General features: G+C 74.4%; 108 protein-coding genes, 2 tRNA genes and 3 pseudogenes (2 of these 113 cut by a window edge). 48 read left to right on the forward strand and 65 right to left on the reverse strand.

The genetic code is table 11. From position 1 onward, the window contains the following. A protein-coding gene (gene lexA, locus GKE82_RS06415) for a transcriptional repressor LexA (RefSeq protein ID WP_107570719.1) crosses the window boundary here: on the reverse strand, nt 1-424 show its 5' portion. It extends 218 nt beyond the left edge of the window; only the first 424 of its 642 coding nucleotides appear in the window; its start codon is at nt 422-424; the stop codon falls past the left edge of the window. Between the two features lie 157 nt (nt 425-581). On the opposite strand from lexA, the gene GKE82_RS06420 reads away from it, so the two are divergent. The 4 genes from GKE82_RS06420 (at nt 582) to GKE82_RS06435 (ending at nt 3568) form a co-directional block, all read left to right on the forward strand. After that, nucleotides 582-665, forward strand: a tRNA-Leu gene (locus GKE82_RS06420). A gap of 248 nt (nt 666-913) precedes the next feature. Beyond that, a complete protein-coding gene (locus tag GKE82_RS06425; RefSeq protein ID WP_196189084.1) occupies nt 914-1267 on the forward strand; it encodes a MarR family winged helix-turn-helix transcriptional regulator in 354 nt (117 codons plus the stop codon). Between the two features lie 38 nt (nt 1268-1305). Beyond that, a complete protein-coding gene (locus tag GKE82_RS06430; protein ID WP_255450670.1) occupies nt 1306-2805 on the forward strand; it encodes an MFS transporter in 1500 nt (499 codons plus the stop codon). 31 nt (nt 2806-2836) lie between these two features. Beyond that, nucleotides 2837-3568 (forward strand): ribonucleotide reductase, encoded by a 732-nt coding sequence (locus GKE82_RS06435; protein WP_154732736.1) that lies wholly within the window; start codon nt 2837-2839, stop codon nt 3566-3568. Nucleotides 3569-3574: 6 nt separating this feature from the next. Here the strand turns inward: GKE82_RS06435 and GKE82_RS06440 are convergent, their stop codons facing one another. After that, on the reverse strand, nt 3575-4513 hold the full coding sequence (locus tag GKE82_RS06440) for a LysR family transcriptional regulator (protein WP_154732737.1): 939 nt from the start codon (nt 4511-4513) through the stop codon (nt 3575-3577). A 70-nt stretch (nt 4514-4583) separates the two neighbouring features. Here GKE82_RS06440 and GKE82_RS06445 point away from each other — a divergent pair, with 70 nt between their 5' ends. Both GKE82_RS06445 and GKE82_RS06450 read left to right on the forward strand, forming a co-directional pair. After that, complete coding sequence (locus tag GKE82_RS06445) at nt 4584-4931, forward strand: hypothetical protein (RefSeq protein ID WP_154732738.1); 348 nt, start codon at nt 4584-4586, stop codon at nt 4929-4931. A gap of 10 nt (nt 4932-4941) precedes the next feature. Next, nucleotides 4942-5436 (forward strand): DUF3291 domain-containing protein, encoded by a 495-nt coding sequence (locus GKE82_RS06450; RefSeq protein WP_154732739.1) that lies wholly within the window; start codon nt 4942-4944, stop codon nt 5434-5436. Here GKE82_RS06450 and GKE82_RS06455 read toward each other — a convergent pair. Next, the gene (locus tag GKE82_RS06455) at nt 5433-6278 is read right to left on the reverse strand and encodes an NAD(P)H-binding protein (protein ID WP_154732740.1); all 846 of its coding nucleotides are present in this window, start codon (nt 6276-6278) and stop codon (nt 5433-5435) included. The two genes, GKE82_RS06450 and GKE82_RS06455, sit on opposite strands and share 4 nt — an antisense overlap. Before the next feature lie 32 nt (nt 6279-6310). Between GKE82_RS06455 and GKE82_RS06460 the strand changes: the two genes are divergently transcribed. From GKE82_RS06460 to GKE82_RS30590, 4 genes are read left to right on the forward strand one after another with little or no spacing between them, the layout of a single operon-like run. Beyond that, complete coding sequence (locus GKE82_RS06460; RefSeq protein WP_154732741.1) at nt 6311-7048, forward strand: hypothetical protein; 738 nt, start codon at nt 6311-6313, stop codon at nt 7046-7048. A gap of 48 nt (nt 7049-7096) precedes the next feature. After that, nucleotides 7097-8104: an iron-containing alcohol dehydrogenase gene (locus GKE82_RS06465; RefSeq protein ID WP_154732742.1), complete on the forward strand. Its 1008-nt coding sequence runs from the start codon at nt 7097-7099 to the stop codon at nt 8102-8104. Continuing rightward, nucleotides 8101-9567 carry a TldD/PmbA family protein gene (locus GKE82_RS06470; RefSeq protein ID WP_196189085.1) on the forward strand — a complete coding sequence of 489 codons (1467 nt, stop codon included), beginning with the start codon at nt 8101-8103 and terminating at the stop codon, nt 9565-9567. Before GKE82_RS06465 ends, GKE82_RS06470 begins: the two co-directional genes overlap by 4 nt. Continuing rightward, entirely contained in the window at nt 9564-10946 is a 1383-nt protein-coding gene (locus GKE82_RS30590; protein ID WP_196189086.1) for a TldD/PmbA family protein, read from the forward strand. Before GKE82_RS06470 ends, GKE82_RS30590 begins: the two co-directional genes overlap by 4 nt. Nucleotides 10947-10968: 22 nt before the next feature. On the opposite strand, the gene secG is transcribed toward GKE82_RS30590, so the two are convergent. From secG to GKE82_RS06495, 4 genes are read right to left on the reverse strand one after another with little or no spacing between them, the layout of a single operon-like run. Next, nucleotides 10969-11193: a preprotein translocase subunit SecG gene (secG, locus tag GKE82_RS06480; protein ID WP_107570730.1), complete on the reverse strand. Its 225-nt coding sequence runs from the start codon at nt 11191-11193 to the stop codon at nt 10969-10971. A 21-nt stretch (nt 11194-11214) separates the two neighbouring features. Beyond that, nucleotides 11215-11640, reverse strand: coding sequence for a hypothetical protein (locus tag GKE82_RS06485; protein WP_154732744.1), 426 nt, complete (start codon nt 11638-11640; stop codon nt 11215-11217). A 9-nt stretch (nt 11641-11649) separates the two neighbouring features. Next, nucleotides 11650-13848: a heme lyase CcmF/NrfE family subunit gene (locus tag GKE82_RS06490; protein ID WP_309233468.1), complete on the reverse strand. Its 2199-nt coding sequence runs from the start codon at nt 13846-13848 to the stop codon at nt 11650-11652. A gap of 18 nt (nt 13849-13866) precedes the next feature. Next, nucleotides 13867-14307: a cytochrome c maturation protein CcmE gene (locus GKE82_RS06495; RefSeq protein ID WP_107570733.1), complete on the reverse strand. Its 441-nt coding sequence runs from the start codon at nt 14305-14307 to the stop codon at nt 13867-13869. A gap of 188 nt (nt 14308-14495) precedes the next feature. On the opposite strand from GKE82_RS06495, the gene GKE82_RS06500 reads away from it, so the two are divergent. Together GKE82_RS06500 and GKE82_RS06505 are read left to right on the forward strand one after the other, a co-directional pair. Beyond that, nucleotides 14496-14741 carry a hypothetical protein gene (locus GKE82_RS06500; RefSeq protein ID WP_154732745.1) on the forward strand — a complete coding sequence of 82 codons (246 nt, stop codon included), beginning with the start codon at nt 14496-14498 and terminating at the stop codon, nt 14739-14741. A gap of 36 nt (nt 14742-14777) precedes the next feature. After that, complete coding sequence (locus tag GKE82_RS06505) at nt 14778-15197, forward strand: hypothetical protein (protein ID WP_107570735.1); 420 nt, start codon at nt 14778-14780, stop codon at nt 15195-15197. 18 nt (nt 15198-15215) lie between these two features. On the opposite strand, the gene GKE82_RS06510 is transcribed toward GKE82_RS06505, so the two are convergent. After that, entirely contained in the window at nt 15216-16232 is a 1017-nt protein-coding gene (locus GKE82_RS06510) for a B12-binding domain-containing protein (protein WP_154732746.1), read from the reverse strand. A gap of 3 nt (nt 16233-16235) precedes the next feature. Then, nucleotides 16236-17093 (reverse strand): hypothetical protein, encoded by an 858-nt coding sequence (locus GKE82_RS06515; protein ID WP_154732747.1) that lies wholly within the window; start codon nt 17091-17093, stop codon nt 16236-16238. Nucleotides 17094-17194: 101 nt separating this feature from the next. Between GKE82_RS06515 and GKE82_RS06520 the strand changes: the two genes are divergently transcribed. Continuing rightward, the gene (locus tag GKE82_RS06520) at nt 17195-18193 is read left to right on the forward strand and encodes a putative zinc-binding metallopeptidase (protein WP_309233469.1); all 999 of its coding nucleotides are present in this window, start codon (nt 17195-17197) and stop codon (nt 18191-18193) included. A gap of 19 nt (nt 18194-18212) precedes the next feature. Next, the gene (locus GKE82_RS06525) at nt 18213-19661 is read left to right on the forward strand and encodes a DUF3089 domain-containing protein (RefSeq protein ID WP_154732748.1); all 1449 of its coding nucleotides are present in this window, start codon (nt 18213-18215) and stop codon (nt 19659-19661) included. Here the strand turns inward: GKE82_RS06525 and GKE82_RS06530 are convergent. Further along, the gene (locus GKE82_RS06530) at nt 19658-21826 is read right to left on the reverse strand and encodes an NADP-dependent isocitrate dehydrogenase (RefSeq protein WP_154732749.1); all 2169 of its coding nucleotides are present in this window, start codon (nt 21824-21826) and stop codon (nt 19658-19660) included. The two genes, GKE82_RS06525 and GKE82_RS06530, sit on opposite strands and share 4 nt — an antisense overlap. Nucleotides 21827-21933: 107 nt before the next feature. On the opposite strand from GKE82_RS06530, the gene GKE82_RS06535 reads away from it, so the two are divergent. Further along, nucleotides 21934-22977 carry a 6-phosphofructokinase gene (locus GKE82_RS06535; protein WP_107570741.1) on the forward strand — a complete coding sequence of 348 codons (1044 nt, stop codon included), beginning with the start codon at nt 21934-21936 and terminating at the stop codon, nt 22975-22977. Nucleotides 22978-22995: 18 nt separating this feature from the next. On the opposite strand, the gene GKE82_RS06540 is transcribed toward GKE82_RS06535, so the two are convergent. Next, on the reverse strand, nt 22996-24240 hold the full coding sequence (locus tag GKE82_RS06540; protein WP_154732750.1) for a trans-acting enoyl reductase family protein: 1245 nt from the start codon (nt 24238-24240) through the stop codon (nt 22996-22998). 35 nt (nt 24241-24275) lie between these two features. On the opposite strand from GKE82_RS06540, the gene GKE82_RS06545 reads away from it, so the two are divergent. After that, complete coding sequence (locus tag GKE82_RS06545; protein WP_154732751.1) at nt 24276-24608, forward strand: hypothetical protein; 333 nt, start codon at nt 24276-24278, stop codon at nt 24606-24608. A gap of 3 nt (nt 24609-24611) precedes the next feature. Here GKE82_RS06545 and GKE82_RS06550 read toward each other — a convergent pair whose 3' ends face one another. Both GKE82_RS06550 and GKE82_RS06555 read right to left on the reverse strand, forming a co-directional pair. After that, nucleotides 24612-25217: a hypothetical protein gene (locus GKE82_RS06550; protein ID WP_154732752.1), complete on the reverse strand. Its 606-nt coding sequence runs from the start codon at nt 25215-25217 to the stop codon at nt 24612-24614. Between the two features lie 6 nt (nt 25218-25223). Further along, nucleotides 25224-25296 (reverse strand) — tRNA-Gly (locus tag GKE82_RS06555). A gap of 60 nt (nt 25297-25356) precedes the next feature. On the opposite strand from GKE82_RS06555, the gene GKE82_RS06560 reads away from it, so the two are divergent. The 4 genes from GKE82_RS06560 to GKE82_RS06575 are packed head-to-tail and all read left to right on the forward strand — an operon-like array spanning nt 25357 to nt 28008. Next, nucleotides 25357-25905 carry a TlpA disulfide reductase family protein gene (locus tag GKE82_RS06560; protein ID WP_158276938.1) on the forward strand — a complete coding sequence of 183 codons (549 nt, stop codon included), beginning with the start codon at nt 25357-25359 and terminating at the stop codon, nt 25903-25905. Between the two features lie 2 nt (nt 25906-25907). Further along, on the forward strand, nt 25908-26372 hold the full coding sequence (locus GKE82_RS06565) for a cytochrome c-type biogenesis protein CcmH (RefSeq protein ID WP_107570746.1): 465 nt from the start codon (nt 25908-25910) through the stop codon (nt 26370-26372). Further along, nucleotides 26369-27136: a cytochrome c biogenesis CcdA family protein gene (locus tag GKE82_RS06570; protein ID WP_107570747.1), complete on the forward strand. Its 768-nt coding sequence runs from the start codon at nt 26369-26371 to the stop codon at nt 27134-27136. Before GKE82_RS06565 ends, GKE82_RS06570 begins: the two co-directional genes overlap by 4 nt. After that, on the forward strand, nt 27133-28008 hold the full coding sequence (locus tag GKE82_RS06575; protein WP_107570748.1) for an MOSC domain-containing protein: 876 nt from the start codon (nt 27133-27135) through the stop codon (nt 28006-28008). Before GKE82_RS06570 ends, GKE82_RS06575 begins: the two co-directional genes overlap by 4 nt. A gap of 1 nt (nt 28009) precedes the next feature. Here GKE82_RS06575 and argS read toward each other — a convergent pair whose 3' ends face one another. From argS to GKE82_RS06590, 3 genes are read right to left on the reverse strand one after another with little or no spacing between them, the layout of a single operon-like run. Beyond that, nucleotides 28010-29650, reverse strand: a complete 1641-nt coding sequence (argS, locus tag GKE82_RS06580) for an arginine--tRNA ligase (protein ID WP_154732753.1) — start codon at nt 29648-29650, stop codon at nt 28010-28012. Nucleotides 29651-29701: 51 nt separating this feature from the next. Next, a complete protein-coding gene (locus GKE82_RS06585; RefSeq protein ID WP_309233470.1) occupies nt 29702-30118 on the reverse strand; it encodes a 23S rRNA (pseudouridine(1915)-N(3))-methyltransferase RlmH in 417 nt (138 codons plus the stop codon). 18 nt (nt 30119-30136) lie between these two features. After that, nucleotides 30137-31381, reverse strand: a complete 1245-nt coding sequence (locus GKE82_RS06590; RefSeq protein WP_154732754.1) for a M48 family metalloprotease — start codon at nt 31379-31381, stop codon at nt 30137-30139. A gap of 17 nt (nt 31382-31398) precedes the next feature. On the opposite strand from GKE82_RS06590, the gene GKE82_RS06595 reads away from it, so the two are divergent. The 4 genes from GKE82_RS06595 to GKE82_RS06610 are packed head-to-tail and all read left to right on the forward strand — an operon-like array spanning nt 31399 to nt 34731. Next, a complete protein-coding gene (locus GKE82_RS06595) occupies nt 31399-32130 on the forward strand; it encodes a metallophosphoesterase (RefSeq protein ID WP_107570752.1) in 732 nt (243 codons plus the stop codon). 2 nt (nt 32131-32132) lie between these two features. Further along, on the forward strand, nt 32133-32669 hold the full coding sequence (locus GKE82_RS26810; protein WP_196189087.1) for a hypothetical protein: 537 nt from the start codon (nt 32133-32135) through the stop codon (nt 32667-32669). Beyond that, the gene (locus GKE82_RS06605) at nt 32666-33892 is read left to right on the forward strand and encodes a protein kinase (RefSeq protein WP_154732755.1); all 1227 of its coding nucleotides are present in this window, start codon (nt 32666-32668) and stop codon (nt 33890-33892) included. The genes GKE82_RS26810 and GKE82_RS06605 overlap by 4 nt, the downstream gene beginning before the upstream one ends. A 23-nt stretch (nt 33893-33915) precedes the next feature. After that, on the forward strand, nt 33916-34731 hold the full coding sequence (locus GKE82_RS06610; protein ID WP_107570754.1) for an MBL fold metallo-hydrolase: 816 nt from the start codon (nt 33916-33918) through the stop codon (nt 34729-34731). Between the two features lie 4 nt (nt 34732-34735). Here GKE82_RS06610 and GKE82_RS06615 read toward each other — a convergent pair whose 3' ends face one another. The 4 genes from GKE82_RS06615 to GKE82_RS06630 all read right to left on the reverse strand — a co-directional run bounded on the left by GKE82_RS06615 (nt 34736) and on the right by GKE82_RS06630 (nt 37776). Next, complete coding sequence (locus tag GKE82_RS06615; RefSeq protein WP_154732756.1) at nt 34736-35578, reverse strand: DMT family transporter; 843 nt, start codon at nt 35576-35578, stop codon at nt 34736-34738. Continuing rightward, on the reverse strand, nt 35575-36765 hold the full coding sequence (gene tgt, locus GKE82_RS06620; RefSeq protein ID WP_154732757.1) for a tRNA guanosine(34) transglycosylase Tgt: 1191 nt from the start codon (nt 36763-36765) through the stop codon (nt 35575-35577). The genes GKE82_RS06615 and tgt overlap by 4 nt, the downstream gene beginning before the upstream one ends. A gap of 26 nt (nt 36766-36791) precedes the next feature. Further along, on the reverse strand, nt 36792-37202 hold the full coding sequence (locus GKE82_RS06625) for an Hsp20/alpha crystallin family protein (protein WP_154732758.1): 411 nt from the start codon (nt 37200-37202) through the stop codon (nt 36792-36794). Between the two features lie 73 nt (nt 37203-37275). Beyond that, entirely contained in the window at nt 37276-37776 is a 501-nt protein-coding gene (locus GKE82_RS06630) for a MarR family winged helix-turn-helix transcriptional regulator (RefSeq protein ID WP_107570758.1), read from the reverse strand. 150 nt (nt 37777-37926) lie between these two features. Between GKE82_RS06630 and wrbA the strand changes: the two genes are divergently transcribed. From wrbA to GKE82_RS06655, 5 genes are all read left to right on the forward strand, one after another. Then, nucleotides 37927-38523, forward strand: a complete 597-nt coding sequence (gene wrbA, locus GKE82_RS06635; RefSeq protein ID WP_107570759.1) for an NAD(P)H:quinone oxidoreductase — start codon at nt 37927-37929, stop codon at nt 38521-38523. Between the two features lie 2 nt (nt 38524-38525). Further along, the gene (locus GKE82_RS06640; RefSeq protein ID WP_154732760.1) at nt 38526-39458 is read left to right on the forward strand and encodes a VOC family protein; all 933 of its coding nucleotides are present in this window, start codon (nt 38526-38528) and stop codon (nt 39456-39458) included. Beyond that, nucleotides 39455-40144 (forward strand): phospholipase, encoded by a 690-nt coding sequence (locus GKE82_RS06645; protein ID WP_309233471.1) that lies wholly within the window; start codon nt 39455-39457, stop codon nt 40142-40144. Before GKE82_RS06640 ends, GKE82_RS06645 begins: the two co-directional genes overlap by 4 nt. Nucleotides 40145-40222: 78 nt before the next feature. After that, a complete protein-coding gene (locus tag GKE82_RS06650) occupies nt 40223-41044 on the forward strand; it encodes a cellulase family glycosylhydrolase (protein WP_154732761.1) in 822 nt (273 codons plus the stop codon). 47 nt (nt 41045-41091) lie between these two features. After that, nucleotides 41092-41616 (forward strand): hypothetical protein, encoded by a 525-nt coding sequence (locus GKE82_RS06655; RefSeq protein ID WP_196189088.1) that lies wholly within the window; start codon nt 41092-41094, stop codon nt 41614-41616. Between the two features lie 10 nt (nt 41617-41626). Here GKE82_RS06655 and GKE82_RS06660 read toward each other — a convergent pair whose 3' ends face one another. From GKE82_RS06660 to GKE82_RS06720, 13 genes are all read right to left on the reverse strand, one after another. Further along, entirely contained in the window at nt 41627-42004 is a 378-nt protein-coding gene (locus tag GKE82_RS06660; RefSeq protein WP_154732763.1) for a VOC family protein, read from the reverse strand. A gap of 70 nt (nt 42005-42074) precedes the next feature. Beyond that, nucleotides 42075-42281 (reverse strand): hypothetical protein, encoded by a 207-nt coding sequence (locus GKE82_RS06665; RefSeq protein WP_154732764.1) that lies wholly within the window; start codon nt 42279-42281, stop codon nt 42075-42077. An 82-nt stretch (nt 42282-42363) separates the two neighbouring features. After that, a complete protein-coding gene (locus GKE82_RS06670; RefSeq protein WP_154732765.1) occupies nt 42364-42567 on the reverse strand; it encodes a cold-shock protein in 204 nt (67 codons plus the stop codon). Nucleotides 42568-42691: 124 nt separating this feature from the next. After that, nucleotides 42692-43420, reverse strand: a complete 729-nt coding sequence (locus GKE82_RS06675) for a class I SAM-dependent methyltransferase (RefSeq protein ID WP_154732766.1) — start codon at nt 43418-43420, stop codon at nt 42692-42694. Further along, nucleotides 43420-44910, reverse strand: a complete 1491-nt coding sequence (gene gpmI / locus GKE82_RS06680) for a 2,3-bisphosphoglycerate-independent phosphoglycerate mutase (protein ID WP_154732767.1) — start codon at nt 44908-44910, stop codon at nt 43420-43422. Before gpmI ends, GKE82_RS06675 begins: the two co-directional genes overlap by 1 nt. A gap of 4 nt (nt 44911-44914) precedes the next feature. Then, a complete protein-coding gene (tpiA, locus tag GKE82_RS06685; protein WP_107570767.1) occupies nt 44915-45688 on the reverse strand; it encodes a triose-phosphate isomerase in 774 nt (257 codons plus the stop codon). After that, nucleotides 45685-46839, reverse strand: a complete 1155-nt coding sequence (locus GKE82_RS06690) for a phosphoglycerate kinase (RefSeq protein ID WP_154732768.1) — start codon at nt 46837-46839, stop codon at nt 45685-45687. Before GKE82_RS06690 ends, tpiA begins: the two co-directional genes overlap by 4 nt. 4 nt (nt 46840-46843) lie before the next feature. Then, complete coding sequence (gap, locus tag GKE82_RS06695) at nt 46844-47842, reverse strand: type I glyceraldehyde-3-phosphate dehydrogenase (protein WP_107570769.1); 999 nt, start codon at nt 47840-47842, stop codon at nt 46844-46846. 104 nt (nt 47843-47946) lie between these two features. Further along, complete coding sequence (locus GKE82_RS30595) at nt 47947-48642, reverse strand: DUF222 domain-containing protein (RefSeq protein WP_309233798.1); 696 nt, start codon at nt 48640-48642, stop codon at nt 47947-47949. A 40-nt stretch (nt 48643-48682) separates the two neighbouring features. After that, entirely contained in the window at nt 48683-49048 is a 366-nt protein-coding gene (locus tag GKE82_RS29810; RefSeq protein ID WP_107570770.1) for a VOC family protein, read from the reverse strand. Then, nucleotides 49045-49935: an RNase adapter RapZ gene (gene rapZ / locus GKE82_RS06710; RefSeq protein ID WP_233243931.1), complete on the reverse strand. Its 891-nt coding sequence runs from the start codon at nt 49933-49935 to the stop codon at nt 49045-49047. Before rapZ ends, GKE82_RS29810 begins: the two co-directional genes overlap by 4 nt. Nucleotides 49936-49945: 10 nt before the next feature. Then, nucleotides 49946-51841, reverse strand: a complete 1896-nt coding sequence (gene uvrC / locus GKE82_RS06715) for an excinuclease ABC subunit UvrC (RefSeq protein WP_154732771.1) — start codon at nt 51839-51841, stop codon at nt 49946-49948. A gap of 48 nt (nt 51842-51889) precedes the next feature. Continuing rightward, on the reverse strand, nt 51890-53287 hold the full coding sequence (locus tag GKE82_RS06720; RefSeq protein WP_196189089.1) for a GGDEF domain-containing protein: 1398 nt from the start codon (nt 53285-53287) through the stop codon (nt 51890-51892). A 63-nt stretch (nt 53288-53350) separates the two neighbouring features. Between GKE82_RS06720 and GKE82_RS31250 the strand changes: the two are divergent. After that, a pseudogene (locus GKE82_RS31250) lies at nt 53351-55727 on the forward strand (molybdopterin-dependent oxidoreductase). On the opposite strand, the gene GKE82_RS06730 reads toward GKE82_RS31250, so the two are convergent. From GKE82_RS06730 to GKE82_RS06785, 12 genes are all read right to left on the reverse strand, one after another. Further along, a complete protein-coding gene (locus GKE82_RS06730; protein ID WP_154732773.1) occupies nt 55705-57039 on the reverse strand; it encodes a transglycosylase SLT domain-containing protein in 1335 nt (444 codons plus the stop codon). The pseudogene GKE82_RS31250 and the gene GKE82_RS06730 sit on opposite strands and share 23 nt — an antisense overlap. Then, complete coding sequence (locus GKE82_RS06735; protein ID WP_154732774.1) at nt 57036-57608, reverse strand: hypothetical protein; 573 nt, start codon at nt 57606-57608, stop codon at nt 57036-57038. The genes GKE82_RS06730 and GKE82_RS06735 overlap by 4 nt, the downstream gene beginning before the upstream one ends. Continuing rightward, a complete protein-coding gene (locus tag GKE82_RS06740) occupies nt 57605-57949 on the reverse strand; it encodes a hypothetical protein (protein WP_154732775.1) in 345 nt (114 codons plus the stop codon). The genes GKE82_RS06735 and GKE82_RS06740 overlap by 4 nt, the downstream gene beginning before the upstream one ends. Further along, entirely contained in the window at nt 57946-58299 is a 354-nt protein-coding gene (locus GKE82_RS06745; RefSeq protein ID WP_154732776.1) for a TadE/TadG family type IV pilus assembly protein, read from the reverse strand. The genes GKE82_RS06740 and GKE82_RS06745 overlap by 4 nt, the downstream gene beginning before the upstream one ends. A 71-nt stretch (nt 58300-58370) precedes the next feature. Continuing rightward, on the reverse strand, nt 58371-58730 hold the full coding sequence (locus GKE82_RS06750; protein ID WP_107569475.1) for a hypothetical protein: 360 nt from the start codon (nt 58728-58730) through the stop codon (nt 58371-58373). A 30-nt stretch (nt 58731-58760) separates the two neighbouring features. Then, a complete protein-coding gene (locus GKE82_RS06755; RefSeq protein WP_230316108.1) occupies nt 58761-59570 on the reverse strand; it encodes a response regulator transcription factor in 810 nt (269 codons plus the stop codon). A gap of 126 nt (nt 59571-59696) precedes the next feature. Continuing rightward, nucleotides 59697-60392, reverse strand: coding sequence for a phosphate signaling complex protein PhoU (gene phoU / locus GKE82_RS06760; RefSeq protein ID WP_154732778.1), 696 nt, complete (start codon nt 60390-60392; stop codon nt 59697-59699). Between the two features lie 16 nt (nt 60393-60408). Continuing rightward, nucleotides 60409-61239, reverse strand: a complete 831-nt coding sequence (gene pstB, locus GKE82_RS06765; RefSeq protein WP_107569809.1) for a phosphate ABC transporter ATP-binding protein PstB — start codon at nt 61237-61239, stop codon at nt 60409-60411. Between the two features lie 109 nt (nt 61240-61348). Beyond that, nucleotides 61349-62284 (reverse strand): phosphate ABC transporter permease PstA, encoded by a 936-nt coding sequence (gene pstA / locus GKE82_RS06770; RefSeq protein WP_107569469.1) that lies wholly within the window; start codon nt 62282-62284, stop codon nt 61349-61351. A gap of 12 nt (nt 62285-62296) precedes the next feature. After that, nucleotides 62297-63256 carry a phosphate ABC transporter permease subunit PstC gene (pstC, locus tag GKE82_RS06775; protein WP_154732779.1) on the reverse strand — a complete coding sequence of 320 codons (960 nt, stop codon included), beginning with the start codon at nt 63254-63256 and terminating at the stop codon, nt 62297-62299. 15 nt (nt 63257-63271) lie between these two features. After that, complete coding sequence (locus GKE82_RS06780) at nt 63272-64297, reverse strand: phosphate ABC transporter substrate-binding protein PstS family protein (RefSeq protein WP_158276855.1); 1026 nt, start codon at nt 64295-64297, stop codon at nt 63272-63274. A 60-nt stretch (nt 64298-64357) separates the two neighbouring features. Further along, the gene (locus GKE82_RS06785; protein WP_154732780.1) at nt 64358-64732 is read right to left on the reverse strand and encodes a response regulator transcription factor; all 375 of its coding nucleotides are present in this window, start codon (nt 64730-64732) and stop codon (nt 64358-64360) included. 115 nt (nt 64733-64847) lie between these two features. Here GKE82_RS06785 and GKE82_RS06790 point away from each other — a divergent pair, with 115 nt between their 5' ends. Next, nucleotides 64848-65480, forward strand: a complete 633-nt coding sequence (locus tag GKE82_RS06790) for a DUF47 domain-containing protein (protein ID WP_107569462.1) — start codon at nt 64848-64850, stop codon at nt 65478-65480. Here the strand turns inward: GKE82_RS06790 and GKE82_RS06795 are convergent. From GKE82_RS06795 to GKE82_RS06805, 3 genes are read right to left on the reverse strand one after another with little or no spacing between them, the layout of a single operon-like run. After that, complete coding sequence (locus GKE82_RS06795; protein WP_154732781.1) at nt 65461-66846, reverse strand: MFS transporter; 1386 nt, start codon at nt 66844-66846, stop codon at nt 65461-65463. The two genes, GKE82_RS06790 and GKE82_RS06795, sit on opposite strands and share 20 nt — an antisense overlap. 18 nt (nt 66847-66864) lie before the next feature. Further along, a complete protein-coding gene (gene arsJ / locus GKE82_RS06800; protein ID WP_107569458.1) occupies nt 66865-68070 on the reverse strand; it encodes an organoarsenical effux MFS transporter ArsJ in 1206 nt (401 codons plus the stop codon). Further along, nucleotides 68067-69086 (reverse strand): ArsJ-associated glyceraldehyde-3-phosphate dehydrogenase, encoded by a 1020-nt coding sequence (locus GKE82_RS06805; protein WP_309233473.1) that lies wholly within the window; start codon nt 69084-69086, stop codon nt 68067-68069. The genes arsJ and GKE82_RS06805 overlap by 4 nt, the downstream gene beginning before the upstream one ends. 59 nt (nt 69087-69145) lie before the next feature. Here GKE82_RS06805 and GKE82_RS30600 point away from each other — a divergent pair, with 59 nt between their 5' ends. Both GKE82_RS30600 and arsM read left to right on the forward strand, forming a co-directional pair. After that, entirely contained in the window at nt 69146-69451 is a 306-nt protein-coding gene (locus GKE82_RS30600) for a metalloregulator ArsR/SmtB family transcription factor (RefSeq protein WP_309233474.1), read from the forward strand. Between the two features lie 4 nt (nt 69452-69455). Beyond that, nucleotides 69456-70238: an arsenite methyltransferase gene (arsM, locus tag GKE82_RS06815; RefSeq protein ID WP_154732783.1), complete on the forward strand. Its 783-nt coding sequence runs from the start codon at nt 69456-69458 to the stop codon at nt 70236-70238. Between the two features lie 3 nt (nt 70239-70241). On the opposite strand, the gene GKE82_RS06820 is transcribed toward arsM, so the two are convergent. The 8 genes from GKE82_RS06820 to GKE82_RS06850 all read right to left on the reverse strand — a co-directional run bounded on the left by GKE82_RS06820 (nt 70242) and on the right by GKE82_RS06850 (nt 85765). Continuing rightward, the gene (locus tag GKE82_RS06820) at nt 70242-71387 is read right to left on the reverse strand and encodes a response regulator transcription factor (RefSeq protein ID WP_154732784.1); all 1146 of its coding nucleotides are present in this window, start codon (nt 71385-71387) and stop codon (nt 70242-70244) included. Next, a complete protein-coding gene (locus GKE82_RS06825) occupies nt 71388-72764 on the reverse strand; it encodes a hypothetical protein (protein ID WP_196189422.1) in 1377 nt (458 codons plus the stop codon). It abuts the gene before it with no gap. After that, a complete protein-coding gene (locus tag GKE82_RS26815; RefSeq protein WP_230316109.1) occupies nt 72691-75936 on the reverse strand; it encodes a hypothetical protein in 3246 nt (1081 codons plus the stop codon). The genes GKE82_RS06825 and GKE82_RS26815 overlap by 74 nt, the downstream gene beginning before the upstream one ends. Then, nucleotides 75933-77654 (reverse strand): hypothetical protein, encoded by a 1722-nt coding sequence (locus GKE82_RS06830; RefSeq protein WP_154732786.1) that lies wholly within the window; start codon nt 77652-77654, stop codon nt 75933-75935. Before GKE82_RS06830 ends, GKE82_RS26815 begins: the two co-directional genes overlap by 4 nt. After that, the gene (gene ftsH, locus GKE82_RS06835; RefSeq protein ID WP_154732787.1) at nt 77647-79659 is read right to left on the reverse strand and encodes an ATP-dependent zinc metalloprotease FtsH; all 2013 of its coding nucleotides are present in this window, start codon (nt 79657-79659) and stop codon (nt 77647-77649) included. The genes GKE82_RS06830 and ftsH overlap by 8 nt, the downstream gene beginning before the upstream one ends. An 85-nt stretch (nt 79660-79744) precedes the next feature. Continuing rightward, on the reverse strand, nt 79745-81619 hold the full coding sequence (locus GKE82_RS06840; RefSeq protein WP_154732788.1) for a hypothetical protein: 1875 nt from the start codon (nt 81617-81619) through the stop codon (nt 79745-79747). A 160-nt stretch (nt 81620-81779) separates the two neighbouring features. Beyond that, a complete protein-coding gene (locus GKE82_RS06845) occupies nt 81780-83789 on the reverse strand; it encodes a hypothetical protein (protein WP_154732789.1) in 2010 nt (669 codons plus the stop codon). Next, nucleotides 83786-85765, reverse strand: a complete 1980-nt coding sequence (locus tag GKE82_RS06850; protein ID WP_154732790.1) for a PKD domain-containing protein — start codon at nt 85763-85765, stop codon at nt 83786-83788. The genes GKE82_RS06845 and GKE82_RS06850 overlap by 4 nt, the downstream gene beginning before the upstream one ends. Nucleotides 85766-86012: 247 nt before the next feature. Here GKE82_RS06850 and GKE82_RS06855 point away from each other — a divergent pair, with 247 nt between their 5' ends. The 9 genes and pseudogenes from GKE82_RS06855 (at nt 86013) to GKE82_RS06895 (ending at nt 95924) form a co-directional block, all read left to right on the forward strand. Then, on the forward strand, nt 86013-86843 hold the full coding sequence (locus tag GKE82_RS06855) for a substrate-binding domain-containing protein (protein WP_196189092.1): 831 nt from the start codon (nt 86013-86015) through the stop codon (nt 86841-86843). 1 nt (nt 86844) lies between these two features. After that, nucleotides 86845-87822: a phosphate ABC transporter permease subunit PstC gene (pstC, locus tag GKE82_RS06860; RefSeq protein ID WP_230316110.1), complete on the forward strand. Its 978-nt coding sequence runs from the start codon at nt 86845-86847 to the stop codon at nt 87820-87822. Between the two features lie 272 nt (nt 87823-88094). Continuing rightward, nucleotides 88095-88514 (forward strand): annotated as a pseudogene (locus tag GKE82_RS30605) (ABC transporter permease subunit); the annotation flags it as partial. Between the two features lie 447 nt (nt 88515-88961). Further along, nucleotides 88962-89705, forward strand: a complete 744-nt coding sequence (locus tag GKE82_RS30610; protein WP_107569805.1) for a phosphate ABC transporter ATP-binding protein — start codon at nt 88962-88964, stop codon at nt 89703-89705. After that, the gene (locus GKE82_RS06875; RefSeq protein ID WP_154732792.1) at nt 89702-90430 is read left to right on the forward strand and encodes a hypothetical protein; all 729 of its coding nucleotides are present in this window, start codon (nt 89702-89704) and stop codon (nt 90428-90430) included. Before GKE82_RS30610 ends, GKE82_RS06875 begins: the two co-directional genes overlap by 4 nt. Continuing rightward, on the forward strand, nt 90427-91416 hold the full coding sequence (locus tag GKE82_RS06880; protein ID WP_154732793.1) for a hypothetical protein: 990 nt from the start codon (nt 90427-90429) through the stop codon (nt 91414-91416). The genes GKE82_RS06875 and GKE82_RS06880 overlap by 4 nt, the downstream gene beginning before the upstream one ends. Next, on the forward strand, nt 91413-91829 hold the full coding sequence (locus tag GKE82_RS06885; RefSeq protein ID WP_154732794.1) for a hypothetical protein: 417 nt from the start codon (nt 91413-91415) through the stop codon (nt 91827-91829). The genes GKE82_RS06880 and GKE82_RS06885 overlap by 4 nt, the downstream gene beginning before the upstream one ends. After that, entirely contained in the window at nt 91826-94372 is a 2547-nt protein-coding gene (locus tag GKE82_RS06890) for a lytic murein transglycosylase (RefSeq protein WP_154732795.1), read from the forward strand. The genes GKE82_RS06885 and GKE82_RS06890 overlap by 4 nt, the downstream gene beginning before the upstream one ends. 22 nt (nt 94373-94394) lie before the next feature. Next, a complete protein-coding gene (locus tag GKE82_RS06895) occupies nt 94395-95924 on the forward strand; it encodes an alkaline phosphatase family protein (protein WP_154732796.1) in 1530 nt (509 codons plus the stop codon). Between the two features lie 8 nt (nt 95925-95932). Here GKE82_RS06895 and GKE82_RS06900 read toward each other — a convergent pair whose 3' ends face one another. The 6 genes and pseudogenes from GKE82_RS06900 to GKE82_RS06925 form a co-directional block, all read right to left on the reverse strand. Next, entirely contained in the window at nt 95933-96118 is a 186-nt protein-coding gene (locus GKE82_RS06900) for a hypothetical protein (RefSeq protein ID WP_107569433.1), read from the reverse strand. Beyond that, on the reverse strand, nt 96115-97335 hold the full coding sequence (locus GKE82_RS06905; RefSeq protein WP_107569431.1) for a hypothetical protein: 1221 nt from the start codon (nt 97333-97335) through the stop codon (nt 96115-96117). The genes GKE82_RS06900 and GKE82_RS06905 overlap by 4 nt, the downstream gene beginning before the upstream one ends. Next, the gene (locus GKE82_RS06910) at nt 97332-98057 is read right to left on the reverse strand and encodes a DUF2334 domain-containing protein (RefSeq protein ID WP_196189093.1); all 726 of its coding nucleotides are present in this window, start codon (nt 98055-98057) and stop codon (nt 97332-97334) included. Before GKE82_RS06910 ends, GKE82_RS06905 begins: the two co-directional genes overlap by 4 nt. Nucleotides 98058-98069: 12 nt before the next feature. Next, nucleotides 98070-99131, reverse strand: a complete 1062-nt coding sequence (locus GKE82_RS06915) for a glycosyltransferase (RefSeq protein WP_255450868.1) — start codon at nt 99129-99131, stop codon at nt 98070-98072. A gap of 96 nt (nt 99132-99227) precedes the next feature. Then, nucleotides 99228-99941: a glycosyltransferase gene (locus tag GKE82_RS30615; protein ID WP_154732798.1), complete on the reverse strand. Its 714-nt coding sequence runs from the start codon at nt 99939-99941 to the stop codon at nt 99228-99230. Next, nucleotides 99845-101545: pseudogene (locus GKE82_RS06925) on the reverse strand (glycosyltransferase); the annotation flags it as partial. The gene GKE82_RS30615 and the pseudogene GKE82_RS06925, both read right to left, overlap by 97 nt. A 220-nt stretch (nt 101546-101765) precedes the next feature. Between GKE82_RS06925 and GKE82_RS06930 the strand changes: the two are divergent. The 5 genes from GKE82_RS06930 to GKE82_RS06950 all read left to right on the forward strand — a co-directional run bounded on the left by GKE82_RS06930 (nt 101766) and on the right by GKE82_RS06950 (nt 108407). Beyond that, the gene (locus GKE82_RS06930) at nt 101766-103202 is read left to right on the forward strand and encodes an MFS transporter (protein ID WP_199223969.1); all 1437 of its coding nucleotides are present in this window, start codon (nt 101766-101768) and stop codon (nt 103200-103202) included. Then, nucleotides 103199-103774 (forward strand): TetR/AcrR family transcriptional regulator, encoded by a 576-nt coding sequence (locus GKE82_RS06935; RefSeq protein WP_107569423.1) that lies wholly within the window; start codon nt 103199-103201, stop codon nt 103772-103774. Before GKE82_RS06930 ends, GKE82_RS06935 begins: the two co-directional genes overlap by 4 nt. 11 nt (nt 103775-103785) lie before the next feature. Then, nucleotides 103786-105009 carry a calcium-binding protein gene (locus GKE82_RS06940; protein ID WP_154732800.1) on the forward strand — a complete coding sequence of 408 codons (1224 nt, stop codon included), beginning with the start codon at nt 103786-103788 and terminating at the stop codon, nt 105007-105009. Between the two features lie 104 nt (nt 105010-105113). After that, the gene (locus tag GKE82_RS06945) at nt 105114-106088 is read left to right on the forward strand and encodes a WYL domain-containing protein (protein ID WP_309233475.1); all 975 of its coding nucleotides are present in this window, start codon (nt 105114-105116) and stop codon (nt 106086-106088) included. 57 nt (nt 106089-106145) lie between these two features. Then, entirely contained in the window at nt 106146-108407 is a 2262-nt protein-coding gene (locus GKE82_RS06950) for a TIM-barrel domain-containing protein (protein ID WP_154732801.1), read from the forward strand. Between the two features lie 11 nt (nt 108408-108418). Here the strand turns inward: GKE82_RS06950 and GKE82_RS06955 are convergent, their stop codons facing one another. Genes GKE82_RS06955 through GKE82_RS06965 form a run of 3 tightly spaced genes read right to left on the reverse strand, consistent with a single transcriptional unit; the run spans nt 108419 to nt 110922 of the window. Continuing rightward, nucleotides 108419-109603, reverse strand: a complete 1185-nt coding sequence (locus tag GKE82_RS06955) for an AarF/UbiB family protein (protein WP_154732802.1) — start codon at nt 109601-109603, stop codon at nt 108419-108421. Between the two features lie 36 nt (nt 109604-109639). After that, nucleotides 109640-110011, reverse strand: coding sequence for an MmcQ/YjbR family DNA-binding protein (locus GKE82_RS06960; RefSeq protein ID WP_309233476.1), 372 nt, complete (start codon nt 110009-110011; stop codon nt 109640-109642). Between the two features lie 11 nt (nt 110012-110022). Then, nucleotides 110023-110922, reverse strand: coding sequence for a sugar phosphate isomerase/epimerase (locus GKE82_RS06965; RefSeq protein WP_158276848.1), 900 nt, complete (start codon nt 110920-110922; stop codon nt 110023-110025). Nucleotides 110923-111181: 259 nt separating this feature from the next. Here GKE82_RS06965 and GKE82_RS06970 point away from each other — a divergent pair, with 259 nt between their 5' ends. Next, nucleotides 111182-111821, forward strand: the start of a protein-coding gene (locus GKE82_RS06970) for a hypothetical protein (RefSeq protein ID WP_154732803.1). It continues 716 nt past the right edge of the window; 640 of the gene's 1356 nt are visible here — the first part of the coding sequence; the start codon lies at nt 111182-111184; the stop codon falls past the right edge of the window.

The following is a 111821-nucleotide window of genomic DNA, read 5'->3' on the forward strand; positions in this document are numbered from 1 at the left end:
CCGCGTCGATCATCGACTCCCCGCGGACCTTCAGGACGTACTCGCCCTGCTCGCCGCCGGCGGCCGCCGGGACGTTGACGTACTCCTCGATGTTCTCCTCGGCGAGGATCGGCTGACCGGCGGCGACGGAGCCGACGACCGGCAGGCCGGGCCGCACGAGGCTCTTGACGTTGTCGACCGCCTCCTGCACCGACTCGCCGACGCGCTCGCCCACGCGGTCGAGCAGCTCGATCGCGCGCGGCTTGGACGGGTCGCGGCGCAGCAGCCCGAGCTTCTCGAGGTTCGCCAGGTGGGCGTGGACCGTCGAGGACGAGGCCAGGCCGACGGCCTTGCCGATGTCGCGGACCGTGGGCGGGTACCCGTACTTCGCCGAGTAGCGCTTGATGAAGTCGAAGATCTCCTGCTGGCGCTTGGTGAGGTCCATGCGAGGGGCTCCTTGGCCTGATGTCACTGCGTCGAACACGTGTTCGCACCGTAGCGCGCGCTCCCGACGGAATCAACCCGGGTGCAGGCGGAACCCTGCACACCCCGGCGACACGACGCGGCCGCGCGGCCTCTGGCATACTGCGCGACCCCCACCCGCGCCGGTGGCGGAATTGGTAGACGCGCCAGCTTGAGGGGCTGGTGATCGCAAGATCGTGGAGGTTCGAGTCCTCTCCGGCGCACTGGGACGAGCCCCGGGTCCATCTGGTCCGGGGCTCTCGTTGTTCCGGGACGCCCCGGGCCGCCTGTACCCTCCGTGCATGGGCACGGCCACCACGGACACCGACGTCGGCGCCGACGTGGACGACGCCGGCCGCCCCGGCTGCCTCGTCTCCGACCTCGGCTGGCTGCTCTCGCAGGCGCACTTTGCGCTCGCCCACCAGCTGGCCGTCGCGATGCGCGACGTGGGGATCTCCCCCGCGCGCTGCACGTGCTGCAGACCGCCCGCGCGCGCGAGTGGAACCAGAGCGAGCTCGCCGAGGCGGTCGGGCTCGACAAGACCACGATGGTCTCGACGATGGACGAGCTCGAGCAGCTCGGGCTCGCCGAGCGCCGGCCCGCGGCGCACGACCGGCGCGCCCGCGTGATCGCCGTGACCGCGGAGGGGGCCCGCACCGCGGACCGGGCCCGGCGGGTCGTCGAGGAGACCCAGGCCGCCGTGCTCGCGGAGCTCGACGAGTCCCAGCGCCGCGCGTTCCTCGACGGGCTGTCGCAGCTCGTGCGCACGACGCTCGCCGAGCCGGCGGGCTGCACCCCGCTGCGCCGCCGCCAGCCGCGCGCGTAACCGGTCGTTCACAACGAAATCATTCCGTACGGAACCATTTGCTACGGTTCCGCGCATGCTCTCCCCCTCCCCCGCTCCCGCCGCGGAGCGCTCTCCGCTGGATCGCGCTCGTGATCCTCTGCACCGGGATGCTCATGATCATCCTCGACGGCACCGTCGTGAACGTCGCGCTCCCCGCCGTCCAGGACGATCTCGGCTTCACGAACTCGAGCCTCGCCTGGGTCGTCAACGCCTACCTCATCACCTTCGGTGGCCTGCTCCTCCTCGCCGGCCGCCTCGGCGACCTGCTCGGCCGCCGCCGCGTCTTCCTCGCCGGCCTCGTCGTCTTCACCGTCGCCTCCGCCCTGTGCGGGCTGGCGCAGTCGCAGGGCGTGCTGATCGGCGCCCGGCTGCTGCAGGGCGTCGGCGGCGCGCTGACCTCCTCGGTCATCCTCGGGATGATCATCACGATGTTCCCGGAGCCCCGCGAGCAGGCGAAGGCGATCGGCGTCTTCAGCTTCGTCGCGTCCGCCGGCGCGTCGCTCGGCCTCCTCGTCGGCGGCGTCCTGACCGACGCCCTCAGCTGGCACTGGATCTTCTTCATCAACCTGCCGATCGGCGTCGCCACCGCGCTCCTCGCGCTGCGCTACGTCGCCGACGACGCCGGGCAGGGCCTGCGGGCCGGGGCCGACGTCCCCGGCTCCGTCCTCATCACCGCCGCGCTCATGCTCGGCGTCTTCACGATCGTCGAGGTCGAGGGCAACGGCTGGGGCTCGACGCAGACGATCGGCCTCGGCGCCGTCGCGCTGGCGCTCCTCGCCGGCTTCGTCGCGCGCCAGCACACCGCCCGCCAGCCGCTCATGCCGCTGCGGATCCTCCGCTCGCGCAACGTCTCCGGCGCCAACGCGATCCAGGTGCTGCTCGTCGCCGGGATGTTCGGGATGTTCTTCCTCGGGACGCTCTACCTCGAGCGGGTCCTGGGCTACGACGAGCTCGAGATCGGGCTGGCGTTCCTCCCCGTCAGCCTCGGCATCGGCCTGCTGTCGCTCGGCTTCAGCGAGCAGCTGATCATGCGGGTCGGCGCACGGCCCACGCTCCTCACCGGGCTGCTGCTCGTGCTCGGCGGCCTGCTGCTGTTCGCGCGCGTGCCGGTCGACGGCCGCTACGCGACCGACGTGCTGCCCTCGGCGCTCCTGTTCGGCGTCGGCGCGGGCATGGCGTTCCCGGCGATGATGACGCTCGCGATGTCCGCCGCAACCCCGCAGGACGCCGGCCTCACGTCCGGGCTCGTGAACACCACGCAGCAGGTCGGCGCCGCGCTCGGGCTGTCGCTGCTGGCGACCTTCTCCGCCACCCGCACCGAGGACCTCGTCGCCCGCGGCGCCGCCGAGGCGACCGCCCTGACGGAGGGGTACCAGCTCGGCTTCACGATCGCCGCCGGGCTCGTGGTCGCCGCGATCGCGCTCGCCGTGGTCGTGCTCGAGCGCGTCCCCGCCCCCGCGCACGACCCGGCGCAGGAGGACGTGGCCGAGCCCGCCGCGCGCGTGCTCGTCGGCTGACCCGGCCGGGCCGCCGGTAGCCTGCGGGCCGATGCTCGCGGGCTACCAGCACCTCCTGTTCGCCGGCCGGCGGCTGCAGTGGGACGAGGCGGCGATCGACCTCGCCCCGGACGCCCGGGCGGTCGCCGACCTGCCGACCGCCGTGCGGGCGCGGCTCGACCGCCTCGTGGCCGGCTTCTGCGTCGCGGAGACGGCCGTCGCGCAGCACCTCGACCCGTACGTCGCGCGGTCGGCGGCGGTCGATCCCGACGCCCACGCGTGCTTCGCGCTCCAGCAGGGCGACGAGCGGCGGCACGCGCGGTTCTTCGCCCGGGTGGCCGACGAGGTGCTCGGACTCCCGGCGGACCGTCGCGCGCTCGCCGGTCCCGCGATCGTCGGCCTGTTCGAGGACGACCTGCCGCGCCGGGCGGCCGCGCTCGCCGCCGACGCGGACGCGTTCGGGGCGGCCGTCGGCCTCTACCACCTGGTGCTCGAGGGCATCGTCTTCGCGATCGGCCAGGACGCGCTGCTGGACGAGCTCGACGCGCTGGGCGGCGCCCTGCCGGGGACCCGTGCGGGGGTCGCGCGCGTCCAGGGGGACGAGCGCTGGCACGTCGGTCTCGGCGTCCTGCACCTGCGCACCCTCGGCGCGCCCGTCGACGTGACCGAGCCCGCGCGCCGCGCCGCGGCCGCGTGGGGCCCGGGGATCGCGACCGTCGCGCGCGTCGACCGCGTCCTGCGCGCGCACGCACGGCGGGTCGGCTTCGTCCCCGCCGCGGCCTGAGGCGCGCTACGAGGCGAGCGCGAGCTCGCGCCGGCCCTGGCAGAACGCGGCCCCGACCTCGGCGAGCAGCTCGAGCATCGCCGTCGCGGCCGGGGAGCAGTAGCCCTCGCAGAGGGTCGCGGCGAAGATCCGTCGCACCGGTGTCGCGTCGGTGAGCGCCCGCACGACGACGTCGTCGCGGACCGCGACGAGCGCCAGGTCGGGCACGAGCGCGATGCCGAGCCCGGAGGCGACGAGTCCCTGGATCGCGAGGTAGTCGTCGGAGTGGAAGGCGATCTGCGCCTGGAACCCCGCGGTCAGGCAGGCGCGCAGGAGGATCTGCGTGTCCGGGCACGTGCCGGTGGCGCCGAGCATCCACTTCTCCGACGAGAGGTCGGCGAGCCGCAGCCGCGCCTTGCCCGCGTGCTCGTGGCCGATCGGCAGCATCGCGTACATCGGGTCGTCGAGCAGGTGCAGGAGCTCGATGCCCTCGTACTGGGGGGCGGGCGGTCCCTCGTCGAGGATCACGGTGGCGATGTCGACCTCGCCGGCCTTCAGCGCGGCGACCGACTCGTCGGGCTCCATCGGGACCATGCTCAGCTCGACCGCCGGGTGGCGCTCGCGGAACGCGGCGATCGCGCGCGGCATGACGGTCGCCGCGGCGGTCGGGAAGGCGGCGAGCCGCAGGCGTCCGCCCCGCAGGCCCGCGATCGCCTCGAGCTCGGCCTCGGCGTCGGCGAGCCGGGCGAGGATCGCGTCGGTGTGGCGGACGAGCGCCTCGCCCGCCTCGGTGAGGCGCACCCCGCGGGCCGAGCGCTCCACGAGCGTCGTGCCCGCCTCGCGCTCCAGCGCCGCGATCTGCTGGCTGATCGCCGACTGCGTGTAGCTCAGGGCGTCGGCCGCGGCGGAGAACGACCCGCGCGACGCGACCTCGCGCAGGACCCGGAGACGCTTCACATCGAGCATCAGTCGATCTTATATGAGCTCCCGCTGAATGTCATTGGAACTTATTGCTCGGGGGTAGCACACTGGATGCATGCCCACCGTGATCTCCCCCTCCGTCACGTCCACCCCGACCGTCGCGGTCCGCACCGCGACCCCGCAGGACCTCCCGGCGCTGCGCCGTCTCGCCGCTTTGGAGACCGCCCCGGTCCCCACCGGCGACGTGCTCGTCGGCGTCGTCGACGGTGACGTCGTCGCCGCCGTCCCCGTCGGTGGCGGCCGCCCGGTCGCCGACCCGTTCCGCCACACCGCCGACATCGTCTCGATGCTCGAGATCCGCGCCGCACGCCTCGGCCGCCCCGCCGCGACCGACGCGCATCCGCGACGGCCGGCGCGCCTGATGCGCCGCCCGTTCGGCGTGCGGACCCGCTCGGCGGCGTAGCCTGCCGGCGATGGGCCACCACCTCGCGCAGCTGAACATCGGACGGACGCTCGCCCCGGTCGACAGCGACCTGCTGATCGGGTTCACGACGATGCTCGACGTCGTCAACGACCGGGCCGAGCGGTCCGACGGGTTCGTCTGGCGCCTGCAGGACGACGGGATCGGCAACGCGACGTCGCTGCGCTGGCCCGACGACGACACGATCAACGTGAACATGTCGACCTGGACCTCCGTCGAGGCGCTCCACGCCTTCGTCTACGGGGACCGCGAGCACCGCGCCGTGATGCGCCGGCGCCGCGAGTGGTTCGAGAAGCTCGCGATCTTCCAGTGCCTGTGGTGGGTCCCCGAGGGTCACCGCCCGACGCTGCTGGAGGCGCAGGAGCGGCTGACCGCGCTGGAGGCCGACGGCCCGACCCCGTACGCGTTCACCTTCACGACCGCGTTCCCGGCCCCGGACGGGCCGGCCACGGACGTCCGGTCGTTCCCCGACGCCTGCCCGGCCTAGCGGCCGGCCTCGAGCACGTCGCGCAGCGACAGCGGCGCGCGGCCCAGCACCCGCTCGACGTCGCCGGTCACCCCGTCCAGCTCTCCCGCGGCGATCGCGGTGTAGGTGCTGACCCACGCCTGCACCTGCCAGTCCGGCGCCCCGTGATGCGCGCGCGATGCGTAGGCCTCCTCAAGCGTCTCGTCGACGAACGCGAACGGGACGCCGAGCACGTCGGTCATCGTCGCCGCGGCCTCGGCCAGCGTCAGCGCCTCCGGCCCGGTGAGGTCGTAGCTCGCCCCCGCGTGCGCCTCGTCGAGCAGCGCGGCGGCCGCCACCGCCGCGACGTCCTCGCGCGCGACGGCGGCGAGACGGCCGTCACCGGCCGGGCCGCGGAGCACCCGGTCCTCCCCGGCCAGCAGCGGGAAGAAGTCCAGGTAGAGGTTGTCCCGCAGGAACGTCCAGGCGAGGCCCGCGTCGCGGATCAGCTGCTCGGTCGCGTGGTGGTCGCGGCCGAGCGTGAAGACGCAGTCCGGCGCCGCGGCGAAGAAGCTCGTGTAGACGACACGCCGCACGCCGGCGTCCCGCGCGGCGCGGACCGCGGCGGCGTGGTGGTCCATCCGGTCGGCGGACTCGGCCCCCGACACCAGCAGCAGGACGTCGACGCCGTGCAGTGCGCCGCGCAGCTCGGGCTCGTCCGCGTAGCCGCCCGGGACGACCGCGATCGGCAGGCCGTGCAGGCCCGTCTCGACCCGCGAGGCGTCGCGGACGACCAGGCGCGGCTCGTCCCCGTCCGCGGCGAGGGCCCGCGCGACGCGGCTGCCGATCGCGCCAGTGGCGCCCGTGATCCCGATCTGAGACATCCGTCGATGCTACGCGGGCTAGGGTCCCGGCCATGCGCCCCCTCCTCCTCTCGGCCCTGCTCCTCGTCGTCTGCGCCCCGACCGCGCACGCCGCCCAGTACCGCGTCACGTTCAGCGGCACCCAGGAGCTGAGCTGGAAGGTCGACGGCACCACCGCGGACCAGTGCGAGGTCCGCCGCGGCGTCGGCCAGGGCGCGGTCAGGCTCACGGTGAAGGGCGACCGGTCGGGCCTCGCGTTCTCCGCAGGCACGAAGCGGATCGGCCTGCTGACGAGCATTCCGGTCACCGGCCGCGGCACGATCAGCGGCCGCTTCCAGGACCTCCCCGCCGCGCCGTGCGGCGACGCGCCGGTCGGCGAGCCCGTCACCCGCGCGACCGACGGCTGCGGCCCGGTGAAGATCGGCATGCGACTGGACCTCAAGCCGGTCGGCGCGTTCACCTATCTCTTCGGCCCGGCGAACCCGGGACCGCGCAGGGGCGAGTGCCCGCACTACGTCGACGATGCGCTGACCGACGGCAACGACTTCAGCGCGTGCGGCGACAGCCTGACGGTCCAGCACCGGCGCAACTGGGCCGTCTCCGCGTCCGGCGGTCTCGGCCTGTTCGGTGGTCGGCTCAGCGCCGCGCAGACCACCCCGCTGAGGAAGGGGCGGTCCAGGACGCTGACCGTGCGGATCCCCGTCGACTGCACCGTTCCCAGCCGCTACGCGGGTGGCGTGAGGATCACCGGCGTCGCGCGCTACCGGCTGACGCTGCGGCGCGTCGACTGAGGCGGCACGCCCGACGGCGGGGTGCGCCCGGACCGATAGGTTGCGGGCATGCCCGACGAGCGGAACTTCACCTGGCAGGACGGCGAGCGGACGATCCGCTTCGGACGCGGGACGGTCGCGCAGGCCACCGAGCTGCTCGGCTCCGGCTACGTGCTGCTGACCACGCCCCGCGCGCGGACGCTGGCGCCGCGCGTCGTCGACGCCGCCGACGAGACGCACGATGTCCCCGACGGGTTCGTCGACGAGCTGGCCGGGGACCTCGTCGAGCGCCTCGGTGTCACCGACGCGACGCTGATCGTCGCGCTCGGGGGCGGGCGGGTCATCGACACCGCGAAGGCCGTCGCCGCGGCGACCGGCCGGCACGCGGCCGCGATCCCGACGACGCTGTCGAGCGCGGAGATGACGGCGGTCCACCGGCGCGCCGCCGGCACGCGCCAGGACGTCCCGGGCGTCCGGCCGCGGATCGTCATCAACGACCCCGACCTGTGCGCGTCACAGCCGCTGCAGCAGCTCGCCGCGTCGAGCGCCAACGCGCTCGCCCACGCGGTCGAGGGGCCGCTGACCACGCAGTCCTCCCCGGTCCCCTCGATCGCGGGCCGCGACGCGGCGCGGCTGATCGCCGACGCGTGGATGGACGAGGAGGAGCCCGACCGCGAGGCGCTCGCGCTCGCGTCGCTGCTGGCGGGCTACAGCATCGACGGCAACTGGTACGGGCTCAGCCACGTGTGTTCGCAGACGCTGGTGCGGGTCGGGGGCGCCGGACACGGCCAGGCCAACGCCGTCGTGCTGCCGCACACCACCGCCGCGCTGCGCCGCCGCTTCCCGGAGCGCCTCGAGCGCCTCGACAAGGCGCTGGGCGGCGGCGACGGGGCCGCGGAGGCGCTCGCGGTCGAGCTCGCCCGGCTGGCGAACGCCTCGCGGATCCGCGACCTCGGGGTCCCGCAGGACGCGCTCGACGCGTGCGCGGACGCCGCGGCGGGCCGCGCCGAGCTCGACCTGACGCCGCCGCGCGCCGATCGCGACGAGCTGCGCGCCATCTACGAGGCGGCCTGGTGAGCGACGTCCTGGCGCTGCTCGTCGAGGTCTGCGAGGCCGCGGCGGCCCACGGCGTGCACGCCGAGGCCCGCTGGGTGCACACGCGCGACGAGGCGCTCGCCGTCCGCAACGGCGAGGTGTCGGAGGTCCGCACCGACGTGGCCGAGGGGATCGGGATCCGCGTGCGGGTCGGGGGTGGCTGGGGCTTCGCCGCAACCCGCGAGGTGTCCTCGGCGGGCGCGCACGCGGCGCTGACCCGCGCCATCGCGGTCGCGCGCGCCCAGCCGGTCGCGGCCGCCGGCCCGTTCGCGCCGCTCGCGCACGGTCCCGCGCGCGGCCACTGGGCGGGCCCGTGCGAGGTCGATCCGTTCGCCCTGTCGCTCGAGGCGCGGCTCGCCCACCTGCACGCGGCGGAGGCCGCACTACGCGCCGACGGGGACGCGCGGATCGTCGTGACGTCCGCGCACACGCGCTCGCGCCGCACGCGGACCGCGCTGGCCAGCACCGATGGCGCCGCGTGCACGCAGGAGCGCACGGAGACCGGCGCGGGGGTCCAGGCGGTCGCCGCCGACGGCGAGGAGACGCAGGTGCGCTCCTACCCGATGTCCCACGACGGCGACGTGCTGCTCGCCGGCTGGGAGCTCGTCACCGGGCTCGACCTCGCCGGCCACGCGCCGCGCGTGGCGGCGGAGGCGGTCGAGCTGCTCACCGCCCCGGTCTGCCCGGAGGGCGTGCGCGACGTCGTCCTGCACGGGGAGCAGCTCGCGCTGCAGGTGCACGAGTCGATCGGGCACGCGCTCGAGCTCGACCGCATCCTGCTCGGGGAGGCCTCCTACGCGGGGACGAGCTGGGTCCAGGCCGACGCGCTGCGCGCGGCGGGGAGCCTGCGCTACGGCTCCGAGCACCTGCACGTGACCGCCGACGCGACGCTGCCCGCCGCGCTCGGCTCGTTCGGCTGGGACGACGAGGGCGTCGCGGCCCGCCGCTTCCCGCTGATCGAGGAGGGCGTGCTGCTCGCCGCGCTGTCGGCACGCCAGTCGGCGGCCGAGATCGGCCTCGAGGAGTCCGGCGGCTGCGCCCGCGCGGACGGCTTCGCGCGGCAGCCGATCGTGCGGATGACGAACGTGTCGCTCGAGCCGGGGAGCGCCGGGTCGTTCGCCGACCTCCTGGCCGACACCGAGAGCGGGCTGTACCTGGAGACGAACCGGTCGTGGTCGATCGACGACCGCCGTCTGCAGTTCCAGTTCGCCACCGAGGTCGCGCGCGAGATCCGCGGCGGCGAGCTCGGGCGGCTCTATCGCAACCCCTCCTACGCCGGGGTGACCCCGGAGTTCTGGGGCTCGATGGACGCGGTGTGCTCGGCGTCGGAGTGGCGTCCGTGGAGCTTCACGAACTGCGGCAAGGGCGAGCCCGGACAGGTCATGGCGGTCAGTCACGGCACGGCGCCCGCCCGCTTCCGCGGCGTGCAGGTGGGTGTGGCGTGAGCACGGACCCGCTGGACCTCGCCGACCGCGCGCTCGCGTTCACCGACGGGGACGCCCAGGTCACCGTCACCCGCGAGCGCTCGCTGCTGTCGCGGTTCGCGCGCTCGACGCCGACGCAGGCGACCGCGGTGGACGACACCTCGGTGTCGGTGCTCGTCGTACGCGACGGGCACGTCGGGACCGTCGAGACGAACGACCTCTCCGACGACGGGCTCCGCGCTGCGGCGGCCCGGGCGCGGGACGCGGCGCGCGCGGCCGCCGACGCTGCGGGCGGTCACGGCGAGCATCCGGGCCTGCCGACCGTCGCGCAGGCGGGGACGCCGAGCGCGCACGCGGGCTTCGACGCGGCGACCGCCGACCTCGACCCGGCCCCGGGCGGCGCGGCGCTCGCCGCCGCGTTCGCCGCGACCGCCGAGCACGGGCTCGAGGCGTTCGGGATCTGGACCACCGGTCGCGTGGAGACCGCGATCGCCTCGTCCGCCGGGCTGCGGGTCGCCGACGACGTCACCGACGCCTACCTCAAGGTGATCGCCCGCGACGCGCACGGCCGGTCGGGCTGGGGCGCGGCCGCCGGCGTCGCGGCGGGGACGCTCGACGCCGACGCCGTCGCCCGGCAGGCGGTCGCGCGGGTCGCGACCACCGACCCCGTGGCGCTGGCCCCGGGCGAGTACGAGGTCGTGCTGGAGCCCGACGCGGTCGGCTCGCTGCTCGACATGCTCGGTGGCCTGGCCTTCGACGGGCTCGCCCACGCGGAGGGCCGCGGCGCGCTGACCGACCGGCTCGGCACGCCGGTCGCCGCGACCGGTGTGACGCTGGTCGACGACCCGCTCGCGGCCGGCGGCCTCCCCCGCGCGTTCGACGCCGACGGGGTCGCCAAGGCCCCGCTGACGCTGCTGCGGGACGGCGTCGCGCAGGCGGTCGCCCACGACCGGCGCAGCGCGGCACGCGCGGGCGGCGACGCCGCCTCGACCGGGCACGCCCTCGCCCCGGGCGGATCGCCGTGGGGCGCGGCACCGACGAACCTCGTGCTGCACGGCGGCACCGCCCCGGACGTCGGCGCGCTGATCGCCGGCGTCGAGCGTGGGCTCTACGTCACGCGGCTGTGGTACCTCAACGTCGTCCACGAGCGCTCGACCACGCTGACCGGCACGACCCGTGACGGCACGTTCCTGATCGAGGACGGTCGCCTGACGAAGCCGGTCCGCGACGTGCGGTTCACCGACGCGGCCCTCGGCATCCTCGAGCGCACGTCGGCGCTCACCACGGCGACGTCGCTGGTGTGCGAGGCGGACTTCTACGGCCGCCGCGCGGCGCACGGCTGCGTCGTCCCGGCGCTCCGCGCGAGCGGCTTCCGGGTCACCGGTCAGACGACGGGCTGAGCGGGCGCCGGCGCGCCCGCGACTAGAGCTTCAGCAGGACGAGCGTGTTCAGCACGAACAGCACCGCGAACGCGACGGTCCAGCGGTTGAGGTTGCGCTCGACCATCGAGCCGCCGCCCAGCGAGCCCTGACCGGAGCCGACGCCGAACGCGCCGGAGAGGCCCGCGTCCTTCCCGGAGTGCATCAGCACGAGGAAGATGAGGACGACCGAGATGCCGACCTGGACGATGGAGAGGATCGTTTCCATGCTGGGAGCGATGGTAGCCGGTCAGGCGCCGGGATCGCGCGGTGCCGCCACCCCGGCGGCCTGGCCCGCGGCGGCCGGCTCGGCGTCGTCCGCACCGTCGGCGGGCTCGGACCCCTCGCCGGGCTGCTCGTCCGCCCCGTCCGTCGCGGCGACGGGCGCGGCCGACTCCGCCTCGTAACGGTCGAGCTCGCGGAGGATCTCCATCGCCTCGGCGCGCAGCGCGCGGTCCTGGACGCGGAACTCCGCGTCGACGAGCTTGCCGGTCTGGTGGTCGAGCTCGAGGTCGCGGATCTCGCGGTACTTCGCGTCCCGGGCGGCGAGCAGGTCCGCGACCCGCGCGGCGTCCGCGGACGCCGACGCCTGCGCCCCGCCCCGGATCGGCCGGGAGACGCCCCAGGCGACCGCGGCGACGAGCGCCATGACGACGATGAGGGCGACGACGTCCACGACCGCCGCTCAGGCCCGGCCGAGCTCCTGCGAGACGCGGGCGAGCAGCCGCGCGTCCGCGCGCTTGGTCGCCCCGCCCGGCGGCGGCCACAGCGCGACGATCGCGCCGAAGAACACGACGATTCCACCGAGCCAGATCCACGAGACCATCGGGCTGGACAGCACGCGGAACGTCGCGGGCGGCGGATCGTCGGTGTAGCTGCGCAGGATGCTGTTGAGCGCCTGGCCGATCAGCGCGCCGATCTGGCCGGGGGCGAGCTGGTCGCCCGCCTGCTGGATGCCCTTGGTGAAGCCCTCGTCGAGCGCCTCGATGCGGCCCTGCAGCGCGGCGACGTCCGGGGACACGGCGGTCCACAGGTCGCGCTGGAGGCCGGCGTCCATGGCGATCTCGCTCGTCGCCTCGCCCTCGAAGAAGCTCGCGATCGGGTTCATCTGGAACGCGCGGTCGACCGGCGGGTAGAAGCCCCGCTCGGGATGCAGGGTGCCGAGGTCCTTGCCGTCCTTGCGCACCCGCAGGTTCGCGCCGAAGACGATCCGCTCGATGCGCCCGGCGCGCTGGTCGATCCGCGCCGTCGCCGAGGCGTAGGTGATCTGGTACCCGTCGACCGTCACGGTCTGGCCGACGTCCAGCCGCGAGTCCTGCGCCTTCTCGAACGCGCTGCTCGCCGCGACGCCGACGAACAGCACCGCCATGCCGAGATGCACGATGTAGCCGCCGTAGCGGCGCCGGTTGCGGCGCACGAGCGAGACCATCGCGACCGGCACCGACTCGCGGCTCATCGCGCGCCGGGCGCGCGTGCCGCGGACGAACTCCTGCACGACGGTCCCGGCGACGAGCGCGCCGGCCCCGAAGGTCAGCCACGCCCACGGGCGGTCCAGGACCCCGAACGGCACGAGCACGACGAGCGTGCCGACCATCGCGACGGTCGGCCAGAGGAAGCTCTTGCGCGCGGTCGCCCGCGTCTGACGGCGCCACGCGATCACCGGGCCGATGCCGCTGAGGAACACGAGCATCACGACGAGCGGCACCGTGTACTGGTCGAACCACGGCGGCCCGACCGCGCTCTTGGTGCCGGTGACGGCCTCGGAGATGAGCGGGAAGAACGTGCCCCAGAAGACGACGAACGCGACGCCCACGAGGATCACGTTGTTCGCCAGGAACACGGACTCGCGCGAGAACACCGAGTCGAGCTTGTGCTCGCTGCGCAGCAGCTCGCGCCGGCTGATGACGAGGGCGACGGAGCCCGCGATCAGCAGGCCGATGAGGATGACGAACGGGACGCCGAGCGTCGAGGCGCCGAACGCGTGGATCGAGTCGAGGATGCCCGAGCGCACGAGGAAGGTGCCGAGGATGCACAGCACGCCGGTGGCGAGCACCAGCGAGGCGTTCCAGATCTTCAGCATCCCGCGCTTCTCCTGGATCATCACGGAGTGCAGGAACGCGGTGCCGGTCAGCCACGGCAGCAGCGACGCGTTCTCGACCGGGTCCCAGGCCCAGTAGCCGCCCCAGCCGAGCTCCTGGTAGGACCAGCGCGCGCCGAGCAGGATGCCGACGCCGAGGAAGAACCAGGCGGCGAGCGAGAACCGGCGGGTGACGCCGATCCACTCCGCGTCGACGCGCCGCGTGATCAGCGCGCCGGCGGCGAACGCGAACGGCACCGCGAAGAGCGTGTACCCCGCGTAGAGCATCGGCGGGTGGATCATCATGCTCGGGTGGCGCAGCAGCGGGTTGAGGCCCGCGCCCTCCGACGGGGCGACGCCGAGCGTCTGGAACGGCGACGCCGCGAACACGAGCAGCCCGGCGAAGAAGGCGCCGAGGCCCAGCAGGATCGCGGTCGCGTAGGGGGCGACGTCGCGCATCCGGCGCCGCGTGGCGTAGAGGATCGCGGCGGTCCACAGCGACAGCAGGAACAGCCACAGCAGCAGCGAGCCCTCCTGCGAGGACCACGAGGCCGACGCCTTGTAGAACGTCGGCGTGGTCGTCGAGGAGTGCTCGGCGACCGTCTTGAACGTGAAGTCGCTGCGCAGGAACGCGACCTCGAGGATCACGAACGCCAGCGTCGTCAGCGCGGCGAGCGCGTACGCCGCGTTGCGGCCGGAGTCGACGAGGTCGCGCCGGCGGGTCTTCGCCCCGTAGAGCGATACGGCGACGCCGTACACGCTGACGGCCAGCGCGATGATGAGGGCGGCTGAGCCGACGGTCGCCACGATCGGGCCTCCGAGCGCCTAGTAGGTGTAGCCCTCGGGCGGCGCCTTGCCGTCCGAGGACTTCTTCTCGTTCGTGAACTTCGACGGGCACTTCGTCACGAGCGAGTCGCGCTCGCCGACGAACATGCCGTTCTCGCCCTTGCGAACGGTGATGATGATCTCGCGTCCGTCGCGGAACGGGTCCGGGACGGCGCCGGTGTAGTCGATCGGCACCGAGGTCGTGCCGGTGCGCTCGCGCACGCGGAAGGTCATGCCGTCGCGGCGCTTCTCCACCGAGCCGTCGACGACCTTGCCGGTCAGCTGGTAGCTCTGGCCGGCCTGCGCGGAGGCGAGCAGCTTGCTCGGCGTCACGGCCTCGCTCGAGGCGCTGAAGCTCGTGTAGATCAGGGCGCCGGCGAGGAGGACGGCGCACGTGAGAGCGGTCGTGAGCCGGATCTGGCGCTTGCGGGCGGGATCCATACGTCCCCGATTATGCAGGACCGGCGGCCCGGACGACCCCGTCCCGGCGCGTCGCCGACCCGGTCCCGGCGCGTCACCGGGGTCCACGGGGATCCGTCCACCGGACCGGAAACCCGCTCAAGACCTCCCCGCACGAGACGATGCAGAGGGAAACCTTCGGGCCTGCGAAGCGTCCTTCAGGAAGAGCCATGAGACTCCACCGCCAGACACGACACGACCACCACCACGACGAGCATGCGGCTCCCGCGCCGCGGCCGGAGCGCCGGCTGCGCCTCGTCCCGGACGATCCCGCGCTCGCCGCGGAGCGCCGCATGCGCCGCGCGGGCGGTCCGCAGGACACTGCGCTGTACCACTGCGGCTGCGGGTTCGTCTTCGACGCGCCCGTCACGACGACGGTCCGCTGCCCGCACTGCGCGGGCGACCTCGCCTGGTAGCTCCCCACAGAGCTACGGAGCCGTAATATTCGGGCCATGCTCGGAGCCGGCTCCCCCGGGACGAAGGTGGCCGCGATCCTGCTCATCGCCCTGATGGCGGTGGGCAGCGTGATGATGTGGCTCGGCGTCCCCTTCCTCTGGATCTACGCGGTCTCGAAGTCCGTCGAGAGCTCGCAGCCGACGATGGGCCCCTACGTGCTGCTCCTGTTCGGGATCCCCGCGTCGATGGTGATCGTCGGCAAGCTCCTGGGGCAGCTCAACCGCATCTACGGCGAGGTCACGCACACGACGCCCGAGGTCAAGGTCGTCCTGCCGTGGCACCGGTCGATGCGCGGCGAGCGCGACGCCGGCCACCCGCGCACGATCCTCGACGTCGTGATGGTCCTGTCGGTCGGGCTCGCGCTGCTGCTGATGGGGATCTGGTTCTTCTTCTTCGCCGAGGGCGGCGGGATCTGACCCGCCGGCCGCGGCTCGTCAGGCGGCCATCGCCGTCTGGGCGCGCGCGGCCTGCAGCGGCTCGCCGACCGCGGGCAGGTCGAAGATGAGCCGGTCCTCGAGCGCCCCGAGCATCGCCGGGACCAGCCGCGGATGGGTGTGCTGCTCGGCCGCGCGCCCGACGAGCCAGTCGGCGTAGTCGGCGAGGATCCGCGCGTCGCAGAGGACCGCGGACTCGAGGAACACCAGCAGGTTGTGCAGGTCCGAGCGCAGCGCCGAGCGCGACCGGGGACCGCGCGGGAGCATGTGCCCGCACTGGTACTCGACGCGATCGGCGAGCTCCTCGGTCAGCGCGCGCCGGATCGCGGTCAGCTCCTGCTGCTGGGCGATCTCGGCTTCGACGGCCTGCAGCGCCGGTCGCTCCGCGCGGAAGCGCTCGACGGCCAGGGCGACGTCGGCGATCCGCGGCGCCCAGGCGTCCGCGCCGAGCCGCAGGCCGCGGGTCTCGTCGACCCCGAAGCCGTTGCCGCCCGCGATCACCGGCACGCCGATGGCGTGCGCGGCGGAGGCGAGCTGCGGGACGCACGGGAGGTTCATCGGCAGCGAGCACGAGACGAGCAGCGCGTCCGCCTCGAGCTGCTCGAGGACCTTCGTGACCCCCGCGGTGTGCGACGGACGGCCGAGGAACGCGACGCGGTGGCCCTCGGCGCGCAGCAGCTCGCAGAGGATCCGGGCCGGGAGGTTCTGGTGCTCGCGCTCGGTGACGCAGACGACGAGCCGGCTGCGCTCGGCCTCGGGCCGCGCGTTGCCCGCCGCGACCCCGAGGACCGTGTCGGCGATGTCCGTGGCCATCTGCTGGAACGCCGGGGTCAGGCGGCGCTGCCGGGCCGCGCGCTCGCACACGAGCACGTGCGCGGGGGCGAGCATCCCGAAGACGAAGTCCCCCAGGCTCCCCCCGTCCTGCACGAGCTCGACGGCGCGCTGGATCGCTCCGCGGCGGTCGCCCGCGCCGAGCAGGGCCGCGAAGGCCTCGACCTCCTCGTCGACGACGCGCATGCGCTAGTCCCGGTCGGGCATCGGGGCGCGCAGCCCGGTGAAGGCCGTGCGGCGCAGCTCGTCGTAGTGCGCCAGCGACGACTGGGTGCGCGCGAGCATCCGGTTGAAGACCTCACCGAGCTCCCCGAGGTCCTCGCCCTCCGCGGGCTCCAGCGGCTTCGTCGCGGGGACGGCGCGGCGCGTGAGGCTCGTGCCGGTCGCGACCGCCTCGAGCCCCTCGTCGAGGTCCCGCAGGCAGTGCCGGTGCAGGCTCGCGAGGCTGGCGCGCAGGTCGTCGAGACACGACCGGTCGCCGAGGGCGACGCGCAGCTCCTCGCGCATCGTGTCGTAGGAGTGCAGCGCCGTGCGCGAGCGGGCGAGCATCAGGTTGAACAGCTCGCCGAGCTGGCCCAGCCGCTGGTCGGGCGCGGGGATCAGCGGGCGCGTGACCGGCGCCGCCGCGCGGGTCAGGTCGCCGTCGACCATCGCCTGGAGCCCCTCGTCGAGGTCGGTGAGGCAGTGCTCCTCGAGGCTCGACAGGCGGGTGTACAGCTCGGGCAGGCAGGACAGGTCGCCCAGGGCCTCGGCGAGGTCCTGGCGCAGCTGCTCGTAGGCGACGAGCGTCGCCTGCGACCGGGCGAGCATCGCGTTGAAGAGGTCGATCAGGCCGCGGATCTGCGGGTTGTCGGAGTGCGTGTGGATCGGCTCCGTCACGGGCGCGGCGGTGACGGTGAAGTCGCCGGCCACCATCGCCCCGAGCCCCTGTTCGAGGCTCGTGAGGCAGTGCTCGTCGAGGCTGCGCAGGCGGTGCTGCAGCTCGTCGAGGGTCTCGTCGAAGCCCGGTGCGGGGGCGTTGTGCACGTCGAGGTCCTGGATGCTCACGCCCGGGAGGATCGACCGGCACCCGTCCGACTTGAGGCAGGACGGACGTCCTGGCGGCCGGGCGGTTGCGGCGGTGTCGGACCGGGCATGATGGCCTGTCCGTGCGCGTCTTCACCTGCTCCGTCTGCCACCAGCTCGTGTTCTTCGAGAACACCCAGTGCGTCCGCTGCGGCTCGTTCCTCGGCTTCGACCCGGACGCGCGCGAGATCGTCACGCTGCCGCGCGGCTACGGCGCCGACGAGGGCTGGCACCCGTGCGCGAACGCGACCGTCGCGCAGTGCAACTGGCTCGTGCGCGAGCCCGGGGCGCTGTGCCGCAGCTGCACGCTCACGCGCACCCGGCCCGGGGACGGGGACGGCGAGGGGCTCGAGGAGTTCGCGGTCGCCGAGTCGGCCAAGCGCCGGCTGCTGTTCGAGCTCGGCGAGCTCGGGCTGCCGGTCGAGGGCGCCGACGAGCGCGAGAACGGGCTCGTCTTCGACCTGCTCTCCAGCGAGGAGCAGCCGGTGACCACCGGCCACGCCGACGGCGTCATCACGCTCGACCTGGCGGAGGCCGACGACGCCGACCGCGTCGCGCGACGCGAGCAGATGGACGAGCCGTACCGCACCGTGCTCGGCCACTTCCGGCACGAGATCGGCCACTACTACTGGCCGATCGTCGTCGAGCCGTTCCCGGAGCTGCTGGAGCAGTGCCGCGACCTGTTCGGCGACGAGCGCGAGGACTACGGCGCGGCGCTCGAGCGCCACTACGCCCAGGGCCCGCCCGCCGACTGGTCGCGCGAGCACGTGAGCGCCTACGCCACGATGCACCCGTGGGAGGACTGGGCCGAGACGTGGGCCCACTACCTGCACATCAGCGCGTCGATGCAGACGGCCGCCGCCTACGGGCTGCAGATGCCAATGTCCCAGCCGGGCGAGGCCAGCCAGTGGGGCTTCCGCTCGACGCTGGACGCCTGGATCCCGTTCACCATCGCGATGAACGCGATCAACCGCTCGATGGGCCGCAGCGACCTGTACCCGTTCGTCATCACCGCCGCGGTCATCGACAAGCTGACGTTCGTGGACCGCTGCGTGAAGGCGACCGCGAACGCGCGCGCCTGATCTCTGGCAGGCTCGGCCCATGGGTCGAGGGACGACGATGCTCGTGGCGCTGCTGGGGGCCGCCGTGATCGCGGCGTGCGGCGGGGCGCCGCCCGCCTCCGCGGAGGTGGTCTGGCTGTGCGACCCGATCGCGGCCGCCGCCGACGACCCGTGCCGGGACACGCTGCGCACCACCGTGCAGGAGGCCGACGGGACCAGCCGCGTCACCGACGAGCCGCTGCCCGCCGCCCCGGCCGCGGACTGCTTCTACGTCTATCCGACGGTCAGCCAGCAGCTCGGGACCAACGCCGACAAGGCCCGCGATCCGGAGCTCGTCGCGATCGCCCGCTACCAGGCCTCGCGGTTCTCGCGCGAGTGCCGGGTCTTCGCCCCGATCTACCGGCAGCTGACGCTCGCGTCGATCCTCACCGGGTCGGTGGAGGCGCGTCGCGCCGGCTTCGCGCTCGCCTACGGTGACGTGCTGGAGGCCTGGCGCGCGTTCCTCGCGCGGACCGACGGCACACGCCCGATCGTCCTGCTGTCGCACTCGCAGGGGACCCGGATGCTGCGCAAGCTCGTCCGCGAGGAGGTCGACCCCTCCCCCGCGCTGCGCGCGCGGCTCGCCTCGGCGGTGCTGCTCGGCCAGAACGTGACGGTCCGCCGCGGCGACGTGCGCGGCGGGGACTTCCAGCAGATCCCCGGCTGCACCACCGTCGGGCAGGCGTCGTGCGTGATCGCCTACTCGACCTTCGACGACACGCCGCCGGACGACGCGCGGTTCGGGATCGTGCCGCGGACCGACGACTTCCGGTCCGGCTTCCCCGTCGGGGACGACTTCGAGGTGCTGTGCACGAACCCGGCGTCCCTGGGCGCCAACGAGCGCCGGGTCACGACCTCGCTGGCGCGGACCGAGCCGTACCCGGGGGTCCTCGGGCTCGGCCTGGCCGGCACCTACGGCGGGACGCCACCCACCGCCGACACCGCCTGGGTCCGCCCGGCGGAGCGCTACACGGCGCGCTGCGAGCGGCTCGGTCGCGCGCACGTCCTGGACCTCGGCCCGGTCGGGTCCGCGCGGGCGCTGAACCCGTTCCCGGACGCGACCTGGGGCCTGCACATCACCGACGTCAACATCGCCCTGGGCGACCTCGTCGACCTCGTGGGCGCCTCGGTGCGCACCGTCGTCGCAGGCCGGGCGCGGGCCGCGGTCCGCGTGCGCACGGCGTTCACCGCCGGCCGGGACGCGCGCGGACGGCGCTGCGCGCGCCGCGACGTGCTGCTGACGGTCGACGGAACGGACGTGGTCGCCGCCGACGCCCGGGTCGGCGGGCGACGCGTCGCCCGCGACACGCGCCCCCCGGTGCGCCTGCGGGTGCGCCGCGCGGCGCTGCGCCGCGGCGCCCGCACCGCGGTGACGGTGCGGGTGACGCTGCGCGACGGCCGGACCACGACGCTCACGCGCCGGGTCCGGGCCTGCGGCGCGACCGCCTAGAGCGAGGCGAGCGCCTCGTTGAACGTCGCGCTGGGTCGCATCGCGGCGTCGGCCTTCGCGACGTCGGGGCGGAAGTAGCCGCCGACGTCGGCCGGCTCGCCCTGCACCGCGTTGAGCTCGTCGACGATCGCGCTCTCGGCGGCGGCGAGCTTCTCCGCCAGCGGTGCGAACGCGGCGGCGAGGTCGGCGTCGGCGTCCTGGCCGGCCAGCTCCTGCGCCCAGTAGAGCGCGAGGTAGAAGTGGCTGCCGCGGTTGTCGAGCTCCCCGACGCGGCGCGACGGCGAGCGGTTCTCGTTGAGGAACGTGCCCGTGGCGCGGTCGAGCGTGTCCGCCAGCACCTGCGCCTTGGGGTTGTCGGTCTTCTCGGCGAGCATCTCGAGCGACACCGCCAGCGCGAGGAACTCGCCCAGCGAGTCCCAACGCAGGTGGTTCTCCTTCGCGAACTGCTGCACGTGCTTGGGCGCGGAGCCGCCGGCCCCGGTCTCGAACAGGCCGCCGCCGTTCATCAGCGGGACGATCGAGAGCATCTTCGCGCTCGTGCCGAGCTCGAGGATCGGGAACAGGTCGGTCAGGTAGTCGCGCAGGACGTTGCCGGTGACGGAGATCGTGTCCTGCCCCGCGCTCGCGCGCTCGAGCGTGAACGTCGTGGCGTCCTCGACGTTCAGGATCTCGATCTGCAGGCCGTCGGTGTCGAGCTGCTCGAGCGCCGGACGGACCTTCTTCAGCAGCTCCGCGTCGTGCGCGCGGGTCTCGTCGAGCCAGAAGACCGCGGGGGCGCCGGTCGCGCGGGCGCGCGAGACCGCGAGCTGGACCCAGTCCTGGATCGGCGCGTCCTTCGTCTGGCACGCGCGCCAGATGTCGCCGGCCTCGACGTCGTGGGACATCAGGGTCGTGCCCGCCTCGTCGACGACGCGGATCTGGCCGTCGGCCTGCACCTCGAACGTCTTGTCGTGCGAGCCGTACTCCTCGGCCTTCTGCGCCATCAGGCCGACGTTCGGCGTCGTGCCCATCGTGGACGGGTCGAACGCGCCGTGCTTCTTGCAGTGGTCGATCGTCGCCGCGTAGAGGGCGGCGTACGAGCTGTCCGGGATCACGTACTTCGTGTCCTGCTGCTCGCCGGCCGCGTTCCACATCTGGCCGCTCGTGCGGATCGCGGCGGGCATCGACGCGTCGATGATCACGTCTGACGGGACGTGCAGGTTCGTGATCCCGCGGTCGGAGTCGACCATCGCGATCCCGGGGCCCTGCGCGAGGCGGGCGTCGACGAGCGCCTGCGCCTGCGGCTTGTCGGAGACGAGCGAGGCGAGGCCGTCGTTCGGGCTCTCGTCGGGGAACTGCGCGTAGACGTCGGGGAAGAACGCGCGGACGGCGTGCCCGAAGATGATCGGGTCGGAGACCTTCATCATCGTCGCCTTCATGTGCAGCGAGAAGAGGACGCCCTCCTCCTTCGCCGCCTCGATCTGGGCGGCGAGGAACGCCTGCAGCGGCCCGACGCGCATGACCGAGGAGTCGAGGACCTCGCCGGCCTGCACCTCGGTGCGGTCCTTCAGGACGGTGACGGTGCCGTCGGCGGCGACGTGCTCGATGCGCACCGCGCCGGCCTGCTCGATCGTCACGGACTGCTCGGTGGAGCGGAAGTCGTCGGCGCCCATCGTCGCCACGTGCGAGGCCGAGTCCGGCGACCAGGCGCCCATCGAGTGCGGGTGCGCCTTCGCGTACGCCTTCACCGAGGCGGGCGCGCGACGGTCGGAGTTGCCCTCGCGCAGCACCGGGTTGACGGCGCTGCCCTTGACCTTGTCGTAGCGGGCGCGGACGTCGCGCTCCTCGTCGGTCGACGGGTTCTCGGGGTAGTCGGGGAGCGGCAGGCCCTTGCCCTGGAGCTCCTTGATCGCGCCCTTCAGCTGCGGCACGGAGGCGCTGATGTTCGGCAGCTTGATGATGTTCGCCTCGGGCGTCTTGGCGAGCTCGCCGAGCTCGGTCAGCGCGTCGGCGACCGCGTCGTCGCCGAGCAGCTCGGGGAACTGGGCGAGGATCCGGCCGGACAGCGAGATGTCGCGCGTCTCGACGTCGATGCCGGCGGCGCCGGCGTAGGCCTCGATGATCGGGAGCAGCGAGTGCGTCGCGAGCGCGGGCGCCTCGTCGGTGTAGGTGTAGATGATCTTCATGGCGGGGGTTCCAGACTCGGGTTCGGCGGGTGCCGCAACGCTACCTGTCCGTCGATCTGGACCACCGGGCGGTTTGCGGGCGGCGGACCCGGTGGGACACTGGCCCGGTGAAGAAGGTCGCGGTCCTGACCGCCGGGGGCGACTGCCCCGGCCTCAACGCGGTGATCCGGGCGATCGTGCACCGGTTCCACGACGCGGGCGGGGAGGTGGTCGGCCTGCGCCTGGGGTACCAGGGGCTCGCGGAGCGCGCGTTCCTGCCGCTGCCGCTGGCGGCGGTGTCGGGCTTCCTCACCCGCGGCGGCACGATGCTCGGCACCTCCGCGTTCGACCCGACGCGGGAGCCGGAGGGCGTCGAGCGCTGCCGTGCGGCGCTGGCCGACGAGGGCATCGACGCGATCATCGCGATCGGCGGCGACCACACGATGCACATCAGCCGCAAGCTCGTGACCGAGCACGGCCTGCCGGTCGTCGGGGTGCCGAAGACGATCGACAACGACATCGTCGGGACCGACTGGACCTTCGGGTTCGACACCGCGGTGCACGTGGCGACCGAGGCGATCGACCGGCTGCGGACCACCGCGGCCTCGCACGACCGGATCATCGTGCTCGAGGTGATGGGCGCCGACGCCGGCTGGATCGCCGTGCACGCCGGGATGGCCGGGGGCGCGGACGCGATCCTCATCCCGGAGCTGTCGCTGACCGTGGCGGACATCGCGGCGGCCATCCGCAAGCGGCACGCGCGCGGCAAGCGGTTCTCGATCGTCGTCGTGGCGGAGGGCGCGCTGCTGCGCCGTGACGCGGACGACCCGGGCGCCCAGGTGCTGCACGAGGGCGGGTCGGGTCGGTACCACTTCCGCCGGCTCGGCGGGATCGGGGAGGCGCTGGCGCTCGCGCTCGAGGAGGAGCTGCAGGTCGACACGCGCGCGGTCGTGCTCGGGCACGTGCAGCGCGGCGGGATCCCGACCTCGACCGACCGGATCCTCGCCACCCGCTACGGGATCGCGGCCGCCGAGTGCGCGCTGCGCGGCGAGTTCGGCGGCATGGTCGCGCTGCGCGGCGGCACGTACACGACGGTGCCGCTGGCCGACGTGCACGGGATCAAGACGGTCGACCCCGAGACGCTGCGCGACCTCGAGCTGCTGCTCGTCTGAGCGTGGGCCCGGCGCCGCTCAGGCGGCGCGGACCTCGTAGGCGTGGCCGGCGGCGCGGAGCCGGTCGGTGAGTGCGGTGCCCATCGCGGTGGCGGGCGTCAGGACGCCGGCGGCCGGCGGCAGCGCGTCGCCGTCGAGCGCGAGCGACAGCGCCGCCTCGCCGAGCATGACCGCGGTGGCCTTGTAGCCCGGGTCGCCCGGGGCGCGGATCGCGCAGACCAGCCGCGTGCCGTCGCTCGTGGTGGTGTGCACGTCGATGGCGAAGAAGCCGTTCTCGCGGTCCTGCTCCGACGGTCCCTCGCCCGGGTCCGGCAGGACCGCGTCGAGCAGCTTGCGCGTCGGCGGCAGCGACAGCCCGACGACGAGCGCGGTCAGGCCGCCCGCGATCGCACCCGCCTTGACGGGTCCCAGCGGCAGGCCGCCGCCGAGCATCAGCTCGCGGTACCGCAGGCGCCGCCCGTAGGCGTACCCGAGCAGCGCGTTGCTGCGCCGGACGACCCGGGTGTTGATGACGCCCATGAAGAACGGGGCCAGGAACCCGCCGAGCGCGTCGTCGCGCACGACGCCCTGCGGGTCGCGCTCGTCACCGAGGTCGCTCGGCTCCGCCTCGCGGTCGGGGCTGAGGCCGTACGGGTCGACCATGATCCGGCGCTTGGTCCGGTCCGCCTTGGCGATGTCCAGCTGCCCGCGCAGCGACGCGACCGTGCCGCCGCTGACCCCGCCCTTCGCGGCCTTGACGACGTAGGTCGTGTCGGTGAGCTCCCCCAGCCCGTGCCGGGTGGCGTGCACGTGCAGCGCGTGGACCCCGAGGTCGGAGGGGACCGAGTCGAAGCCGCAGGTGTGGACGATCCGGGCGCCGGAGGCCCGTGCCGCCTCGTGGTGCAGGTCGATCGCGTCGCGGATGAACAGCACCTCACCGGTGAGGTCCGCGTAGTGGGTGCCGTGCTGCGCGCAGGCGCGCACGAGCGGCAGGCCGTACTGCGCGTACGGGCCGACGGTGGTGGCGACCACGCGCGTGGACGCGGCGACCCGGTCCATGTCCGCGTCGGAGAGCGAGTCGGCGACGACCAGCGGCCAGTCGGCCGCGCGCCCGCCGAGCTCGGCGCGGGTCCGCTCGAGCTTCTCGCGCGAGCGTCCGCCGAGCGCGATGCGGGTGCCCTCGGGCGCCGCGGTCGCCAGGTAGGCGGCGGTCAGCCGCCCGACGAATCCGGTCGCGCCGAGGACGACGACGTCATGCTCGCGGTCCTGTGCCTGGTCGGTCATGGCGCGGACGGTAGCCGCTGCGTCAGGATGCGGGCATGTCCGGCTTCCTCGAGCGCGAGGTGATGCTCGCCCCCGACCTCGTCGCGCGCGCCGCCGCCGCCCTGCTGGACGACCCCGCCCAGCGGTGGATGCTGCAGCAGCCGGTCCGCGTGCGGCGCAGCTTCGTCGTCGACGTGCTCGACCGGGGAGACGACGAGGAGACCCGGATGGCGTGGATGCTCGGCCAGTCCGACGACGTGCGCCTGGGCTACGTGCGCGACGTCCTGCGGCGGGAGCCCGGCGGCGGCGACCGGCAGGCGATCTGGATGCTCACCCAGCCCGACGCGGTCCGTCGCAGCTACGTCGTCGAGGTCCTCGGTCGGCGCTGAGCCTCAGCGCACGATGATGACGCGCGGCTGCGGCTCGCCGAGCGGCAGCAGCGTGAGGCCGAGCGCGAGGACGAGGCCGAGCCCCACGCCGACGGCGGCGAGCGTCGCCCGCGAGGGGCGCTGCACGCGCCCGGCGGTCAGGCCGTCGATCGCGAGCGCGAGCGCCGCGGGCAGGCCCGCCGCGGCGGCGGCCGCCCCGGCGCCGACGTCGAGCGCCTCCTCCCCCAGTCCGGTGAGCAGCGCGGCCACCTGGCCCGCCCAGACGAGCGCCGCCACGCCCACGGCGAGCGACGCGTCGCGCCCGTCGCGGAGCATCAGCATCCAGGCACCGACGAGCGCGAGCGTCGTGGCGCCCAGCACCGCGCCGCTCCAGGCCGCCAGGTAGCTGACCGTCCGCCCGACGGAGAACCAGTCGCCGCTGATGGCCATGATCGTCGCACCGGCGACGAGGCCGATCGCGACGGCGATCGCGGTGCGGGCCGGGATCAGCTCGGGCGGATCGTCCGGCGGGACGGGCGGCTGCGGCTCCGGCTCGGGACGCTGAGGGGCGCGAGGCGCGAGCTCGGGGTGCTGCGGCGGCGGGTCGACCCACAGGGAACGTTCGGCCATCCGGGAAGCGGGCTACGGGACTCGAACCCGTCGCCTTCAGCTTGGGAAGCTGACGCTCTACCAGATGAGCTAAGCCCGCGAGTGCGAGGAGCATAGCGTGCGCCGCCGGTCGGGCTCGCCGCGAGCTACCCTGGAAGACGTGAAGCGCCCCGCCGTCCCCGCCCTGGTCATCGCCGTCGCCGCCCTGCTCGTCGGGCTCCTGACCTACGGGCTCGTCGCCGGCGGCACCGACACGACGCTCGACGACGCGGTCGCGCGCGGCGACCGTCCGGCCGCCCCCGAGGCCACCCGCGAGCTGCCGCTCAACGACGGCAGCGGCACGCGCAGCCTCGCCGACGAGCGCGGGAAGATCGTCGTCCTGAACTTCTGGGCGTCCTGGTGCGAGCCGTGCAAGGACGAGGCGCCGGTGCTCGAGAAGATCCATCGGCGGCTCTCCGACGCAGGGAAGGGCATGGTCCTCGGTGCCCTCTTCGACGACGCGATCGCCGACGCCCGCGCGTTCGAGCGCGAGTTCGGCCTCACCTACCCGAGCATGCGGGACGTCGACTCCGAGCTCTACAAGGGCTTCGGCGGCACCGGCGTGCCCGAGACGTTCGTGCTCGACCCCGCCGGCCGCGTGACCGCGGTCTCGCGCGGGCAGGTCAGCGAGGCGTTCCTCGACGAGGCGCTGCGGAAGCTGGGGGCCTGACCGTGCGCCGCCTGCTCGCGCTCCTCGCCCTGCTCGTCCTGCTCCCGGTCGCGACCGCCGGCGCGGCGACCCCGAAGACGACGCTCTTCGACGTCGAGGACGAGGTGATGTGCACCTCGTGCAACGTCGTGCTGAACGTCGCCGAGTCGCCGCAGGCGTACGCGCAGAAGGAGGAGATCCAGCGCCTCATCGACCAGGGCCTGACCAAGGACCAGATCAAGGACCGCCTCGTCGAGCAGTACGGCAAGCGCGTCCTCGCCCTGCCCGAGGGCGAGGGCTTCGACCTCGCGGTCTACCTCGTGCCGCTCGGGGTCGTCCTGCTGCTCGCGGGCGTCGTCGCCGTCCTGGTCCCGCGCTGGCGCCGCAACCGCGACGACGCCGACGGTCCCGGCGCCGACGCGGGCCCGGAGCTGGCCCCGCAGGACCGGGCGCGGCTCGACGCCGAGCTGGCGGCGTTCGACCGATGACCGGCGCGCTGCTGCCGCTCGCCGCCCAGGCGGACACGACCGTGCTCGCCGCGTTCGCGGTCGGCTTCGTCTCGTTCATCAGCCCGTGCGTCCTGCCGCTCGTCCCCGGCTACCTGTCGGCGGTCAGCGGCGTGTCGCTGAACGACATCCGCACGCACGAGCAGGGCATCGGCAAGGTCGTCTGGCCCGCCGTGATCTTCTGCCTGTCGTTCACCGTCATGTTCGTCGCGCTCGGCATGACCGCCACGGGGATCGGCTCGACGCTGCGCGACAACCAGGACCTGCTCAACCGGCTCGCCGGCGGCACGATCGTCGCGATGGGCGTCTTCTTCCTGCTGACGCCGTTCGTGACGCGGCTGAACGCCGAGTGGCGACCCGAGGCGCTGATCCAGCGGGCGGGCGCGGGCGGCCCGGTCGTCGCCGGCCTCGCGTTCGCGGTCGCGTGGACGCCGTGCATCGGCCCGACGCTCGCCTCGATCCTCGCGGCGGCGTCGACCTCCGACACGGTCGGCAAGGGCGGCGTGCTGCTCGCGTTCTACTCGCTGGGCCTCGCGGTGCCGTTCCTCATCACGGCCGTCGCGTTCGACCGTGCCACGACCGTCTTCCGCTGGCTGCGCGACCGGCACCTGATCGTCACCGCGGTCAGCGGCGTGATCCTCATCGTCATGGGGCTGCTCATCCTGACCGGGGAGATGACCCGGCTGAACCGCGAGGCGCAGGACCTGCTGCAGGCCGTGGGCCTCGACTTCATCTACTCGCTGTGAGGCAGGCCCCGCCGCCCGACGGCTGGAGCGACCGGTCCGCCGCGTCGCTCGCGGCCTGTCTGGCCACCGTGCTCGACGTCGACACCGCGGCCGTCGCCATCGACCCGTTCGAGCTCGATCCCGGCAGCGGCTACCTGCGCGGCTGGCTGGCCGAGCGCGGGCTCGGCCTCGTCCCGGTCGACGACCCGGAGGGCTTCGGATGGGCTGGCCCGTGGATCGCCGCGATCCCCGACCACGACCCGGAGGCCCACCGCTGGGTCGTCGTGTTCGGCAACCCCGCGCCCGCCGGGGTCGTCTGGGACCCGCTGCGGCCCGACCGTCAGGACGGGCCCGCCGACGAGCTGCTCGAGGGCTACGTGATCGCCCAGCTCGCCCCGCGGCTGGAGGTCAAGCGCCGCGGCCGCGCCGCCGAGCCCGGCACGATCACCGCGATCGTCGTCGCCCCGGACGCGGGGGCGCCGTGCGTCGAGGTGCCCCACGCGCTGGCGATCCCCGGTCGCGGTCTGGAGGGCGACCGCTACGCGGCGGGTCGCGGCACGTTCTCCCGCGGGACCGGCTACGGGCGCGACATCACGCTCGTGGAGGAGGAGCTGCTCGCCGTCGCGCGCGTCGACGGGCTGCCGATCACGCCCGTGCAGGCGCGCCGCAACGTCGCGGTCAGCGGCATCGTGCTCGACGACCTGATCGGCGAGCGGTTCCTGCTCGGCACCGCCGAGTGCATCGGCCGGCGCCGCTGCGAGCCGTGCGCGCACCTGCAGCGCCTCGGCCCCCCGGGCATCCTGCGGGCGCTGGTCCACCGTGGCGGCCTGCGCGCCGACATCGTCGTCGGCGGCGAGATCGCGGTCGGCGACCTCGTCGTGCCGAAGCGCTGAGCTACATCTCCTGCGGCGCGCTGACGCCGAGCAGCCCGAGCGACCGGGCGAGCGTCGCCTTCGCCGCGACGCACAGCGCGATCCGGAACGACCGGAGCTCCTCGGGCTCCGCGTTCTTGACGCTGCAGTCCCGGTAGAAGGCGGAGAACTGCTGCGCCAGCTCGGTCGCGTATGTCGCGATCCGGTGCGGCGCGCGCCGCTCCTCGGCCTCGGCGACGACCGCGGGGAAGTCGAGCACCGCCTTCACGAGATCGCGCTCGGAGGCGTGCAGCGCGACGCCGTCGAGCGTGCCGACCGCGGCCAGCGCGGCCGCGACCCGCTCCTCCCCCTGATCGCGCAGGACCGAGGCGATCCGGGCGTGCGCGTACTGCACGTAGTACACCGGGTTCTCGCGCGACTGCTCGCGGGCGGCGGCGAGGTCGAGCTCGACCTGGGTGTCGTGCGAGCGCGCGAGCAGGTACCAGCGCGCCGCGTCGACGCCGATCGCGTCGACGAGGTCGTCGAGCGTGACGAGGGTGCCGCGACGCTTGCTCATCGCGGTGAGGTCGTCGCCGTTGCGCAGCTGGACGAACTGCATGATCAGCAGCTCGAAGTCCTCGCGGCGGCCGCCGAACGCGTCGACGACCGCGTGGATCCGCCCCATGTAGCCGTGGTGGTCGGCACCCCACACGTCGATCAGCAGGTCGAAGCCCCGGTCGAGCTTGTCGAGGTAGTAGGCGACGTCGGAGGCGAAGTACGTGTGCTCGCCGGTCGACCGCTCGAGCACCCGGTCCTTGTCGTCGCCGAACTCGGTCGTGCGCAGCCACAGCGCCCCGTCCTGCCGGAACGTGCGGCCCTGCTCCTCCAGCCGCGCGAACGCCGCCTCGACGCGGGCGTCCCCCGCAGGCTCGTGCAGCGACCGCTCGCTGAACCACGTATCCATCTCGACCCCGAAGCGGCGCAGCGACGCCTCCGCGCGGGAGCGCATCAGCTCGACGGCGGCGAGCGCGAGCTCGGACGGGTCGGCGTCCGCGGCCCCGGGGATCTCGGCGGCGATCTCCGCGACGTAGTCGCCCTGGTAGCCGTCCTGCGGCACCTCCTCGCCGCGCGCCCGCGCCTGCACGGACTCGCCGAACTTCACCACCTGGGTGCCGTAGTCGTTGACGTAGTACTCGCGGGAGACGCGGTGACCGCGCAGCTCGAGGATCCGCGCCAGCGCGTCCCCGTACGCGGCGTTGCGGGTGTGGCCGACGTGCAGCGGCCCGGTCGGGTTGGCCGACACGAACTCGACGTTGACGTCGCGGACCGGGTCGGCGCCCCCGGCCCCGAAGCCGTCCCCGGCCGCGAGCACGCCGGCGAGCGCGGCGGTGAACCAGGCGTCGGCCAGCACGACGTTGAGAAACCCGGGGCCCGCGATGTCGACCCGCTCGACGTGGTCGCCGAGGTCGTCCTGCAGCCGCTGGGCGAGGTCCGCGGCGATGTCGCGCGGCGGCCGCTTCAACGCCTTGGTCAGGACCATCGCGGCGTTCGTGGCGAAGTCGCCGTGGTCGGCCTGCTTCGGGCGCTCGAGGCTCGCCTTGTCGGGCGCCGCGCCCTCGGCGCCGTCGGCGACGGCGGAGGCGGCGGAGCGGACGGCGGCGTGCAGGTCGGCGAGCGCGGTCATGGGCCTCTCCCAATCTAGCTGCCCGCCCGCGCAGGCGGCCCTCGCGCGCGCTCAGTGGTGGTAGGGCTCGCCCGCGAGGATCTTGTGGCCGCGGTAGAGCTGCTCGAGCAGCACGACCCGCGCGAGCTGGTGCGGCAGCGTCATCCGCCCGAGCGAGAAGCGGTGGTCGATCCGCGCGTCCTCCTCGAGGTCGGAGCCGAACGCGCCGCCGAGCACGAAGCAGAGGTCGCGGCCGCTCATCCGGCGCTGCTCGAGGAAGCGGCTGAAGCCGACGGAGTCGAACTCCTCGCCGCCGAGCGCCAGCAGGCTCACGTACGCGCGCTCGGGGATGCGGCGGGCGACCTGCTCGTCCTCGCGGACCTCGACGAGGTCCAGCCGCGCGTAGCGGCCCAGGAGCTTCGTGTAGTGCGCGACGTCGTCCGCGTAGGGCGGCCGCAGGCGGCCGACGGACAGGACGGTGATGCGCACGCCGCGATCGTAGTGCGGCTACGGACGCTCGCGCGCGTACGCCTCGCCGATCCCGAGGCGCTCGCGCACCGGCGGGTGGGTGCCGAGGAGGAAGCGCACGATCCGCGGTCCGCCGTCGGGGTCGCTGACGTTGCGCAGCGCCAGCCGCCGCTCGAACGACAGGAACGGCCGGGGCGCGTCGGTCAGCTGCAGGGCGTAGCTGTCGGCGCGCGCCTCGACGCGACGGCTGAGCTGGTTGCTCACCCAGGTGATGCTCGTGGCCACGACGGCGAGCGACAGCGCGAGCGCCGGGAGCACCGCGACCGTCGCGGGCGCGGCCGACGTGGGGACCGGCGCGAGCTCGTCGGTCATCCGCCGCACCGCGAGCAGGCCCATCGGCGCGACGAGCAGGACGAACAGGATCCCGCGTGGCACGTCGTGGTGGTGCACGTGGGCGAGCTCGTGCGCGACGACGAGGCGCACCTCGTCCCGCGTGAAGCGCCGCAGGAGCGTGTCGTAGAGCACGACCCGCTTGGTGTGCCCGAGTCCGGTGACGTACGCGTTGGCCGCGGTCGTCCGCCTGCTCGCGTCGACCACCAGGACGTCCCCGACGTCGACGTCGGCGCGCCGCGCGAGCTCGAGCACGTCGTCGCGGGTCGGGCCCGCGGGCAGCGTCCGGAAGTCGTTGAAGAGCGGATCGATCACGGCGGGACCGGCGAAGGTGTAGCCGGCCGCCGCCAGGACGACGCCGACCGTCCCGGCCAGCCACCAGGCCCGCGGCAGGCGGCGCATCAGCGCGACCGCGACGACGGCCCCGAACGCCGCGAACGCCGCGGTGATCGCGGTCGACAGCAGCACGTCCTGCGCCCAGCCCGGCCACGAGCGCGTCACGAGCCCGACGTCGATCGCGCGCTCCCGGCCGATCGCCGACAGCGGCAGCGTCACGAGCCGCAGCGCCACCGCCAGCAGGGCGCCGCCGACCGCGGCGGCCCGTAGCGGACCGGCGGGCAGCCGCGGCAGCACGACGCGCGCCACCCACGCCGAGCGCCGGGCGAGCACGACCAGCAGGACCCCCTGGAGCGCGAGCGCGAGCAGCCCGAGCAGCTGCTGCGGGCCGCGGAAGTCCTGCGCCCGGTCGAGCTGCGCCGCGCTGAAGTACGATCCCAGCTGCACCGGATCGGGATCGATCACCCCGTCGCGCGGCCACAGCAGGAGCACCGCGGCCTGCGCCACCACGACGGCGGCCAGGACCGCGAGCGGAAAGCGGGCGCGTCCCCGGAGCATCAGGATCACTGTCGCAGATGCACGTCGCCGTCCTGTCCGACATCCACGGAAACCGTCACGCCCTCGAGGCGGTGCTCGCCGCGGTCGCCGACGGTCCCGCCCAGGAGGTCTGGTGCCTGGGCGACGTCGTCGGCTACGGCGCCGACCCGGACGCCTGCTGCGCGCTCGTCGCCGAGCACGCCCGGATCGCGCTCGCCGGTAACCACGACCTCGCGGTGACCGGGGAGATCGCCACCGACGACTTCGCGCGCGGCGCGGGCATCGCGGCGGAGTGGACGCGCGAGGTCCTCGCCGCCGAGCACCTGGAGTGGCTGCGGACCCTGTCGGCGGCCGGGCAGCGCGGCGGCGTCGGGCTCTACCACGGCAGCCCGCGCGATCCGGTCTGGGAGTACGTCCTCTCGACGCTGCTGGCGGAGATGTGCCTCGACGCGCAGGCCGAGCGCGTGGCGCTCATCGGCCACTCCCATGTCGCCCTCGCGTTCCACCGCGCCGAGGGCGAGCCGGCGACGGGCGCATCGCGCAAGGCCGGCGAGGAGGTCGACCTGACGACCGGCGAGTGGCTGCTGAACCCGGGCTCGGTCGGCCAGCCGCGCGACGGCGACCCGCGGGCTGCCTGGCTGCTGCTCGACCTCGAGGGCGCACGCGCCACGTGGCAGCGGACCACCTACGACATCGAGGGTGCGCAGGCGGCGATCAGGGCCGCCCGGCTGCCGCACTCCCTCGCCGACCGCCTCCAGTACGGTCAGTGACCTTGCCCCGTCTCCACCACGCCCTCATCGCCCTGCTCGCCGGACTCGGCCTCGCCCTCGCCGTCGCGGCGTGCGGCTCGGAGGACCGCAGCGGCCTGCTGCCCTCCTCCGACGCCCAGACCCTGCTCGACGAGCTCGAGTCGATCCGCGCGAAGGTCGACGACGGCTCGTGCCGCGCGCTCGGCAGCGACCTCGCGCAGCTGCGCGGCGCGGTCGTGAACCTGCCCGAGAGCGTCGCGCCGGAGCTGCGCCGCCGGCTCGACGAGGGCGTCGCGAACCTCGCGGACATCGCTCCCGACGAGTGCCGCGGGCAGACGGTGACGACGCAGGAGCCGCAGGAGACGCCGACGCCCGACACGCAGACGCAGACCCAGACGCAGACGATCGAGACCACGACGACGCCGGAGCCGACCGCGACGCCCACCGCGACGCCGACGCCGACGCCCGCGCCCGACACGGGCGGGGTCGAGCCGACCGAGCCGCAGGCGACGCCGACCCCCGATCCCGGCGGCGCCGGGGCCGACGAGGTGATCCCGTGAGCACCGTCCTGGCCGGCCGCTACGAGCTCGGCGACCGTCTCGGCGTCGGCGGCATGTCGACCGTCGTCACCGCGTTCGACCGGCGCCTGGAGCGCGGCGTCGCCGTGAAGCTCCTCGCCGAGCACCTCGCCGACGACGCGCAGTTCGTGTCCCGCTTCCGCCGCGAGGCGCTCGCCGCCGCCCGGCTCGTGCACCCGAACATCGTGCAGGTGTTCGACTTCGGCCTCGACGAGGCCAGCGGCCGCCACTACATCGTCATGGAGCGCGTCTCGGGCCGCTCCGGCGCCGAGATCCTTCGCGAGCGCGGCCGGCTGCCCGTCGGCGAGGCGCTCGACCTCGTGACGCAGGCCTGCCGCGGGCTCGACTACGCACACCGCGGCGGCGTGGTCCACCGCGACGTGAAGCCCGGCAACCTGCTGCGCTCCGACGACGGGGTCGTCAAGCTCGCCGACTTCGGCATCGCCGCCGTGACCGACGAGTCCTCGATCACGCAGGTCGGCTCGGTGCTCGGCACCGCGTCCTACCTCGCGCCCGAGCAGGCCACCGGCGAGGAGGCGGGCCCGCGCGCCGACCTCTACGCGCTCGGCGTCGTCACCTACCAGCTGCTGTCCGGGCGGCTCCCCTACGAGGCGGCGTCGCTGACCGAGCTCGCGCTCAAGCAGCAGCGCGAGGCCCCGGCGTTCCTGCACGAGCTCGTCCCCGAGGTGCCCGAGGCGCTGTCGCTCGCCGTCGACCGGGCGCTCGCGCTCGACCCGCGTGCCCGCTACGAGAGCGCGGAGACGATGAGCACCGCGCTGCGCGAGGGCGCTCGCGGCATCGCGCCCGAGGAGGCCGCGACGACGGTCGGCGAGCCGCCGACCACGATCGGTGGCCCCGCCACCGGGGCCACGCGCGTCGCGTCCCCTGCCCCCACGCCCGGGCCGACCACCGGCGTCCAGGCCCGCCAGCCGCGGCCGCCGCGGCCGGGGGCCGCGGTCCCCGGCCCCGCTCCGAGCGCCGCGCCCGCCCCGCGTCGCGGCGAGCGGCCCGCCCGCCGTCCCGGCGGCGCCCGGCGCACCTTCGGGATGCTGCTGGCGCTCGTGCTCGTCGTCGCCGGACTCGGCGTCGCGTACGTCGCCACGCAGGACTCCGGCAGCGCGGTCGAGCTGCGCGACGTGGTCTACGACCAGGTCGACAAGGCCGTCGACGAGCTCACGAAGCTCGTCGAGCAGAACACCCGCTGAGCGCGCGGATAGGGTCCCGGGACATGCCCGTGATCCACCACCTGAACTGCGGCACGATGTGCCCGCACGCGGGGACCGCCCTGGGGCTGGTCGACCGCGACGCCGGCCACCTCGTCGCCCGCTGCCTGCTGATCGAGGCCGCCGACGGCCTCGTCCTGATCGACACGGGCTACGGCACCGGGGACGTCGCGACGCCGTCGCGCCTGGGGCCGGCGCGGTTCCTGCTCGGCGCCCGGCTCGCCCACGAGGAGACGGCCGTCGCGCAGGTGCGGGCGCTCGGCCACGACCCGGCGGACGTCCGCGACGTGCTCGTCACCCATCTCGACCTCGACCACGCGGGCGGTCTCGGGGACTTCCCCAACGCGACCGTGCACCTGCACCGCCGCGAGCACGAGTTCCTGCGCGGCGGCTCGGCGAAGGCCAAGCTCCGCTACCGCCCCGGCCAGCTCGCGCACGGGCCGCGGTACCAGACCCACGAGGTCACCGGCGAGGCCTGGTTCGGCCTCGAGCGCGTGCGGCTGCTCGAGGGCCTCGACGTGGAGATCGCGATGATCCCGCTGCACGGCCACACCCCCGGCCACACCGGCTACGCGGTGAACACGGGCGACGGCTGGCTGCTGCACGCCGGCGACACGTACCTGCGCCGCGAGGAGATCGAGGGTGGCCCGGTCCCGCGCGCGCTGCGGATCTACCATCAGGGCAACTCGATCGCCGAGAAGGACCGGCGCGCGAACGTCGAGCGGCTCACGGAGCTGCGCGCCCGCCACGGCGAGGAGGTCACCGTGTTCTGCTCGCACGACGCGACCGAGCTCGCGCGCGACCGCGCCGCGGGCGCGTAGCGGGTCAGCCCGCGCTGACGAGCACGACGCCCGCGAGCGCCACGGCGATCCCGACCGCCTGGGCGCGCGCGACGCGCTCGTGCAGGACGAGCGCGGCGAGCACCACGGTCATCACCGGATACAGCGAGCCGAGGACGGCGGCGACGGCGTCGCTGCCGCGCTCGGTCGCGACGCCGAAGAGCCCGTTGGCGCTCGTGTCGAAGACGCCCGCGACGAGCAGCAGCCGCAGGTCGGCGCGTCCCGCACGCAGCGGCGGACGCACGACGAGCAGCGCGACGAGGACGACGACCGCGCTCGCGGCGCGGGCGGCGGTCACCGCGGTCCAGGCGCTCGAGCCGTCCAGCTCGGCGGCGTGCTGCAGCAGCGTGAGCAGCAGTCCGATCAGCACGGCGGAGGCTGCCGCGAGCCCGAGCGCCCGGCGGTGCAGCGCCGGCGCGTCCGCGGCGGCGGGCTCGCGGGCGACCAGCGCGGCGCCGCCGAGCGCGAGCGCGAAGCCGGCCAACACGAGCGCCGACGGGCTCTCCCCGCCCGCGATCGCCACGCCGGCCGGGATGACCGCGCCGCAGGCCGCCAGCGGCGCGACGAGGCTCATCGCCCCGGCGGCGAGCGCGGCGTAGAAGGTGCCGATGGCGAGCGCCCCGACGCAGCCGGCGGCGAGCCCCCAGAGCACGCCCTCGGCGCTCGCCTGCGGGTGGGCGACCACGAACACCGCGGTCGCGAAGACGACCCCGGCGAGCTGCACGCAGCCGACCACCAGGAGCGTCGGGAGGCGCCGCGCGCCGCGCCCGCCGAGGAAGTCCGCGATCCCCCACAGCGCGGACGACAGCAGCGCGAGCGCGACGGTCACGGCAGCTCGCCGGCGCGCAGGGCGGCCGCGGTGGCGGCGAGCGTGCCCTCGGCGATCGCCGCGCGCAGCCGCTGCATCAGCCGCGACAGGTAGGCGAGGTTGTGCAGCGTCAGCAGCCGCTGACCGGTCAGCTCGCGGGCGTGGACGAGGTAGCGCAGGTAGCCGCGCGTGTAGCCGAGCGCGCAGGCCGGGCACGGGCAGCCCTCCAGCAGCGGCTCGTCGGAGTCCTTGAAGCGCCCCGCGGTCAGGTCGACGCGCCAGCGCCGCTCGGGGTCGTTCACGACGGCGACGCCGTGGCGGCCCAGCCGGGTCGGCATCGCGCAGTCGAACGTGTCGATGCCGAGCTCGACGCCGCGGATCAGGTCGTCGACCTCGCCGATGCCGAGCAGGTGGCGGGGGCGCGGGTCGTCGGCGATCGCCGCGGTGGCCCACGAGACGACCTCGTACATCTGGGGCTTGTCGGCGCCGAGCGAGCCGCCGATCGCGATGCCGTCGACGGGCCGCGACGCGACCGCCTGCGTGCTCTCGACCCGCAGGTCCTCGTGGACGCCGCCCTGCGAGATGCCGTAGACGAGCTGGCCCTCGGGGCCGTGGGCGTCGTGCCAGGCCAGGCAGCGGTCGAGCCAGCGGTGCGTGCGCTCGGTCGAGCGCTGCGTGTACTCGCGGGTGACGTTGAACGGGGTGCACTCGTCGAACACGAGCGCGATGTCGCTGCCGAGCGCCCCCTGGATCTCCATCGAGGTCTCCGGCCCCATGAACAGGGTCTCGCCGTTGAGGTAGGAGCGGAAGGCGACCCCGTCCTCCTCGATCGCGAGGATCTTGCCCATCCGCTCCTGGCCCATCGGCGCGCGGCCCTTGACCTCGTCGGCGACGGTGCCGTGCCCCATCGAGAAGACCTGGAAGCCGCCGGAGTCGGTGATGATCGGGGCACGCCAGCCCATGAACTCGTGCAGGCCGCGGAAGCGGCGGATGCGCTCGTGGCCGGGGTCGAGGAACAGGTGGAACGTGTTCCCCAGGACCATGTCGTAGCCGAGCTCGGCGACCTCGTGCGGGAGCAGGCTCTTGACGGTCGCCTTGGTGGCGAGTGGGACGAACGCGGGTGTCCGGATCTCGCCGTGCGGGGTGCGCAGGACCCCGGCCCGCGCGAGCGTTCCGGGGTCCCGGTGCTGGATCTCGAGGGCGCTCATCGCGCCCGGAGCTTACGGACCGGCGGTCAGGCGGCGGCGCCCGCGCTGATCTCGACCCGGCGCGGCTTGGCGGCGACGGGCTTCGGGACGCTCACCGTCAGGACGCCGTGCTCCATGTGGGCGGTGACCGCGTCGGCATCGATGCCGTCGGGGAGCGTGAGGCTGCGGCGGAAGCCGCCGCCGGCCCGCTCGACGCGGACGGCGCGGGCGTTCTCGCCGCTCGCGGTGGCCGTCCGCTCGCCGCTGATGGTGAGGACGCGGTCCTCGATCTCGATCGTGACGTCGTCGCGGCCGAGGCCGGGCAGGTCGAGGCGGACGAGGTAGTGCTCGGGGGCCTCGACGAGGTCCATCGGCGGGACCCAGCGCCGCACGGAGGCGGTGGGGTAGCTGGGGCCGGTGAGGAGGGTCGAGAGCGGGCTCCAGTGCACAAGGGTCATGTCAGGTCTCCTGGGGAGTCGAGGGACTGCTCGTGACCCGAGTATGAAATCTCAGTCCAACCTTGTCAAGTTCTCAGTCGGGTGGACTGAGATCTTCACGCGCTGGGACACTCACGTCCCCGTCGGCGGGCACGATCCGCGCCCACAGGCCGGCGAGCAGCTCCTGCTCGGCCGGGGTGAAGCGCTCGAGGAACAGCGCCCGCACCCCGGCGAGGTGCGTGCGCCGCGCCGCGGCGACCCGCTCGACCCCGAGGTCGGTCAGGACCGCGTAGGCGCCGCGGGCGTCGTCCCCGCAGGCCTCGCGCACGAGCAGGCCCTCCCGGGCGAGACGGTCGACGAGCCGCGTGAGCCCGCTGCGGCTGAGGATGACCGCGCACGCCAGGTCGCTCATCCGCATCCGCCGGTCGGGGGCGTCGTGGAGGTTCATCAGGACCTCGTAGGACGTGAGCGGCAGACCGTGGTCGCGCTCGAGCTGCGTCCCGAGGGCCTTGGTCAGCGCCGCGTGCGCGCGCAGCATGCCGCGCCAGGCCCCGAGCTCCCGGGGGCTCAGCGCATCGATCGAGGTTGTGGCCATGACCTGCTCCTTGGACCGCGGTTTGAGAATCCCTTGCGCGCGCAATCACAACGGTACCAGCGGCTCCAGCGCCACCGGGGCCGATTTGCTTGCACGTGCAACTTCATGTATCGTTGCACACGCAATCACCCGCGACCCCCAGGAGTCCTCATGCCGAACATCACCGTCGTCTACTACTCCTCCACCGGCAACGTGCACCGCCTCGCCACCGAGATCGCCGCGGGCGCCACCGACGCCGGCGCCGAGGTCCGCCTGCGCCGCGCCGCCGAGCTCGCGCCCGACGAGGTCGTGCAGTCCCAGGACGCCTGGCGCGCGCACGCCGAGGCCACGAAGGACGTCCCGGTCGCCACCCCCGACGACCTGGCGTGGGCGGACGGCTACGCCCTCGGCAGCCCGACGCGCTTCGGCAACCCCGCCGCCCAGCTCAAGCAGTTCATCGACACGCTCGGGCCGCTCTGGCAGACCGGCGGGCTCGCCAACAAGGTCGCCACGAGCTTCACCAGCGCCATGAACGCCCACGGCGGGCAGGAGTCCACGCTGCTGGCCCTCAACAACGTCTTCTACCACTGGGGCGCGCTGATCGTGCCCCCCGGCTACACCGACCCGCTCCTCTACGCGTCGGGCGGCAACCCCTACGGCACGAACTTCGTCGCCGGCCAGGGCAACCCGATGTCCGACGAGACCCTCGCCGCCGCCCGCTACCAGGGCCGCCGGCTCGCCGAGTTCGCCGCGAAGCTGACCACCTGACCATGACCCTCCAAGGCCTCCACCACATCACCGCGATCACCGGGGACGCCCCGCGCAACGTCGACTTCTACGCCCGCGTCCTCGGGCTCCGCATGGTCAAGAAGACCGTCAACTTCGACGCCCCCGACGTCTACCACCTCTACTACGGGGACGAGACCGGCGGCCCCGGCTCGATCATGACGTTCTTCGAGTTCCCCAACGCCGCCCGCGGCACCGCCGGCGACGGCATGGTCCACACGATCCTCTGGCGCGTCGGCTCGGCCGAGGCCCTGGCGTTCTGGGAGCGGCGGCTCGCCGACGAGGGCGTCGCCACCCGCCGCGACGGCGACCGCCTGACGTTCGCCGACCCGGAGGGCCTCGCGATCGAGCTCGTCGTCGCCGACGACCTGCCCGACGCGCCCCTGGCCGCCACCGCCTCCCCCGGGATCCCCGCCGAGCACGCCCTGCAGGGCTTCCACGGCGTGCGCGCCTACGCGTCGCGCCCGGAACGCTCCGCGGACCTGCTCGTCACGCTCGGCTTCCAGCGCCGCGAGGATGGCGTCTGGGTCACCGGCGAGGGCACGCCCCGCCACGCCGAGCTGCACTACGACGCGCCGCCCGTCGCCGTCCGCGGGCGCGACGGGGGCGGCACGATCCACCACGTCGCCTGGTCGGCGGCCGACGACGACGAGCTCGCCCGGTTCCGGGTCCTCGCGGCCGGCGGCGGGGCGCACCCGACGCCGATCATCGACCGGCAGTACTTCCACTCGGTGTACTTCCGGGAGCCCAGCGGCGTCCTGTTCGAGCTCGCCTCGCGCGACATCGGCTTCGCGGTCGACGAGCCGCAGGAGACGCTCGGCGAGGCGCTGCTGCTGCCGCCGCAGCACGAGCACCTCCGCGACCGGCTCGTCGACGTGCTGACCCCGATCCAGAACCCCCGGCAGGCGGTCGCGTGAGCGCGCCCCGTCACCCGGGTCCGCTGCCGCACCTCGTCCGCCCCGCGGACGGGGAGGCGGCCGGCACGCTCGTGCTCCTGCACGGGCGCGGCGCCGACGAGCACGACCTCTACGGGCTCTTCGACGTCCTCGACCCGCAGCGGCGGCTCACCGGCATCACCGTCGGCGGGCCGCTCGCCCTCGGGGGACCGGTCGGCCGGCACTGGTACGTCGTCCCGCGCGTCGGGTTCCCCGACCCGCACACGTTCGGGCCGACGTTCGCCGAGCTCGCGACGCTCCTCGACGACGAGCTCGGGATCGACTGGTCGACGACGGTCGTCGGCGGCTTCTCGCAGGGGTCGGTCATGTCCTACGCGCTCGGGCTCGGCGCCGGACGGCCCCGTCCCGCGGGCATCCTGGCGATGAGCGGGTTCATCCCGACCACCGAGGCCTGGCAGGGCGACCTCGACGCACGGGCCGGCCTGCCCGTGCTCGTCGCGCACGGCACCCACGATCCGGTGATCTCCGTCGAGTTCGGCCGCGACGCCGTCCGCCGGCTCCAGCAGGCCGGCGCCGACGTCACCTACCACGAGTCCGCGGTCGCCCACCAGATCGACCCGCGGGTCGTCCCCGAGGTCCACGCCTGGCTGGCGGACCGGTTCCCGGAGCGGTCGGGAGCGGAACTTTCGCCCCCCTCGGGCGTCTAAACGGGTGGAGGCGCTGCCGCAGGGCGGCGCCGTCCCCCTCCCCCTGTTCCCCCTCACCCGTCTGGAGGCCGCCGCTCCGTGCGTCCCACGATCCTGATCGCCGTCCTGCTGTCGCTCGTCCTCGCCGCGCCCGCCGCCGCCTCGACGACGCAGTTCACGATGTTCGAGGCCCCGTCCGCGCTCGTGGACCCCTCCCAGCGTGACAGCACCCTCGACGAGATCGACGCGCTGGGCGCCGACGCGATCCGGGTCCTCGTCAACTGGAACCGCGTCGCCCCCTCCCCGACGTCGAAGACGCGGCCCGCGAACTTCGACGCGTCCGACCCGGCCGCGTACGGGGACGGCTTCGCGACCTACGAGGCGATCGTCGCCGCCGCGAAGGCCCGCGGCCTGCGCGTCCTCTTCACGATCACCGGCGGCGCCCCGTTCTGGGCGACCGCGAAGGGCACCGACGCGATCACCCGGCCCGATCCGGACGAGTTCCAGGCGTTCGCCACCGCGCTCGGCGCGAAGTTCCGCGACGACGTGGACATCTGGTCGATCTGGAACGAGCCCAACCAGCCGCAGTTCCTCGCCCCGCAGTTCGTCGGCGGCAAGCCGCAGTCGCCAAAGCTCTACCGCAGCCTGTACCTCGCCGCGCAGCGCGGCCCGGCGCGTCGGGCAACGGCCAGGACACGATCCTCGCGGCCGAGACCTCGCCGCGCGGCAACCCGCGGATCGTCGCGCCGCTCGCGTTCCTGCGCGGGTTCCTCTGCCTCGACTCGAAGTACCGCAAGGCGAAGAGCTGCGGGAAGATCGACGCCGACGGCTGGGCGCACCACCCCTACACGACCAGCGGTGGGCCGTACTTCAGGAGCGGCAACACGGACGACGTCACGATCGGGACGCTCTCGCGGCTGACGCGCGCGCTCGACCGGGCCGGGAAGGCCGGCGCGATCCGCAAGGGCATGCCGATGTACCTGACCGAGTTCGGCATCCAGTCGTTCCCCGACCGCATCAGCGGCGTGCCGCTGTCCACGCAGGCCGACTACCGCTCCCTCAGCGAGTTCATCGCCTACGGCAACAAGCGCGTGAAGGCGTTCTCGCAGTACCTGATGCGCGACTCGGACCCCAACCCGCCCGGCGGGTCGAAGTTCAGCGGCTTCGAGTCCGGCCTGCGGACGTTCGGCGGCACGAAGAAGCCCGCGTACGACGGCTTCCGGCTGCCGCTGGTCGCCGACCGGTACGCGGCCGGCAAGGTGCGGCTGTGGGGCCTCGCGCGTCCCGCCGACGGGCGCACGAAGGTGCGGATCCTCTACGCCAACGGCGGCTCGTCGCGCTGGCGCACGCTGACGACGCTCTCGACCGACGCGCGCGGGTACTTCTCCTCGCGTCGGTCGGCCCCGAAGGACCGGCGCTACCGCGTCGAGTGGACCGCGGCCGACGGCACGACGCACCGCGGGCCGGTCACGAAGACGCGCAGCGCGCCGTAGGCCGTCGGGCTCACGCCGGCGCGTACCGGTGGTGGAGGTCCAGGACGTTCCCGGCGGGATCCAGGAAGATCGCTTGGATGCAGACGCCGGAGTCGAACGCCTCGGTGACGAACTGCACGCCCTGGGCCTCGAGCGCGGCCTTGGCGGCAGCGACGTCCGGCACTGCGAGCGCCACCGGAGCGGTGTGCGGCCCGCGCCACTCCTGACCGAAGCCGGTGGGGTCCATGATCGCGATGGTCAGGTTGCCCGCCTGGTATTCGGAGGCGGGCGCGTCGCCCCAGTGCTTGACGAGCGGCAGCCCGAGGGTCTCCGCGTAGAAGGCGCGGGACGCCTCGATGTCGTCGGTCGGCAGGGTGACGAAGTCGACGCCGGTGATCGCGATGCCCATCGGACCAGCGTAGGTCAGGCGCGGTGTCCGGCCAAGCCACGACGACGCCGTGGCCGTGGCCGGATCCGGCTCAGGAGCCGGTCGGCGGGATGACGTCCTCGAAGCCCTCGCGACCGGCGGTGCGCAGCGCGTAGTACTCGGGCTCGACGTCGGGCGCGTCCTCGGTCGGCTCCGGACGCGAGGCGCGGCGGGCCTGCTTGTCCAGGCGCTTCTCGCGCTTGCGCTGCTCGCGCTGGAGCTTCGCCATCGTCGTCTTCTTCTTCGCGTTCGAGCCCATGGGGGCTCCTTCCGGTCGGGGGAGTCAGAGCACGACCGAGGGCCCGGGAGACCCGGGCCCTCGACGGTCCTTCAGCGTGGTGCTAGAGCGCGACGACGTTCGCGGCGGCGGGGCCCTTGGGGCCCGCCTCGGCGTCGTAGCTCACCTTGGCACCCTCGGCCAGCGTCCTGAAGCCGCTGCCCTGGATCTGCTTGTGATGGACGAAGAGGTCCTTGCCCGAGTCGTCCGGCGTGATGAAGCCGAAGCCCTTCTCGTCGCTGAACCACTTGACGGTTCCAGTAGCCATGTTGCTGCCCTCCGGGGGTATGTGCACTGCGAGACGCGGAGGAGCTGCGAGGCTGCTGCGGGTAACGCCGGACACTGCTGGTCGGTCGAGCGGATGCCCGACCCGTGAGACCAGCGTAGCGTACTCAGGCCCGGGGCTTGTGCGCCAGCAGCAGGAGCGTGTGGCCGCAGCGGGCCGCGGGCGGGATCGAGCCCACCGCCCTGTCGGCGCCGTGCAGCGCCCGCTGGAGCCGCGGCGGCAGCCGCCGCCACGAGTAGGTGAGGGCGTGCAGCTCGGGCTGCAGGCCGGCGCGCCGGGCGTGGCGCGCGAGGCCGCGCGGGGACAGCGGCACGTCGTCGGGCGTCCCGTGGATCCGCGTGCCGAGGCCGACGCGGTTGGCGAGCGCGAGGCCCGCGCCCACGGGATGCCAGAGGCCGGGTTCGACCGCGATCGCGGTCCCGCCGGGCCGCAGCAGCCGCGCCGCCTCCGCGAACACGGGGTCCAGCGGCCCCTGGAAGACGATGTGGTGCAGGACCAGGCGGTAGAGGACGACGTCGAACGACGCGTCGGGCAGGTCGTGCAGCTCCCCCGCCGCGCCCGGAGCGGCCGCGTCCGCCCGGCCGTCCTGCACCACCCACTCCGCGCGGGCGGCGTCGAGGTCGTTGGCGGTCAGGCGCCAGGCCGGTGCCGGGAAGAGATGGCGACCCGGGTGCCAGCCGCAGCCGACGCTCAGCACGTCCCCGCCCGCGTCGAGGTCGAGTCGCCGGCCGACGAGGCGCCGCTCCCGCTCGAACAGCCAGTCGTAGTGCAGCTGCAGCGTCCGCGGGGAGGAGCGCCGGTCGAGCAGGTTGTCCGGCTCGTACTCCTCGGACATCAGCGCTGCAGCAGCGAGACGCCCGTCATCTCCGGCGGCTGCTCGATCCCGAGGAGGTCGAGGACGGTCGGGGCGACGTCGGCGAGGATGCCCCCGTCCCGCAGCGCCGGAGCGGCGTCCGCGAGCGCGTCGGGCCAGACCACGACGAGCGGGACCGGGTTCAGCGAGTGCGCGGTGTTCGGCGAGCCGTCGGGCTCGAGCATGTTGTCCGCGTTCCCGTGGTCGGCCGTGACGATGACCGCGCCACCGCTCCCGGTCACCGTCGCGACGACGTCCGCGAGGCAGCCGTCGACGGTCTCGATCGCCTTCACGGCCGCCGGGATGACCCCGGTGTGCCCGACCATGTCGGGGTTGGCGAAGTTGATGACGCCGAACGCCGGACCGTCCTGGTCCCAGCCCGCGACGAACTTGTCGCGCGCCTCGTGCGCGCTCATCTCGGGCTTGAGGTCGTAGGTCGCGACGTCGCGCGGCGACGGGGCCATCTCCCGCCGCTCGCCCGCGAACGGGGTCTCCTCCCCGCCGTTGAAGAAGTACGTGACGTGCGGGTACTTCTCGGTCTCGGCGACGTGCAGCTGCGTGCGGCCCGTGCCGGCGACGACGGACGCGAGCGTCACGGTCGGGCGGTCGGGCGCGAACGCCACCGGCCAGTCCCAGCTCTCGTCGTAGGTCGTCAGCGACGTGTAGCGCGCGACGTGCGGCGCGATCGCGGCCGTGAGCTGCCGCATGCGGTCGGGGCGGAAGTTGAAGGCCAGGACGCTGTCGCCCGGGCGGATGACGCCCTCCGACCCGACCGTGGTGGCGGAGACGAACTCGTCCGTCTCGTCGCGCGCGTACGCGGCCTCGACCGCGGCGCGACCCGTGTCGGCGTGGTGCTCGGCGGTCCCGCTCACGAGGAGATCGACCGCCGCCGCCGTGCGCTCCTCGCGGTTGTCGCGGTCCATCGCGAAGTAGCGGCCGATCACGCTCGCGACCCGCGCGTTGCCGGCCGCCGCGCACTGCTCGTCGACCGCGCCGACGAACCCGGCGCCACTGGTCGGCAGCGTGTCGCGGCCGTCGGTGAACGCGTGGACGACGACCTCGGGGACCCGCAGCTGCGCGCCGAGCTCGATCAGCGCCTGCAGGTGCCGGTCGGAGGAGTGGACCCCACCGTCGCTGACCAGGCCGATCAGGTGGACCCGGTCGAAGCCCGTGAAGGCGGCGCGGAGCGTCTCGTTCCCGCCGAGCTCGCCCTGCTGCACCGCGTCGTCGATCCGGGTGAGGTCCTGCCGCACGATCGCCCCGGCCCCGAGGTTGAGATGCCCCACCTCGGAGTTGCCCATCTGCCCGTCGGGCAGGCCGACCGCGCGCCCGCAGGCGGTGAGCTGCGTGTGCGGGAACCGCTCCCACAGGCCGTCGAACGTCGGCGTGTCGGCGAGCGAGACGGCGTTGCCCGGTCCCGCCGGGGCCAGGCCCCAGCCGTCGAGGACGACGAGGGTGACCGACGGGACCATGCCGCTAGCCCTTCGGGCCCTGCGCGACCGCCGCCTCGACGATCGGCACGAACTTCGCGGGGTCCAGCGACGCGCCGCCGATCAGCCCACCGTCGCAGTCGGGCAGCGCCAGCAGCTCGGCCGCGTTCTCGGCGTTCATCGACCCGCCGTAGAGGATCCGCGTGCGGGCGGCCTGCTCCTTGGAGCGGTCGGCGACGAGCGCGCGGACGAAGCTGAGCGCGTCCTGCGCCTGCTCGGGGGTGGCGGTGAGGCCGGTGCCGATCGCCCAGACGGGCTCGTAGGCGATGACGACCTCGCCGAGCCGGTCGGTGTCGAGCTTCTCGAGTCCCTCCTGCACCTGGTGGCGCAGGCGACGCTCGGTCTCCCCGTTCTCGCGCTCCTCCTCGGTCTCGCCGACGCAGAGGATGACCTTCAGGCCGGCGTCGAGCGCGGCGGGGACCTTCAGCGCCAGCGCCTTGTCGGTCTCCCCGAAGTACTGGCGCCGCTCGGAGTGCCCGAGGACCGCGCCGTGCACGTCGATCTCCGTGAGCATCGCCGCGGAGATCTCACCGGTGTACGCCCCGTTGGGGGCCTCGTGCATGTTCTGGGCGTAGACCTCCACGCGCGAGCCGCGGGTGGAGTCGACCATCGCCTCGAGGTCGAGGTACGGCACGCAGAGCGCGACGTCCGCGCCGTCGGTGGCGTACAGCTTGGGCAGCAGCGCCTGGATGAACTGCTCGGCCTCGGCGACCGTCTTGTTCATCTTCCAGTTGCCGGCGATCAGGGGGATGCGGCTCACGACAGGACCTCCACTCCGGGAAGGGTCTTCCCTTCGATCAGCTCCAGCGACGCGCCGCCGCCGGTGGACAGGTGGGTGACGCGCGACTCGAGGCCGAACTGCGCCAGGGCCGCGGCGCTGTCGCCGCCGCCCACGACCGTCGTGCCCTCGCACGCGGCCACGGCCTCGGCGACCGCCTTCGTGCCGGCCGCGAACGGCTCGAGCTCGAAGGCGCCCATCGGGCCGTTCCAGAACACGGTGCCGGCGGCGACGATCTCCGCCGCGTAGCCCTCGGCCGTCCTCGGGCCGACGTCGAGGCCCATCTGGCCGTCGGGCACGTCGACGCCGTCGAGCGGCGTGACCGTCGTGTCGGCGGAGAAGGACTCCCCGAGCACGAGATCGGTCGGCAGCAGCAGGCGGCAGCCCTTCGCGGCCGCGTCGTCGAGCGCGCGCCGGGCGACCGCGACGCCGTCCTCCTCGCACAGCGACGCGCCGACGGCGTGCCCCTGGGCCTTGAAGAACGGGAAGCACATCGCGCCGCCGATGAGGATCGCGTCGGCCGTGTCGAGGAACGCGTCGATGACGCCGATCTTGTCGGTCACCTTCGCGCCCCCGACGATCGCGACGAGCGGCTTCTGCGGCGCGGCGAGGATGCCGTGGAGCGTCTCGACCTCGCGCTGCAGCAGCCGGCCGGCCGCGGACGGCAGCAGCGTCGCGACGCCGTGCGTCGAGGCGTGCGCGCGGTGCGCCGCCCCGAACGCGTCGTTGACGTAGACGTCCGCGAGGGCCGCGTACTGCGCGGCCAGCGCGGGATCGTCCTTCGTCTCGCCCGCCTCGTAGCGGACGTTCTCCAGCAGGACGACCTCGCCGTCCGGCAGCGCGGAGGGATCCAGGCTCTCCGCGACCGGCACGTCGAGCTCCAGCAGCTCACCCAGCCGCGCCGCGATCGGCTTCAGCGACAGCGCGGGGTCGCGCTCCCCCTTCGGCCGGCCGAGGTGCGCCATGAGCACGAGCTTGGCGGCGCCCTTCTCGCGGAGCTCCGCGAGGGTCGGGAGGGCACCGCGGATGCGTGCGTCGTCCGTGACGCGGCCGTCCTGGTCCTGGGGGACGTTGAAGTCCACCCGGACGAGGACGACCTTGCCGGAGACGTCGAGGTCGTCGAGGGTCCTCAAGGCTCTAGAGGACCCGCTGCACGAGGTCGACGACGCGGTTGGAGTAGCCCCACTCGTTGTCGTACCAGGACACGACCTTGACCATGCGCGGGTCGATGGCGACCGTGAGCAGCGAGTCGAAGATCGAGCTGTGCGGGTTGGTGACGATGTCGCTCGAGACGATCGGGTCGGCGGTGTACTCGAGGATGCCCTTCATCGGGCCGTCGGCGGCGGCCTTGACCGCAGCGTTGATCTCCTCGACCGTCGTGTCGCGGCTCGTGCGGATCGTCAGGTCGACGACGGAGCCGGTCGGGACCGGGGCGCGGACCGCGAAGCCGGACAGCTTGCCGTTGAGCTCCGGCAGCACGAGGCCGACGGCCTTCGCGGCACCGGTGGACGCCGGGACGAGGTTGGTCGCGGCCGAGCGCGCGCGGCGCAGGTCGCTGTGCGGCGCGTCGAGCAGCCGCTGGTCGCCCGTGTACGCGTGGATCGTCGTCATCAGGCCGTGCTCGATGCCGACCGCGTCGTTGACCGCCTTGGCGAACGGCGCGAGGCAGTTCGTCGTGCAGGACGCGTTGGAGATGATGTGGTGGTTGTCCTTGTCGTACTGGTCGTCGTTGACGCCGAGCACGAGCGTGACGTCCTCGCCCTTCGCGGGCGCGGAGATGATGACCTTCTTGACCGACCCGCCGAGGTGCTTGGCGGCGTCGTCGCGGTTGGTGAAGAAGCCGGTCGACTCGATGACGACGTCGACGTCGAGCGAGCTCCAGTCGAGGTTCGCGGGGTCGCGCTCCTCGAAGACGCGGATCTTCTGGCCGTCGATGACGAGGTTGTCACCCTCGGCCTCCACGGTGCCCGGGTACGGGCCGAGGATGGAGTCGTACTTGACCAGGTGCGCCAGCGTGGCGTTGTCGGTCAGGTCGTTGAAGGCGACGAACTCGATATCGGCGTTCGCGGCCTTGGCGGCGCGGAAGACGTTGCGGCCGATGCGGCCGAAACCGTTGATGCCGACGCGTACGGACATGGGATCAGGACCTTCCTGGGGTCTGGGCGTTCGGGGCAGCGCCGGGACGCTGACGACTGTGCCGGCGAGGGCAGAACCCTACCTTGGACGTGCGCATTTCGACCTCACGCCACGAGTCGGAGCGGCGGAGCGCGGTGCGGGGTCTCCCGCAGCAGCCGCCCGCGCGGGTCGCGGACCTCGAGCACCCCGGCACGTCGTCGTGCGGTGAAGCCGCCCTCGTGCACGAGCCGATGGTGGAACGCGCACTGCAGCACGAGGTTGTCGAGGTCGGTCCGGCCGCCGTGGGCCCAGTGCACGAGGTGGTGCCCGGCGAGCCCGTGGCGACGGTCGCAGCCCGGCATGGCGCAGCAGCGGCCGTCCCGCGCCTCGAGCGCGCGCCGCAGCGCCGGCGTGATGACCCGCTGGGTGCGCCCGAGGTCGAGCCCGGGGACGGACACCTCGGCGTCGCAGCACAGCCGCCTCGCGAGCTCCGACGGGACCGCCGGGCCGTCCTCCAGCGCGCAGACGTCCCCCGCCCGTGGCTCGTCCCCGGTCGCGCGGCAGGCCAGCGCGGCCGGGTCGGCGTGCAGCACCACGTGGGTGCGCGGGGCGCCGCTGCGCGCGATCTCCGCCAGCGCGTCGGCGCGCCGCGCCACCCGCGAGGGCCGCGCACCGCCGGGCTCGGGCTCCGGGTGCAGCGCCGCCGCGGCGGTCTCCACCGCCTCCACGAACGCCGCCCCGGCGTCCGCGGCCAGGCGGCCGTAGAAGCGCAGCGTGCCGTCGACGTCGAAGAACCACTCGACGCACCGGCGGGCGTGAATCGGACGCGTCGCGGTTCAGCTGAACCGCGACGCGCGCCGCTCAGACCGAGCCGCTGACGATCTCGACCCGGTAGCCGTCGGGGTCGAGCAGGTACCCCGCGTAGTACCGCGGGCCGTACTGGTGGCGCGGACCGGGAGCGCCGTCGTCCCGGCCGCCGGCGGCGAGACCCGCCTCGTGAGCGGCCTGGACGGCCGCCTTGCCGACCGCCTCGAGCGCCACGTGGCCGTACGCCGGCGCGGGGACGCGGCCGCGCGCGACGATCCAGAACCGCGGATCGACGCGGCCGTAGGCGACCGCGCCCGGACCCTCGAACTGCCGGCGGCAGCCGAGCGGGAAGAACAGGGCGTCGTAGAAGCGGGCGGAGCGCGCGAGGTCCGCGACCTCGAAGCCGATGTGGGCGATCACGGCTTGGCGCGGCCGATGTCGCGGTGCACGATCTCGGTGAACAGGTCGTCCCGCTCGCCGTAGCGCGCCCCGAGGTGCTCGGTGATCGCGACCGAGCGGTGGCGTCCCCCGGTGCAGCCGATCGCGACCACCAGATGCGTCTTCCCCTCCGCCTGGTACTGCGGGATCAGGAAGTCCAGCAGCGGGATCAGGTGCGCGTAGAACGCGTCGAGGATCCCGTCGCGCGACGCGTACTGGACCACCCGCTCGTCCTTGCCGGTGAGCATGCGCAGCTCCGGGACGTAGTGGGGGTTCGGCAGGAACCGCACGTCGAACGCGAGATCCGCGTCGCGCGGCGGACCGTGCTTGAAGCCGAAGCTCTCGAACGTCACCGCGAGCTTCGTGACCTTCGTCCGGGGGAGGAACTCGTCGGCGATCCGCTTGCGCAGCGTCGCGCCGTTGATGCCGGTCGAGTCCACCACGGCGTCCGCGCGCTCGCGGACCGGGGCGAGCAGGTCCGCCTCCGCCGCGATGCCCTGCGCGACCGAGCCGCGCGGCGACAGCGGGTGGCGGCGGCGCGTCTCCTTGTAGCGGGTGATGAGCGTGTCCTCCGACGCCTCCAGGAACAGCACCTGGTGGGGCATGTCGCGCGCGCCGAGATCGTCGAGGACCTCGCTGAGGTGCTCGAAGTAGGAGCCGCCGCGCACGTCGCTGACGACCGCCGCCCGCTCGACCTTCGAGCCCTCGTGCAGGAACAGGTCCACCAGCGACCGGATCATCTCCGGCGGCAGGTTGTCGACGCAGAAGTAGCCCGCGTCCTCGAACACGTTCATCGCGGTCGACTTCCCGGCACCCGAGAAGCCGGTGATGATCACGAGGTCCTCGAGGCGCGGCGCGGGCTCGGACACGCCCCGGATCCTAGCCCGAGGTCCGGTGCAGGAAGGTGTACAGCTCGCGCGCGGTCTTCCCCGGCAGCCCGGGGACCGCCTCGAGCTGCTCGCGGGTGGCCGACAGGACCGCCTCGGGCGAGCCGAAGTGGTTCAGGAGCGTCCGCTTGCGCGCGGCGCCGATGCCGGGCAGGTCGTCGAGGATCGAGGTCGTCATCGCCGCGTCGCGCCGCTGGCGGTGATGGGTGATCGCGAAGCGGTGCGCCTCGTCGCGCACGCGCTGCAGCAGCTGCAGCTCGGGCGTGTCGTGCCGCAGGAGGATCGGCTGCGGCCGACCGGGGACGAACACCTCCTCGATGCGCTTGGCGAGCGAGATCACCGCGACGCCGCGGTCGAGGAAGCCCTGCAGGGCGGCGGCGCCCGCGGACAGCTGGCCCTTGCCGCCGTCGATGACGATGAGGTTCGGGAGGGTCGCGAAGCTCTCGTTGCGCGCCGGGTCGTGCGGGCTGAGGTCCTGCTGGGTCTCCCACTGCGCGTAGCGGCGCGAGAGCACCTCGTTCATCGAGGCGAAGTCGTCCGGCTTGCCGATTCCCGCCGCCCCGCGGATCTTGAACCGCCGGTAGTCGGACTTCTTCGGCGCACCGCCCTCGAACACGACCATCGACGCGACCGTGTGGGTCCCCATGAGGTTCGAGATGTCGAAGCACTCGATGCGCAGCGGCAGCGTGTCGAGCCCGAGCGCGTCCTGGAGGCCGTCGAGCGCCTCGACGCGCTGCTGGCGGCGCCGCTCGCTCTTGAGCTTCTCCTGGTCGAGCGCGAGCTTCGCGTTGCGCAGCGCGAGGTCGAGCAGGCGGCGCTTGTCGCCCCGCTCGGCCGCCCGCACCTCGACGGCGGCGCCGCGGCGCTCGGCCAGCAGCTCGGCCATGACGTCGAGGTCCTCGAGCTCGTGCTGGACGATGACCTGCGGCGGCACCGAGATGCCCTCCCCGTAGTACTGCAGGAGGAACTCGAGCGCGACCTCCCCCACGTCGGCCTCGGCGACGTTCTCGAGGTAGAAGCTCTGCCGGTCGCTGAGGACCCCGTCGCGGACCTGGAAGACCTGGGCGTTGGCCTCGGTCCCCTCCAGCGCGATCGCGACGACGTCGAGCGTGCCGACCGCCTCGTTGGAGACGCGCTGCTTCTCCAGCAGGGCCTGCACGCTGCGCAGCCGGTTGCGCTCGAGCGCCGCCTGCTCGAACTCCTGGGCGGCGGCGGCCGCCTTCATCTTGCGCTCGAGGTCGCGCTCGACCTCCTTGAAGCGGCCGGAGAGGAACGCGACGACCCCGTCGATCGACTCCCGGTACTCCTCCTGGCTGACGTAGCCGACGCAGGGAGCCCCGCAGCGCTTGATGTAGTAGTCCAGGCACGGGGAGCCGCTGCGACGCCCCGGCTCGGCGCCGGTGCACGAGCGGAACAGGAAGACCTTCGTCAGCAGGTCGAGCGTGTTGCGCACGCGCTTGGCGCTCGAGTACGGGCCGAAGTACAGGCGGTTGCGCCGGTGCCGCTCCCGGGTGAAGTACACCCGCGGGTACGGCTCGTCCATGCTGATCGCGATGTACGGGTAGCTCTTGTCGTCGCGCAGCCGGATGTTGAACTTCGGCCGGTACTGCTTGATGAAGTTCTGCTCGGTGAGGAGCGCCTCGGTCTCGCTGGAGACGAGCAGGCACTGGATGTCCTGCACGGCCCGGACCATGTCCGCGTGGCCCGCCGACTGCGGTCGGCCCGACGTCTTCGTGAAGTGCGAGTTGACCCGCTTGCGGATCGACTTCGCCTTGCCGACGTAGATGACCTTGCCCTTCCCGTCGCGGAACAGGTAGACGCCCGGCCCGTCGGGCAGGGCCTTGCGCTGCTCCTGCAGGCGGGGCTTCTTCGTGGTCGGCGTGGCCATCCCTCGTCCGAGGATACGAACCGCGCCGGGCGGGCAGATCGCCCCCGCTCAGGCGGCCTGCGCCAGCGGCTCCGGATCCGGGGCGAGCGCCACGCGCCCGCGCCCGGCGCGCTTGGCGTCGTAGAGCGCGGCGTCGGCGATCCCGACGAGGTCGTCGAGCAGCCCGGCGTGCGTGGGAGCGTGCGCGATGCCGATCGACAGGCCGACCGCGGGGAGCTCGGGCCGGTCGGCGAACGCGCCGGCGAGCCGGTCGAGCAGCTCGACCGCGTGCGCGTGCGCGGTCGCGAGCGGCACCGGGGTCCAGAGCGCGAACTCGTCGCCGCCCAGACGCCCGGCGGTCCCGTAGCCCTGCAGCAGGTGCGCGACCTCGCCGAGCACGAGATCGCCGACCTGGTGCCCGTGCTCGTCGTTGACCTGCTTGAAGCGGTCGACGTCGACGAGCAGCAGGCAGCCCGCCTGGTGCTCGGTCTCGAGGGCGTCGCGGACCGTGCGCGTCCAGTGGCGGCGGTTGGCGATCCCCGTGAGGTCGTCGCGCTGCGCGAGCCGCTCGAGGTGGGCGATCCGCTGCGCGGTCCCGCCGTCGGCGAGCGTCGCGGAGGCGAGCGCCGCCTGCGTGGCGAGGTCGTCGAGGACGTCGGAGTGCAGCTCGGCGCGCTCGAGCGCACGCTGGAGCAGGGACTGGTCGGCGTCGCCGGAGGTGAGCATCGTGGCGACGACGTTGGCGAGCTGGACGCACGCGACCTCCGCCGACGGGCACGCGTCCCCGGCGGGACCGCCGTGGTGCCAGGCGATCGCGGCGACGACGGCGTCGGGCATCCCCCAGGCGCGGGCGAGCAGGGCGCCGGCCTGCGCGTGGTCGATGCCGAGCTCCTCGCGCTCCAGCGCGACGCGGCGGCTGCCGCCGGGCGCCGCGGTCGCGATCGCGTCGAGGGCCTCGTCCCCGAACGCGCGGGGCAGGACGAGCTTCCCGACGTCGTGGAGCAGCCCGGCGAGGTGCGCGAGGTCGCCGCCGTGGCCGGCGCGGTCGGCGGCGCTCGCGGCGGACAGCGCGACCGACAGGGCGTGCAGGTGCATCTGGCCGTAGGCGGCGCGCCCGTTGCCGCGGCTGCGCTCGAGGAACCGGTAGGTCGCGGTCTCGAGCGTCAGGCGGCGCAGCGCGTCGCGGCCGACGAACATCACGGCCTGCCGGATCGACCGGGCGCGGATCGGGTGGGAGCGGCTGGCGGAGTTCGCGAACCGCAGCAGGTTCGCGGCGAACGTCGCGTCGCACTCCAGCGCGGCGATCAGCTGGTCGTTCGTGGCGTCGGGGTCGTCGACGACGGCGAGGATCCGCTGGACCGTCCCGTCGAAGACCGGGAGCCGGCCCAGGTCGTGCAGGGCGGCCTCGCAGCGCGCGGCCGCGGCGTCGTCCAGCTCGGTGGTCCAGTCCTCGTGCGTGCCGTCCATGGCTTCCCTCTGCATCGTCCATCGCCGGTCGATCTTGAGCGCCCGGTGTGGGATGGTGGACCGATGGGAGCGACGACGACCGCCTACCGCACCTGCCCGCTGTGCGAGGCCACCTGCGGACTGGAGCTGACGATCGAGGACGGCGCGGTCACGCGCGTGCGCGGCGACGAGCAGGACGTGTTCAGCCGCGGCTTCCTGTGCCCCAAGGGCGTGTCGCTGCGCGAGCTGCACGAGGACCCCGACCGGCTGCGGATGCCGCTGCTCAAGCAGGCCGACGGCACGCACGTCGAGGTGTCGTGGGACGAGGCGTTCGCCGAGGTCGCCCGCCGGCTGCCGCCGCTGCTGCAGGAGCACGGTCGCGACGCGGTCGCCGCGTACCTGGGCAACCCGTTCGCCCACAACCTCGGGGGGATCTTCTACGGCCGCGTGCTCTTGAAGGCGCTGGGCACGAGGAACGTCTACTCGGCCAGCACCGTGGACCAGTACCCCAAGCAGGTCGCGGCCTCGCACATGTTCGGGACGGCGGGCAGCGTGCCCGTGCCGGACCTCGACCGCACGGACTTCCTGCTCGTCCTCGGCGCGAACCCGCTGGCGTCCAACGGGTCGCTGATGACGGCGCCCGACGTGCGGGGCCGGCTGCGCGCGATGCGCGCCCGCGGCGGGCGGCTCGTCGTGGTCGACCCGCGCCGCACGCGCACCGCGCGCGAGGCGGACACGCACCACTTCATCCGGCCGGGGACCGACGCCTTCCTGCTCGCGGCGATGGTGCACGTGCTGCTCGAGGAGGACCTCGTGGAGCTCAGGCGCGCCGAGGGCCTCGTCCGCGGGCTCGACGAGCTGCGCGAGGCGGTCGCGACCGTGACGCCGGAGCGCGCGGCGGCCGCGACGGGGATCGCCGCGGCGGACGTCGTGCAGCTCGCGCGGGACCTCGCGGCGGCCCCGAGCGCCGCGGTGTACGGGCGGATCGGGACGACGACGCAGGTGTTCGGGACGACCGCGAGCTGGCTCGTGGACGTGCTGAACGTGCTGACCGGCAACCTCGACCGGCCGGGCGGCGCGCTGTTCACGACGCCGGCGGCGGGCGGGCCGACGACGAGCGGCGCCGACCCGGAGCGTCCGGGGCGCGGCCGCGGGCCGAAGCCCGCGCGGTGGGCCAGCCGGGTGCGGGGGCTCGGCGAGGTGCTCGGCGAGCTGCCGGTCGCCTGCCTGGCGGAGGAAATCGAGACGCCTGGCGAGGGACAGGTCCGGGCGCTGTTCACGGTGGCGGGGAACCCGGTGGTGAGCACGCCCAACAGCGGGCGGCTCGACGCGGCACTCGCCTCGCTGGACTTCATGGTCAGCGTCGACATCTACCTCAACGAGACGACGCGCCACGCGGACGTGATCCTGCCGGTCCCGTCGCCGTTCGAGCGCTCGCACTTCGACGTGCTGCTCTACTCGTTCGCGGTCCGCGACGTGGCGAACTACTCGGCCCCCGCGATCCCGGCCCCCGACGGCATGCCGGCCGAGTGGGAGACGCTGCTGCGGCTCGTGGGCGCGGTGACCGGCCAGGGCCCCGACGCCGACGTCGCGGCGATCGACGCGTTCGTGGCCGCGCAGGCGGTCGCGCGCGAGGTCGGCACGGTCGGCTCGCCCGCGTTCGGGCTGGATCCCGACGCGGTCGGTCGGGTGCTGGCCGTCGAGTCGGGGCCGGAGCGGCTGCTGGACCTGCTGCTGCGCTGCGGGCCGTACGGGGCGGGCTTCCCGGAGCTGGGCGCGCCCGGGCCCGGACTGCCGGCCGACGCGACCGTCGCGGACGGGGACGTGCGCCCGGAGGCCGGCCTGTCGCTCGCCGCGCTGCGCGCGGCCCCCCACGGCGTGGACCTCGGACCGCTGAAGCAGCGGCTGCCGGAGGTGCTGCGGATGCCGGACGCGCTGATCGACCTGGCCCCGGCCGCGCTGCTGGCGGACGTCCCCCGGCTGCTCGCCGAGCTCGACGCGCAGGCGGGCGCCGCCGCGGACGGCCCGCTGCTGCTCGTCGGCCGGCGCGACCTGCGGTCGAACAACTCGTGGATGCACAACCTCCCGCTGCTCGTACGCGGCCGGGCGCGCTGCACCCTGCACGTGCACCCCGCCGACGGCGTGCGCCTGGGGCTCGCCGACGGCGCGGGAGGCGACCGTGCGGGCACGGACCGGCGAGCTCGTGCTGCCGGTGGAGCTCACCGAGGACGTGATGCCCGGCGTCGTGAGCATCCCGCACGGCTGGGGCCACGGGGTGGCGGGGACGCGGATGGACGTGGCCGGCGCCCACGCCGGGGTCAACTCCAACGTGCTGACCGACGAGCTCGTCGTCGAGCCGCTCACCGGGACCGCGGTGCTCAACGGCATCCCGGTGGACGTCGCGCCGGCGGGTGAGGTCGCGGACCGCACCGAGCCGCTCACCGCACCAGCCGGACGGTGAGCTGCGCGGCGCCGAGGCCGCCGATGTCCCCCTGCCCGAGCATCAGCGCGAGGATCCGGGCGACGTAGTCGCGGGTCTCGCTGTACGGGGCGGCGCAGCGGCACGCCTGCACCGCCCCGGGACCGGCGTTGTAGGCGGCGAGCGCCAGCGGGACCGCTGCGAACTGCTGCAGCAGCCGGCGCATCAGGCGGGCCTGCGCGTCGATCGCGGCCGCCGGGTCGAACGGGTCGTGCAGGCCGTACTCCTGCGCCGTCCCCGGCATGAACTGCGCGATCCCGAGCGCCCCCGCGGAGGACCGGGCGTGCGGGTTGAAGTTGCTCTCGGTGCGCAGCTGGGCGGCGAGCAGCACCGCGCCGACGTTCCAGCGCTGCGCCGCCCGGGCGATCATCGGCCGGTAGACCGCCGGCACCCAGGACGGCAGGCCGCTGCCCAGGCCGCGGTCCCCCGACCCGCCGCCCGGCCGCGCGGCGCCGTAGCCGACCGACGCCGTGCCCGGGTTGCGGACGTACCCGTAGTGCCAGGGCTCCCAGGAGTAGCGCTGCAGGAAGCCGAAGCGACGGGCGTTGCGGATCAGCCAGGGGTAGGCGGGCCGGGGGCCGATGTCGAGCTCGGTGCCGAGCCGGTGCAGGCTCTTGCCGGGCGGTGCGACCCACCTGGGATCGGGGTGCTGGGCGTAGAGCACGGCCTGCTCGGCGTCGGAGCGGAAGCCGGAGACGACGACGAGCGTGACGCCGTCGGCGCGGGCGGCGGCACGCAGCCGGTCGTAGGCGAGGGCGACGTCCGGGCGCATGGGCTTGCCGTCGCGGTAGGCGAGCGGTCCGTCGTAGGCGCCCGCGCCCGATGCGGTCGCGGGCAGGACCGCGGCGGCGGGCGGGAGCGCCTCCGCCATCGCCGAGAGGGCCGCGCCGGGACCGTCCGCGCCACCACCGCGTGCCGCGCGGACCCGGACCTGCAGCGGCACCGCGCCCGGTCCCGCGCCGGGGAAGTCGACGCGCACGTCCCGCAGCCCGTTGCGGGCCGCGGTGGCGACCGCGCGGGCGCGGACGGCGGCGCGGTAGCCGTCGAGGTCCAGGCCGACGGGCAGCGGCGCGCCGGGACCGGGCTCCCCGATCGGATCGGTCACCTCGGCGTAGCGGTCGGCCATCACGCCGGCGGCCGCGAGCGCCGCGAGGTCGAGCGCCCGCTGGTCGTCGCCGCGGCCCGTGAAGCCGGCGGCGACCGCCACGATCGCGGCCGTGAGCGCCCCGGCGAGCAGCACCGCGCCGAGGACGAGCAGCAGGGCCTGCCCGGAGTCGTCGCGCAGCCGGGTCACGCGGCCTCCTCGACGAGCGTGCGGCCGAGCGCGCGCAGCGGGGCGAGCACCGGCAGGCCCGTGAGCGCGAGGCCGCGCGCGAGGACCGACGGGTCGAGCGCGACGACGTGCGCGATCCCGTCCGCCCGCGCGACGGCCGCCAGACCGTCCGGCACGGTGCCGGGGACCGCGGCCACGACCACGTCGGCCGCGGCGACGAGGGGGTCGTGCGCGGGCTCGCGCGGCCCCGCGACGACGACCACCATCGGGCCGTCGCAGGTCGCGGCCACGCGGACGGCCTCGGCGGTGGCCGCGAGCGGCTCGTCGGCGAGCCGGACGTGCACCAGCCGGCCGCTGGCCGTGGCGTGCGTGCCGCGCAGCCGCAGGGACGCCGCGAGGCGCCGGGCGGCCGCGCGGGCGGGAACCGTGGTCGGCGCGCCCGTGCCGCAGGCCGATCCGGGCGTGACCGCCACCACCGCCACGCCGTCGCCGCGCGCGGACCGCAGGCCGGTGGCCAGCGCGGCACCGACCGCGGTCGGGTCGGCGGCGCCGGCGAGCAGCACGACGCGGGAGACGTCGGGGGCGCTCATCGGACCGCCGCCTCCCCCGCGTCCGCGGTGGCCTGGGCGACGAGCAGGTCGGCGACCGGGCCGGCGACCGCGCGCGGCCGCACCCTGACGGTGACCTGGCGACCCCGGACCCGCACGTCGACGTCGTCGCGGTCGCGGCCGGGGACCGCGGCGCGCGCCTCGGTCTCCGGGTCGCCGCCCTGGATGAGCGCCGCGGCCCCGGCGGCCGCCGCCGTCGCGGCGAGCTCGCGCGCCCCGCCGGCGGCGAGCACCTGCGCGATGGCGAGGACGACCACCAGCGCCAGCGGCAGGATCGCGACGAGCTCGATGCTCGCCTGCCCCCGGTCGTCGCGGACGCTCACGACCCCGCCCCCTGCGGCGTGAAGCGGGCGCGCGCGTGCACGCTGCCGACGCCCGGGACCAGCGCCGGGATCCGGACGGTGACGCGGACGCCTTCGCCGTCCGGGCGCACGCGGACACCGCGGCGGAGCCCGTCGGGGACCGCGGCTCGCGCCGCGTCCTGGGGCGAGCTGCCGACCGCCGCCGCGCGGGCGGCGGCCCGGGCGGCCGACCCCGCCGACCACTGCGCCCAGCCCGCCAGCGCGCCCTGCACGAGCAGGGCCGCGAGGAGGGCGATCAGCGGCAGCAGCGCGACGAGCTCGACGCTCGCCTGTCCCGCCTGTCCGCGTCCCGGAGATGTGTCGTCGGCCATGGGACCGACGATCCGGGACGCCGCGTCACGGCGCTACCACCAGGGTGTGACGATCCTGTGCCGAAACGGCGTCAGAACGAGTAGCTCTTGTAGTACCGGTAGACCTGCACGAGCGCGTACGACGCCCCGCCGATCAGCAGCATCCACAGCAGCAGGCCCGCCCCGGTCTCCCACAGCTCGCGGCGCGCGGCCATCGCGAACACGGCGACGCCGAGCGCCCCGTACAGCAGGCCGCGGTGACGGTCGCCCAGCGAGAAGATCTCGACCCGGTTCTCCCGGTACAGGCGCGCGCCGATCAGCACGAAGCAGACCGTGATCGCGATCGACAGCAGCGCGCCGACGGTGTCCGCCGTGCTGCCACCGCCCGGGACGAAGTGGACGGCGGCGGCGATCGCGAAGACGATCAGCGTGTTGCGCAGGCCGGTGCTCACGTCGTGAGCGTACCGCGCCGGGGGCCCCGGCTACCGCAGTGCGGCGGCGAGACGCTCGGCGTCCGCGGACGCGGGGTCCGGGACGACGCTGAGCTCCGGCCGCGGCGCGGGCGGCTCGCCGTCGACCGGCTCCGGCGCGAACCGGTACCCGACCCCGAAGTGCGTGTGGATGTACCGCCAGTCGGGGGACGCCTTCTCGAGCTTCTGGCGGAGCTTGCGGACGAAGACGTCGACCGAGCGGTCGCCGCGGGCCATCGCGTAGCCCCACACCCGCTGGTAGATCTCCTCGCGCTCCAGGACGCGGCCCTCCGCCCCGGCGAGCAGCTCGATGAGCTCGAACTCGCGGCGGGTGAGGTCGATCGAGCGGTCGCCGACGAACGCCTGGAAGCGGTCGGAGCGGATCTCGATCTCGCCGGCCGCGATCGGCGCCGCGGAGCGGTCCTCGCTGCGGCGGCGGCGGCGGACGACCGCCTCGATGCGGGCGATGAGCTCCTCGGGGTGGCACGGCTTGCCGAGCCAGTCGTCGGCGCCGAGGCGCAGGCCGCGGACGCGCTGGGCGACCGTCGACTGCCCGGTGCAGACGATGACGCCGAGACCGGGAAGCCCGGTCGTCAGCTTGTCCAGGTACTCCCACGCGGCGGGGCCGAGCGTGGCGAGATCGACGACCACGGCGCTGAGGCGCATGGCGACGAGCGATTCGACGGGCACCGCACCGGCGAGGACGCGGTGCTCCCAGCCCAAGCGCTCGAGGCGCTTGCCGAGCACCTGCAGGAAGCCGGAGTCGGTGTCGATGACCGCGATGCGGAGCGGGTCCGCACCGGAGGGGATCAGGTCGTGCATGACGCGGCCCATGGTAGCCACTACCCCGTCGCGAAAACCGGGTTGCGGGCTCTGGTCACGACATTTTCACAGGACCTTGCGAACGTGTGCCGAACCGCACACATCCGCGCACCGGCAACCGGTCGATCAGTGATCGAGGCGCTGCGTGGGGTGCGAGGAGTCCGAGAACTCCCGGAACAGCCCGGTGACGACGAACGCCGTCTGCTCGCCGATGTCGACCGCGTTGTCGCCGATCCGCTCGAGGGCGCGGGCGATCATCGCCATCGTCATCCCCCACTCGCGGGCGTCCTCGTCGGTGCCGATGCGGATCGCGCGGCGGAACAGCTCGCGGTTGATCTGGTTGATCTCCTCGTCCTGGCGCAGGATGTCCTCCGCCAGCCCGACGTCGCGCATCGAGAACGCCTGCCGGGCCTGGACGACCTCGGACCGGGCGAGCTGGCCCATGCGCAGGATCTTCGTCTGGATCTCCTCGTCGACCGGCGGCTCGTGGCCGAGCAACGGCAGGAGCTTGCAGATGTTCACGCACTGGTCGCCCATGCGCTCCATGTGCTTGACGACGTGCAGGAGCGCGGCGACGAGCCGCAGGTCCCCGGCGACCGGGGCCTGCAGCGCGAGCAGCGAGAGGATCGACTGGTGCACCTCGAGGTAGCGGCCGTCGACCCGGTCGTCGTCGTGGATGACCTGGGTCGCCAGCTCGACGTCCTGGTGCTGGAGCGCCTCGAGCGTGCGGTCGATCTGCCCGACGACGATCTGCAGGCCGCCGAGTCCGGCCTCCTCGATGCGGGCGAGCTCCTCGGTGAAGTGCGTGCGCGACTCTGCCATGGGGTCCGACTGGCGCTCAGCCGAACTTGCCGGTGACGTACTCCTCGGTGCGGGAGTCGTCCGGGTTGGTGAAGACCTTCTCCGTCGGGTTCAGCTCGACGAGCCGGCCGATGCGGTTGGACTCGCCCGCCGACAGGTCGACGATGAAGAACGCCGTCCGGTCGCTCACGCGCGCCGCCTGCTGCATGTTGTGCGTGACGATCACGATCGTGTACTGGGACTTGAGCTCGAGCATGAGCTCCTCGATCTTCCCGGTGGAGATCGGGTCCAGGGCCGAGCACGGCTCGTCCATGAGGATCACGTCGGGGGACGTCGCGATCGCACGGGCGATGCACAGCCGCTGCTGCTGGCCGCCGGACATGCCGAAGGCGTTGTCCTTCAGGCGGTCCTTGACGTCGTCCCACAGCGCGGCCTTGCGCAGCGAGGTCTCGACGATCTCGTCCATGTCGCCCTTCATGCCCAGGACGCGCGGGCCGAACGCGATGTTGTCGTAGATCGACTTCGGGAACGGGTTGGGCTTCTGGAAGACCATGCCGACGCGCTGGCGCACGGCGACCGGGTCGACCTCGGGCGCGTAGAGGTCGACGTCGTGGTAGGTCAGCGTGCCCTGGACGGTGGCGCCCGGGACGAGGTCGTTCATGCGGTTCAGGCACCGCAGGACGGTCGACTTGCCGCAGCCGGACGGGCCGATGAACGCGGTGATGTCGTTCTCGTAGAGCGACATGTCGACGCCCTCGACGGCGACCTTGCCGCTGTAGGTGACGCCCAGCCCGCTGAGCTTGAAGATCTCGTTGCGGGTGGCGCCGGGGTCGCGCGTGTCCTTGCGCAGGCCCGCGCTGACGCCCATCTTGGTCTGCGCCGCGGGCGCGGTCTCGCGCTCGGACGCCACGGTGTCCTCGGGAGTGCTCATGTCGGGTCCTTGCGTGGAGTCGAGGTCGTCGGGTTCGGGGTCGGGACTACCACTTCTGCTCATAGCGGTTGCGCAGGTAGATGGCGACGGAGTTCATCAGGATCAGGATGACCAGCAGCACGATGATCGCGGCCGCGGCGAGATCCAGGAAGCCTGCGCGGGCCTCCCCGGTGAACGAGAGGATGGAGATCGGGAGCGCCGTGAACGTCTTGTCGTAGGCGGGGTCGAACAGCAGGAACGACGCGGCGCCGACGAGGATCAGCGGGGCGGTCTCCCCGATCGCGCGGGACAGCGCGAGGATCACCCCGGTCGCGATGCCCGACACGGAGCCCGGCAGGACCTGCTTCCAGATCGTCTGCCACTTCGTCGCGCCGAGCGCCAGCGCCCCCTCGCGGATCGACGGCGGCACGGCGCGGATCGCCTCGCGCGAGACGATGATCACCACCGGCAGCACGAGCAGCGACAGCGTCAGCGCCCCGGCCAGCAGCGTCGGCCGACCGGTCGCGAGGCCGAAGGGAAGCGAGTAGTTCGCGCCGAACAGCTCGCCGCGGACGAAGATCGCGAGGCCGAGGAGGCCGAACACGACCGACGGGACCGACGCGAGGTTCTGGATGTTGATCTCGATGATGCGGTTGATGCGCTTGGTCGGGTCCGCGTACTCCTCGAGGTAGATCGCGGTGGCGACCCCGATCGGGATGATGACCAGCGCGGTCAGGCCCATGAGCCAGAGCGTGCCGAGGATCGCGGCGCGCAGGCCGGCGTTCTCGATGTTGAAGCGCGAGGAGTACTCGGTGATCAGCCCGGTGTCCAGGCGGCCGACGCCGTCCTGGGCGACGCTGAAGATCAGCGCGACGAGGAAGACGACGGAGATCGTCAGGGTCAGGCAGAGCAGCGACAGGAAGATCGCGCCCTTCGTGCTCTCGCCACCCGAGGAGCGGGTGACGGCCTTCCGGGCGATGGTGGTCTCGGCGACGGTCGACATGGCGGTCAGGTCCTACTCGTAGACCTGGCGGTACTTCCGCACGAAGCGGATCGCCAGGAGGTTGAGGGTGAAGCAGATGACGAACAGCGTCATGCCGACGGCGAACAGCGTCGAGTAGCCGATCGATCCCGCCGCGACGTCCGAGCGCGCGGTGTTGGCGATGAACGCCGCCATGTTCTGGTGGCTGATCGTGAGGTCGAGGCTGAGGTTCGGCGCGTTGCCGGCGGCCAGCAGGATGATCACGGTCTCGCCGATGGCCCGGGAGGCGCCGAGGACGAGCCCGGCGACCACGCCGGAGAGGGCGGCCGGGAAGACGACCTTCATCGTCGTCTGGCGCTTGGAGGCACCGAGGCCGGCGGCGCCCTCGCGCAGCGAGGCGGGGACGGCGGAGAGCGCGTCCTCGGACACGGAGGCGATCGTCGGCAGGACGAGGAAGCCGAGCACGATGCCGGCGCTGAGGCCGTTGAAGATGTTGACGTCGAGGCCCAGCCAGCCCTGGAGGAACGTCTTGGTGAAGTACTGCAGGGCGAAGAAGCCGAACACGACGGTCGGGATGCCGGCGAGCAGCTCGATGACCGGCTTGAAGACCTTGCGGATCCGCGGCGAGGCGTACTCCGCGAGGTAGACGGCGACGCCGAGCCCGAGCGGGATCGCGACGGTGAGAGCGATGCCGGTGAGGTACAGCGTGGACCACAGCAGCGGCAGCACGCCGAAGGACTGCGACTCGCCGCCCGCGAGCGGGTTCCAGTCGGTCCCGAAGAGGTAGTCCCCGACCGGGACCTCCCCGAAGAACGAGATCGTCTCGCGGACGAGCGCCGCGAGGATCAGCACGGTGATGAGGATCGACAGACCGGCCGCGCCGGCGAGCAGGAGCTTGATGCCCTGCTCGCCGACGGAGCGCGGGGTGCGCTGGCGCACGAGCGAGATGCTCGTGGCGCCAGGGCGGCCGACGACCTCGGGTCCTGATGCCATCGGCCCGGTCCTTCCCTACTTGAGGTCGGCCGCGGTGACGGGCTTGCCTGCGTCGAGGCTCGCCTGCGAGGCGGTCTTGAGCTCGTCGGTGAGCGGCACGTAGTCGGCCGCGCGGACGATCTCCTCGTTGTTGTCCAGGACGTACTGGAGGAAGCCCTTGACCTCGGGCTTGGCCAGCGCCGCGACGCTCGGGTACATGAAGAGCGGCCGCGAGAGCGGGGCGTACTCGTTGGACGCGATGGTCTCGACCGTCGGCTCGACGCAGCCGTTGCCGCCGTCGACCTTCAGGATCTTGACCTTGTCCTTGTTCTGGTCGGCGAACGAGAAGCCGACGTAGCCGATCGCGCCGTCGGTGCCCGAGATGCCCTGGATGATCTGGTTGTCGTCCGCGGACGTCTCGACCTTGTCGGTGCGCTGCTCGGCGTCCGTCTCCAGCACCGTCTCGGTGAAGAAGTCGTACGTGCCGGACTCGGTGCCCGGGGTGAACGCGGCGAACTCGGTGTCGGGGAACCCGTCACCCAGCTCGGAGTAGTTGGCGACCTTCGACTTCGGGTCGAGGAGCTGCTTCAGCTGCTCGGTGGTGATGCAGTCGTTCGGGATCGCGAGGTTCGGGTTGGCGATGACCGAGAGGCCGTCGATGCCGACCTGGACCTCGACCGGCTCGACGCCGCCCTTCTCGCACGCCTCGAGCTCCTCGGCCTCGATCCGACGCGAGGCGTCGGCGATCTCGAGCTCGCCACGGCAGAACTTGTCGATGCCGTCGCCGGTGCCCACGCCGCCGACCGAGATCTCGGTCGAGGCGCCGCCGCCGGTGAAGCCCTCGTTCGCGGCCTCGGCCACCGGCTGCACCGTGGAGGAGCCGTCGATGCGGATGCTGCCGCTGAAGCTGGACAGGTCGGCGCTGCTGCCGCCGTCGGCCGTCTGCTCGGAGTTGGTCCCCGTGCCCCCGGCGGTGGTGTCCTCGTCGTCGTCGCCACAGGCGACGACGCCGAACGCGAGCACGCCACAGGCGAGCGCCGCGGTGATGGAACGTGACCTCACTGCTTCTCCTTTTGGTTGTTCATGCGCTCGGCAGGCTCCCAGCGGGCCCGCCGGAGTCTGTTACCGAGGTGTGCCCTCGTTGTGAAAAGGGTGTGAATCGCTCGTGATCGGCTCGAGCTCGAGGCGGTAGCCGAAGCCCACGTGCGTGTGGATCGAGCGCACGCCCGGAAGCGCCTCCTCGAGTTTCACGCGCAGCTTGTGGACGTAGACGTCGACGCTGCGGTCGCCGCGCCGCAGCTCCGTCCCCCAGACCTGGCGGTACAGGTCCTCGCGGCGCACGATGTGGCCGGCACGGCCGACGAGCGCGACGAGCAGGCCGAACTCGCGGACCGAGAGCATGAGCGTCCGTCCCGCCGCGTGGGCCAGGCCCTCCGCGGGTCGGACCTCGAGCTCGCCGACGCGCAGGACGGGATCGGGGGAGGCGGCTGCGTGCATCGCGGCGATCCTCCACGCGCGGGGACCGGCGGCCTGTGACCGAGTCGTGAACCGGATGTGAAAGACCGGTGAAACGGCGTGGTCCGCGCGCGGCGTGGCGCCTAGGGTCGCGGGGATGCCACTCCTGCTGCGCCGTGCCGCGCCCGACGAGGAGCTCCTGCGGCTCCTCGAGGAGTCCGGTCGCAACGTGCAGCGCGCCGGTCTCCTGCTCCGCGACCTCCTCAAGGACTACCCCGAGCACGACGAGCTCGCGCGCGAGCTCATCCTCTGCGAGCACGAGGGCGACCGCATCACCCACGACATCATCCACCGTCTCAACGGCGCGGCCCGCCGCCGGCGTCCGGCGTTCGACCCGGCCGACATCCACGCGCTCGCCACCGCGCTCGACGACGTCGTCGACTACGCCGAGCAGACGGCGGACGAGCTGTCGGTCTACCGCGTCGAGGCGCCGATGGAGCAGGCGGTCGCGCTCGCCGACGTCCTCGTCGGCGCCGGCGAGCAGGTCGCGCGGGCGCTGCGCTGCCTGCGGACGGGCAGCGACATGGGCACGCACCTCGTCGAGATCCACCGGCTCGAGAACGAGGGCGACCGGCTCGAGCGCGACGGCGTCGCCGCCCTGTTCGTCGGCGGGATCGACCCCATGGCCGTGATCCGCTGGAAGGACATCTTCGCCTCGCTCGAGGCCTCCGTCGACGCGTGCGAGACCGTCGCGCACGTGCTCGAGGGCATCACGCTGAAGCGGCGCTGACCCGCAGGCCGCGCAGCAGCGGCCACGCGAGCGCGGCCCCCGCCAGCGCGACCACCGTGGCCGCGAGGAAGATCGCGTCGAGCCCGTCGACGACCCCGGTCGCCGGGTCCGGTGCGCCGGCGACGCGATCGGAGAACAGCACGCCGAGCGCGGCGATCCCGGTGGCGATGCCCAGCTGACGGAACGTGTTGGTCACGCCGGAGGCGAGGCCCGCCCGCTCCGGCGGGAGCACCGCGACCATCGCCGCCGCCAGCGCCGGGCTGATCACGCCGATCGCCAGGCCGCCGACGACGAGCCCCGGGAGCAGGACCTCCCATCCGGAGCCCGGCTCCACCGCCCGCAGCAGCAGCTGCGCGAGCGCGATCAGCAGCAGTCCCGCCACCAGCGGGACGCGCAGCGGCAGTCGACCGGTCAGCCGGCCCGACAGCGGCGCGACCGCGAACAGCACGAGCGTCAGCGGCAGCAGCCGCAGCCCCGTCCCGGTGGGCCCGTGGCCGAGGACGTCCTGCAGGTAGATCGCCAGGTAGAGGAACAGCGGGTACAGCGCCAGCGACTGGGCGAACGCGACCACGAGCGTGCCCGTGAACGCCGGGACCCGGAACAGCGCCGGAGGGAGCATCGGGTCGGGATGGCGCCGCTCGGCCAGCACGAACAGGACCGCGAGCGCGCCCGCCGCCAGCAGCGCCCCGACGACCGTCGGCGCGCCCCAGCCGTCGGCGTGCGCGCGGACGAGCCCGAGGGTCAGGGCGAACGCCGCCGCGCCGAACAGCACCATCCCGGGCAGGTCCGGCCGCCGCGGTCGCGGGTCGCGGGACTCCGCCACGACGCGGAGCGTCGCCCGCACGAGCAGCAGCCCGACCGGCACGTTGAGCCAGAAGACCCAGCGCCAGCCCGGACCGTCGACGAGCAGCCCGCCGACCACCGGTCCGAGGGCCAGCGCCGCGCCCGTCACGGCGCCCCACACCGCCAGCGCGAAGCCGCGCCGCTCGGGGCCGAACGCGTCGGCGAGCAGGGGCAGCGACGTCGCGAACATCGCGGCCGCCCCGATCCCTTGCGCCCCCCGGGCGAGGTCGAGCGTCGTCGCGTCCGGGGCCAGCGCGCACACGACCGACGTCGCGACGAACGCGAGCAGCCCCCAGACGAACACGCGCCGGCGTCCCAGCCGGTCGGCGAGCACGCCCGCCGTCAGGAGGGTCGTGGCGAGCGTGAGCGCGTACGCGTCGATCACCCACTGGACCTGCGCGAAGTCGGCGCCGAGGTCGTCCGCGATCGCGGGCAGGGCGACGTTCACCACGGTGACGTCGAGCAGCAGCAGCGCGGTGCCCGCGGAGACCGTCGTGAGGACCTGCCACTGCGCCCGCGTCATCACGGCACCGTATCCCGGTCAGACGGCGGGCTGCACGCCTCCGCGGGTGCGCGCCGAGCGGGGCAGCGAGAGCGACAGCGCGCCCGCCGCGAGGACGAACCCGGCCGACAGCCACAGGCACGCCTCGAGGCCCTGCCACTGGTACACGACGCCGGAGAGCACGGTGCCGGAGAGCCGGCCGAACGCGTTGGCCATGTAGTAGAAGCCGACGTTCATCGCCACCCGGTCGCCGTCGGCGTAGGCGAGGATCAGGTACGAGTGGACCGCGGAGTTCAGCGCGAAGACCACGCCGAACACGATCAGCCCGGCCACCAGGACGACCGCCGGGTCGACCGCCGAGGCCAGCGCCGCGGCGATGCCCGCCGGGAACGCCGCGAGGACGAACGCGAGGATCGCGGCGCTGCGACCGTCCGGCGCGCCCACCCAGCGGGGCGCCGACGCCTGCACGGTGCCGTAGCCGATCACCCAGACGGCCAGGAAGGTGCCGACCTCCCAGAAGCTCCAGTCGAGCTCCGTGCGCAGGAAGACCGGGAGCGCCACGACGAACCAGACGTCGCGGCTGGCGAAGAGGAAGACGCGAGCGGCGGCGAGCCGGTTGACGGCCCGGTTCTGCGACAGCATCTGCCGGAACTTCGCCTTCGCGTCCGGGCGGCCGAGCTCCCCGTCCATCAGGACGACCACGGCGACCAGCGCCGTCGCCACGATCGCGCCGAGGATGCCGAGGGCGGCGCGGAACCCGACGAGCTCCAGCAGCGCGCCGCCGAGGAAGAAGCCGAAGCCCTTCAGCGCGTTCTTGGAGCCGGTGAGGACCGCCACCCAGCGGTAGAGCGACCCCTCGTCGGGCACGACGAGCTTCACCGCGCTCTTCGAGCTCATCTTCGTGAGGTCCTTCGCGATCCCGCTCAGCGCCTGCGCGACCATCACGTAGGCGACGACGAGCCAGGCGTCGGGTGCCAGCGCGAGCATCCCGAGCGCCAGCAGCTGCGTCCCGAGGCCGGCCAGCAGCGTGCTGCGCAGCCCGAACCGGGCCGCGACCCAGCCGCCGACGAGGTTCGTGACGATCCCGAAGACCTCGTAGAAGAGGAACAGCGAGGCGACCTCCAGCGGCGAGAAGCCCCGCTCGTAGAAGAAGAACAGCACGAGCATGCGGCTCGCGCCGTCGGCGATCGTGTCCGCCCAGTAGGCCCCGGTGACGAGGACGTAGTTGCGCAGGTCGCGGCTCATCGCGTGGCGGACCCGGCGGCGACGATGCCGGCGAGCTCGACCATCCGGTTGACGTAGCCCCACTCGTTGTCGTACCAGGCGTAGACCTTCACCTGGGTCCCGCCGATGACGCGCGTGCAGCCCGCGTCGACGATCGCCGACCGCGGGTCGGTGCGGTAGTCCACGGAGACGAGCGGGCGCTCCTCGAACCCGAGGATCCCGTGCAGCCGCTCACCGGGGGCGGCGGCCGCGGCGAGCAGGCCGTTGACCTCCTCGACGGTCGTCGCGCGCTCGACCTCGAGGACCGCGTCGGTGAGCGAGGCGTTCAGCAGCGGCACGCGCACGGCGAGGCCGTCGAGCCGGCCCTGCAGCTCGGGGAGGATCAGGCCGATCGCCGTGGCGGAGCCGGTCGAGGTCGGGATCAGCGACTGCGACGAGGAGCGCGCGCGGCGCAGGTCCTTGTGGGGCGCGTCGACGATCACCTGCGTGTTGGTCAGGTCGTGCAGCGTGGTGATCGAGCCGTGGCGGATCCCGAGCCCCGCGTGGAGGACCGCGACGACCGGGGCGAGGCAGTTCGTCGTGCAGGAGGCGGCGGTGACCACCCGGTGCACGGCGGGGTCGTAGCGGTCGTCGTTGACGCCGACGACGACGTTCAGCGCGCGATCGTCCTTGACCGGTGCGGCGACGACGACCGTGCCGACGCCGGCGTCGAGGTACGGCGTCAGCGTGTCGATCGTGCGGAAGCGGCCGGTGCACTCGAGCACGATGTCGGCGTCCCACGCGACGGCGTCCGGGGTCGGGGCGGACGTGTGCGGGATGCGGTGGCCGTCGAGCACGAGCGTGTCGCCGTCGGCGCGGGCCTCGCCGGCGTAGCGGCCGTGGACGGAGTCGAACTGGACGAGGTGCGCGGAGGTCGCGGCGTCCCCGTGGAGCTCGTTGACGTGGACGACCTCGAGGTCGTCGCGGTCGGCGAGGACGCGGAGCGCGAGGCGCCCCATGCGGCCGAGGCCGTTGATGGCGATGCGGGTGGCGGGCACGGCGCGCAGCATAACCAGATGGTTTTGACATCACCAGATCGTTATGCGAATCTTCACGGGTGCCCGCCGCCGCCGTCGCCGCCGACTGCTGCACCCCCGTCGTCCCGACGCTCGACGACGACGCGACGGGCCGGCTCGCCCGGATCGCCAAGGCACTCGGCGACCCGACCCGGCTGCGCATCGTCGACGTCGTCCGCGCCGCGGACGAGCCCGTCTGCCAGTGCGAGCTGCTGCCGCTCTTCGCGATCTCGCAGCCCGCGCTGTCCAAGCACCTGAAGGTGCTGGTGCAGGCCGGCGTGCTCGACGCGCGACGCAGCGGCACCTGGACCTACTACTCCCCGCCCCCGGCGGGCTGCAGGAGCTGACCTCATGGCTGACGTGACCGATCCCGACACCATCCGCGAGCAGGTCCGTGAGCGCTACGCCGCCGCGGCCCGGGCCAGCGCCACCGGCACCGACGTCGGCGCGAGCTGCTGCGGGCCCGCCCCCGTGCTGCTCACCGACGACGCCGGCACGCAGGTGTTCGGCGACGCCCTCTACGCGGACGCCGACCTCGATCCCGCCGCCGCGGACGCCGTCGGCGCATCGCTGGGCTGCGGTGTCCCGACGGCCGTCGCCGACCTGCACGAGGGCGAGACCGTCCTGGACCTCGGCTCCGGCGCCGGCACCGACGTCCTCATCAGCGCCCGGCGGGTCGGCCCGACCGGCCGCGCGATCGGCCTCGACATGACCGACGAGATGCTCGAGCTCGCGCGCCGCAACGCGGACGCCGCCGGGGTCACGAACGCCGAGTTCGTCCAGGGGCACATCGAGGAGATCCCCCTCGCGGACGCGAGCGTCGACGTCGTCATCTCCAACTGCGTCATCAACCTTGCCGGTGACAAGCAGCGCGTCCTGGACGAGACCGCGCGGGTGCTGCGCCCGGGCGGCCGCTTCGCCGTGTCGGACGTCATCGCCGACCCCGACATGGACGAGGCGACCCGTGCCGACATGGCGCAGTGGACCGGCTGCATCGCCGGGGCGCTCACCCAGCAGCAGTTCCGCGACAGCCTGGCCGCCGCGGGACTCGTCGACGTCGAGATCCGGGAGACCCACCGCGTGCACGAGCACGCCGCCGCCGCGATCGTCCGTGCCCGCAAGCCCGCCGCGTGACGCTCAGGGGCGCGCCGCGTCGCGTCCCTGATCGGTCGCCGCCGGACCGAGCACGACGCGCTCCGGGGACAGGCGGTAGCCGATCCCGAAGTGCGTGTGGATGAACACCCAGTCCGGGCACACCGACGTGAGCTTCGTGCGGACCTTGCGCACGAACACGTCGACCGAGCGGTCGCGGTAGGTCATCGGCCCGCCCCACACGAGGTCGTACAGCTCGGCACGCTGCACCACCCGGTCCGGCCGACGCGCCAGCTCGTGCAGCAGCTCGAACTCGCGGACGGTCAGCGGCACGCGCCGGCCCGCCGCCAGCGCCGTGAACTCGGCCGGGCGCAGCTCCAGCGGCCCGACCGCGAACGGCTCGTCCGCCGGCGCGCTCACGACCCCTCCTCCGCGTCCGCGGCACCCTCCCTGCTTGTCGAAGCCGCAGCGGAACGTCTCCGGCGTCCCGACCGGTCGGGCGCCCGCGAAGCCGCCCTTGTCGCCGTTGTCGTAGACCGTGACGTACTGGAGCGTCTCCGGCCGCGGGTTCGCCGGCTCGGGGACCGGGTCGGGCTCCCCCGTCTTGGGGTCGCCGCGGGAGCCGTCGCTGACCCCGGTCGACCCGGCGGCGCTCGAGCCCGCCGCGGTCGTGATCAGCGTCGCGCTCATCTCGCGGCGGTCCTTCAGGCCGTCCGTCGGGTCGATGTCGATCGACGCCGTCGTCTGCGAGTCCCCGATCGTCGACGCGAGCTTCACGCGCGCCGCCGCCCCGATCAGCTGCGCGGCGGTCGGGAGCCAGCCGCCCGCGTCCACGCACGCCTGCGTCGCGAAGAAGTAGTCGTTCTTGCCCTGGTCCTCGTTGGTCAGCGGGAACGGCGAGGACTGCAGGCACCAGGTCCCCAGGTCCACGGTCTGCGGATCGCAGCTGCCCGTCAGCTGCTCGTCGGTCTTGCCGCCGACCCGGTCCGCGGACCGCGCGCTCGCCACCTTCGGGATCGCGCGCGCCGGGAAGCGCGCGTTCTTGTCGAGCTTCAGGACGCTGTTGGGCTTCGGGCTCGAGACCACCCGGGCGATCGACGACCGGGCCGCGTCGGCGAGGCCGGTGGTGGACGCGACGAGCGCGAACGTCGCGAGGACGAGCGCGGCGCGCGCGACGGACGGGGTGCGCATCTAGCGGGTTCTCCGGTGTCGGGTGCGGGGGTCCAGCGGATCGGGTTCGACGCGGGCGACCGCGACGGCGTGCTCGGCACGACGGTTGCGCCGCCGCAGCCCGGGCCGCACCGAGGCGCCCGCGAAGGCGGCCAGCAGCACGATCCCGAACACGAACGGCCCGTACGGGACCGACGGTCCCTCGTCGACGTCGTAGGCCGCGAACGCCTGCGAGGACTCGGGCGCGAGCTCCTCCTCGCGCTTCTCCTCCAGCACGCGGATGACCGCGCCACCGGGCGGGATCGGCCGGCCGAAGCCGCCCGCGGGCGGCGGGGGCGGCGCCGGCACCTGGGCGCGCGTCAGGTCGCGCGCGGGCGGCACCTCCGTCGGCGGGGCCGCCGGCGGCAGCGGCTGCACCGGCGGGACCGCCTTGACGGCGGGGGCCGGGGTCGGCGGCGCCGAGGGCGCCGGCGGCGGCGGAGGCGGTGCCACGGGAGGCGGCGCCGCGCCCGCCGGGGCCGGCGCCGGGGCCGCGGCGGGCGGCGCGACCGCCGGGGCGGCCGGTGCGGTGAACCGCGTCGGGTCCAACGGTCGCGTACCGCACGGACGCTGGACACTGCCCGCCAGCACACGGACCTGTTGCGTGAAGGCCAGCCCGCCGGCTCCGACCGTGACGGTCGCCGTTCCCGGGTTGAAGGGGCAGAGCAGCGCGCTCGACGCGTCCGTGACGACGCGGTCGTCGGCGCCGATGAACGGCTTGCGCAGGTTGGTCGACGCCGGGTCCTGACGGACGAAGTCGGCGATGTCCCGATCCGAGCTCGCGAACTGGTACTCCGGGACGATGCGCGTCGCGCATCCCGGCCCGGTGCACGGGGCCGGAGGGAACGCGGTGTACGGGTCGCCCCCTGGCGGATTCGGGTTGCCGTCGGCTCCGGACACGTCGCCCCACCGGTCTCCGGCGACGGGACGCCGCCCGAGGCCTTGGAAGAGCGCGGGACGCGAACGACGCAGCAACGTGCCATCGATGGCCTGCAGTGCCAGATCGTCGACGACCGGGATGAGGCGAACCCCCACGGGGGCACGGTTCGTGACGGGATCACGATCGCGCACGGCGACCTGCGCGAGCAGGAATCCGCTGTCGCCGAACAGCGCATCGGGCGCGTCGGTCGTGTTGGACAGGGGCGAGCGGTAGCCGAGCGTGCCCGTGCCGAACGCCGGGATCTGCTGCTGCGCGCCCGCCGGGATCGAGGACGTCCGGTTCTCCTCCGGGCGATCGAAGAAGTACGCCGACGCTCCCCCTTCCACGAGCAGGCGCGCGATCTCGTCACCGTCCGAGGCGACGTTCAGCGCCGGCGTCGTGCGCGTGTTCAGGTCGCGCGACCCGACCACGACGCTCACGACCCCGGCGTCCCGCGCCGCGGCCAGCTGCGCGATCAGCCACGGACGCTGAGGCTCCGGCGGGTTCTGGTGCGGGTCGCTGGCGGCGAGCGACCCGGCGCTGTTGTCGATGACGATGACCCGCACCCGGCCGGTCGGCCCTGCGGACTCGAAGGCGTAGTGGGTCGCGGCCCCGTTCGGTCCTGCGCCGCCGAGCGGGTCGACACCGGGGGCGGGGGGCCCCGGTCCCGAACGGCGCACCGAACCCGGCGAACGCGTCCCGGAAGGCCGCGGTCGTCCCCGTCTCGGCGTCGCCCGCCGACACGGCCGGGAAGACCGGGAGCTCCCCGGTGCCGGCCAGCAGCGCGGCGTAGCGGGCGGCCTCGGCAGGCCGCTGTGACATCCCGGTCCCGGGCCGGGTGCGGCCGCCCGTGTACAGCAGCGCCCGCGGGCCGTTCGGGCGTCGCGCGAGCGCCCCCACTCGGGCGATGGTCGTCGCCAGCATCCGATCCGGCGCCAGGTCCTGGCCCGCGAGGTCCGCGCACTCGCGCTCGCACTGCGCGTGGCCCGCGACGGCGAACGTCACCGTGTTCGGGTCGAGCGGCACCTCGCTGATGCCCGCTGCCGGCGGCGCGTTCGCCGCGGAGGTCCCGTAGCGGAGGATCGCCGCGGTCTGCACGCGCTGACGGTTGAGGCGCCCGGTGGCATTCCGTCCCGAGGACCCGCGGCCCGCGCTGTCGAACTCCCCGCTCCAGCCGCCGACGGCCCAGCCCTCACCGGTGGGCGAGAGATCGAAGGCGGCGACCGGGTCGGGCTTCGACGGCCGGTCGGCGCTCGCGCCCGCAAACGCCTGACGCTGCTCGTCGCTCCACCCGTTCGCGGTCTCGCGGAGCACGTAGCCGTCTCCGGGAAGCGGGATCGGCGGGAGGATCGGCGCCGGCACGTTCGCGTCGGGTTCCGGGAGGGTCTCCGACGGCGGATACGCCAGCCGCGGGACGACCGAGAGCACGGGCCGCACGACCTCGCCGTCCCGCACGGCCGCCGCGGCGACCGCGGTGAGGCCCGGGAGCGGCTGGTCGGCGAACCGCCACGGAGCGCCGGCGCGATCGCGCACGAGCACGACCTCACGCCCGGCGGCGACCGCGCCGCCGTCCGGCAGCCCGGCGACGGTCAGCAGCTTCACCTCGGCTCCAGGAAGGGTCGCCAGCAGCGCACGCACCTGCTCGTCGACGCGCCAGGGACCGCCGTCGCTGACGAGGAGATCGCCGCCGGCGGCGACGAGCGCCTGGGCACCCGCGAACGTGACCGCCGTGAGGTCCCGCGTCGCGACGTCGGCCGGCACCGGCTCCTGCGTCCAGGTCTTGTCGTAGCGCAACAGCGTGCCGCCCCGTCCGACGGCGTACCCGCGGAACGTGGAGCCCGGCTGGAACGCGACCCCCATGAGATTCGCCTCGAAGCCCACCGGGGCGGCGGGGTCCCGCTCCCACAGACCGGTCTCGGCGCGCCACAGCCACATGGCGCCGAGGTCACCGACCGCGTAGGCGCGCCCCGCCTCCGGCCATGCGACCCCCCGGAGCGTCGGGCTCGTGACCGCCCCACTGGAGGTCAGCAGGAACTCGCGGACCCAGCCGCTGCCCGGGACGTGACGGGCAACCGCTCCAGAGGCGCCGACCGCCAACGCCTGAGTGCCGAGATCCCCGGGGGGCGCGCCGGGTTGGTGCACGACCGCGGTGAACGGCGACCGCACCGCGACCGGCCACGGGCGCAGGGCGCTTCCGCGCGGCGCCCGCGACACGCGGACCGGGCCCTCGAGCCAGCCGTCCTCGGGGCTGCGGAACGCCGCGGAGCGACGCAGGTTCCCGGCCGCTCCAGGGCGCCGGCGGAACGTGGAGCCGTCGAGGACGACGTAGGTCCCCAGGTTGCTGTCCTCGTCGCCGCCCGGACGCAGCGGGTTGGTGATGACCCGTCCCGGAACACCGTCGGTGGCGAACGCGAGCGACCGGTAGCCCGTACGACGGGAGAACCGCAGGCCGAGCGGGTGTTCGCACACCGCCTCGCCACCATCGTCGCGCGCATCGCACCAGCTGCCCGTGACCGCTCCGGCGCCACCGTCGGCCTCCGGGTCGAATCGCACGGTCCAGTCCAGCTCGGTGTCGCCGGCGCGGAGGCTGCCGTCCACCCAGACGCCGTCGGTGTCGACGGTCAGCGTCTGCTGGAGCCCACCCCCCAGCGGCGCGATCGCCGACAGGCCGCGGTCCGGGTCGGCCGCCTGCGCGAACGGCGTCCCGACGAGAGGGCGCTCCTGCCAGCGCGGCCCGTCGCGCGTCACGCGTCGCTCGAAGAGGACGATCCCTCGAGCCGGGTCCTCGTCCGTCCGCGCCACGAACCAGGCGTTCTCGGGTCCGGTCGCGTCGAGCGCGATGATCTCGAACTCGGCGTCCGATGCGGCCGGGACGTCGACCGGCTCACGGGACCACGTCGTGCCGTCGAAGCGCAGGATCGCGTCCTGGACCGGGCGACCGCGGGGCGCGACCACGACGTTGGTGCGCTCGCCGTCCTCCCAACCCGCGACCGTGGCTGCGCCCAGCCCCTGGTCGCCGGCCAGCACCTCGGCCGGATCATCGGGCTGCGGATCGCCGCCGGCCAGCAGCACGTCCGGTCCCGGAGCCGGGACGTCGCGGAAGCGGCCCCCGGGATCGCGCACCAGGACGTGGGTCTCGTCGCCCGCGGTGAGCGTGCCGAGCGCACGACCGAGGACGAAGCCGCCACCTCGCGGCAGGACGCGGGCCGCCCGCACGTTCGGCGTGATTCCCCGTGAGGGCCGGCCGTCGCGGCCGAGCGGCGTCTGGACGACGCTCCAGGAGGAGTCGTCGGTGGCACGAAGGAAGGCGAGCTGCGGGTCCGGGCGGATCCCGGCGCCGGGAGCGCCGAAGGTCGCCTCGTCACCGGCCGCTGCGGGCGGCGCCGCCGTGGACGGCAGCACGCGGTACGCCCACGTCTCGCCGGGGAGCCCGCCATCGGTGACGCTGCCGAGGAGCACGGTGGCCTCGTCGGCGCTGCCGAGCACGGGCTGGGACACCACAGGCCCGGCGGCGGCCTGCGGACGCGCGGACGGCACGAGCACGGCACCGCCGACGGTCGCGAGTACGAGGGTGCCGGCGGCGGCAACCCGGAGGACGCGACGACGCCTCACGGGATCCGCCGCGTGGTCACGGTGTCACCGGTGGTCACGGTGTCACCCGTGGTCACGGTGTCATCGCCTCCGGTGGAGGCGTCGGGTGCCGGGCGCGACTCGTCGGGCGTCACGAACGCGAGCTTCGTCGGGTAGCGGCGGCGGCTGAGCTGCAGGCGGAGCGAACGGTTGCCAGGTCGGAGCGTGCGGGCCTTGACGCGCCCGACGACCTTCCCCCGACGTGTCGCCACCAGACCGACCCGCCCGGTCCGGGTGACCCGGAACGAGACGATGAGCACGAGCTTGCGGGTCACCCGCGAGCGGACGCGCTGGAGCAGGGGCTTGGCCGCCTGCACCACGGTCGTCGGGGGCGCGACCGGCTGGACCGCCTCCGCGGGCGGCGGCGCGAACAGCTGGGAGTCATCGACGGGCGGAGCGTCCGGGACGAACTGCTCCGCCGCCTCGTTCGGTCGCTGGTCGATCCGCGACGCGAACGCCGGGTCGGTGTTGCGCGCTCGGGGCGCCCCGTCGGTCAGGTGGAAGATCCAGCCGGCGACGGTCACCATCCAGCACTCGTCGACCGCCGGGCAGGCGACCCGCGCCGCCGCCCCACGGCCCGAGCCGGCGACCGGGAGCCGCGTGATCTCGGCACCACCGTCGGCGCGGAGCGTCACCACCCGCGCCTTCGCCGTCGTCTGGCTCCGCTCGGCCGCCGTCGCCGCCGCGACGAGCGCGTCCGGCGAGCCGGGGCGCGAGGCGACGTCGAGAAACAGCTCGTCAGGCTCGAACAGCGCCTGGTCGAGCGGCAGCTCCTGCCATCCGGCCGGGGCCAGACGGACGGCGAGCGGCGGACGCGCGGACGGCGGGTCCCCGACCGACGCGGGGCCCGAGGTGGCACCGCCGCCGACCGCCCAGACGTCGTCGCCGTCGTGCGAGACCGCGAGGAGCTCGCGCCCCTCCGCGTCGGCGGGCGTGGCGCCCACCGTCGCGTAGGACTCGTTGCGGAACCCGGTACGGCCCGGTCCGAACGAGCGCAGCAGGCGCGGTCCGAAGGGCTCGGGCGCCGCGAGGTCGGCGCTGGCGGGATCGCCCGGGCGTCGACCCACGAGCCGGCTGGAGAGGAAGCGGTCCCCGACCCACTCGAGGTCGCTGACCCCACGTCCCTGGGGGTCGTAGACGGTCCGCAGGTCGGCCCCGTCCCAGTGCAGGAAGAAGGCCCCGACACGCTGCCCCGTCGCGTCCTGCGATCCGCTTCCTCCGAACCAGCAGTCGTCCGGCCCGTTGCAGGCGGCCGACGTCATCTGGCGGAACGGGTCGGCGGCGCCGTCGGCGGTCGAGAAGGACCCGACGACGACCCCACCCCGGAAGCGACACAGGGCGAGGCCCTGCCCCGCCCGGGGTCGGCTCGGTTCGGTGACGACCCAGAACTCGTCCGGCCCCGCCCATGCGATGCGGGACGTGTCCCCGGAGCCGCCGCAGACGGTGGAGAGCTGCCGCCACTCGACGCCGTCGTAGAAGAACAGGCCGCGCGGAACCGCGCCGTTGCCCTCGACCGAGAGCAGCCCCCGGTCGGGCGCGTAGAAGTCGAGGTCGCCGGGCGCGCCGAGCGGCACCTTGAACGGCGCCCCGGCGGGCGGCGCGGGCTGCTCCAGGCGCCAGGTCGGCTCGGCCTGCGCGGCCGCCGGGAGCAGCAGCGCGAGCCCGGCGAGGGCCGCGGCGATGTCGCGGCTCCTACGCACCCCGCTGCGGGTCCTCGTCGCGAGCGGGCTCCTGCGGCGGGCGGGCCGCGGTGATGTGCCGCAGCTCCTGCACCGGCATCGGCGTGACGGTCGCGAGCACCGCGTCGAGGGCGTGCCCGGAGAGCGTCTCGTGCTCGAGCAGGGCGCGGGCGGTCTCGTCGAGCGCCTGGCGGTTGCGGTCGAGCACGTGCTCGGCGCGCGCCTTGGCGTCGGCGACGATCCGCTCGACCTCGCGGTCGATGAGGTCGAGGGTGGCGGCGCCGACCGAGCCGAGGTCCTGCAGCGAGGCGCCGAGGAACACCTGGCCCTGCTTCTCGCCGATCGTGACCGGGCCGAGCGCGTCGCTCATCCCGTAGGAGGTGACCATCGAGCGGGCGATCGCGGTCGCCGCGTGGAGGTCGTCGTGCACGCCGGTGGACAGGCAGCCGAACACCATCTGCTCGCCGGCGGCGCCGGCGACGATCGACACGAGCTGGCGCTGCAGGTCGGGCTCCTGCTGCACGACCGCGTCGCGATCGCCCATCATCGCCGCGGAGGTGCCGAGCTGGCGGCCGCGGGCGACGACCGACAGCTTCTGCGCGACGACGGTCTGGCCGACCGCGCGGGTGACGACGGCGTGGGAGGACTCGTGGATCGCGATCAGCCAGCGCTCGTGCTCGGTCAGCGCGTGCGGCTTGGCCGGCCCGGCGATCACGCGGTCGATCGCCTCCTCGAGCGTGCGCTGGTCGATCTTCTCGCGGCCCTCGCGGACGGTCAGCAGCGCCGCCTCGTTCATGACGTTCGCGAGCTCCGCGCCGGAGAACCCGGGCGTCAGCTTGGCGATCTCGCCGAGGTCGACGTCCGGGGCCAGCGGCTTCTTCGAGCCGTAGAGCCCGAGGATCGCCTCGCGGCCGAAGACGTCGGGGGTGTCGACGGTGACCTGGCGGTCGAAGCGGCCGGGGCGCAGCAGCGCGTCGTCGAGGATGTCCGGGCGGTTCGTGGCGCCGAGCACGACGAGACCGGCGTCGCCGCCGAAGCCGTCCATCTCGACGAGCAGCTGGTTGAGCGTCTGCTCGCGCTCGTCGTTGCCCTGCCCGATGCCCGCACCGCGCTTGCGGCCCGCGGCGTCGAGCTCGTCGATGAACACGATCGCGGGGCTGGCCTTGCGGGCCTTGGCGAACAGGTCGCGCACGCGCGCCGCGCCGACGCCGACGAGCGACTCGACGAAGTCCGAGCCGGACATCGAGAAGAACGTCGCGTCGGCCTCCCCCGCGACGGCCTTGGCAAGCAGCGTCTTGCCGGTGCCGGGAGGGCCGACGAGCAGGACGCCCTTCGGGGCGCCGGCGCCGAGCGCCACGTACTTGCCGGGGTCGGCGAGGTAGTCGCGGATCTCGCGCAGCTCGGCGACCGCGTCGGGCACGCCCGCGATGTCGTCGAAGGTGACCTTGTGGGCGGTGCCCTTGCCCTTCTTCTTGCCCTTGCGCCCGATGTTCGAGAACGCGGCGATCCCGCCCGCGCCGCCGTCGTTCATGAGCTTCGTGAAGAACGCGAACAGCGCGACGAGCAGGAGGATCGGGACGAGGAACTGGACGATGACCTGGCGCTCGCCCTTGAAGGACTGCTGGTCGACGGTGACGGCGGCGCCGCCCTCGTCGAGCGTGCGGAACAGCGACTGGGTCTGCGCGTTGGACGCCGGGTAGGGCGCGTAGAGGCGCAGGTCGCTGCGGGTGCGCACAGCGACGACGGAGTCGTGGTCCAGCAGCGTCGCGTTGGTGATCAGGCCCGCCTCGGCGAGGTTGACGACCGCCGACAGCGGCGCGCGCTGGCCCGGCGACTCCGGCCGCGTGGAGTCCAGCAGTGAGAAGAACGTGATCGTCAGCGCGATCGAGGCGAGCAGCAGGAAGGTCGCGAGCAGGTCCCGCAGCAGGAACGTGCGCAGCGCGGTGCCGACGTCCTTGGCGACGGTGAGAACGGGGTTGGACCGCTGCCCGAGGTGCGGGCGGCTGCTCTTGCTGGGCTGACTCATGAACGTCCTTCGTGTGGATGGAACGACCGCGGCGGGGCGGGCGCGCGTGCGCGTCCGCCCCGCCGTCGGGGTGCTGCGGGTCCGGCTACTTCTTCTTGGCCGCCTTCAGCTTCTTCAGCGTCAGGGCCTTCGACTTCGAGGCCGCCGTGCCGCCCGTGGGCGTGTACGTGACCGCGACCGAGACCTTCAGGCCGGCCTTCTTCAGCAGCTTCTTCGCCGCCGAGGAGGCCTTGATCGTGAGCTTCACCGTGCCCGCCGCGCTGGCGGTCGCGGAGACGCTGCCGACGCGGACCGTCTTGCCCTTGACCTTCGCGGTCGCGACGGCGCGGACCGTGCCGGCCCCCGGGACCTGGATGCTCAGCAGCAGGTTCGTGCTGCTGACGCGACCCGAGGCGACGGTGAACACGTTGCTCGGCGCCTGCGGCGCCGGCTGCGGCGTGGTGCCGCCGGCCGCCGGGGTGGTCGGGGCGGGCGTGGCCGGCGCGGGCGTCGTGACGGGCGGGGTGGACGGCGCAACACCGCCGCCACCCGCCTGCTTGGCGTAGCTGATGGCGGCGACGCCGTCCTGGGCGATCGTCCGCAGGGCGGCCGGGAGCGGCGCGTAGTCCCGCGACGAGTTGTTGCCCTGGCCGAGCGCCGACACGGCAGCCGTCAGGTAGTCCTTCGCGGTCCGGGCCTTCGCCTCGTTGTCGGCGCTCGCCCCGTACGGCGCGGCATAGTCGTCCCACGCGAGCGCGTAGGTCAGGGAGCAGAGCGGGTAGACCGTCCCGGTCGAGCTCACCGTCGCGGAGACCGCGGCCCAGGACCCGAGCGTCGAGGAGGGCACCCCGGCGAACGTCACGCCGGCGCAACCGGCGCCGCGTGCGCCGACGTTCTGGCGCCAGGCCGTGGCGTCGGCGGTCGGCTCGTAGGCGGTGCCGTTGCCCTGGACGATCGGGGCCCAGAAGGTGTCGTCGGCGACGCTCGAGACCTCGAAGCCGCGTGCGCGGGCGGTCGAGACGTCCGCGTAGCCGATGCCGCCGTCGGTGGTGTTGAGGCGGTCGAGCAGCGGACCGTTGCCGTTGGAGGTGTTCTTGCAGAGGTTCGACGCGGCCGGGCACGGGGCGGCGGTGCTCTCGCCGACCGTGTTCGGCCACGAGGTGTTCGGGTTGGGGAAGAAGCTCGACCACGCCGGGCTGCGCGTGCCGTTGACCTTCGAGAGCCAGTCCTTCTGCACGAACGTGGTGCCCGAGTCGTCGAACCGGACGACCCGGCGCACCGGAACGGCGTTGCAGTCGTTGATGCCGGCGGCCGTCAGGACCGAGTCCGTCGGCGCGCCCGTGAGCGTCCCGCCGAGCAGCTCGCCCCAGGTGTCACCCGTGGAGTCGCCGTAGAACGCCTTCTCCAGCGCGACGGCGCTGAGCTTCACGCGCTTGCTGCTCTGGGCGACGTCGTTGGCCAGCGCGGCCGACGGGGGGGTGCAGCCGTCCGGGAAGTTCACGGCGATGACGTTCGCGCCGACCGCCACCGGGATCACGTGGAGGTCGCCGTTGTCGGCCGCGGTGACGTCGTTGCCCCCGCTGTCGATCGCGCCGCCCTCCATCTGGGCGGTCTGGGTGGGCGTCGGCGGCTCGTCCGTCGCGGCGATGCGCACCGCCGCGTCCCGGGCACCGGTCGGGTTCGCGGAGCCGCGCTCCCCGAACGAGCGGCGTCCCGCACCGGAGCCGGCGGGGTCGTACGTGACGGCGGGGGCGCTCGTCCCGCAGAAGTCCTCCGTGCGGAAGATCTGGGTGAAGCCCTGGTTGGCTCCGGCCTGGAACGACGCGCCCCGGGCGGTGATCGGCTGTCCGCCACAGGCGGCAGTGGTGAACGCCGCGTCGGCGGCGGGAGCGAGCGCGCCGGCGATGAGCGCCGAACCCGCGAGGGTCGTCAGGAGTGCTGCGCGACCCGTCGCGCGCCCCGTCGAGGGGAGCTGGAGCATGAGCGGAAGATGTCCTTTCGGGAACCGGTTGAGATGTGGCGGTGGCACCTCAGCGCCCTCCTGCTCGCTCCGCAATCCTGGTTCACAGGAGTGACACACGGTCGTCACAGGTCGGCCTCAGGTCGTTCACCAATCGGACACCAGCCGGGCACGCGAGGCGTCACGATCCCGCGCCTCGGTTCGTGCGCGAGGCGTTCGCCGGCCGCCGCGGGAGGCGGAAGATCCCGTCCGCCACGTCCGTCAGCGCGCGCACGCCGGCCTCCGCGGGCACGTACCGCAGGCGCACCGTCGCGGAGAGCCGACGGGTCCGTCGCAGTCGCGCGCGATCGCGCGCCGTGAGTCTCAGGCGAACGTCCAGTCGCCCGGGACGTGTCGCACGGCGCGTCGTCCGCGCGACGGTCCGCAACGGCCGTCCGGCGCGCGCGAACACGGTCAACGTCCCTGCGAAGGGCGCTCGTGCGCGAACGCGCAGGCGGCCGTCGCGCAACGACGTCACGGTCGCGTCGAGCGTCGGACCGCTCGGCTCCTCCTGCTGCGTGACCACGAGCGGCGCGCTCTCGGGATCGGCCGCGGGAGCCTCGGCCGGAACGTCGGCGGGGCGCACGGCGAGGAACGCGTCCGCGCGCTGGTTGCCGTCCCCGAAGAAGAGGTTGCTCGCGCCCGAGATGAACGCCACCGATCGCCCGTCGGCGCTCGGACTCGGGTTCGACTGGACGTCGGCGGACGGGTCAGCACCGCCGGCGCCGGTCACCGCACGTTCGATGGTCCGGCGCTCCAGGTCGACGTAGTACAGATCGCGGGTGCCGGCGACCTGGCGGACGACACCGATGGTCCCGAGCACCGGCAGGACGAAGCGGATGCGCGACGTGACGAGGAAGACGCCGCGACCGTCGGCGGTGATCGTCGCGCTCTCCATCGGCGAGGATTGCGCCCCGTCGTCGGGCTGTCCCTCACGGGTGAGCTCGACCGTCGCCGCCTTCCGGGAGGCTCCCGGGGCCATCGACGTGACGTACAGATCCAGTCCAGGGGTGTTGACGCTCGCCGGCCGGGCCCCGGCGCTCGCGAGGAAGGCGACCGTGCGTCCGTCGGCCGAGAGACTGGGAACCCGGGTCGTGATGTCCGAACGGCCCTGCTCGGTGTCGCTCAGCGGCCCGAAGCACGGACCGAGGGCGGTGGGATCGCTCGTCACCGTTTCGCCCGGCCCGCAGGCGGGATCGTCGGGATCGGCCAGGCCGGTGATCCGACGGGTCGGAGCGTCCGGCCCGTCCGCGACGCGCTGCCAGAGGTAGAACGGCGCCTGCGGATCCGCCTGCTCCCCCGCGATGAACCGCGTCTGCGCCGGGGCGTTGAAGCCGACCCAGGCCACCGTCGAACCGTCGGCGCTGATGACCGACGGTCCGGCGACGCCGCCCGCCGGACCTCCCGAGAGCGCGCGGGTCACCAGACGCGTCCGGCGCTCCCGCAGGTCACGGACGAGCAACTGATCGGGCGGCAGGTCGACGGACGCACGATCCGGCAGGTCGCTGGCGAGCTCGCCCGTGCGGAACACGACGGAGCGTCCGTCACCAGAGATCGCCGAGCCGGCGAACACCTCGGACCCCGGGTTGCGACCGGGGAGCGCCGGCGAGCGAGGTGCGTAGCTGGCGGGAACGTCCCCGCCGTCCTTGGCACTGGCCAGGACAAAGGCGTCCGGGGCGCGGACCGGCCGGTCCATGTCGCGGACGTAGACGTCGGCGTTGTCGTTCGTGTCGGCGGCGACGAGCTGCTGGTTGGTCGCGAACGCGACGAAGCGCCCGTCGTCGGAGACCGACGCGGACCGGGCGCCGCGCCGGACGAGCTCGCGGGTGCGCTCGTCGACGAGATCGCCGTCCGCGACCAGCTCCAGGTCACCGGTGGCGATCGTCCGGCGGAAGATGCCTCCGATCCTCGACCGCCCCGGCGGGTCGGGATCGTCGTCCGCGAACAGGTTCGTCGCCCGCGTGACGATGATCGCGTAGCGGGCATCGCGGGAGAGCGCGACCTGGGTGGTCACGTCGTCGGCCTGCTCGAGCCTCGCCTGCGAGGCGGAGAGGACCACCGCGCCCGGGGCGAACGGCGCGGCGACGGCCGCTGCCGGGGCGACCGCCGCGACGAGGGTGGCGAGGCCGACGAGGACGGCGCGCGGGCTCATCGCACCGTCACCGTCCGCCTGATGGTCCGTCGGTTGCCGACCCGATCGCGCGTGACGACGGTCACGCGAAAGCGTCCCGGCCGGCGGTAGCGATGCGTGATGTCCCTCACCCGTCCGCGCAGCCGACGGCCGTCTCCGAAGTTGATGACCGTCGCGGCGGCACTGACCCCGGAGCCCTCACCGGTCGGTCCGTCACCGATGGACACCGCCAGTCGGCGTCCGCGCCGGAGGACGATCGTGGCCGTCGGTGGCTGCCGGTCGACCATCAGCTCGGCCGGGAGGCTCTCGGTCTCCTGCCCGGCGCTGTCCCGGGCGATGACGACGAGGGTACGGCGGCCGTTGTCGAGCTGCCGCGCGTCGAGCGTGGCGCGCGTGCCGGCCTGATCGGCCAGCACCTGCTCGTCATCGACCGTGACGTCGTAGCGAACCCCACCGACCGCGTGCGCGGCGACGTCCCAGCTGACGCGGACCGCCGGCTCCCGCGTCCACCCGATCGGCGCCGAAGCGGCGAACTGGGTCGGGGGCGCATCGACGATCGCGGCCGCGATCTGCGTGGAGTCTCCTTCGCCCTGGACCCACGCGATCGCCGCGTCGCCGAGGCCGCTGCCCGCCGATCGCAGATCGCTGACGAAGCCACCCGCAGCAGCGCTCAGCGTCCGGGTCGTCGCCACGCCGTCGGCCCGCCGCTCGCGCGCCACGACACCGCCGACGCGGCCCTGCCTCGCCTTCCACGCCAGCGCGGCCGCTCCGTCGGGGGCGATCTCGACGACCGGGTCGCCGGAGACCGTGCTCGTGCCGTCGTCGAGCCGGCTGGCGGGCCCGGCCCCGCGGTCGTCGCCGCTGACGAGCAGCGAGGCGCGGCCCGCCGAGAACGCGTCGGCGACCGCGCCGGTGGCGGTCGTCGCGACCCGCACCGGTCCGGGGCTCTCGTCGAGGAATCGTCCGGGCTCCGGTCCGCCGTCCGCGAGACGGGCGCCGGCAAAGGCGCCGGCGGCCGGGCTGAACGACTCCGGGATCGCGTTCGTCCAGATCCGCGCCGCGCGCGTCGCGTCGGTCCCGGAGCCGAGCTCGCGGAATCCGACGACCGCCTGCCCGAACCCGGCGACGTCGAGGTCGAACTGATCGACGCGGCCGCGGACCGGCAACCCGTCCCGGAGCGAGGGACTCACCTGGAGGGTCGGCCCGAGCGTGCCGCCGAAGACCCGTCGTGCCCAGACCCGGTCGATCTGCGCGTCGTCGGGCTCGTGCCAGGCGACGACCGCGTTCCCGGCGACGTCGACGCCGACTCGCGGACGGTTCGCGTCGGTGGGGGTGGCCTGCGGTGCCGCCGGGTTGCGGTCGACAGGTTGGCCGACGACGGACCAGAACTGACCGCCGGTGCGGGCGACCCGGTAGTCCCCGTCGACGGTTCCGGCGGGCAGCGCGCCGCTGGTCTCGGCGGTCGCGTTGACGACCCGGTAGACGACGTAGGCGGTGCCCGCGCGGTTCATCGCGACCGCGGGGTAGGTCGCGATCGCCTCGCCGACGTTGAGGTCGACGGGGACCGGGGCCTGGAAGCCGGTGGCGCCGGGGTCGAGCGTGGCCGCGAACAGGCGGTCGGTGGCGACGCCGAACTCCTGCACCCAGACGACGACGAGCCGGCCGCCGCCCGCGGCGGCGATCGCCGGCCAGGAGGAGTCGAACCGCTGGCCGCGGTCGACGCGCACGGGCGCGGCCCACGTGGCCCCGTCGAACCGCGACGCGTAGACGTGCGTGCGCCCGTCCTCGTCGCGGCGGCGGAAGACGAGACCGCCGGTGCCGTCGGGGGCCATGGCGACGCCGCCGAGCTCGACGATCGCGGTGCTCGGCCCCGCGATCGGGGTGACGGGCGTGATCCGCGCGTCGGCGCGCGGCGGCGCCGTCGCCGCGAGGGCGAGCAGGGACCAGCCGAGGGTGAGGGCCGCCCGGCGGGCGGTGCGGTGCTGACCGGCACGCATGCGACGCGGGACCTTGGAGCGCCGCCGCCGGTCCGGTGTGAACGACTGGGGAAGTTCTGGTGAAGCGACGCACCGGATCGCGGACGTTCACCAGTTCTTCTCCAGACGGCCACCCGTTGTTCACGACCGCCACCCCGGGCCGTCCCAGACTTCCGCAGCCGTGCCGCCCGGAGCGCCGTCGCCCGTGCGCGCCGTCCGGTCCAGCCATCCAGCGCCATCCCACGTCCGACGAAGGAGTCACCGCACCGTGCGCCGTCCCCTCCCCGCCGTCCTGCTCGCGACCGCCGCGTGCGCCGTGCCCGCCGCCGTCGTCCCGGCGACCGCCCCGGCGGCCAAGCCGAAGATCACGATGAGCGGCTCGACCTCGATCAAGCCGCTCGCCAAGAAGCTGATCCAGGGCTACCTCAAGGCCTTCCCCGGCGCCGCGCAGTTCAGCCTCCTGCAGGGCGGATCGGACATCGGCGTCACCGACGTCGCGAAGGGCCGCGTGTCGATCGGCAACGTCTCGCGTGACCCGGTGCGCTCCGACCCGGGCGGCCTCGTCTTCAACAAGATCGCCCGTGACGGCCTGTGCATCGTCACGAACAAGAAGAACCCGCTGCCGAACCTCTCCCAGGCCGACGTGCAGGCGATCTTCTCCGGCAAGGTCAAGCGCTGGGAGGACGTCCCGGGCAGCACGGTCACCGGGATCATCAGCCTCTACGCGCGCACGCCCTCCTCGGGTACGCAGGACGCCTTCCAGAACATCTTCATGGGCCAGAACCTCCGCGTGTCCGCGGGCGCCCAGCAGAAGAAGGAGACCGGCCTCGTCCAGCAGGCGGTGGCCAGCGACGCGCGCGGCATCGGCTACCTGACCTTCGAGGCCGTGGCCGGCACGCACGCCGTCCCCTACAAGGGCGTCGCCTGCACGCTGCGCAATGCGAAGGCCGAGACCTACCCGGGCGTCCGCAACTTCTGGATGGTCACCCGCGGCAAGGCGGCCGGCGCGACCGGCAAGTTCCTGCGCTGGGTCAAGGGCAACGCGGCCGCGCAGCGGATCATCGCGTCCGAGTGGGTCCCGCTGAAGGCCGGGGCCTAGCTTGTCGTCGGGGGACCGACAGCTGGGCCGCTGGTCCGACCGGCGCGTCGGCGCGATCCTCGGCGGCGTCTCGTCGCTGGTGCTCGCGCTGATCGCCGGGATGATCGTCTTCGTCCTCGCGAAGGCGTGGCCGTCGTTCAGCGACAACGGCCTCTCCTGGTTCGCGGGCGGCCACGACGTCGACGTCGAGCTGCAGGCGATCTTCGACGGCTCCGTCGACGGCGAGTACACGCTGCACGCGTGGCCGCTGCTGTGGGGGACCCTGCTGACGACCGGCTTCGCGATGCTGATCGGGATCGTCTTCTCGACGCTCGCCGCGATCTTCCTCGTCGAGTTCGCCCCGGAGCGCGTGCGGCGCGTGATGGAGCCGGCGATCCGGCTCCTGGCCGCCGTCCCGTCGGTCGTCTACGGCCTGCTCGGCCTGCTCATCCTCGTCCCGTTCGTCAACGACCTCATCGGCGACGAGCGCCGCGAGAGCGTCGGGTTCGTCGTGCAGCTCAACGGCAACTCGCTGCTCGTCGGAACGCTCGTCCTCGTCGTGATGATCTCGCCGATCATGATCGCGATCATCGCGGAGGCCCTGCGCGGCGTCCCGAAGTCGTGGCTGGAGGGCTCCGCCGCGCTGGGCGTCAACCGCTGGCGCACGATCACGAAGATCGGGCTGCGGACGATCCGCCCCGCGATCGTCGCCGCCGCCGTGCTCGCCACCGCCCGCGCCCTGGGCGAGGCGATCATGCTCTCGATGGTCTCCGGGTCGCGCGGGTTCGCGCCCAACCCGCTCGACGGCCTCACCTTCTTCTTCGAGCCGGTCCGCCCGCTCGCCGCGACGATCGTCGACAACTCCGAGGGCCTCTCGCGCGGCACGCTCGGCGACACGCTCTACGCGTTCGGGGCCCTGCTGCTGATCTCCAGCGCGCTCCTGTCGATGGCCGGGTACGCCGCGAAACTGCCGATGCGCAAGTACGGGATCCGGTCCTGATGGCCGTCGCCTCCCCGCCCCCCTCGCAGCGGCCGCCCGCGCGCCGCACCCGCCCGGTCGAGTCCAGCGCCTCCTGGCCGCTGATCGACCGGCTCGGCCTCGCCGCCTGCTACGTCGCCGGGATCGGCCTGCTGCTGATCACCGCGACGATCCTCGTCTACCTCGCGATCCGCGGCGCCCAGTACCTCGAGCCGCGGCTGTTCGTCGAGTCGCCGGTCGCCGACAACGACCAGGCGAAGTCCGGTGGCTTCTTCGACCCGCTCGTCGGCACGATGCTGCTGACGACGATCGGCATCTCGATCGCCGCGCCGCTCGGCGCCGCGGTCGGCATCTGGCTCAGCGAGTACGGGCGCCCCGCGGGCCTCGCGCGCGCCGTCGAGTCGGGCGTCGAGGTCATCGCCGGCACCCCGAGCATCGTGCTCGCGCTGTTCGGCCTGACCGTGTTCAGCAACGGGATCTTCGCGCCGCTGAGCTTCACCTCCGAGGGCGGCGGCGTGTTCGGCCGCAGCTTCATCATCGCCGGGCTGATGATGAGCCTCATCGCGCTGCCGCTCGTCGTCGGCACGACCCGCGAGGCGCTGCAGCAGATCCCCTCGCACGTGCGCGAGGCCTCCTACGCGCTCGGCAAGACGCGCGCGGCGACGATCCGCCGGGTCCTGCTGCCCGCCGCCCGCCCGGGCATCGCGGCCGGCGCGACGCTCGGCATGGGCCGGATCATCGGCGACACCGCCATCGTCGTCGTGCTGCTCGGCGCGACCCTGGAGTTCGACCCCGCCGGCGAGACGCCGGTGATCTCGTTCCTCCAGGGCACCGGGTCGACGCTCACGAGCTACGTCTACACGAACTCCCCCGCGGGGGGACGGCAACGCGCCGGAGAAGGCCTACGCCGCCGCGTTCGTCCTGCTGCTCATCGTCCTGTTCCTGAACGCCGCGGTCACGCGCATCACGCGCGGCCGTGCGGAGTCGCCATCGTGGATCCGCTGATTCCCCCGCCCATCCGCCGCATCGGCACGACCCCCGACGCGGACGTCGTGCCGCGCGGCCCCGCGGCGCCCGCCGACCGCGGCGTCGTCCCCGCCCTCCCGGGCGAGGCGACCGCGACCGGCACGCCGAGCGCGCCCGCCTACGGGCGCGAGCGCATGCGCGTCGACGGCCTGACGATCGCCTACGGCGAGAAGGTCGCGGTCAACAACGTGACGATCCCCGTCCGTCAGGGCGAGGTGCTCGCGCTGATCGGCCCGTCGGGCTGCGGCAAGACGACGCTGCTGCGGTCGCTGAACCGGCTCACCGAGCTGACCGCGACCGCCACGCGCTCCGGGCGCATCCTCCTCGACGGCGAGGACGTCGACCTGCTGGAGGTCACGCGGCTGCGCCGCCGCGTCAGCATGGTCTTCCAGCAGCCCAACCCGTTCCCGATGAGCGTCTTCGACAACGTCGCCTACGCCCTGCGCGAGCAGGGCTCCAAGCGGCCCGGGAAGAAGGAGCTGCGCGAGCCCGTCGAGGACGCGCTGCGCCGCGCGGGCCTGCTGCGCGAGGTGCAGGACGACCTCGACCACCCGGCGCTGCGGCTCTCCGGCGGCCAGCAGCAGCGGCTCTGCATCGCCCGCGCGCTCGCCGCGCGCCCCGAGGTGCTGCTGCTCGACGAGCCGTGCTCGGCGCTCGACCCGCAGTCGACCGCGACGATCGAGGACCTGATCGTGCAGCTGCGCGAGGAGGTCGCGGTCGTGATCGTCACCCACAACCTCCAGCAGGCGCAGCGGATCGCCGACCACGTCGGCTTCATGTACCTCGGCGAGCTCGTCGAGTACGGCACCGCCGACCAGGTCTTCCACCGCCCGCGGGCCCGCCGCACCCAGGACTACGTCAGCGGGGAGTTCGGATGAGACGGGCCGTCGTGGGGTCGTGCGCGCTCGCGCTCGCCGTCCTCGCGGCGGGCTGCGAGTCCACCCAGAGCGTGTCCGCCCGGCTCGAGAAGGAGTCCAAGGCGACGCTGCTGAACCAGCAGGGCGTCACCGTGACCGGCGCGTCCAACCCGGACGTGCGGCTCGGCGAGCCGACCGTGCTGCAGGACGAGAACGGGACCGCGGTCGCCGTCGAGGTCCGCACCCGCGGCAGCCGCGCGCTCGCCCGCGTCCCGCTCGCCGTGACCGTCACCGACCCGGCCGGGCGGGCGATCGGCGCCAACGACGCGCCCGGGCTCGACCCGTCCCTCACCGGCCTGCCGGTGCTGCCCGCGGGCGAGCCCGTCCTGTGGGTCAACGACCAGCTGCTCACCGACGGCGAAGCCGCCGCCGCCACCGTGAAGGCCGGCGAGGCACGCCCCCGCAGCGGCGAGATCCCGCGGCTGCGGCTGACGCCCGGCGGCCTGCAGCAGGACCCCTCCAGCGGCGCGTCCGCGATCGGCCGCGTGACGAACGAGTCCACCGTCGAGCAGCGCAACCTCATCGTGACCGTGGCCGCGCGCCGCGGCGGACGGATCGTCGCCGCCGGACGCGGCCAGGTGCCGCGCCTGCGCGCGCGGGCGACCGTCGCCTACCAGGTGTTCTTCGTCGGCGATCCCGCCGGCGCGGAGCTCGAGACCTCCGTCCTCCCCACCGTGCTCCCGTGACCGACACCCACCTCCTGCACCAGCCGCGCCTGGGCCGTCCCGGCGAGACCTGCCGGTCCTGCTCGGCGCCGCTGGCGACCGACCAGCGCTACTGCCTGAACTGCGGGGCCCGTCGCGCCGACGCGCCGCTGCGGTTCCTCGACGAGCCCGGCACCGCCGCGGCGGTCGGCGGGCACGCCTCGCCGCCCGTGCCCCCGGACCCGCCCGGCACGCTGCGGCTCGCCGCCGCCGCCGTGCCGCCGCCCGCCGCGCGGCGCGGCGGGGTCCTCGCCTCGTCGGACCGCCCGGTGACGCTCGTCGCCGCGGCGGCGACGATGCTCCTGGCCCTCGGGGTCGGCGTGGCGATCGGCAACGCCGGCGACGGCGACGGCCAGCGGCCGACCGTGATCACCGTCGGTGGCGTCGCCGCGCCCGCCGCGGCCGTCGCGGCCGCCCCCACCGGGGCCGCGGCGCCCGCCACGTTCACCGCCGACTGGCCCGCGGGCACCGAGGGCTGGACGATCCGGCTGCAGACGCTGCCGAAGGACGGCACGACCCCGGCGGCGGTCGCCGCCGCGAAGGCCGACGCGACCGCCAAGGGCGCCCCGTCCGTCGGGGCGCTGGACACCGACGCCTACCCGTCGCTGGACCCGGGTGCCTATCTCGTCTACAGCGGCGTCTACGATGCGCGCAAGGACGCGCAGGCCGCGCTCGACGCCGTCACCGCATCGTTCCCCGATGCGACGGTCGTCCGGGTCTCGGCCTCCGCGGCTCAGGCCGCCGGGGGAACGGCCGACGACGAGCAGGACACCACCGAGGACGCGCCCGCCGCGGACCCGGAGGCCGCGCCGCTCGACGACACGCTGGGCCAGCAGGAGAACGCCGCACCCGAGACGTTCCAGAAGGAGAGCAAGAAGCTGCCGGACAAGATCCAGAGCGAGGGGCCGCCCCCCGCCAAGGACAGCAAGCCCGCCGGCGGCGGCAGCGACGCGGAGACCTTCGGATGAGCCCCCTGACCGACACCATGCGCACCGTCCGCGACCGGATCACCGGCGGCGTCCCGCCGGCCGGGCCCGACCCGCTGCCCCCGGGCGGCACCGCCGCGCTGACCCAGCCCGAGCTCGTCGCCCGCCGCGACGAGCTGGCCCGCGAGGTCGCCGAGCTGCAGTGGGACCTCGGCGGTCTCACCTACGAGATGGCGATCCGCGACCACTTCCGTCTCGACGTGCTCGTGCAGCGCGCCGCGCGCCTGCAGGAGGTCGACGCGCAGCTCGCCGAGGCCGAGCGGCTCGTGCGGCTCGAGGACGCCGGCGCCGCGGGCGCCTGCCCCAGCTGTGGAGGGCTCTACGCGCACGGCGCGGCCTTCTGCTGGCAGTGTGGGGCGCAGCTTCTGCCCACCGGTGTCACCATGTCGGCGTGAGCGACCGGTCCAGGATCACCGCAGGCCTCGCCGCGGCCGGTCTCCTCGGGGCCGCCGGGCTGGGTGCCGGGGTCGCGCCGTCGCTCGCCCAGGACGCCCCGACCGGGCCGACCGGGACGCCGTCCGCGGCGCCCTCGCCGACCGCCACGCCCGACGAGGGCCCCGCGGTCGTCGGCGCGCCCGACCCGACGCCTACCCCGCGCCCGGAGCGCGAGGACGAGCGGCCCGCGGTCGTCGGGACGCCCACCGCGAAGGACCGCGAGCGCGACCGTGCGCGCCGCGACACCGCGGAGCGTCGCGAGGCGGCCGAGCAGGCGGCGCAGGACGCCGCCGAGCAGGACGAGCGCACGCAGGACGAGACCGACGAGGCCGCCGACCGCGCCGCCGAGGAGCAGCGCCTCACCGGCGAGGGCCGCAACGCCGACGGCTCCCCGTCCACGGACAACCCGACGTTCACGCTCGCGCTACCGGGCGTCGCGCCCGAGGGCGTGCCGAACTTCCTGATCGAGAAGTTCCGGATCCCGCCGTTCCTGCTGCCGATCTACCAGGCGGCCGGGATCGAGTACGGGGTGCGCTGGGAGATCCTCGCGGCGATCAACGAGATCGAGACCGACTACGGCCGCAACCTCAACGTCTCCACGGCCGGCGCACTGGGCTGGATGCAGTTCATGCCCGCGACCTGGAAGGCCTACGGGGTCGACGCCAACCGCGACGGCGCGAAGGACCCGTACAACCCGGTCGACGCGATCTTCGCCGCCGCCCGGTACCTCAAGGCCGCCGGGGCCGACGAGGACATCCGCAAGGCGATCTTCGCCTACAACCACGCCGACTGGTACGTCGAGAGCGTCCTGATGCGCGCCCGGCTGATCGGCGGCCTGCCCGCCGACCTCGTCGGCTCGCTGACCGGCCTGACCCAGGGGCTGTTCCCGGTCGCCGCGAAGGCCACCTACGCCGACGACCTGTCCGAGCGCGAGGCGACGCAGCGCGTCCGCCGCGGCCGCAACGCCGCGCGGCTCGTCGAGTCGACCGCGGGCCGCCGCGGGATCGACGTGTTCGCGAAGGCCGGGTCGCCCGCCGTCGCGGTGCAGGACGGCGAGATCGTCCGCATCGGCCGGTCCGCGCGCCTGGGCCGGTTCGTGCAGCTGCGCGACGTCTACGGCAACACGTACACCTACGCGCACCTCGGCCGGGTCGCCGCCACGCACCTGGTGCCGCGCGAGGGCGAGCAGGACGCCGCCCGCCGCACCGGCCTGCGCGCACGGCCGCTGCCGCTGGACCCGGCGCCCGCCGCACCGGCGAGCACCGCCCCGCGGCCGAAGGCGTCCGTCCCCGCGTTCCGCACCCGCGGCGCGTCGGTCGCCCCGGCGGTGCCGGTCGCGCCCGCCCGCTCCGAGCTCGCCGAGAACCTCCGGGCCGCCCGGGCCGCCGGGGTCGCGACCACCGCGCTGCCGCCGACCGCCGCCGACGTGCCCGTCGCCACCGCGGACGCCCCCGCCGCCCCGGTGCGCGCCGAGGCCGCCGCGGGCAAGGAGCGGCTGTTCGCCAACCCGCAGCGGCCCGCCGCGTACCGCGCCGGCGGCGCGCGCCAGCTGGCCCAGTCCCCGGCCGACGCCGCGCCCGCGACCGAGGTCGACCCGGCCGTCGTCGGTGCCACCGGCCCGCAGGTCGCGCAGGGCACGAAGCTCGTCCGCGTCGCGCTCAAGGAGGGCTCGCGCGTGCTCGCCGGCTCCACCCTCGGCGTGCTCGCCCGTCCGACGCCGAAGGTCGCGTCGCACCTGCGGTTCGAGATCCGGCCCGCCGGTCGCGGCGCGCCGCGCATCGACCCCAAGCCGATCCTCGACGGCTGGAAGCTCCTGGAGTCCACCGCGGTCTACCGGGCCAAGGGCGAGAACCCGCTGTTCGGCCCGGACGCCAAGACCCCGTCGATCGGCCAGATCCTGCTGCTCGGCAAGGAGGCGCTGCAGCGGCGCGTCCTGGACAACCGGCGGCTGGACATCTACCCGTGCGGTCGCGACGACATCCGCGCCGGGGTCGTCGACCGGCGCGTGCTGGCGACGCTCGAGTTCCTCGCCGCCTCCGGCCTGGAGCTGGGCATCACCTCGCTGCGCTGCGGTCACGGGTATTACACAAGCTCCGGCAACGTCTCCGAGCACACTACGGGGACCGCCATGGACATCGCGACGGTCAACGGCATCCCGGTTCTCGGGCATCAGGGCGAAGGGTCCGTCACGGACCTCGTGATCCGCCGGCTGCTGACCCTGCAGGGCACGATGAAGCCGCACCAGATCATCAGCCTCATGGCGTTCGAGGGCACCGACAACACGCTCGCGCTCCCCGACCACGCCGACCACATCCACGTGGGCTTCCGTCCGCAGGTGGCTGGCACCGGTCAGCTGGGGCAGCAGATCGACGCGGTGCTGAAGCCGAACCAGTGGACCACGCTCATCGAGCGTCTCGGCCAGCTCGACAACCCCTCGGTCGCCACGGCGCCGTCGGACGTGTCGATCCCGGTCGCCCCCGTGCGCGCGGGCGACGACGGCTGACGCCCGGGCCGGACAGATCACGATGCACCGCGACCGTCCGCCGCTGGATGTCGTGCGCGCCTGGGCGGAGCAGCGCTTCCCCGACCGCGCGTGGCCCTGGGCGCCCACGACCGACCCGGACGCGCCCGACGGCGCCGGCCGTCCGGCGCGCCTGACGCTCTCGACCCGGGCGGCGGCGGGCGCCTCGGGCGCGGTGCTCGCGCTCGGGATCGGGATCGGCCTGGCCTCCGGGCCGGGACCGGACAGCTCGCTGGCCGCCACCGGCGACCCGGTGGTCGTGGTCGGTCCGGCGGCCGGACCGCTCGCCGCCGCGCCCGCTCCGGCGCCGCTGCTCGCGCCCGCCCCCGCGCCGACCCCCGCCCCCGGCACCGTCCCGGAGGAGCCGGCCCCCGCCACGGACGCGCCCGCGGTCACCGCCGACCCGGCCCCCGCCCCGGCGGTCGGCGCTCCGGCGACGGACGTGCCGGCCCCGGCGGCCGAGGAGCCCGCCGCCGACGAGGAGCCGACGGACGCCCCCGCCACCGACGAGGACCCCGCCACCGGGGACGTTCCGACCACCGCCGGCCCGGCGCGCCCGGCGCTCCCGACGGTCGGCAAGGTCACGGTCGTGTGGATGGCCGACGGGCGGTCGGAGCGCACCTTCGGCTCGGACTCCCCGATGCCGTACGTCGCGCGGACGCTCGCCGCCGAGGGGCTCGTCCTGCCGCGCTACCACGCGGTCACCCGCGGCGCGATCGGCAACGGCGTCGCGCTCCTGGGCGGCCTCGCCGCCACCCCGGAGCAGCTCGCCGGCTGCACGACCCCGACCGCGGGCACGTGCGTGCTGCCGGAGGCGACCCCGTCGCTGCTGAACCAGCTGACCGGCGCGGGCCGCACGTGGAAGGTCTACGCGGGCGCGCTCGGCGCCACCGGCGTGGACTCGTGCCGCGCACCGGAGCTCGACCGGCCCGACCCGGCGGGCCTACAGCCCCGCCCCGGGGACGCGTTCGCGACCGCGCGCGTCCCCGCCCTGTGGTTCGCCTCCGTCACGGCCGGGGCGGACTGCGGCAGCGTCGTCGACCTCGGCCAGCTCGACCGCGACCTCGCCGCCGGCGACGACGCGATCCCCGACTTCTCGCTCGTCGTGCCCGATGTCTGCGACAGCGGCATCGAGGTCCCCTGCCCGGACGGGCGCCCGTCGGGACCGGCGGCCGCCGACGCGTTCCTCGCGACGCTCGTGCCGAAGCTCACCAGCACGGCAGCCCACCGCAAGGACGGGCTCGTGATCGTCGTCTGGGACCAGGCGCCCGCGACCGGGCCGTTCGCCGACGCCCGCCCGTGCTGCAGCGGCCGCCCCGACGGCGTGCCGGGCGGCGGACGCACCGGCGCGGTCGTCCTCTCCCCGTTCGTGACCGCGGGCACGGTGCAGGACAAGCCCTACGACCACCTCGCGCTGCTCCGCACGCTCGAGGACCTGTTCGGCCTCGACCGGCTCGGGCTCGCCGCCGACCCGGCCGTCCAGGGCTTCGGCCCGAAGGTCCTGGCGGCCCCGGCCGCCGACGGCGACCGCTGAGGGGCCGCCTACTCGGTCGGCTCGGGCGGCGCGACGTCCGGCGCCACCGGCCCGTCCTCGTTGCGCTGGACCGCCCCCTGCACCTCCGGCGGGCCCTCGATCGCGTCGTTCACCTTCAGCCGGATGGTCTTGCCGTCCTTCGTCTTCAGCTCGAACGGCTTGCGGTCGTACGGGTCGCCGGGAATCGGGCTCATGCCGCCGAGGGTACCTCGACCAGCCCGGCCAGGAGGCAGGACCAGCCGAACCCGCGGGCCGCGAGCCCGCGCCCGTCCCGCGGGTCGTAGTACTCGCGCAGCCCGTCGCGCAGCGCCGCCTCCGTCAGGCCCGTCACGATCCGGTCGGCCTCCGCGCCGTGCCCGAGGTCGCGCAGCGCCGGGACCAGCCACCAGGCCGTGTTGACCCACGACGGGCCACGCCACGTGCGCCAGCGGTCGAAGCCGGGCAGGAAGCTCGGCTCGTCCATGCTGACCGACGGGATGCCGACGGCGGCGCGGTAGCGGCGCGGGTCGAGCAGGTGCTCCTCCACGAGCCGCCGGCGGACGTCCAGCGGCACGCCCGGGAGCGCCAGCGGCGCGAGCGCCGCCCAGGTCGACACGCGCACCGGCGTGCGCGCGCGACCCGCGAGGTGCAGGAACAGCCCGGTCGCCGGGTCGAGGCACTGCTCGCACAGCGCCTGCTCGACGCGGGCGGCGCGCGTCGCCCACCGCGCCTCGCCGCTGAGCCGCGCCATCGCGTGCAGGGACAGCGCGTAGGCGGTCGTAACCAGCACGTCGACGCAGTGGCGGTCGGTGGTCGCGGCGATGCGGTGCGCGTCCCAGCCCAGCCGCTGCCAGCGGCGCACGAGCCGGAAGTAGCCGGGCCGGTAGTGGACGTGCGGACCGAACACCGGGTCGTAGGCGGGCGCGTCGTCGAGGCCGGACTCGTCCGGGAGGACGATCGTCAGCAGCCCGTCGTCGCGCACGGAGCGGCGGGCCTGCAGCCAGTCCAGGTGCGCGGCGAGCGCGGGCAGCGCCTCGGTCGCGAAGCCCGGGTCCTCCTCGGCGCTCGCGCGCGCGACGTGCTCCCACGCCAGCGGCAGCAGCGGCGGGTCGATCGTCGTCGTGCGCCAGCTCCCCCACGACCGCTCGGTCGCGTAGAACGGGGCGCGCCGCCAGCCCGCGGGCGCATCCCAGAACACCGTGTGCGGCAGGAAGCCGTCCGGGTCCCCGGAGCGCAGGACCGTGCGCAGCTCCGCCCGGGCGCGGCCGCGGTCGTAGCGGCACCAGGCGATCGCGTGGAAGCAGGAGTCCCAGTGCCACATGTGGCGGTAGCGCGGCGTCGCCGGGACCGTGTAGGCGTACGGCACGCCACGCCGGACGCCCGTCCGCCAGTTGGCGCGCAGCGTGCGCTCGGCGAGCGCGTCGAGGCTCACGCCCCGCAGGCCAGCTCGTCGTAGGTGACCGCGACGCGCCGCCGCGCGCCGCGCAGCACCGCCTCGACGGCACCGATGTGGCGGGGGTGGTCGAGGTCGGCCGGATGGAGGTCCAGGCGCAGGACGTCCCCGGCGATCCCGGCGCCGGCGCGGACCACCAGCGGCGACAGCAGCCGCTTGGTGACCGAGGTCGTGCCGAGGCACAGCGCGGGGTTGAGCGTCGCCCGGCGGCCGCCGTCGTGGACGACGTGGGAGAGCGACGCCCACCACTCGAAGTGCGTGGCGAGCGTCGTGCGCAGCTCGTTCGTGTACGCGTAGGCAGGGGCGACGAAGCCGCGCGGCTCGACGCCCGCGAGGCGCAGGACGCGGCGCCCAGCGCGGACGGCGCGGCGCGTCTCGGCCTCGTCGAGCCCGACGAACTCGGCGGCGCGCCCCCCCTGCCAGCCGGCGAGCAGCTGCCGTCCCGGCGCACCCGGCTGGGTCTGGCGGTGCTGGAAGCCGTGCTGGGCGATCGCGTCGCCGAAGCGGCGCCGGTCGGCGAGCCAGTCGACCATCTCGGGGCGCCGGTCGTGGAACGGGTGCAGGTCGGGCGCCGGGATCACGAGCAGCGTGACGCGGTCGACGCCGTGGTCGTCGAGCCAGTCGCGGATCAGCGCGCAGCGCTCGTAGGTCGCGGGCTCGACGTCGTGGAGGGCGACGGCCAGGCGCAGCGGTCGCGTCACCCGGGCCATCGCTCAGACCGCCCGGACGCGGGGGCGACGGACGAGGTGGCGCAGCGTGTCGAGCTCGGCGGCGAAGACCTGCGGCCAGGCGTGGCGGCGGGCGAGGGCGGCCGACGCGACGTGGTCGGGCGTCGCGGCGCGCGCGGCGGCGATCGCGGCGGCGAGGCCGTCGACGTCCCCGGGCGCGTAGCGGTGCACGAGCGTGCCGCAGAGCCGGCCCGACGGCGCGGTCGTGCAGCAGACCGCGCGGGCGCCGCTGGCGGCCGCCTCGATCCCGACGAGGCCGAACGTCTCGTGCTCGCCGGGCATCACGACGCAGCGCGCGCCCGCGTACAGGCGCGCGAGCTCGTCGCGGTCGCCGACGAACGGCGCGAAGAGGACGCGGTCGGCGATCCGCAGCCGCGCGGCCCGCGCGGCGAGCCGCTCGCGCGCGGGACCCGATCCGACGAACCGCAGCGGCCACGGCTCGGCGCTGCGGGCGGCGGCCTCCAGCAGCGCGAAGACGCCCTTCTCGCGGGCGAGGCGGCCCACGTACACGGTCTCGTCTCCGCGCGGGACCTCGGGACGCGGACGGAACGCGTCGTGCAGGCCGAGCCGCAGCGGCACGTCGGCGGGGCGCCCGCAGTCGGCGGTGGTGTCGACCACCGACATGATCGCGTCGACCTCGCGCGAGGCGCGGCGCAGCCAGGCACGGAACAGCGGGACGTAGGCGCTCTGCGGGCCGGGGATGCCGGCGGCGTCGAGCTCGCTGGAGCCGTGGTGCACGGCCACGGCGAGCGCGCCGACCTCGTGGGCGACGGCGCTGACCCCACGGGGCGTCCAGAACGGGTCGTGGAGCAGCACGACGTCGGGTCGCAGGTCGCGCAGCGTGCGGCGCAGCCCGCCGCCGCCGAGCGGGATCCGGTAGCCGTTGGAGGTGGCCAGGCGCACCGCGCGCAGCTCGTGGCGCCCCCGGCGTGCCGCTCCACCGGCCCGGGGGTGATGAGGTGGTGCTCGACGTCCGGGTGGTCGGCGAGCTGCGCGACCTTCGCGTCGAGGTAGGTGCGGATCCCGCCGCTGCGCTCCCCGTACCAGAGCGCGACGTCGACGACACGCAGCGGCCGGTCGGGAACCAGCGCGAGGTGGCGGCGGGGCCCCTCGTCGTGGTCCCCGCCGAGGAGCCTGCCGGCCTCAGGCGACACGGCGGCCGGTCTCGTCGCGGGCGACGCCGCCGACCTGCAGCGCGCGGTGGTAGCCGGCGGCGAGGCGGCCGAGCGCCGCGTCCCAGGTCCGCTCGCGGACGGCGGCGAGGCCGTTGCGGGCGAGCCGCTCGCGCATCAGCGGGGCGTTGGCGAGCTCGTTGACCGCGGCGGCGAGCGCGTCGGCGTCGTGGTCGCGCAGCAGGCCGGTGACGCCGTCCTCGACGATCGAGCACGGGCCGCCCTCGTTCACCGCGACGACCGGCAGGCCGCTGGCCTGCGCCTCGAGCAGCACCTGGCCGAACGTGTCGGTCCGCGAGGCGAACAGGAAGACGTCGGCGCTGGCGTACGCGCGGGCGAGCTCCTCGCCCTCCAGCCAGCCGAGGAACGTCGCGTGCTCGCCGGGCGCGCGCGCAGCTGGTGCTCCTCGGGGCCGCCGCCAGCCAGGTTCAGGTGCAGCCGCGGGTTGGTCTCGCGCGCCCGCAGGAACGCGTCGGCGAGGAGGTCGGCGCCCTTCTCCTTCGTCTGCCGCCCGACGTAGAGGACGTTGATCGCGTCGCTGCCGAGCAGGCCCGAGGTCCGCTTGGCCGGGTCGAACCGGGCGATGTCCACGCCGCGGTCCCAGCGGCCGATGCGGCTGTCGGCGATCCCCATGCCGCGCAGCACCTCGTCGCTGGCGGGCGACGGGGTGAGCACGTGATCGCACTGCCCGTAGAAGGCGGCGATCGCGGCGCGGGCGCCGTGCTCCAGCAGCGGGTCGGCGGTCCGCAGGCCGGCGTACGCGGCGAGCTCGGTGTGGTAGCTGCCGAGGACCGGCAGCTCCATGATCCGCGCGACGAGCGCCGCGGCGATCCCGGCCGGGCCGGGCGAGCAGAGGTGCACGAGGTCGTAGCGGCCCTCGGCGAGCGTCTCGACGACCGCGGGCAGCGACGGCACTCCGACCTGGAGGCCGGCGTAGAACGGGATGTCGATCTCCGCGACCGCGCTGAGGCGCCGGTCGGTGTTGTGGTCGGTGCCGACGACCTCGACCTCGAAGCCGGGGACGCCGCGCTCGCGGATCTCGTCGAGGGTGTGCGTGACGCCGTGCATGCCGCCGACGGCGTCGGCGACGAGGGCGACGCGCAGCGGCTCGTTCTCGCGGTGGACGAGCTTGGCCTTCTCCTTGCCGAGGAACGCGGTGGCGGGCGCGTAGGGGATCGCGGCGACGCACGCGTCGAAGAACCCGCTCGCCGCACCGAGGTAGTCGGCGGCGCGCTTGGACGGGTCCGACGTCAGCGCGACGACCGCGTCCACCTGGCGCGCGAGCTTGCGCTCGTGCGCGCGGCGGGCCTTGCGATACAGGTCGGCGTGGCTGAAGTCCTCGTCCTGGAGCGTGGCGAGCAGCTCGGCCTCGGTGCCGTCGAACTCGATCGCGTCGAGCCAGGCGCGCAGCAGCGCGCGGGCGTCCTGGGGGCCGAGGTCGGCGCCGACGGCGGCACCGGAGCGGGCGTCGCCCTCGCGCATGACCCGCTCGATCATGGTGAGGACGATCTGCGGGTTCGGGGCGGGCTCGTCGTCGGTGGGGACGCCGAGCGCGCGGGTGGCGAGGCCCATCGCGGCGTGCGCCCACTTCGCGGCGCTGCCCTGCTCGCCGCGGGCGGTCGCGCGGCCGGCGCGGATGTGGGCGAGGAACTCCTCGACGGTCGCGCAGTACGGGGTCTCGGTGAAGGTGCGGCCGATGTCGACGCCGGCGTGGTCGTCGGAGCCGCCGATGCCGGTGCCGCCGTGCGTCTCGATGTAGACGGCGGCGGGCGCGTTGAGCTCGCGGGCGCGGCTGCCGTTGCGGGTCTCCCAGATCGGGAAGAGCTGGGCGAGGCGGCGGCGGTGGCGCGGGGTGAGCGGCGCCTCGACCGCGTAGAAGGGATGCGCGAGCGCGCAGGTGATGCCGTGCTCGTGCAGGTACTCGGCGACCTGCTCGACGTCCGTGTTGTGGGCCTGGATCCACTCGTGGTCGTCCGGCGTGATCCCGAGGCAGAGGACGTGGACGGCCTGCGGCTCGCCCTTGAACCAGAGCGTGGCCTCCTCGCTGAGGAAGACGCGCGGGTCGTCGGCGATCTGCAGGGCGCCGTCGATCGTGTCGTGGTCGGTGATGGTCACGAAGTCCATCCCGCGGCGCGTGGCGAGCTCGAGCACGTCCTCGGGGGGCGTGGCGCACTCGGGCAGGCCGAGCGAGCGCTGGACCCCGAGCTTGCTCAGCACGCTGGCGGTGCTGTGGCAGTGGAGGTCGGCCCGGCTCGTGCGGTGGAGCGTCATCGGTGCGTCTCCTGTCATCTGGTCGGTGGTGATGGGGCGCAGGTTCCTCCGGCTACGCAGGGCGTTTGTGAAGCGGCTGCCACCAGCCCGTGACCAGGCGGTGAACGCGGCGGGCCCGAACGGTTCCGCCGCGACGGGGAACCGGACGCCGGAGTCCACTTCCCGTTAACATCCGGACTCCGCAGTCCGCTTCCCCCTCGGAGTCCCCGTGTCCCCCCACGCCCCCCGCCCCAAGCCCATGCGCAGCCTGCTCGTCCTGAGCATGGCCGCCGCGACCTTCGCGCTCGCCCAGTCGACGCTCATCCCGGCGCTCACGACGCTGCAGGAGGAGTTCGGCACCGACGCCGCCGGGGTCGCCTGGGTGCTCACCGGCTACCTCGTCACCGCCGCCGTCTTCACCCCGATCATGGGCCGCCTCGGCGACATGTTCGGCAAGCGCCGCCTGCTCGTCATCTCGCTCGTCGCGTTCGCCGCCGGGTCGGCGCTGTCGGCCCTCGGCTCGACGCTCGAGGTCGTCGTCGCCGGCCGCGTCCTGCAGGGCGTCGCCGGCGGGGTGTTCCCGCTCTGCTTCGGGATCATCCGCGACGAGTTCCCGCGCGAGAAGGTGCCGTCGAGCATCGGCCTCATCGCCTCGATCGCGGGCATCGGCGGCGGCATCGGCATCGTCGGCGGTGGCCTGCTCGTCGACCAGGCCTCCTACCACTGGATCTTCTGGGTCGCCGCCGCGCTCGCGGTCGTCTCCGCCGTCGGCGCGCAGCTGCTCGTCCCCGAGTCCCCGGTGCGCAGCCCCGGCAAGGTGGACCTGCGCGGCGCCGCGATCCTCTCCGTCGGGCTCGTGCTGCCGCTGTTCGCCGTCTCGCGCGCGACGACCTGGGGCTGGACCGACAGCCGCCTCGTCGCGCTCGTGCTCGCCGGGCTCGCCGTGCTGGCGGTCTGGTACCGCGTCGAGGCGCGCACCGCGCAGCCGCTCGCCGACGTCGAGACGCTGCGCAGCCCGCCGATCCTGATGACGAACGTCGCGACGTTCCTCGTCGGCTTCGGCATGTTCGGCTCGTTCATCCTCGTGCCGCAGCTCGCGCAGAGCCCGGAGTCCAGCGGCTACGGCTTCGGTCTCGACGCCACGCAGGCCGGCCTGCTGCTCCTCCCCGGATCGCTGTCGATGCTGGTGACCGGCCCGTTCGCCGGTGCCCTCGCGGGCCGGGTCGGGCCGCGCGTGCCGCTCGTCATCGGCGGCGCGCTCTCCACCCTCGGGCTCGTGCTGCTCGGCGTCGCGCACGGCAGCGAGCTGCAGGTGCTGCTGTTCGGCTGCGTCCTGTTCACCGGAATCGGCTTCGCGTTCGCGGCGATGCCCAACCTGATCGTCGCCGCCGTCCGTCCCGACCAGACCGGCGAGGCGACGGGCTTCAACGCGCTCGTGCGCTCCGCGGGCGCGTCGCTGGGCTCGCAGGCCGCGGCGTCGATCCTCGCCGGCAGCGCGCTCGCCGGGACGGTCGTGCCGCAGGAGTCGGGGTTCACCACCGCGTTCCTCGTCATGGGCGGCGTGGCGGCCGTCGCGACCGCGGTGTCGTGCGTGATCCCGGAGCCCGGGCGCTCCCGTGCGGGCGTCGGCCTCGCCGAGGAGCTGGCGGCGACGGCGCCGCTGGCCGAGCGGCCTGCCACCCTGTCGAGGGCATGAGCACGTCGCCGACCCCCGTCCGCAAGCGCGCCGACGCGGTCCGCAACCGCGAGGCCGTCGTCCGCGCCGCGACCGAGCTGTTCACGCGCGAGGGTCCGGACGTCGGCGTCGACGCGATCGCCGCGCGCGCCGGGGTCGGCAAGGCGACGGTCTACCGGAGCTTCCCGACGAAGGAGCACCTCGTCGCCGCGGTCGCCGCCGAGCGGCTGCGGTGGATGGCGACGATGACCGACGAGTGGTCGGCCGACGCGTCGGTCGACGGCTGGACCGCGCTGCGGGAGGTCCTGCGCGCCGCGGCGGGCAGCCGCGCGCGCGGCCTGCTCACCCACGGGCTGATCAGCGACTGCGACGACCCCGAGCTCGTCGCCGCGAAGGCCGAGTCGACCGCCGCGGGCCGGCGGCTGCTCGCCCGCGCACAGGCGGACGGCTCGGTGCGCGCCGACGTCGCCCACGAGGAGATCGCGACGCTCTTCCGCGGCCTGACGCTCGCGCTCACCGAGCGCGGCGAGCGCGACGTCGCCGTCTGGCTGCGGCACGCCGACCTGCTCGCCGACGCCGTCCGCGCGCGGTAGCCGCCCGGCCGGTGCGCCACCCGCGTCCGCTCGCCCGGGCCGTCGCCATGGCGGCCGTGTGGCTCGTGGCCGGGACGGGCACCCCGCACGCGGTCGCCGCCCCGCTGCACGCGCGGGCGGGGTCGCCGGTCGTCGCCCCCGCCGCGCCGTCCCCCTCCGTCGCCCGGCGGGCCGCACCGGCGCCCGCCGCCCGCGTGCGGCTGGTCGTCGTCCGTGGCGGGGCGGGGGACGCGCCGGGCGCCGCCGTCCGCCGACGGGAGCTGCGCATCCTCGGGACGGCCGGCCGCGACGCCGTGACGGTCACCCGCCACGGCGGACGGCTGCTCGTCACCGCCACGCGCGGGCGGCTCGCGGCGGGCGACGGCTGCCGGGCGGCCTCCGGCGCCGCGGGTCACCGCGGGCGCGCGGTGTCGTGCCCGGCGGCGTCGCGGCTGCGCGCGGCGTTGCTGGGGGGCGACGACGCCCTGACGGTCACCGCCGCCGCGCGCCTGGCCGTCCGCGCGGTCGACGGCGGCCCGGGCGCCGACGTGCTGGCCGACCGCTCCCCGCACTGCGACCCTGCGTGCGCGACCGCCACGGGCGCGGGCCTGCACGGGGGCGCGGGCGACGATCGCCTGCACGGCCCGCGACTCGACGGGGGACCGGGCGCCGACCGGCTCACCGGCACCCCCGGCGACGACGTCCTCTCCCCCGGCCCGGGACGCGACACGGTCCGGGCCGGCGCCGGGGACGACCTCGTCCGCGGCCCCGCCGCCGGCGCCCGCGTCGACGCGGGTCCCGGCGACGACCGCGTCGCCCTGACGCTGGCCGACCCCGGGGCACCTCGCACCGCGACGAGCACGCTCGGCTGCGGTCCCGGCGCGGACACCGTCGACGGGCCGGCGGTCGGGGACCTCCTGCGCGCCGACTGCGAACGCGTGCGCGGCATCGCCGACCTGCGCGAACGCACGACGAGCGCCGACCGCCGCACCCTCACGCTGCGGTTCGCTCCCGGCGAGGACCCGCGCGCACCGGCCTGCGGGGTGCAGGTCGTCGTCCTGTCCGACGCGGCGTCGACCGCGCCGCTGGGGCTGGCGGAGGGGCCGCTGGATCGCGGCGCGGGCACGATCGCGATCCCGCTCGCGGTCCCCGCCCCCGCCGCCGTGACGCTGCGCCTGCGGCTGTCCGTCTGCCCCGACGTCGCCGCGGGTGTGGACGCGACGACGAGCGGCCCGTTCTCGGTCGAGCTCCCCTGAACGCGCCAACATGGCGGATAGGCGCTCGAAAAGCGTCTCCGCGGAGGCGTCCGGTGGGCGAACGAGGACAGGTACTGACCGCGTTCCCGGTCATCCTGGGTGGTGTGATCGAGACCTCCGCCCGGCTGCTCTCCCTTCTCTCGCTGCTCCAGACCCGTCGCGAGTGGCCCGGCTCCGAGCTCGCCGACCGGCTCGAGGTCAGCCACCGCACGATCCGCCGCGACGTCGAGCGGCTGCGCGAGCTCGGCTACCGCGTGACCGCCACGCGCGGCGCCGCCGGCGGGTACCAGCTGCAGCCCGGTGCCGACCTGCCGCCGCTGCTGCTCGACGACGACGAGGCCGTCGCGATCGCCGTCGGGTTGCGCACCGCCGCGACCTCCGGCTCCGTCGAGGGGATCGCCGAGACCTCGATGCGCGCGCTCGTCAAGCTCGAGCAGGTGCTGCCCGGCCACCTGCGCCGCCGCGTCAACGTGCTCCAGTCGTACACCGTCCCGATGGGCGACCGCTTCACGACGCCCGTCGCGGCCGAGGTCCTCATGGCGATCGCCACCGCCTGCCGCGACCACACCCAGCTGCGCCTGGAGTACCGGCGCGGCGACGGCGAGACGATGGACCGCCTCGTCGAGCCCCACCGGCTCGTCTCGGCGGGACGGCGCTGGTACCTCGTGGCGTGGGACTGCGCGCGCGAGGACTGGCGCACCTTCCGCGTCGACCGGATCCAGCGCCCGCCCGTCCCGGGCCGGCGGTGCGCGCCGCGCCCCGCCCCCGCGCGCGACCTCGCCGCCTACGTCCAGCAGGGCATCGGCACGCTCTACCGGCGGGTCACGGGCACGCTCGTGCTCGACGGGTCGCTCGAGCAGCTGCGCCCGCGCGTGAGCCCCTACGCGGGCGAGCTCGAGGCGCTCGACGACGACCACTGCCTGCTCCACACCAGCGGCACGTCCTACCGCGAGATCGCCGCCTGGCTGTGCGTGATGGACGTGCCGTTCACCGTCCGCGAGCCGCAGGAGCTGCGCGACGAGCTCGCCGCCCTGGCGCAGCGCGCCGCCCGCAACGCGCGCGCCCCCGACGCTGCCTGACGGCCGTTCACCCGATCGTCACGGGATCGTCACGCGCGACCGTGAACGTGTCGCGCGATGGCCACGACGTCCCCCGGCGCGGTCCGCATCGACGCGGAGCGCGATGCCCTCGTGCTCACCCGCGCGCACCTGCGGCTCGAGATCAAGGACCGACCGTTCCGCATCCACCTGCGCCGCGACGGGCACCGGCTGCTGCGCGGCCTGCACGTCTGGGCGTGCACGGGGACCGTCGCCGACCGCTTCGTGCGCCACACCGAGGGCGTGATCCCGGACGAGCGCACCGGCTTCCCCGAGCGCACCGTCGCATTCGCGCTGCGCGAGGAGACGACGGACGGCGTGCTGCTGGGACTGACGCTCCAGGGCGGCCGCAGCGCGACGCTGCGGATCACGCTGCCCGCCGACGAGGAGGTGCTCCTCGAGGCCCACGCCGACGGCGACCCGCTGCGCGTGGCGCTGGAGTGGGACACGCGCACCGGCGAGCACTTCGCCGGCCTCGGCGCCCGCCACGGGCACGACGTCGACCATCGCGGCCGCCGGATCCAGCTCGGCGCCGACCGCTGGTACACCGGTCCGGACTGCCCGCCGGAGATGCTCGAGCTCGGCGGCATCCCGCAGGGCGACTACGCGCCCGTGCCGTTCCTGCAGTCCAGCCGCGGGTACGCGGTGGCGCTCGACACCCACGGCAACGGCACCCGGTTCGAGCTCGGCGCCCGGCGCGACACGACGATCGTCAGCGTCCGCGCGCGCTCGGGCCCGCTGCGCGCGCACGTGTTCACCGGGCCGGGACCGGCCGCACGGCTGCGCGCGGAGCTGCGCCGCACCGGCCTGCCCGGCCTGCTGCCTGCGTGGGCGTACGGCTTCTGGAAGTCCCGCGACGTCCACGAGCACCAGGACCAGGTGCTGCAGGACGCGCGCGGCTGCGCCTGGCACGGCATCCCGCTCGACGCGGTCGTCCTCGACTCCCCGTGGGAGACGAACTACAACACCTGGATCCCCAACCCGCACCAGTTCCCGGACTTCGCGGGCATGGTGCAGACGCTGCGCGCGCAGGGCGTGCGGACGGTCGTCTGGGTGACCCCGTGGACGAACGTGGACTCGCGCGACGGCCAGATCCCGCCCGACCCGGCCTCCCGGCGCCTGCACCGCGAGCCCGCCTCCAACTACGCGGCCGGCGCGCGCGACGGGCACTTCGTGCGCGAGGCCGACGGCCGCCCGCTGGTGCGGCAGTGGTGGATGGGCACCGGCTCCCCGGTCGACTTCACCTCCGCGGAGGCGGAGCGGTGGTGGCGCGAGCAGGCGCAGCGGGTCCTGCGGATGGGCGTCGCCGGCATCAAGGCCGACGACGGCGAGGGCTACTACCTCGAGGACGAGGTGCGCTTCGCCGACGGCAGCACCGGGGCGACGACCGCGTGGCGCTGGGGCGAGCTGTACCGGGCGTGCATGCAGCGCGCGCTGGACGAGGTCCACCCCGGCGAGGGCGTCCTGTTCGGCCGCAGCGGCTGGAGCGGCCAGCAGGCCCACGGCATCCTCTGGGGCGGCGACCAGGCGTCGGACTTCTGGTCGTTGCAGGCGCTCGTCGCCGCGACGATCAGCGCCGCGCACTCCGGCTTCTCGAACTGGTCGCACGACGTCGGCGGCTACCTCGGCCACAAGGGGATCGACCGCTGCCCGCCGGAGCTGCTGCTGCGCTGGGCGCAGCTCGGGGCGTTCACGCCGCTCATGCAGGCCCACGGACGGCTGCAGCAGGAGCCCTGGAGCTACGACGCCGCGACGCTCGAGCGCTACCGCGGCTGCGTGCTGCTGCACGAGATGCTCGTCCCGTACCTGCGCGCGGCGGCGCGGACGGCGGCCCGTACCGGCCTGCCGATCGTGCGGCCGCTGTCGCTGCTCGCTCCCGGCTTCGCGGACGCGTGGACCGTCGCCGACGCGTTCGGGCTCGGCCCGTCGCTGTGGGTCGCGCCGGTGCTCGAGGACGGCGCGCGCGAGCGCGAGGTGGTGCTGCCGCCCGGGCGCTGGATCGAGACGTGGTCCGGACAGCGGGTGAAGGGCGGGCGCGAGCACGTGGTCCCGGCCCCGCTCGACACGATCCCGGTGTGGGTGCGCGACGGGCACGTCGTCGTCACGCATCCCGCCGAGCACGTGGCGCGCGGGCTCGGCGACGCGGCGGACGCCGACCGGCCCCACGTCGCCACCCTGTGGGGCACGCCGCGCTGCGGGCGCGCGCTGGCGCACCTGCCGGACGGCAGCCCGGTGCGCTGGTCGGCGCGCGACGGCTGGACGCTGCCGCCCGACCGCGACGTGCGCACCGCGCAGCGCTGAGCGCGCCGGGGTCAGTCCCAGCCGTCGCGGACCGCGTCGCGCGCGAGCGTCAGCCAGTCGAGCTCGACGCCGAGACGCACGACGAGCAGCGCGGCCTGCCCGAGCATCCGCAGCGGCCAGAGGTCCGTGGGGGCGACCGACGCGTGCGGCGCGAGCGCGAGCGCGTCGCCGATCCGGTCGTCGAGGCGCTCGAGCACGGCGGTCGCGGCGGCCGCGTCGACCGTGACGGGGCCGCCGGCGAGGAGCGGGCCGAGCAGCTCGCGGCCGAGCGCGACCGCGGTCGCGGCGTGCTCGGCGGGCAGGGCGCCGAGCGCCTGGAGCGCGCGGGCGCCGGCGGCGTCGTCCCCGGCGGCGAGCGCGTCGAGCCCGGCGAGTACGTGGTCGGCGCGATCCCCGTCGATGCGGGCGACCGCACCGGCCTCGAGCAGCACGAGCCGCCCGGACCGGTCGAGCACGAGCGTCTCGGGCCGCAGGTCGGCGGCGACCGTCCCGTGGCGCACGGCGCCCCCCGCCAGCCGGACGAGCAGCTCGGCGGCGCGGGCGCGGTCGGCCCCGGTGGTCTCGAGGATCGGGGTGCCCGGGACGTGCTCGCGCACGAGGACCCCGGGGTGCGAGAGCTCGGTGACGGGCGCGGCGACGCCGAGGTCGTCGTGGCGGCGCAGCGCGCGGTGCAGGCCGCGCTGCTGGGAGGCGACGGACTCTAGGTCGAGGTCGTCCATGACGCGCTCGCGGACCTCGCCGACGATCGCGGGGACGTCGACGGCGGGGAACACGGAGCGGGCCTGCCCGACGAGCTGGTCGGCGAGCGCGAGGTCGGCGCGGACGATCCCGGTCAGGCCGGGGCGCAGCACGGTCACGGCGACGGGCTCGCCGTCGCGCTCCCCGAGGTGGGTCTGGGTGGCGGGACCGACCGTCGCGGGGGTCTCGTCGAGGCGGTCGAGCTCGTCGGTGACCTTCCCGCCCCAGGCGTCGCGCAGGAGCTTCTCGACCTCCTTGTAGGGCAGCGGCGTCACGGCGTCGGCGGCGTCCTGCAGCTCGGCCCAGAGCTCCGCGCGCACCGCGGGCGGCAGCAGGTCGGGTGCGAGGAGGCCGTGGGCCTGGCCGAGCACGACCCGCATCGAGGTGGTCCCGCGGCCGATGGTCCGCGCGGCGGTGAGCAGCGCGCGGACGGCCTGGAGCTGACGATCGTCGGTCACGTCCCGCAGGCTACCCGCGCCGGGTGCCGGGGCCGCTCAGCCCGCGAGCCCGGGCCAGTCGAGCTCGCGCTGCACGCGCTTGGGGAGCTTCGCGACGACGAGGTCGTAGGAGTCCTCGAGCAGCTCGCGCAGGAAGCGGTCGGGGAGCGTCCCGTCGCAGACGACGGTGTTCCAGTGGCGCTTGTCGAGGTGGTAGCCCGGCCGGACCTGCTCGTGGGTCTCGCGCAGCTGCGCGGCGAGGTCGGGATCGCACTTGACGCTCATGGTCGGTGGCGTCGCGTCCTGCGGGACGAGCGCGAACATCTTGCCGCCGACCTTGAAGACCATGGTCTGCGGGCCGAACGGGAACGTCTCCTGCGCACCGGGCAGGGCGAGGCAGGCGGAGCGCAGGGCGGCGGCCGTCGTCACGGCCGCGAAGCCTACGCGGCGGCGATCCCGACGCTCGCGGGCCGCTCGCCGCGCAGCACGGCGCGGGACTGCTCGAACAGCTGCGGCAGCGAGGCGGGCCGGTGGGACGGCTCGATCTCGAGCATCAGCGGGGCGCGGTGGGCGAGCAGGACGTCGCGGACGCGGTCCCAGGGCAGCGTGCCCGCCCCCGGCGGCAGGTGCAGGTCCAGCCGCAGCGGGTCGACGCCGGGGAAGCCCAGGCCGTGACGGCGGGCGCCGAGGTTGTCGTGCACGTGGAAGAGGACGACCTCGGGCGCGACGCGGGCGACGACCGCCTCGAGGTCGGTGCCGTGCAGGCCGCTGGTGACGTGCGCGTGGCCGAGGTCGAGCAGCATGCCGACCGACGGGTTGCGCAGCCGCCGCACGAGGTCGTGGATGCGCAGCGGGTCGTGGGTGAGGCGCGGCGGGCCGGGGAAGACGGGCGCGAGGTTCTCGACCGCGACGGTGACGCCGAGCGCGTGGGCGCGCTTGCCGAGCCGCGCGAGGGCCCGCTCCTCCCCTTCGGCGCGCAGCCGCGAGCGCTCGCCCGCGGGGCCGTCGGCGTCGAGGTGGTTCAGGCCGTGGTAGACGACGATCTCGGCGCGGGCCTCGACGGCGTAGTCGAGCAGGCCGTCGAAGGCACGGTCGTGGTCCAGGGCGCCGAGCGCGAGGTCGTCGGGCCCGTGCAGCAGCAGCCGCAGCCCGGTGGGCTCGAGCGCGGCGCGGACGCCGCGGGCGTGCAGCCGCAGCCGCTCGCGGTCGCAGAGCATCTCCTTCGGGGGCGTGTGGATCTGCACCCAGCCGAAGCCGGAGGCCTCGATGCCCTTCAGGGCGGCCGTGGTCGGCCACGTCTCGCGATGGACGTTGATCCCCATGCGCGCGTGCAGGTCCATGAATCGAGCGTCCTCCCCGGACCGGGGTCTGCCGTGACCGGCCGGTGACCGTGCGGTGAAGATCGTGTGACCGGCCATGGACGCGACGCCGGGCGCACCGGGCTCGCACCCCACGACATCCGTCCAGCGGGCCCTTCAGGTCACCGGGGATGGCGCCGATGCGCTCCCCGGTAGGGGCCCGCAACCGGGTCCGGAGAAGGGCACCGAACCGCGTCCCACAGCAGCGTCGCGGTGCCCGTGAGGGGAGTCACCGACAACCATGAACCATCAGATCAAGCGCTCCGGCACGGTCGCCGCGATCGCCGCACTGTCCATCGGCGCCACCGCCGGCGTGACCGCCTCGGCGGCCAGCGCCGCCCAGGCGCCCGTCACCCCGTCGGGGGTCGGCACGCAGCGCATCCTCGGGCTCGGCAGCCTGCCGGTCCTGGGCCCGGTGCTCACCCCGATCCTCCAGCAGGTGACCTCGACGCTGCCCGCCCCGCTGGCGCAGACGCTCGAGTCGCTGCCCGCGGTCGACCTCGGCACGATCATCGCCAACGCGAACCCGACGCAGCTCACGACGATCCTCGACGGGCTGTCGCTCGACGCGCTCACCCAGGCGCTGACCGTGCTCGACCTGCCGCTGCTCGGGGACGTGCTCGACACGGCGCTCGGCCAGACCGACGGGCTGAACCTCGTCGCGAACCTCCTGACCGGCGCGTCGGGCGGCGACCTGACCGCGCTGCTCGGGGCGCTCGACCCGACCCAGCTCGGGGATCTCGTCAACACGCTGCTGCCCGCCCCTCTCGCCGGGGTCCTGGGCGGGGCGACGGGCGGTGACCTCACCACGCTCGTCGGCGCGCTGGACCCGGCGAAGATCACGGAGCTGCTGGCGCTCGGCAACGGCCTGCCGCTCGGCT

Source organism: Conexibacter sp. W3-3-2, assembly GCF_009707605.1.
GTDB lineage: Bacteria > Actinomycetota > Thermoleophilia > Solirubrobacterales > Solirubrobacteraceae > Paraconexibacter > Paraconexibacter algicola.

Bases quoted from the DNA above. Each gene is read 5' to 3' on its own strand.
- GKE82_RS06530 (WP_154732749.1), bottom strand. From the start codon at position 21,826: ATGAAGATCATCTACACCTACACCGACGAGGCGCCCGCGCTCGCGACG.
- GKE82_RS06930 (WP_199223969.1), top strand. From the start codon at position 101,766: ATGCGCAGCCTGCTCGTCCTGAGCATGGCCGCCGCGACCTTCGCGCTC.
- GKE82_RS06755 (WP_230316108.1), bottom strand. From the start codon at position 59,570: ATGCACGACCTGATCCCCTCCGGTGCGGACCCGCTCCGCATCGCGGTC.
- GKE82_RS06885 (WP_154732794.1), top strand. From the start codon at position 91,413: ATGAGCCCCCTGACCGACACCATGCGCACCGTCCGCGACCGGATCACC.
- GKE82_RS06785 (WP_154732780.1), bottom strand. From the start codon at position 64,732: ATGCACGCAGCCGCCTCCCCCGATCCCGTCCTGCGCGTCGGCGAGCTC.
- secG (WP_107570730.1), bottom strand. From the start codon at position 11,193: ATGGAAACGATCCTCTCCATCGTCCAGGTCGGCATCTCGGTCGTCCTC.
- GKE82_RS06665 (WP_154732764.1), bottom strand. From the start codon at position 42,281: ATGGGCTCGAACGCGAAGAAGAAGACGACGATGGCGAAGCTCCAGCGC.
- GKE82_RS06540 (WP_154732750.1), bottom strand. From the start codon at position 24,240: ATGACCGACCAGGCACAGGACCGCGAGCATGACGTCGTCGTCCTCGGC.
- GKE82_RS06640 (WP_154732760.1), top strand. From the start codon at position 38,526: ATGACCCTCCAAGGCCTCCACCACATCACCGCGATCACCGGGGACGCC.
- ftsH (WP_154732787.1), bottom strand. From the start codon at position 79,659: ATGAGTCAGCCCAGCAAGAGCAGCCGCCCGCACCTCGGGCAGCGGTCC.
- GKE82_RS06625 (WP_154732758.1), bottom strand. From the start codon at position 37,202: ATGACCCTTGTGCACTGGAGCCCGCTCTCGACCCTCCTCACCGGCCCC.
- GKE82_RS06505 (WP_107570735.1), top strand. From the start codon at position 14,778: ATGCTCGGAGCCGGCTCCCCCGGGACGAAGGTGGCCGCGATCCTGCTC.
- pstA (WP_107569469.1), bottom strand. From the start codon at position 62,284: ATGTCGACCGTCGCCGAGACCACCATCGCCCGGAAGGCCGTCACCCGC.
- GKE82_RS06790 (WP_107569462.1), top strand. From the start codon at position 64,848: ATGCCACTCCTGCTGCGCCGTGCCGCGCCCGACGAGGAGCTCCTGCGG.
- gap (WP_107570769.1), bottom strand. From the start codon at position 47,842: ATGTCCGTACGCGTCGGCATCAACGGTTTCGGCCGCATCGGCCGCAAC.
- GKE82_RS06460 (WP_154732741.1), top strand. From the start codon at position 6,311: ATGCGCCCCCTCCTCCTCTCGGCCCTGCTCCTCGTCGTCTGCGCCCCG.
- GKE82_RS06795 (WP_154732781.1), bottom strand. From the start codon at position 66,846: ATGACGCGGGCGCAGTGGCAGGTCCTCACGACGGTCTCCGCGGGCACC.
- pstC (WP_154732779.1), bottom strand. From the start codon at position 63,256: ATGGCATCAGGACCCGAGGTCGTCGGCCGCCCTGGCGCCACGAGCATC.
- GKE82_RS06570 (WP_107570747.1), top strand. From the start codon at position 26,369: ATGACCGGCGCGCTGCTGCCGCTCGCCGCCCAGGCGGACACGACCGTG.
- wrbA (WP_107570759.1), top strand. From the start codon at position 37,927: ATGCCGAACATCACCGTCGTCTACTACTCCTCCACCGGCAACGTGCAC.
- GKE82_RS06550 (WP_154732752.1), bottom strand. From the start codon at position 25,217: ATGGCCGAACGTTCCCTGTGGGTCGACCCGCCGCCGCAGCACCCCGAG.
- GKE82_RS06845 (WP_154732789.1), bottom strand. From the start codon at position 83,789: ATGAGCCCGCGCGCCGTCCTCGTCGGCCTCGCCACCCTCGTCGCGGCG.
- GKE82_RS06850 (WP_154732790.1), bottom strand. From the start codon at position 85,765: ATGCGTGCCGGTCAGCACCGCACCGCCCGCCGGGCGGCCCTCACCCTC.
- GKE82_RS06465 (WP_154732742.1), top strand. From the start codon at position 7,097: ATGCCCGACGAGCGGAACTTCACCTGGCAGGACGGCGAGCGGACGATC.
- GKE82_RS06525 (WP_154732748.1), top strand. From the start codon at position 18,213: ATGGGTCGAGGGACGACGATGCTCGTGGCGCTGCTGGGGGCCGCCGTG.
- GKE82_RS06445 (WP_154732738.1), top strand. From the start codon at position 4,584: ATGCCCACCGTGATCTCCCCCTCCGTCACGTCCACCCCGACCGTCGCG.
- pstB (WP_107569809.1), bottom strand. From the start codon at position 61,239: ATGGGCGTCAGCGCGGGCCTGCGCAAGGACACGCGCGACCCCGGCGCC.
- GKE82_RS06450 (WP_154732739.1), top strand. From the start codon at position 4,942: ATGGGCCACCACCTCGCGCAGCTGAACATCGGACGGACGCTCGCCCCG.
- GKE82_RS06745 (WP_154732776.1), bottom strand. From the start codon at position 58,299: ATGGCCGACGACACATCTCCGGGACGCGGACAGGCGGGACAGGCGAGC.
- GKE82_RS06545 (WP_154732751.1), top strand. From the start codon at position 24,276: ATGTCCGGCTTCCTCGAGCGCGAGGTGATGCTCGCCCCCGACCTCGTC.
- GKE82_RS06660 (WP_154732763.1), bottom strand. From the start codon at position 42,004: ATGGGCATCGCGATCACCGGCGTCGACTTCGTCACCCTGCCGACCGAC.
- GKE82_RS06610 (WP_107570754.1), top strand. From the start codon at position 33,916: ATGCCCGTGATCCACCACCTGAACTGCGGCACGATGTGCCCGCACGCG.
- uvrC (WP_154732771.1), bottom strand. From the start codon at position 51,841: ATGGCCACGCCGACCACGAAGAAGCCCCGCCTGCAGGAGCAGCGCAAG.
- GKE82_RS06495 (WP_107570733.1), bottom strand. From the start codon at position 14,307: ATGGATCCCGCCCGCAAGCGCCAGATCCGGCTCACGACCGCTCTCACG.
- tgt (WP_154732757.1), bottom strand. From the start codon at position 36,765: ATGAGCGCCCTCGAGATCCAGCACCGGGACCCCGGAACGCTCGCGCGG.
- GKE82_RS06820 (WP_154732784.1), bottom strand. From the start codon at position 71,387: ATGCGCACCCCGTCCGTCGCGCGCGCCGCGCTCGTCCTCGCGACGTTC.
- GKE82_RS06840 (WP_154732788.1), bottom strand. From the start codon at position 81,619: ATGCTCCAGCTCCCCTCGACGGGGCGCGCGACGGGTCGCGCAGCACTC.
- argS (WP_154732753.1), bottom strand. From the start codon at position 29,650: ATGACCGCGCTCGCCGACCTGCACGCCGCCGTCCGCTCCGCCGCCTCC.
- GKE82_RS06735 (WP_154732774.1), bottom strand. From the start codon at position 57,608: ATGAGCGCCCCCGACGTCTCCCGCGTCGTGCTGCTCGCCGGCGCCGCC.
- GKE82_RS06895 (WP_154732796.1), top strand. From the start codon at position 94,395: ATGCACCGCGACCGTCCGCCGCTGGATGTCGTGCGCGCCTGGGCGGAG.
- GKE82_RS06670 (WP_154732765.1), bottom strand. From the start codon at position 42,567: ATGGCTACTGGAACCGTCAAGTGGTTCAGCGACGAGAAGGGCTTCGGC.
- GKE82_RS06655 (WP_196189088.1), top strand. From the start codon at position 41,092: ATGCCGATGTACCTGACCGAGTTCGGCATCCAGTCGTTCCCCGACCGC.
- arsM (WP_154732783.1), top strand. From the start codon at position 69,456: ATGGCTGACGTGACCGATCCCGACACCATCCGCGAGCAGGTCCGTGAG.
- GKE82_RS06500 (WP_154732745.1), top strand. From the start codon at position 14,496: ATGAGACTCCACCGCCAGACACGACACGACCACCACCACGACGAGCAT.
- arsJ (WP_107569458.1), bottom strand. From the start codon at position 68,070: ATGAGCCGCGACCTGCGCAACTACGTCCTCGTCACCGGGGCCTACTGG.
- phoU (WP_154732778.1), bottom strand. From the start codon at position 60,392: ATGGCAGAGTCGCGCACGCACTTCACCGAGGAGCTCGCCCGCATCGAG.
- GKE82_RS06950 (WP_154732801.1), top strand. From the start codon at position 106,146: ATGGCCACGACGTCCCCCGGCGCGGTCCGCATCGACGCGGAGCGCGAT.
- GKE82_RS06875 (WP_154732792.1), top strand. From the start codon at position 89,702: ATGAGACGGGCCGTCGTGGGGTCGTGCGCGCTCGCGCTCGCCGTCCTC.
- GKE82_RS06630 (WP_107570758.1), bottom strand. From the start codon at position 37,776: ATGGCCACAACCTCGATCGATGCGCTGAGCCCCCGGGAGCTCGGGGCC.
- GKE82_RS06440 (WP_154732737.1), bottom strand. From the start codon at position 4,513: ATGCTCGATGTGAAGCGTCTCCGGGTCCTGCGCGAGGTCGCGTCGCGC.
- GKE82_RS06720 (WP_196189089.1), bottom strand. From the start codon at position 53,287: ATGGACGGCACGCACGAGGACTGGACCACCGAGCTGGACGACGCCGCG.
- gpmI (WP_154732767.1), bottom strand. From the start codon at position 44,910: ATGGTCCCGTCGGTCACCCTCGTCGTCCTCGACGGCTGGGGCCTGGCC.
- GKE82_RS06900 (WP_107569433.1), bottom strand. From the start codon at position 96,118: ATGAGCCCGATTCCCGGCGACCCGTACGACCGCAAGCCGTTCGAGCTG.
- GKE82_RS06595 (WP_107570752.1), top strand. From the start codon at position 31,399: ATGCACGTCGCCGTCCTGTCCGACATCCACGGAAACCGTCACGCCCTC.
- GKE82_RS30610 (WP_107569805.1), top strand. From the start codon at position 88,962: ATGCGCGTCGACGGCCTGACGATCGCCTACGGCGAGAAGGTCGCGGTC.
- GKE82_RS06590 (WP_154732754.1), bottom strand. From the start codon at position 31,381: ATGCTCCGGGGACGCGCCCGCTTTCCGCTCGCGGTCCTGGCCGCCGTC.
- GKE82_RS06935 (WP_107569423.1), top strand. From the start codon at position 103,199: ATGAGCACGTCGCCGACCCCCGTCCGCAAGCGCGCCGACGCGGTCCGC.
- GKE82_RS06510 (WP_154732746.1), bottom strand. From the start codon at position 16,232: ATGCGCGTCGTCGACGAGGAGGTCGAGGCCTTCGCGGCCCTGCTCGGC.
- GKE82_RS06455 (WP_154732740.1), bottom strand. From the start codon at position 6,278: ATGTCTCAGATCGGGATCACGGGCGCCACTGGCGCGATCGGCAGCCGC.
- GKE82_RS06675 (WP_154732766.1), bottom strand. From the start codon at position 43,420: ATGTCCGAGGAGTACGAGCCGGACAACCTGCTCGACCGGCGCTCCTCC.
- GKE82_RS06965 (WP_158276848.1), bottom strand. From the start codon at position 110,922: ATGGACCTGCACGCGCGCATGGGGATCAACGTCCATCGCGAGACGTGG.
- GKE82_RS06435 (WP_154732736.1), top strand. From the start codon at position 2,837: ATGCTCGCGGGCTACCAGCACCTCCTGTTCGCCGGCCGGCGGCTGCAG.